We start from the raw sequence: 115,343 nt of genomic DNA on the forward strand, positions 1-115,343 counted from the left end.
CCGAGATTTCGATTGCGGGCGGGAAAGGCGGTCCTTGGCGGATTCGCCGGCTGTCGTCAAGGCAGGGGCGTTGCGGCTTGTCAAGTAACGCGCATACTGCAGCAGTCTGGTCACTGCAAGCCCGGCGGCTTGCTTGTCGCCGGCTTGCCGGAAGGCTTCTCTGCCCGGCTTGGCGTTCGTCTCCAGCAGCCAAAGCTTGCCGCTCGGCTCGAGGCCGAAGTCGAAGGCAAGCTCTCCGAAGCGGCCGAAGCTCTCCTCCAGCCGGAGCGCGACTTGCCCGCTCAAGGCATGGATTTTGCGAAGCAGATGCTCCGCTTTGGAAGGCGTGAAGTTGGCTCCCAGCGTATCGGCTGCAGTAACCGCGATGCCGCCTCCGTGCAGGTTGGAGGTCATGGAGTCGCGACGGCCCAGCCTGGCTGCGGAACCGGATACTTGCCATTCTCCGGAGGCATCCTTCTGCAGCAGAACGCGAATATCGTAAGGACGATCGTCGAACGTTCGGAGCGGGAGATAGGGCTGGAGCAGGAAAGGCGAGCTTCCCATAAAGGATTGGAGCCAGGCGCCGAGCTTCTGGAAGTCCTTGAAGCTTTCCTTGAACGGCATGTTGTTTCGTGTCCTGCCTCGCACGATCAGCGCATCCGGCTTTAGCGGCGGGACTTCGATATGAAGGAAACCTCTGCCTTGCATGCCTGCGGCTGGCTTCAGCACGACGCCGCGCGGAAGATCCGGCAGAAGACGTTCGAGCTGGGCGATCGATCGATAAGGTGCCGTTGCCGGCAAATAAGGAGCGATCGCGGAGTTATCGCGAAGACTTTCGTAAACGCGCAGCTTCGAGGGCAACGAACCGTTCAAGCGTTCATGGTGTTTCCGCTCGCTCATGGCGCCGAGTACGGCCGAGCAGCGTCTCCGGCTCTCCGCCGTTTTGGGGAAGCTGCGGTCATAGACGACATCAGGCAGCGGGACAAGCTCAAGCTTCCAGGCTCCGTTAGCATACCGGCAGCCGAAGAGCGATCCCGAGGCGGGATCGAAGCCTTCGGGAGAGAATACGTATACGTCGATGTCGAGCGTTTGCGAGGCGACGCTTAAGCTGCGGCTAAGCCGGGGCTCCGGAGGGAGCAAGGTGCCAGGCGAATCCGGCCGCGCCCCTTTGAGCGAGGCTGCCATAATGCCCAATACGATCTTGCTGTGCGGCATGGCTGCTGCCTCCTTTGTCTAGAATCCCGACAGATGCCGGGCATATTGAATCATCATTCGGACGGAAGGCCGAATCTTGCCTTCGTTCAGCGGGGTGTTGTCGTTCTTGGATGGCTTGGAATTGACCTCCAGCAGCCATACTTTGCCGCTGGTGTCCAGCGCCAGGTCGATACCCAGCTCTCCGAAGTGTGCGGGAATATGGGTGTCGATTCCTTGCGCGATATGCAGAGCCGCGAGTCGGAGCCGCTTGACGGATTCCAGCCGGCTGACGCTGGTGCTCAGGTTGCTTTTGGCCACGGCCGCGCTGACGGTGCTGAGCGAGCCGCCGCGCGCAAGATTGGAGACGAATTGCTGGTTCCCTGCCGTACGGGCGACGATGGAGGTAATGATCCACTTGCCGGCGCTGTTTTTTTGAACAAGCGCGCGGAAGTCGACGGGGCGCTTCTGAAACTCGATCAAATGCAAGCCTTGTTGAATCTGGTAGCGTGCTGTCTTCATCTTGGCGGAGATGGAGGCATACAGCTTAGGCAAGGTGGGATAGACCGCCCGCTTGGAGCCGGCGCTCATCGCATGGAGGGCTTGGTAGCTCTCGCCTTCCAGATGGGAGACGCGGATAATGCCCTTTCCCAGGCTGCCGCGGGCAGGCTTCAGGAAGACGTGGCTGTACCGCTCGCACATTTTTTTGAAGGTGGCGTAATTGCGCAGCAGATAGGATTCCGGCAAGTAGCGGTGAAGATCGGCGTCCTTCTGGAGCGCGTCGAACACCTCGGGTTTGTCGAGAAACTTTTCATTGAATACCGCGGTTCCGTACAGCCGTTTCGCCTCGCTTAGAAAATGCTGCACGTTGGCGGCGTTCTCCAGCTTCCTGGAGGTAAGCCTGTTGTTCACGATATCCGGCGCCGGCATGCGGGTCTGTCTCCAGCCCCCGGCATACGTCCAGCCCAAGACAGAGCTTGCCGAGCCGCCGGACAGCGAGCCCGGCGTGAAGAAGTAGACGTGGGCGCCTTGCGCCTTGCACGCTTCGACGAGCTCTCGGCAGAACATGGTTATCGTGCCGAACGGCTTATCCGGCGTACCGGGGAAGTCGCGGCTGATAAGCACGCCGATCAGTGGTCCGATGGAGATCGTGCCGGAGCGGTAGTTGAACCTGAGCTGCGTTCGTCCGGCAGTGGGGAGTCCCATTCGTTCGGCAAGCGCTGGACTGATACGTATTCCGTCCGTTTTCGCGGACGGGATGATTTTGAGCGATTGGCGGAACGCGCCGAATTTCAGCGGCACATGCTGCCCGACCGGTATTTTCCATAGCTTCACATAGGCATCGCCTAACATGACCGTATCCTCCGGCAGCGTGCCGGAGCTCGTCACCTGTATGGCAACTTTCGTTTTAATCATTTCGATTCTCCTTCCAAACCAGGAGCAATTGCGATTAGAGGCGTGGGCCTATGGGTGAATGCACGAACTAATTCATCATATGAACCGTGCGTCTTGTGTGTGATTGCCCCAGTCATAAGGAACGAGATGCCGGCATATACTGCTTACTGCAAGGAAACGCGGACAAGGTACGTGAATGACGGAAGCGCTGCGGTGTTGTTGGACGAGCCTATGGCTTGAAGTACTTTCATGTGAGGGGGAATGAGAAGGTGAAGAAAAAGGGCAAAGGGAAGCTGAAGCACTTCATGTATATTCTCATTGCGGCGGGTATGCTGTTCTATGCTTTCGCGGCAGTCGATTCTGCGGAATGGGGAGGGGCAGGCGGCGTATTCTGGTTCATGTGGCTGGCGTTCGCGATCGTCATTATCGCGGCTAACGCGAATATGCTGCTGCTGACGGAGGAGAAGCGGGAGGCGCTGTCCCACGTCAAGCGAGCCAAGGTGCTGCGCAGAGAGCAGGCCGCCATAAACTTCGTGAATCGCCAGGTCGAGAAGAAGGCGCGCAAAATACGCGGCCATTGACGCGGGTTACAAGCTATGGGAACGTCCCGATTTATACGTGATAGGACCTCGAATTCCACTGTAAAGTGGGGGATGAGGTCCTTTCGTTGTAATGGAAATGATGCAACTCCAAGACTTGTGAGAAATCGATTGAAAAATCCTAACAGACACCAGCGACGATATTTGGCCGATTTTAACCTCAAACAAATCTACCGGACAGGCAAGGCACTATTGGGGGGGAATGGAGCTATTTTCGCTATGGTGATGCCTATAAGGTCGTGTATGAGGCGGTCTATTAATTGTGCAAAGGTGAAATTGAGGCAAGTGTCCGGCAAGAAATGAATGGGAGCAACAATAACGGAAATGAAAGGCGTTATTTCAGCAAAAAGCGGCACATCGCAATTCTAATGGAACTGACAGCCCTTATGATGGGCAAAAGTCCGCGGTTTGCCTGGATTTCTCACGAATAACGTCGCTGAGTTCCGTTTAGATTTTAAAATCACGCCAAAAGATCCATATAAGGCCCCCCATTTCCGTTAACAGGTTGGCGATGATTGATTTGCAGCTTCATTTCCAGTTTTTGCACACAATGAATCGACGGCCTCGTTATGTCCTTTACACACAGCGAGAGACTTGAGGTTCAGGGTTTTTGAATCACCTTTAAGTGATTTTGTTCAAAAAATCCGACTTAACGCGGGGCTCGAAAAATTGCAAATTGGCTTTTGGGACAGTCCCGTCTTGTCAAGTTGGGACCGCTGAAGCTCCGCGATGAATGCCTAGATGCCGTGAATTCTAGATGAAACTGTTGGCTCGGCTGTCGGCTTAGGAAATTATGCGAATATGTACCAAATTTAATTGTCCGGCTTTCTAAAATAAATTAAATTGTACAATTACTCAAATGATATTCATGTGAAGACGGAATGGGCCTGATACAGACAAAAAATTTTATATATTTTAATAAAATTGTATGATTCAGTCTCTTTCTGACCGGGAAATGTGTATAATTGCACAATTGATTAGCGGAATCCTCGACTTGCGAAAGCGTGAACGTGCTTGCGGGGATGTGTGTTTATTTCGTTACGGACAGCTTGCATTGACTACCGACAAATTGCATTTCCTTCTTGGAATGGAAAGCGCCGCGCCGTCAAAGACGGAGCGGCGCTTTTTGAAATTATAAGAAAGTATAAGTTTTCTCCATACTTGACCTATAATTCTCGGAATAAAACACGCTGCGCCGCCAAAGGGCAGCGACAGCCGTTTCACCTTGATTGTCGTGGATCGCATGCCTTGGATGCAGCTGTTTTTTACGGATTTCACCTAAGTTCGTTCGTTTCCGGCAACGTGACATAGTCAATGACGCCGGTGCGGCGTTTGTTACTCCATCTCCCGGAACTGGACAAGCTGCTTGACGAAGCGATAGACGACTTCTTGCTCTTTGACACTCAGCCCTGTCATCTGACTGATGATTTTGTCTGAATAGCTTTCGGCTTCGCCGCCGTCGATGCGGTTTGAGTTTCCAACCTGCACGAGCTGCTCCAGCGGCGTCTGCAGCGCGGCAGCAATTTTGCCCAGTACATCGATGGTCGGATTTTTTTCGCCCCGTTCGACTTGTCCCATATAAGATGCGTTGATCTCGGCGCGCAAAGCCAGCTGCTCCTGGCTTAATCCCTTGGATTTGCGCACGAGCCGAATGTTTTCGCCAATCTGGCGCCCAATGTCGCTCATCCGTGTCACCTCAGCCTAACGATAGAGTTTTGGCAGGTTTTCGATCAACGTTCTATAGTATTCGATTTAAATACCGTCTATAGTCATTGACTTTTAAGTGGATGATTTATTATAATTATCATAAAAATACCAAAAGTGATAGACTGGTGGCGAAAATGGGTGAAGCCGGGTGAGTCAGCAATGATGGTAGAAGAGTTCGAGTTTTATCGCAAGGTGAGAGCAAATTATTGCAATGTGGCTTTCAAGGTTTTGTTCACTTACAGGTTGTCGCATCGGCATAACAAGACGGCCGTTGCCCATGGTTCATTCAGCTGCGGGGTTAACGCCCATACACAGACGTTGGAATATACTCTAAACTTGAAGACGGAGCCGATTCAGAGACCCTATAGCGAGAGCGGGACGTTCTTGTTCTCCAGCGTATACAAGGAAATTCCTTCTCAAGTGATAGAATACGAGAATTATCCCATTCATAAGCAGCGTTACCGCGTTCCCATTACCTACGATTGGCATGATTGCGTGCGGAGCGGAGCCAAGTCTGGCATTAATGCGATCTCGATCCAGGCCTTGCTGCGCAAGCGGACATTGCACGGGACCGACGATGAGCCTATCGACGCCATTCTCAAGGTGACAAAGCTGCAATTCGACTGGTAGTCGATATTTCCATTGCAATCTCCTATAATGGTAGCAGACGAGGAGTGATCGATGGATGGCTTCCACCCCAAGCAATGTGACGAGCACGAAGCACGAGCAGATTATGCAGCATATCCAAGGACTTAAGGTAGGCACCAAAATATCGGTGCGAGCCGTCGCCAAACATCTTGGTGTCAGCGAAGGCACCGTTTATAAGGCGTTCAAGGAGGCGGAGTCTTCCGGACTTGTCAGCACGAAGGAACGAATTGGTACCGTCCGCATCGATCGCAAGCGGCGCGAAGCGCTGGATCAGCTGACTTTCGGAGAAGTGGCGGAGATCGTCGAGGCCCGTTTATTCGGCGGAGGAGACGGACTGGACAAGTCGCTTCACAAGTTTGTGATCGGCGCAATGGAGCTGGAAGCGATGATGAGCTATATCGACAGCGGCAGCCTGCTGATCGTCGGCAATCGCGTCAGCGCGCATCGCTGCGCCTTGGAGCAGGGAGCCGGCGTACTGATTACCGGCGGATTCGTGCCAAGCGCGGAGATCGTTCGGTTAGCGGACGAGCAGGGGCTTCCCGTTTTGTCGTCGAGACATGACACGTTCACCGTCGCTTCCATGATTAACAGGGCGATGTTCGACCGGCTCATCAAGCGCAAAATCATGCTTCTCGAAGACATCGTGACGTTCAGCAAACCGGCCGATGTTATCAAATCCGGCAGCAATCTGTCGGATTTTCACCGTTTGTCGCGCGAGACAGGCAACTTCCGCTTCCCGGTTTTAGACGACAGAGGCAGAGTTATAGGCATGATTACGGCGATGGATGCGATGGGCTCAGCCGATGATGCGGCCGTTGACCGCGTGATGACTCGGCATCCCATTACGGCGGCGCCGAATATTACTGTGACGTCCGCCGCCCATACGATGGCGGCGGAGGGGATCGATCTATTGCCTATCGTCGATCGCAACCGCAAGCTTTTGGGCGTCGTGACGCGGCGCGAGGTGCTGGACGCGATGCGGTTCGCGGGCAAGCAGCCGGAATCCGGCGAGACCTTCGAGGATCTGATGTGGTCCGGCTTCATTCAATCGGAGTCGAATGGCACGGAGGAAGCCAGCATCAGCTATCGCGGCGCCATAACTCCGCAGATGTCAGGCACGCTCGGGATGGCCTCGGAAGGACTCGTCTCGACGCTTATGATGCAAGCCGCGAGGCAAATGATTCGGGAGACGGGCAAGAGGGACTTCCTGCTGGAAAGCATGACCTCCTACTATGTAAGGCCAGTACAGATCGACAGCGAGGTGACGATCAAGCCCAAGGCGATGGAGCTGTCGAGAAAGTTTTCCAAACTGGAGATCGAGGTGCTGGACGCGAAGGGGCTTGCGGCAAAAGCGATGCTTACCGCGCAGATGATCGATCCTTATTGAGTCAAAAAAAGAGCGGGGATTATCCCCGCTCCGTCGCCCGGTAGGCGCTTAGATTGCGCAGTCCGGCAAAGAGATTGAACAAGCCGACCACCAAAAAGATGGCGCCGATGACGACCTTAAGCGTCGATTCATCCGACATGAACAGCTGGATGAAGGAGATGAACATCATCATGACGCCCATGCTGATGTTCATTCGGGCGGCATTGATGCCGCGTTTCCTCCCGTCAGCGGAACGTCTGGACTTGTAGCTGAACACGACGGACAGCACTAACGAGATCAGTATTACAGGGAACAGCACCCATTGCAGCATTTCCAATTGTCCCATATGTTGTGACGACTCCTTTGTAGAGGTTGTTCAAAAAGTCCGCTTTTGATCACGAAGTATGCCAAGAAGCTTACTCGACATCGAATATTGAATTCAGGCGAAACTAAAGCATATGCTTTCGAAGTATGTTTCCTCCGGAAACATTGCAGGTGCTCACGTAGCTTTCACTACGCTCCGCTCCTCAGTTTCTACCTTCTTTCAATCTTCTCGGTGCTGAAAACCGAACTTTTTGAACACGCACTTGTATGCCTAATGACAACTTATCGTCGTCTATTGTACCATGTTCCGGCGAAGTTTGCCTTATCACGCTGGAGGTTTCGCCTTGACGCGGACCGTCATCCACACCTGCAGCACGTTGTCTGCCAGCAGCACTGTTTTGAGCTCGATTGCATAATCTTTGCCGCTCACGTCCTCGTATGTTTTGGATTCCAGCAGCTTCCGAACAAGATTGGCATCGGCGTCTATGTCATAGATGCTGCGCCCGAGAAGGATGGATAGATCCTCCTTGACCCGCTTCACCAACTCCGTCTCCGTCATCCGGTCCAGTCGGGCGGAACGCGTGGACTCTTCCAGTACGCGGATCTGAATGCTCTTGATCACCGTGTGCTGGTTCTTATATTGCTTGAGCTTCGCGATATCCGCTTCGTATTGCCCCAGCTTTGCCTCCAGTCCGTACACCGTGTTGTACATCGCCTCGAACTTCGCCACGAACAGGGAGTGCAGCACAACGCCCCCGACGATGCAACCTACAAGGAATACACCCAGCAATCGCAGCGCACCTGCGTATCGGTAGAAGGAAGGCACCCTCATGCGTTAAGACGCCCCTTTGCAAACCAGCTTTACCAGCTCCGTTGCCATATGCGCTCCGAGAAAGGCGAAAATAATAAACGCAATCTGTTGGGCCACCGGCGACAGTTGGCCGGCCGTAAAGTTGCTTTCGATGACTCTGACGGGATCGACCGAGCCGCCGATCGCGGCAACGATCGCCCATATTTTCAGCCGGAGCGCGGTATCCAGCATGACAGTGGCCGGCGGCAACGCCATAAAGACGGAGCCGACCCCCGCAAGCATGGAGCCTCCTAGCACGATGCCGAACGCAATAAAAAAATCGAGTCCCGCCTTGGACAAAAAATAGGACAAATGTTTCTCCTCCTCTGCATGCAACAACCTCTCCTATCATTCTATGGGCGTGTCCCGCACAATTATGATAAAATAGAAGGAATACGAATCCATGTTCGGATTGCGAGAGGAGAGATCGGGATGACGGCAACAAGAGAGGCATCATTCGTTCACTTGCATGCGCATAGCGAATTCAGCTTGTTGGACGGGGCGGCGCGCATTCGCGATCTCACCGCCAGGGCGGCGGAGCTCGGGATGAAGGCGCTCGCTCTGACTGACCATGGCGTCATGTATGGAGCGATTCCGTTTTATCGGGCTTGTCTGGCGCAGGGGATTAAGCCCATTATCGGCTGCGAGCTTTATTTGACGGCGGGCTCGCGCTTCGAGAAGGGGGCGCGCAAGGACAATCCAACCTATCATCTAATCGTTCTGGCGAAAAACGAGACCGGTTACCGGAATTTAATGAGACTTAGCTCGATCGCCCACCTGGAAGGATTTCATTATAAACCTCGGGTCGACATGGAAGCCCTCGCGGCCCACTCCGAGGGAGTGGTCTGTCTCAGCTCGTGCTTGAAGGGGGAGGTGTCCCAGCATCTGCTCCATGATCGCCGCGAAGAAGCGAAGGCGGCCGCGCTGCGCTATAGGGACATATTCGGCGATGACTTCTATCTGGAGCTGCAGGATCATGGCATGCTGGAGCAAAAGAAGGTGGCGGGCGAGATGATCGGATTGGCGCAGGAGCTCGGGATCCCGCTCGCCGCTACCAACGATGTGCATTATTTGCAGCCGGAAGATGCCGATGTGCAGGATGTGCTTATCTGCATCGGCACCGGCAAGACGGTGGAGGATAGCGATCGGCTGCGCATTGGCACAAATCAGCTATATATGAAGAGCGCCTCCGAGATGGAATCGCTGTTCCGCCATGTGCCGGAGGCGATCGCGAATACGGTGGAGATCGCGGATAAGTGCAATCTGGAGCTTACGCTTGGCCGTGCCGCGCTGCCGGTGTTCCGCCCCGTGCCGGAAGGCAGGGATTCCTCGTCGTATCTGGCGGAGCTGTGCCGGGACGGCTTGGAGAGCCGGTATGCGGCGCTTCCGGCCTGGACGGAAAATGAGGATTTCCGCAGGGAAGCCGAGGATCGTCTCGCTTACGAACTGTCCGTGATCGAAAAGATGGGGTTCAGCGATTATTTTCTCATCGTGTGGGACTTCATTCGGTTCTCGCACGAACGGGGGATCCGAACCGGACCTGGCAGAGGATCGTCGGCGGGAAGTCTTGTCGCTTACACGCTGCGGATTACGGATGTCGATCCGCTAAAGTACAAGCTGCTCTTCGAGAGATTCCTTAATCCGGAGCGGATTTCGATGCCGGATATCGATATCGACTTCAACGACGAGCGCCGGGACGAAGTGATCGCCTATGTCGCGGCCAAGTATGGCGAGGAGCATGTCGCGCAGATCATCACGTTCGGCACGATGGCGGCAAGAGCCGCCGTTCGCGACGTCGGCCGCGCGCTTAACGTGCCGTTTCAGGAGGTGGACCGAGCGGCGAAACTTATACCGGGCCAGCTGGGCATTACGCTTGCCGAAGCGATCCGGACCAGCGCCGAACTGCGAGAAGCCGCTGAGCGGCAACCGAAGACCGGATTGTTGCTGAACATGGCGATGAAGGTGGAAGGGATGCCGCGGCATGTTTCCACGCATGCCGCCGGCGTCGTCATCTCCCGCGAACCGCTGACGGATTACGTGCCGTTGCAGCAAGGCGGAGAGTCGATTCCGCTGACGCAATATTCCATGGAGCATCTGGAAGCGGTGGGACTGCTCAAAATGGACTTCCTGGGTCTGCGTACATTGTCCATTTTGGAGCGGTCGCTGGTCTGGATCAAGGAGCTGGAAGGCAAAGATATCGACTTCAGACTGATTAACGATGCCGACCCCGAGACATACGCCATGCTTGGGCGAGGCGACACGACAGGCATCTTTCAGCTGGAGTCTTCCGGCATGAGGCGAGTGCTGCGCGAGATGAAACCGACGGATTTCGAGGACATTATCTCGGTGCTGGCGCTGTATCGTCCGGGTCCGATGGAGTTCATCCCGCAATATATTGCGGGCAAACACGGCAAGGAGGCCGTAAATTACCCCCATCCTTCGCTTCAGCCGATTCTTGCCGATACTTACGGCATTATCGTGTATCAGGAGCAGATCATGCAGATTGCTTCCGCAATGGCAGGTTTCTCGCTGGGGGAAGCCGACTTGCTGCGTCGCGCGGTATCCAAGAAAAAGCGCGAGGTGCTGGACGAGGAGCGGAGCCACTTCGTCAAGGGAAGCCTGGGACAAGGTTATTCCGGGGAGGACGCTAACCGCGTCTATGATATGATCGTTCGCTTCGCGGACTATGGTTTTCCGCGCGCGCATGCGGCGGCTTACGGAGTGCTGGCGTTTCAGACGGCATGGCTGAAGGCGCATTATCCCGTGCCGTTTATGGCCTCGATGCTGGCGTCCGTCACGGGCAACATGCGCAAGACGGCGGAATACGTGGACGAGTGCAGGCGCATGGGCATTCCCGTGCTGCCGCCGGATGTAAACGAAAGCGGCGCTTCGTTCACGCCGGTGGCCGGCTCCGTCCGCTTCGGCCTGGCTTCTGTCAAAAACGTTGGCACGCAGGCGATTGAGGCGATTGCCAGAGAGCGGGAAAGCGGTCCTTACGACAGCCTGCTCGACCTATGCAAGCGGGTCGATTTGCGCGTCGTGAACAAGCGCGTGCTCGAATCGCTTATCCAGGCGGGCGCTTGCGACGCGTTCCCGGGGCATCGCGCCCAGTTGCTGGCGGCTCTCGACGAGACGGTAGAGACCGCGCAAAAGTGGCGCAAGGAGAGGGAAGAGCTGCAGATCGAGCTGTTCGGCTTCGAGGAAGTGCAGAACTGGGATGTGGAGCTGCCGGAAGTACGGCCGTTTACGACGTCGCAGCAGCTTGATTTTGAGCGGGAGCTGCTGGGATTGTATCTGTCGGGGCATCCGCTGGACCATGCCGCCGAGCAGTTGGAGGGAGTGGAACTGGACCGTCTCGTTGAGCTTTCGGACGTGCCTGACGGTTATGTCGCCTGCGTAGGCGTGATGGTGGCGGGGCTGAAGCCGTTTACGAACAAGAAGGGCAACGCGATGGGCTTTCTGGAGCTTGAGGACCGCATCATGCGCGTCGAAGCCGTCGTGTTCCCGAACGTGTGGAAGCGAAGCGGCGACAAGCTGGAGCGGGAAGGACTGTACATCGTGCAGGCTACCGTCCAGCAGCAGGACGAGGACTACAAGCTGCTCGTCGAGGAAGTCGTGCCGATCGGTCCAGAGCTGACGACAGAGTCGCTCGCGACTCAAGTGGGTCGTCTTCGCCAGCAGGCCCGCAACCGAGCTGCGCGGAGCTCCGGCTACGGAAACGGATCTGGCCGACCCGCGGTGCCCCAATCGTCAAGCAAAGATTCGTCACCTCTGCCCGCCAACGCTAAGCCGTTTAAGAAGCAGCGTATGTACATTAAGATCACGGTGGAGAAAGAACGAACGGATGTGCTGAATAAGCTTCAACGGTTGCTTGTCTCGCATCCCGGCCAGCTTGATACGGCGTTGTTTTACGAAGGCGAAGGCAAGGTTATCGCCTTAAACGACAATCACCGGGTCTCCCCGTCACAGGAGTTGAAGGCGTCGATCGAGAGGCTGCTGGGACCGGACACTGTCGTTATTAAGTAGAAGCAGCAAATGCCAGTTTCCGATACGTCCTGCGTCCATTACTTGCAATTCTCATGCACATTATGGCCTGTACGAGCATATGCATAGAGATACAAGCCAAGAGGATGCGAGGAGATGAAGCCAATGAACGGTATCGAGAAGTGGCTGGCAAAACGCGGAGTAAGTGTCGACGACATCGCAGAGATCGTTTACACGCTGCAGCGACCCTATAATCCGGATTTGACGATGGAAGAATGTCAGGTCAGCGTTCGTGTGGTGCTGGAGAAGCGCGAAGTGCAATATGTGCTGTACACAGGCATAGCTCTCGACGAGTTAGCGGAGCGAAGGCTGCTGCCGGAGCCGCTGCAGGCCATCATGGAGCGGGACGAATCCCTGTACGGCGTCGACGAAACGCTGGCGCTGGGCATTACGAACGTTTATGGAATGATCGGCCTCACCAGCTTTGGTTATCTGGACAAGGTGAAGCCGGGCATCATACGCCAATTGAATATCAAGGGCGAAAAAATCCATGTGTTTCTGGACGATTTGGTGGCTGGCCTTGCCGCTGCCGCATCAGCGCGGATCGCGCATGGAGACCCCAATGCGAACCAATATCATTTGCCCGAATCGCAGTGACTATGTTATCATTATGACATCATATGGCCTTTGGTGGGGCTAAAGAAAAGACAATGACTCGAAGCGCGATGCTGGCTAGGAGAGGTTTCCTGCCATGCGAATCGGTGCTATACGGCCTGTCATTCGTTCGCGAAACGTTAGGCTTGAGATGCCAAGTGGCGGCAACTGCCGCTCGACATTGGCGTCAAGCTTCAGGAGGTACCATGATGTGGACGGTTATTTACATTGCACCAACAGCAAAAATGGCAGAAAACATCAGAAAACGGCTTACGGAAGAAAGTTTTTTGGTCAAAATCCGGCCCGTCAATCTGTCCAAACAGCAATATGAGATTCTGGTACCGTCCGGTGAGCTGGAGGAAGTACAGGAAGTATTCAATTCCATCATCCGCCCATAACGTGCAGAATTATTAATATTGCGCCTTGAGAGGTGTCGCATACGTGCAAATTAAGGACTTATTCTCGAAAAAAAAATACGCAACCATTCCTTCGGCGACCACGGAGCGTCCCAAACGCGATATTCCGGAAGGTCTGATGAACAAGTGCGCCAAGTGCGGCACGATTCATTACAGCAAGGAATTGGAGAAAAACTTGAAGGTGTGCTCGTCATGTGGGCATCATTACCGGCTTAGCGCGTGGGAGCGGATCGGAATGACGCTCGATGACGGGCGTTTGTTTGAGTACGACGCCGAGATGGAGTCCGTCGATCCGCTTAATTTCCCGGGTTACAAGGTTAAGCTGGAGCAGCAGAAGGCAAAGTCCAATCTGCGCGACTCCGTTGTTACGGGCGAAGGCAGCATTAGCGGATTCCCCGTTGTCGTAGCGGTTATGAGTTTCGACTTCTTTACGGGCAGCATGGGCTCCGTGGCTGGGGAGAAGATTACTAGAGCGATAGAAGCTGCTCATGAGAAGCGCCTTCCGCTTATTATCTTCTCCACCTCCAGCGGAGCTCGCATGCAGGAGAGTATTTTGAGTCTCATGCAGATGGCGAAGACCAGCGCGGCGCTCTCGAAGTTTCAGGGAGACGGCGGTTTGTACATCTCCGTATTCACGGATCCTACGACAGGCGGCGTATCCGCCAGCTTCGCGAGCCTTGGCGATTACAATTTGGCCGAGCCCGGCGCGTTGATCGGCTTCGCCGGACGGATCGTTATCGAACAGACGATTCGCCAGAAGCTGCCGGAGAACTTCCAGACTGCGGAATTTAATCTGCAGCATGGCCAGCTCGACAAGGTCGTTCATCGCAAGGACATGAAACAAACATTAACGCAATTGCTGGACATGCATACCGTGAAGGAGGTGTCGTTCGATGGCGAATGAGCTGCCTTTCGAGAAGCCGATCGTCGAGTTGCGTCAAAAAATTACGGAACTCAAGAGCCTTAGCGTTGATAAGGGGATCGACTTCACCGAAGAAATTCTCCGTCTGGAGGAGCGCTGCAGGCAGCTCGAAGAAGAGCTGTACAACGAGCTGTCTCCCGCGCAGAAGATGCATCTGGCGCGCCATCACGGACGTCCGACGTCGCTGGATTTCATCGGAGCAATCTTTACCGACTTCATGGAGCTTCACGGCGACCGCCTGTTCGCAGACGATCTTGCGATCGTGGGCGGCCTTGCCAAGCTTGGCGGCTTGCCCGTGACCGTGATCGGCCATCAGCGGGGCAAAGACACAAGAGACAATATCGCACGTTTCTTCGGCAGTCCTCATCCCGAAGGTTTCCGCAAGGCGTTGCGTCTGATGCAGCAAGCGAATAAATTTGGTCGCCCGATTATTACATTCATTGATACAAAGGGCGCTTATCCTGGCAACACTGCCGAAGAACGGGGTCAGTCGGAGGCGATTGCCCGCAATTTGAGGGAGATGGCCGGATTCGGCGTCCCTATTATTTGCGTGGTTATCGGCGAGGGGGGCAGCGGCGGCGCGTTGGCGCTTGGCGTTGGCAACCGTGTACTGATGCTGGAAAACGCGATCTATTCCGCCATATCGCCTAACGGAGCGGCTTCCATCCTGTGGAAGGATGCCTCAAGAGCCGACGAGGCAGCCGCAGCGATGAGGATTACCGCCAAGGACCTGCTGGAATTCGGTATTATCGAAGGCATCATCGAGGAGCCGCAAGGCGGCGCGCACCGCGACCTTGAATGCCAGTCCGCTGCGATCAAGCGCGAGCTGATTGCTCATCTCAAGGAACTCCTCGGCTTATCGCGGGAGGAACTTATCGAGGATCGGTACCAAAAATTCCGCAAGATCGGGTACTTCCAGATGGCGCAGGTAAAGCAGGCAGAGGAGCCGGTTAATGCCGAATCATCCGATGCGCCTACGGCAGCCGCAGCCGAACTAAATCAGGAAGCGGCTCCTGCGACGAACTAACAATCCGCACAATCGTTACAACCGCCCGCGCGAAGGACAAGCCTGGACCGGGCGTGCATGTATATTGGAACAAAAACAAAGACATTCAGGCAATAAACGGAGGAACTTAACAATGCGTAAAACAAAGATCGTTTGTACAATCGGGCCTTCCAGCGAATCGTTGGAAAACACAAAAAAACTGATTCAGTCGGGCATGAACGTCGGCCGTCTCAACTTCTCCCACGGAGACTTCGAGGAGCATGGCAACCGAATCAAAAACATTCGCAAGGCGAACGCCGAGCTTGGCACTTCCGTTGCGATTCTGCTGGATACCAAAGGACCTGAGATTCGTCTCGGCAAGCTGAAGGAAGAGCCGATCGAGCTGATTCAAGGGGATGCCATCACGCTGACTACCGAGGAAATTCTGGGTGATCGCACTCGTATTCCGGTAACGTACACCAATCTTCCCAACGATATTTCAGTTGGTTCCACCGTTCTCATCGACGATGGTCTGATCGGTCTGACGGTCGAGTCTGTCGAAGGCACTGAAATTCATTGCCGCATCGTTAACAGCGGTCCTATCAAGGGCAAAAAAGGCGTTAACGTACCAGGCGTCAAAATTTCGTTACCTGGCATTACGGAAAAAGACGCAGGCGATATCGTCTTCGGTATCGAGCAAGGCGTCGACTTCATCGCGGCTTCCTTCGTGCGCAAAGCGAGCGACGTTCTGGAAATCCGGGAATTGCTGGAGAAACATGATGCAAGCCATATCCAGATCATCTCCAAAATCGAGAACCAGGAAGGCGTCGACAACCTCGACGAAATTCTTGAAGTGTCCGACGGCCTTATGGTTGCGCGCGGCGATCTCGGCGTAGAGATTCCAGCCGAGGAAGTGCCGCTTGTACAGAAGATGATGATCAAAAAATGCAATCGCGCTGGCAAGCCGGTTATCACGGCAACCCAGATGCTGGATTCCATGCAACGCAATCCACGCCCGACTCGCGCCGAAGCGAGCGACGTGGCGAACGCGATCTTCGACGGCACGGATGCGATCATGTTGTCCGGCGAGACGGCTGCGGGCAAATATCCGGTGGAATCCGTACAGACGATGTCCCGTATCGCCGAGCGCGCCGAGAGCGCTCTGGAATACCGCGAAATCTTCCTCAAGCAAGCAAACGCGCAGCAAGTATCGGTAACGGAAGCGGTGAGCCAATCCGTTGCAAACTCTGCGCTTGACCTAAACGCCAAAGCGATTGTGACGTCGACCCAAAGCGGCTTTACAGCGCGTATGGTAGCGAAATACCGTCCGAAATCGCCGATCATCGCGGTAACGACGGACGAGCGCATTATGCGCCGCCTGGCGCTTGGCTGGGGCGTTTTTCCGGTAAAAGGCGCAGAGGCGTCCACAACGGACGAAATGTTCGAGACTGCCGTTAAAGGCGCAATGAGCACGGGTTTGCTTAGTCTGGGAGACACGATCGTCATTACGGCAGGCGTACCTGTAGGTCGCGCCGGCACGACGAACTTGATCAAAATCCATCATATTGGCGAGCTGCTGGCTCATGGCCAAGGCATCGGCAGCCAAACGGTAACGGGCAAACTTGTCGTTGCTCGCACGGCTGAAGAAGCTATCTCCAAGATGAACGTTGGCGACATCCTGGTAGCTGTCTCCACAGACAAAGAATATATGCCTGCATTCGAGAAAGCCGGCGCAGTCATCACGGAGCAAGGCGGCATTACGAGTCATGCAGCAGTATGCGGACTTAATCTTAGCATCCCTGTCATCCTTGGCGTTGCGAACGCAACGGACAATCTGCATGATGGCATGGAAGTAACCGTTTATGCGGAGACGGGCGTCGTCTACTCCGGTCAATCCAAAGTGCTGTAACCTTGGAAGCAATAACATATTGAAGTAATGAAGAAGCGATGGTGAACTCACCGTCGCTTCTTTCTCCAATTCTAAGGAATTATACCGATGAAAGGAGCAAGGCTTGATGTCGGAACAAGCTTGGCATCTGCACCCGCTTCGCGTTCGTTACCAAGAGACGGATCAGATGAGCGTCGTATTCCATGGCAATTATGTAACCTGGTTCGAGATCGGACGTACTGAATGGATACGAAGTGCAGGCTACGATTATAAAACGATCGAAAGCAAAGGTCTGTTATTGCCTGTTGTTGATCTGCAATGCAAATATGTCGCGCCTGCCCGCTATGACGACCGCGTGTTAGTATGCACCCGGGTTGAGGAGAGTACTGCGCTTCGAGTGACTTTTGCGTCGCAAGTTAGGCGAGTGGAGTCGGATGAGCAGTGGCGTGTCATGACGATACCTCAGGGCGAAGCATTGCCTGGCGAGCTGCTTGCGGAAGGCGGAACCAAACATGTATGGGTTGGTTCAGACTGGCAGCCCGTGCGCATGAACAGAATCATGCCGGAGCTGTATAAGTTACTTGCACATTCAGGCAAATAATAGGCGGATGGAATCAATTTTTGGCGAAGGGGTGGAATAGGATGTATAAATGGCTGTTAGCGCTCCTCTTGCTTGTACCTATCATTGAGCTTTGGGGGATTCTTCAGATTGGCGAATGGCTTGGCGGGTGGACGACGTTCCTTGTCCTTGTAGGCATGGGGATTGCCGGAGCGTATTTCGCGAAGCTGGAGGGCCGCAAAGTGTGGCTCGATGCTCAGCGTCAGTTAGAGAGCGGCATTATGCCCGGACGTTCGTTGATTGACGGCATTTGCGTGCTGCTTGGCGGCTTGCTGCTGCTTCTGCCCGGATTTATCTCCGATCTGTTCGGTATCGTCCTGCTGCTGCCCGTTACGCGACCCATCTTCCGCCGAATCATTTTGCAGTGGTTGGAGAAACGGATGAGGAACGGTCAGTTCACGATCCGAAGATTTTAGCGGGATTGGAGAAATCCATGGAGTTAACGGATATTTTACAAAACGTTAATCTGCCAATAATAGTCGTCCGCCACAATGGATAAGATCGTCATTAGCATGAATCCTGTAGGAGGAAGAAGATGACCAAGCAGGTATCGCATTATGTCAACCGGGATTTGAGCTGGATTGAATTTAACCGCAGGGTGCTGGAGGAAGCGCAGGATTTGCGCAATCCGCTCTTGGAGAGAGCGAAGTTCCTATCCATCGTATCCAGCAATTTGGACGAATTCATGAGCGTCCGTGTGGCGGGCATTCAGGATCAGATGAGAGCCGGCTTGACGAAGATGGACTTCACGGGTTATACGCCGGCTGGACTATGGAAACGGCTAATTAAACGTACAACCGCAATGGTCTTCGAGCAATACAAAACGTACCGCGAGATCTTCCGTTCACTAGGGAAGGAAGGCATCTGCATAAGAAGTATCGATGAGCTGAACATCGCCCAGACAAAAGCGGTATCCGACTATTTCCACGAAATTGTATTCCCTGTTTTGACGCCAATGGCGGTGGATCAGAGCCGGCCATTCCCGCTTGTTCATTCCAAAGAGCTGTATTTGGCCGTGCTGCTGCAGCGCGACGGTGCGGCGCCAGAGGAAGAGCCGTTATTCGCCATCGTACAGGTTCCGTCCATCCTGACGCGATTCGTTCCCGTACCAGGCAGGATTAACAGCAAGAAGCTGGAGTTCGTGCTGCTGGAGGAACTGATCGAGCGGTTCATCAATACGCTGTTCAACGGTTATACGCCCTATTCCGTTAATCCATTCCGCATTACGCGCAATGCCGATCTGACGCTTAACGAAGAAGGAGCGGAGGATCTCCTCGAGGAGATCGAGAAGGAGCTTCGGAGACGCCGCTGGGGCATTCCGGTTCGCTTGGAAGTCGTGAAGGGGATGGATCCCTATGCCTTGGAGATGCTTCGTGACGAATTAGAGATCGAAGATAATTTGTTCGAGATAGACGGACCGCTTGATCTAAGCTTCCTTATGCGATTCGCAGGCAGCTTGCCGGGTTACGACAATCTGCGCTATGAGAAACTGGAGCCCGTATATCCAAGGGAATTCGACGACACGGACGATATGTTTGAGGTTATCCGCCAGCGCGACGTGCTGATGTACCATCCCTACGAGTCGTTCGAAGCCGTCAATGACTTCGTCGAGCAAGCGGCGTATGATCCCAACGTGCTTGCGATCAAGATGACGCTGTACCGGGTGAGCGGTCAATCCGCACTTGTTCAGGCGCTTGCGAAAGCGGCGGAATCCGGCAAACAAGTGACCGTCGTCGTGGAGTTGAAGGCGCGCTTCGACGAAGAACGCAACATCGCGTGGGCGCGGCAACTGGAGAAGGCGGGCTGCCATGTGGTCTACGGACTCGTCGGACTCAAGACGCATGCCAAAATCCTGCTCGTAGTCCGCAGAGAACAAGGCACGCTGCGTCGTTACGTCCATGTAGGCACAGGAAACTATAATGACAGCACGGCTACGCTGTATACGGATATCGGACTGTTTTCCTCCCATCCTGTTATCGGCGGCGACGCGTCGGCGCTATTTAACGAAGTGACGGGTTATTCTTCGCCATACGAGTGGAAGGCATTTGGTGTTGCGCCATCCGATCTTAAAGAGAAGTTATATCGCCTCATCGACCGGGAAAAGGCGAATGCGCTGGCCGGGAAACGTGCTCACATTATTGCGAAAATGAACTCTCTGTCCAATCAGGAGGTCATCGACAAGCTGTACGAGGCGTCTCAAGCGGGAGTCAAGATCGAGCTGATCATTCGCGGCGTATGCTGCTTGCGGCCAGGCGTCCCGGGAAGAAGCGAAAATATTAAAGTGATCAGTATTGTCGACCGATTCCTGGAACACTCCAGAGTTATGTATTTCCATAACGGGGGTTCGGAAGAAGTTTATTTGTCCAGCGCGGACTGGATGACCCGCAATCTGACGAAGCGAATCGAGCTGATGTGTCCGGTGTACCAGCCCGAGCTGCGCGCCATTATGATCAAGATGCTGAAGATGAATCTGGAGGATAACGTCAAGGCGAGGGAATTAAAGCAGAACGGTCTATATGAATCTCTCGCCGGCAACCCGGACGCAAAGCCTTTCCGCAGCCAGTTCGAGGCGAAACGGATTTCGATGTGGAAGGGTCACGGTTGAGCCGCATTCCCATCCCGATTCATCCTTTCATAATCTTTAAGCCTATTCCGTTACATGGAGTAGGCTTTTTGGCGTTGAAGGCGATCGTTCTGGGACATTTACAGCAAATCCTGGCTTTGCTCCCCTTCCGTATAGATGGAAATCAGCACGATGGCCGTATCTTCCCCGATGTTCTTGACCCAATGCGGGGTACATGCATTCCAACTGAATGAATCGCCTTCCGCGAACTCCTCGGCGTCTTCTCCTTGCTGGGCGAAAATCTTGCCCCGAATGACCAGATGCACCTCCTCGCCTTCATGCGCATGCGGCGTTTCGCCTGTAGAGGCGCCCGGGGGAAATTCGACCAGCATCATCCTCATGTTTTTGGTGCTGCTTAGATGCTCGACCTTCAAGCGGTCGGTGCCGCTCGTCGTCGTTCTGCGCTCGCGAGCGCGAACCTGGCCCATGCGATCTTCTTTTTTGAGCAGCAAATAAGCCAATGGCACTTTCAAGGCCGTGGCGATATTTTCGAGCGTAGAAATGGACGGAGACGTTTTATTGGTTTCGACCTGGCTCATGAACCCTTGCGACAGGCCGGTTTCTTCGCATATTTGGGCGATCGTCATGTTTTTGCGTTTGCGAATGGATCTGATCGCTGATCCGATATCCATGAGAAGCTACCTTCTTTCAGAATAATATTAGTAATACCAACTTTAAATACATACTAACAAAAAAGAGGTTGACTTTCTAGCCTTCCTCAAGTTAAATTACTTATACATAATATTTATTTGTATTTATAATATTTCAGAAAAAAGGAGAGCTTCCTATGAATTCGTTGTATCATTACGATATACATCTCCCGGCCAATATGGAGCAAGGCAGGAAATATCCGGTCGTATTCACGCTTCACGGCAAAGGCTCCAACGAAAAAAACATGTTCGGGCTGGTGTCCCCCTTATCCGAGCAAGCCATCATTATCGGCATACGCGGCAATCTGCCGCTGGGGGCCGGGTATCAATATTACGAGCTGGTGAGTTTGGGCAACCCGGTACGGAGCGTGTTCGACGATTCGGTTAAGGCGCTTCGGGCGTTTATCGATGACGCCACCGAACAATATTCCATCGATCCCGAGAAACGTTATGTACTCGGGTTCAGCCAAGGCGCCATACTGGCGATGACGCTGGCACTGACGATGGGAGACGAGCTCAAGGGGATCGTGGCCTTAAACGGGTACGTACCCGGCTTTGTGAAGGAAGAATATCCGTTGCGGAATCTGGAGAAGGTGTCCGTATTCGCCTCGCACGGAGAGTTCGATTCCGTCTTCCCGATCCGGATCGGCCATGAGACGAAGGCTTATCTCGAAGAGCGTGCGCCGCTGCTCACGTTTAAGGTCTATCCCGCCGACCACGGCGTCACGGAGGAGAATGCGAGGGACGTGTTGAATTGGATAAGACGGGATGCCGGTCTGGATCTCGGGGAGGAGGGCGAAGCACGATGATGCCGAGTTACTTTTTTGCGCATGGCGCCCCTTCCATCGTATTGGAAAACAATGCATATACGGAGCTTCTGCGAGGTTTCGCGCGCGGTCATGCCCGACCGAAGGGCATCGTCTTGTTCTCGGCCCATTGGGAGGAGTCGGTTCAGAGCGTCGGCGTTGCGGATACCTTCGAGACAATTTACGACTTCGGGGGTTTTCAAGAGGAGCTCTACAGCATGACGTATCCAGCCCAAGGCGACCGCGAGCTTGGCGACGAAGTCCTGCGCTTGTTCGCGGAGAAGGGCATCAAAAGCGTGTCCAACGACAAGCGGGGCCTCGACCACGGAGCCTGGGCAGTGCTGAAGATGTTATTCCCGGAGGCTGATATTCCCGTCGTCGCGCTGTCCGTCAACCGCCATCTTACGGAAGCGGAGCAGTATGGAATCGGTCAAGCGTTGTCATCGCTCAGGGAAAGGGATATTCTTATCATTGGCAGCGGAGGCACGGTGCACAATCTGAGAAGGTTGAATTGGCGGGCGGAAGGCGCGGAGCCTTGGGCCGAGCAGTTCGACAATTGGCTGCAAGAGAAGCTCGAGGCATGGGACACGGAAGCGCTGTTCCGGTACATGGAGCTTGCACCCCATGCCAAGGATGCCGTTCCGACGAGCGAGCATTTTATCCCGCTCCTGCTTGCTATGGGGGCCGGAGACGCGACTCGTCGAGCGAAGCTGCTTCACCGCAGCTATCAATACGGCAATCTGAGCCTGAGCTGTTGGCAATTTAATTAACAACTATTAGTGCGTGTTCAAAACGTGCGGTTTTTAGCACTTTTTGAACAACCACTATAAGAGTGGAAGGGAAAGGCGTCCATGTCGCAAGCTACGAAAACCGCAATGGAGAGGATCGTGGTCCTCTCCATTGCCGCTGTTTATATGGTACAGCAATTAACGGGGCTCAAGGGGCTTCAGGCGCTGCTTGGCGTTCTTGTTTTTGCAGCGATCGGGCTGCTGTTGCCGAAGTTGAAAGGCATGACTTTGTGGCTGTCGTTATCTTTTTTATTCATAGGCGCTATTCTGATGTTCGTTCGAGGCGCGGACGCCGCGGAATGGTTCCAAGCCGCGGGCATCAACGTCACGATCGTGACGTTGTTCCTGTTTGCTCCGTTGTTCGGCATACCCGTGCGGCTGCCGGAATACGTGGCGGGGTTGAAACGATTGATCGACGCTAGCGCGAGAAGCCGAACGGCCTTGTTGACGGGCACGCAGCTGTTGACTCAGGTGCTCGGCGTCTTCCTCAACGTCGGCGCCATTCCCGTCGTTTACGGGATGGTGTTCGTCAGGCCGCAGCCGGTTCTGTCCCGGCTGCTTGCCGGAGCGCTGAACCGCGGCTTCGCGGGGGCGATCTTTTGGTCGCCGTATTTCGCGGCCATGACGATTATTACGACGATGCTGGGGTTGTCATGGTCGTCGATATTGCCGTACGCGCTGGGACTCGCGGTGCTAAGTCTGTTAGTGAGCATGCTGGCGAATCGGCGGGAATTGAAGGGACTGACGGGGAGCGCTTCGATGGAGGCGGCGGCGGAGGAGTCGGGAATAAATAAGTTAGAGGAGGCTCCCCTAGGCGAGTTGGCGGATAGCAAGGCTGATGAAGTTCCGTCAGGCGGGCAGAATGGCAGGAAACTGAAGGATGAAAGGAGACTGGCGGCGTTCCCGAAGGGGCTCGTGCTTTATTTGGCGCTTACCATGGCGGTGATTTTGCTCCTGGAGCGGATGGTTCCGCTTCCCATGGTGATGCTTATTTGTTTTTCCGCCGTTGTACTGCCATTGCTATGGTGCGTGTTCAGGCGTTCGGCCGGCGTATACGCTGATGGACTGAAGCATCATCTCAGCGTTACCTTTCCCGCGCTGCAGAAGGAGATTACGCTGTTTTTGGCCGCGGGATTTTTTAGCGGCGCGATCGGGGCGACGAGATTCGGCGCTGAGCTGCCCGCATGGCTCGGACATATTCCGCTCCCTGTCTCGCTTACGTTCTCGGCGTTCACCGTGCTGCTTATCGCGGGCACTTCCCTGATCGGGCTGCATCCCATCGTGCCCGTGACGATTCTGGCTGGCGGCATCGTGCCGGAGAGCGTAGGCATTAGCGGCGTTTATTTCGCGGTGCTTTTGCTTGGCAGCTGGGGCTTGTCCAATCCGATCTCGCCGGCTACGGCGGTCAACAATCTGCTGGCCGGCCTGACGGGGCGGACGCCGTTCCAGATGGCCTCCGACAACTACAGGTTCGCAAGCTGGATGGCGCTCCTAATGCTGCTGTATTTGGCGATGGTGGGATGGCTGGTCCCGGGGTGATAGGCAGGGCGCGAACAGGTGGATTTGGGGCCAGCGTGTATGAAAAATCGTACACAATGCGCGCGAACTGGTGGGTTTTGGGCTCGTATGTATGAAAATTCATACACAATGGCACCGGAACAGTAGATTCGAGGCACATGAGTATGAAAAATCATACACAATGGCGCCGGAACAGTAGATTCGAGGCTCATGTGTATGAAAAATCATACACAATGCGCGCGAACTGGTGGGTTTGGGGCTTGCGTGTATGAAAAATCATACACAATGAGCGCAAACAAGTGGGTTTGAGGCACGCGTGTATGAAAAATCATACACAATGAGCGCGAGCGCGGGGGGAAGCACCGGCAAAGACGGAAAGAACGAAAGACGGGAAAGAAGGAAAGAAGGAACGACGGAAACACGGAAGGGGCTGTCCCGAGCGGGACGGCCCCTTCCGTGTTTGCATGACGCGCGTTGCTGTAGAAATCGAGGATGCTACCCCTCCAGAACCGGCTCCAGTAACCAATGTTTCCTGAATTCGGAGGCAACTTCTCCCACCTCGCGCCGCTCGACGGCAAGCGAGCCGAGGGGAGCAAGCGGAGCCAACAGGAGACGTGTGCCGTCTATCGTAATCAGCAGGTCGCCGATTCTCTGCGTCTCGCTGCGATCCAGGGCAGCGGCCAGCTGCAACAGCAAGCCTAGCTTGCCTACCAGATCCAGATCGGCTTCGGAGACGAGTACGCGGTATGGAGCCGTCTGCGTCCTGGCCTTGCCTTTGCCTCGGAATGAAGCGATGGCGGCTGTCATTACGATCTCGCGGTGCGTCAATCCGTTCAACTGGGAATGCACGATGAGATAGAAGGAATGGGGGGCGTAATCATAATAATCGATCGATGCCCCTATTCGATGAAGCAGCGACGCGACATGCAGAATGGTTCGCGCCTCAGGGGGCAGCTCGACCGTCGCTTCCAGCGTTTCCAGCAGATTCAGCGCGAGCCGGTTCACTTGCATGACATGCTGAGTGGGCGCTTCGGTGTGCAGAGAACTGATGTTTTTTAAGCTGAACGCAAGCGGATCGGCGAGCTTGGGCTGATCAGGAAATCGCGTCGAGTGGAACAAGCCGTCTCGAAGCCCGGCACCGCATATGCGGTAATGTTTCGCACGCGCAGCGCGGAAAACGGCTCTAAGAATCGCGACGCCGGGTATGATGACGTCGGCACGATCCTTGGACAGCCCGGGCAGCTTGCGCCGGCGATCCAGCGGCATGGCTCGCATGGCATGATACAACTCGTCGACGCCGTTCTTCTCGATGATGTAGTTGTGCGTCTGGCGGAACGGATAATCGACAGCCGCCTGATGCACCTTGCCGAGGGCGCGCACCGTGCCCCCGACTCCCACGAGCGGCAGTCCGGGAAGTTCGCCGATCCAGAGATTCTCCTTCACGGCTGCCATCACGATGCTCTCGATCGATTTCAGCGCGTCGTCCGTCAAACCGTCCTTGGAATCGAATTTTTTGTTCAAGCTGACGCATCCGAACGGAAAGGAGACGGAGTGTACCAGCTCGCGATCCATAAAAAGCGATATCTCCGTACTGCCGCCGCCTATGTCGATGAGATATCCATTGTCGGCTTGCAGGGAGTTGATCATGCCGAGGAAGCCGTATGCGGCTTCGTCCTCCCCGGACAGCAGCTCGATGAACAGGCCGGTCTCGCGGTGGATCTCATCCAGTATTTGATCCCGGTTCGCGGCGTTGCGGATGGCCGCCGTAGCGACCGTGCGTATTTGGGTAATTCCGTGGTGGGAACAGATCAGCTTAAAGTGCTGAAGCGTGTCTATAAGTTCGGCGATATCGCCAAGGGGCAAAGCCCCGCTCTCATCCATTCTCCCGCTTAATCGCGTGGAGCGCTTGCTGCCGTCGACGACGCGATGCCCGCCGTTATCCGTTCTCTCGTACACGACAAGACGCACGGAGCCCGAGCCAATGTCGATAATGCCGATACATTGTCCTATCAAAGGCGAATCCTCCGTTTCATTCCGGCATGTTATTGTGGTATGCTTTAAGTCTTCTGGACATTTTATCACACAATGGGCGGCAATTCGAAGTATAATCCATATGCGGCCGTGGAATAATTACTTGTCGAGGCTGGGGATGCCTTCCTTAGCCAAGATGTTGTCCGGCTTGCCGATTTATTTTATGAATGATGCCGATAAAGCATTTTTATGTCCCATTTTGTTGGCTTCATCCCAAAAATCATTTATGATTGATTACGATGAGCAAAAATGGAATCCCATTAATCATTTGATTAATATTTTTGAGTATAAAGGAGAGAGAACGATGACAGCAACTAAAGGTCTTGAGGGCATCGTCGCTGCGGCTTCGTCCATCAGTTCGATCATTGATGGCGTTCTGACTTACCGCGGCATAAACATCGACGATCTCGCAGAGAACGCCTCTTTCGAAGAAGTCGCTTACCTGCTATGGTACGGCAAACTCCCGAATCGTTCCGAGATTGAAACGCTTCAGAAGCAATTGGACGAGTACGCGGTTGTACCGAATGAAGTGCTTGAGGGCATGAAGCTGTATCCGAAGAATACGAATTCCATGGCGGCTCTTCGCACGGCTATCTCCAGTCTAGCTTTGTACGATCAAGCTGCTAACGACATGTCGCCCGAAGCCAATCAGCTGAAAGCGATTAAATTGCAAGCTCAATTGCCTGCGGTCGTAGCGGCATTCTCCCGCATTCGCGAAGGCAAAGAACCAGTCGCTCCCAAAAAAGGCGTATCCATCGCCCATAACTTCCTGTACATGCTGTCGGGCAACGAGCCTTCCGACGTGGCTGTAAAAGCGCTGGATCAAGCGCTTGTCCTTCATGCCGACCACGAGCTTAACGCATCGACGTTCGCCGCTCGCGTAACGGTTGCTACCCTTTCCGACATCTATTCCGGCATTACTTCCGCTATCGGAGCTCTCAAAGGCCCGCTGCACGGCGGCGCGAACGAAGCCGTTATGGTCATGCTGGAGGAGATTGGTTCGTTCGCGAATGTTGAGGGCTACATAAACAATGCGCTTGCGAACAAACAGAAAATCATGGGCTTCGGTCACCGCGTCTACAAAAACGGCGACCCGCGCGCGAAGCATCTGCAAAAGATGTCCCGCGAGCTGGGCAAGCTGAGGGGCAACATGGAGCTTTACGAGATGTCGGTTAAGATCGAGGAACTGGTAACGGGCCAAAAGGGTCTGAAGCCAAACGTCGACTTCTACTCCGCATCCGTCTACACGGCGCTCGAGATTCCGCGCGATCTGTTTACGCCGATCTTCGCCATCAGCCGTCTGTCCGGCTGGAGCGCGCACATTCTGGAGCAGTACCAGGACAATCGTTTGATCCGTCCGCGTGCCGACTATGTCGGTCCAGTAAACGCCAAGTACGTCCCGATCGAGCAACGCTAATTCGCAACAGCCAGAGAAGAGCGAGAGCAAGCGGAAGCTTGTTCTCCTGTTCAAGATTATAAGATACAACCCATTTTAGGAGGAATTCATTCATGGCACAGTTCGAGAAATACGCGCTTCCAACAGAAGGCGAGCAAATTACAATTGATAACGGCAAACTGCAAGTTCCTAACCAGCCGATCATCCCGTTTATCGAAGGCGACGGCACGGGCCGCGACATCTGGCGCGCATCCAAGCGCGTTCTTGACGCAGCTGTAGAGAAAGCTTACAACGGCGAGAAAAAGATCGCTTGGTATGAAGTATTCGCCGGCGAAAAAGCGTTCAACGAATATGGCGAGTGGCTTCCTGCCGACACGCTGACGGCTATTCGCGAGTACATCGTTGCCATCAAAGGTCCATTGACGACGCCAATCGGCGGCGGCATTCGTTCCCTTAACGTAGCGCTTCGTCAAGAGCTGGATCTGTACACTTGCCTTCGTCCCGTCCGTTACTTCGACGGCGTGCCTTCCCCGGTAAAACGTCCGGAGCTGGTTAACATGGTTATTTTCCGTGAGAATACGGAGGATATCTATGCGGGCATCGAGTACGCGGAAGGTTCCGCGGAAGTTAAGAAAGTGATCGAGTTCCTGCAGAAGGAAATGGGCGTTAACAAAATCCGTTTCCCTGAAACGTCCGGCATCGGCATCAAGCCGGTATCCGCTGAAGGTTCGAAGCGTCTGGCTCGCGCCGCGATCGAATACGCGATCAAACACGGCCGCAAGTCCGTTACGCTGGTACACAAAGGCAACATCATGAAGTTCACTGAGGGCGCGTTCAAGAATTGGGGCTACGAAGTGGCCGAGCAAGAGTTTGCCGAGCAGACCTTCACTTGGGGACAATATGACCGCATTAAGGACGCTGACGGCGTTGACGCGGCTAACAAAGCACAAGCCGATGCTGAAGCAGCCGGCAAAATCATCGTGAAGGACGCAATCGCGGACATCGCGCTGCAGCAAGTACTGACTCGTCCGACTGACTTCGACGTTATCGCGACATTGAACCTTAACGGCGACTACCTATCCGACGCCTTGGCTGCTCAAGTCGGCGGCATCGGCATCGCTCCGGGCGCGAACATCAACTACCTGACCGGCCATGCGATCTTCGAAGCTACGCACGGCACGGCTCCGAAATACGCGGACAAAGACGTCGTGAACCCTGGTTCCGTCATTCTGTCCGGCGTTATGATGCTTGAGCATCTGGGCTGGCAGGAAGCTGCCGACCTGATCTACAAAGGCATGGAAACATCCATCAACAACAAAACGGTTACTTACGACTTTGCACGTCTGATGGAAGGCGCAACGGAAGTGAAATGCTCCGCGTTCGCCGATCAAATCATCGAAAATATGTAATCAAAAGTCGCAGCATACCCTCGGTCGCCTTATGACCGGGGGCTTCGGCGTCTTTTGTGCGGAAGGGGTTTTCACATATGGCAATCAAACGCAAAAAGATTACGGTAGTCGGAGCGGGCTTTACAGGCGCAACAACGGCGCTCATGCTGGCGCAAAAGGAACTTGGAGACGTCGTACTGCTTGATATCGCGCCGCTGGAGAACCCGACCAAAGGGAAGGCGCTCGATATGCTGGAGGCAACTCCGGTTCTTGGCGTGGACGCGAATATCGTCGGCACGGCGAGCTACGAAGACGCCAAAGATTCCGATGTCGTTATTATTACGGCAGGCATCGCGCGAAAGCCCGGCATGAGCCGGGACGACCTTGTAAACACGAATGCGGGCATCGTCCGTTCCGTTTGCGAGAGCGTAAAGGAAACAAGCCCGAACGCCTACGTCATTATATTGAGCAACCCGGTTGACGCGATGACGTACGTGGCTTTCCAGAGCCTCGGTTTCCCGAAAAACAGAGTTATCGGCCAATCCGGCGTCCTCGACACGGCTCGTTATTGCGCGTTTATCGCGCAAGAGCTGAACGTATCCGTAGAAGACGTGCGCGGCTTCGTGCTGGGCGGCCATGGCGACGACATGGTACCGCTCGTGCGCTACTCCAACGTTGCAGGCATCCCGATCGAGAAGCTGATCCCGGCTGACCGCATCGAAGCCATTGTGCAACGGGCACGCGTGGGCGGCGGCGAAATCGTAGGTTTGCTGGGCAACGGAAGCGCGTATTACGCACCGGCGGCTTCGCTCGTGCAGATGACGGAAGCGGTGCTGAAGGACAAGAAACGGATTATCCCGGTTATCGCTTACCTGCAAGGCGAGTACGGCTACAATAACTTGTTTATGGGCGTGCCTGCGGTGCTTGGCGGCGACGGCATCGAGAAGGTGATCGAGCTGGAGCTGACGGACGAAGAGAAGGCGGCGCTGGACCGTTCGGCGCAATCCGTACGGAACGTTATAAATGTCGTGGAGGCAGGTTAGCAGCCGGCCGGCAATTCATATTATGTGTTGACGGCCGTATAACGCGGCCGGTACAGGAGGACCCTGACAGATGCTGCCAGGGTCCTTTTGTTTTTCGGGAGCTATTGAAGGAGGGGGAGAGGAATGGAGCAAGCATTATCGTTATTAAAGCAAGTGTATGGCTATGACAGCTTCCGCAAAGGGCAAGAGGACATTATCGCGGGAATCGTGGACGGGCATGACACGCTTGCCATTCTGCCGACGGGCGGAGGCAAATCGATCTGTTACCAGCTGCCAGCCCTGCTGCTGCCCGGCACGACGCTCGTCATCTCGCCGCTGATCTCGCTGATGAAGGATCAAGTAGACAGTTTGCGGCGACTCGGCGTGTCGGCGGCATTCTTGAACAGCTCGCTAGGCGCAGCCGAATACAGGGAGGTGCTGCGAGGAGCGATGCAAGGCGACTATAAGCTGCTCTACGTCGCGCCGGAGCGTCTGGATTCCGCTATGTTCCAGTCGTTGTCGGAGCAGCTTCAAATCCCGTTAATCGCCATTGACGAGGCGCATTGCGTCTCGCAGTGGGGGCATGACTTCCGGCCGAGCTACCGGCAGCTGGCCGGCTGGATCGGCCGCATGCAGAATCGTCCGCTTGTAGCGGCCTTTACCGCGACAGCGACGCCGGAGGTGGCCGAGGACATCGAAGCTATGCTCCGCCTGAACGAACCGCGCCGTTACGTGACGGGTTTCGCTCGCCCGAACCTGTCGCTCTCCGTTGTGACGGGCGTCGACAAGAAGCGGTTCCTCGCGAAGTTTATAAAAGATCGGGAGGGCGAATCCGGCATTATTTACGCGGCGACCCGCAAAGAGACGGAAGAGGTATGCGCCATGCTGCAGAAGAACGGGATTGCTGCGGACAAATATCATGGCGGCCTCGGCGATGCCGAGCGCGCGGAGGCGCAAGAGTCGTTCCGCTTCGATCGCAGCCGTGTAATGGTTGCGACAAACGCTTTTGGCATGGGCATCGACAAACCCAACGTTCGTTTCGTACTGCACTGGCAAATGCCCGGCGATCTGGAGTCTTATTACCAGGAAGCGGGCAGGGCTGGCCGGGATGGCGAGGAAAGCGACTGTGTCCTGTTGTTCGAGCCTGCCGACATGCAGGTCCAGAGATTTCTCATCGAGCAAGGCTCCGGCGACACGGACCGCAAGTCGATCCAGCTGTCCAAGCTGCATCAGATGATGAACTACAGCCGGACGCAGCGCTGTCTGCAGCAGTTCATCGTCGATTACTTCGGCGAATCGGACGTGCAGCCGTGCGGCAAGTGCAGCAGCTGTCTCGACAAGAGCGAAGCGGTCGACCGGACGGAGGAAGCGAAGATGGCGCTGTCCTGCGTCGGCCGGATGAAAGGCCGCTTCGGCGTGACGATGGCCGCCAAGGTGCTTAAGGGCTCCCGCGACAAACGTCTGCTGGAGTTCGGGCTGGACAGGCTTTCCACCTACGGTCTCATGAGTCGCTTGCCCGAAAAGGAAATCGCGGACTGGCTGTACTGGCTCGTGGCGGAAGGGTATATGCGGCTCAGCGAAGGGCAGTATCCCACGGTATCTTTGACGGCGAACGCCTTGCCGGTACTGGAAGGCAAGCAAGTGATCACGCAGCGCGTACGAGCTTCGGTGCGGCAATCCGGCGGCGGCATGACGACAGCGGAATCATCGCCGTTGTTCGAAGCGTTGAAGCAATGGCGGAGAGAAGCGGCAGCCCGGGAGAGCGTGCCTCCGTTCATGATTTTTTTCGACTCTACGTTAAAGGATATTGCAGGCGCACGGCCGAGGCATGCGGAGGAGCTCATGTCCATTAAGGGAATCGGCGCGGCCAAGGTGAGCAAGTACGGCGAGGACATCGCGCGAATCGTTGCGGAGTTCGGGGGCGAAATATCCCATGGGGACGCCGGATCGGTCGGGCCCGGTGGTGCGAATCGGTTGACCGGACATGCCGGAGGAGCCGAATCCGTAGGTAAGCAAGGAAATTCATTCCAAGTGACGCGAACTGCCTCCGGAGATGAACAGCCGAGCCATCTGCTCTCGCTGGAGATGTTCAACGAAGGTATAACGACGGGGGACATCGCCAAGGAGCGGGGACTGGGTCAAGTCACTGTGGAAGGACACATCATTCGCGCGGCGGGAGAAGGATACGAGGTAGACTGGGACCGTATCGTGCCTCCAGGGCAAGAGCCGCTCATTCTTGCGGCCATCGAGAAGGTTGGGGCGGAAAAGCTGCGTCCCATCAAGGACGAGCTGCCGCCGGATGTTTCCTACTTTGCCATTCATGGCGTGCTGTGCAAGCACGGAATTAACTCATAATGTGTCGATTTTCAGTCCGCTGGATGTATCCAGCGGGCTTTTTGTTTTTTGCCTGAGTAATTTTTGAATGCTGCTCGGCTCAAAATCGTGATTTTTTTCACAGCGCCAATATGCTCTTTTATGGTGAAATAGAGGTGATCAAAGCAATAGCGGGAGGAGTGATCTCATTGTTATCCGGCGTTATTCTGGCTGGCGGCGCACACCGCGGAACGAACGGAAAAAATCGCGCATTCCTCACAATCGGGGGAGAGACTCTGCTGGAGAGGCAAATTCGTGAAATGAGAACCTGCTGCGACGAAATAACGATCGTGACAGGCGAGCCGGATTTATTGCGCCGTTCGGTGGACCGGGATGTCCGTATTATCAGCGATTACTTCGGCGGCGAGGGGTTGCTTAGCGGGTTCCATGCAGGCATTGCCTTGTCTGGAAATGAGGAAGTGTGGGTGCTGGGCTGTCATATGCCGTTCCCCTCATCACAGGCAGCTATGCTTCTCTACTCGCGAATGATGCAGGGGGGAGGCCTGGCGGCAATTCCGTTTATTAGAGGGGCGGCGATTCCGTTGCACGGGATCTACGATAGATCCGTGTCCGAGATTAGCGGCAAGCTGCTGGATCGCGGGCGGACGGAGTTTTCCGAGCTGCTTGCGGCCGTTGACGTCGTCAAGGTTGAAGCTTATTCATTCGAGAGCGAAGGCGTAAACGGCAAGTTCGCAAGATCCGTTAGGACGGATGAAGAGTATCGGGCGCTTGTTGCGGAAAGCGAAGCTCGAATAGCGAAAGCGTGAATCTGAAGTGGAGGCGAATAAAATGGCAACGACGGAGAAGGATAGAGCGATCAGAACTACTGTGAACGAAGCTTGGCGGGGGTTTGCGTATGGCGAATGGGCGAAGGGAATCGACGTTAACTCCTTTATCGAGAAAAATTTGACGTCCTACGAAGGGGACGAGCGCTTCCTGGCCGGATCGACCGACCGTACGACTTCTTTGTGGGATCGAATCAGCATCCTGCTTAAGGAAGAACGCGAGCGCGGCGGCGTGCACGACATTGATGTTCATACCATATCGACGATTACCTCGCATGGTCCCGGTTATATCGACAAGGAGAAGGAGACCATCGTCGGCCTGCAAACCGACGCGCCGCTCAAACGTTCGATACAGCCGTTCTGCGGCATCCGGATGGCGATTGACGCATGCGAGGCGTACGGCTATAAGCTGGATCCCGAGATCGAAGCCATATTCCGCGACATTCGCAAGACGCATAATCAAGGCGTATTCGATGCTTACACGACTGAGATGAGGCTTGCCAGGAAGGCGGGGATCGTCACGGGGCTGCCCGACGCATACGGCCGCGGACGCATCATTGGCGATTACCGGAGAGCCGCGCTTTATGGCGTGGATGCGCTCATTGAGGCGAAAAAAGCCGATCAGCTGGCGCTTGAACCGGATGTGATGAGCGAGGATGTCATACGGCTCAGGGAAGAGCTGTCGGAGCAGATTCGGGCGCTGTCGGAGCTTAAAGAGATGGCGGCCGCTTACGGGTACGACATTTCGAAGCCGGCCCGCAATGCAGGCGAGGCCGTGCAATGGCTTTACTTCGCTTATCTTGCCGCCATCAAGGAGCAAAACGGCGCGGCGATGAGTCTGGGCCGCGTATCGAGTTTCCTCGATATTTATATCGAGCGCGATCTGCAAGAGGGCACGCTAACGGAAGCGGGCGCACAGGAGCTGGTCGATCACTTCGTCATGAAGCTGAGACTAGTGAAATTTCTTCGCACGCCGGATTATAACGAGCTGTTTAGCGGCGATCCCACTTGGGTGACGGAGTCGATCGGCGGCATGGGGCTGGATGGCCGTACGCGGGTAACCAAGAACTCGTTCCGCTTTCTGCACACCTTGTACAACCTGGGACCGGCTCCCGAACCGAACTTGACCGTCTTATGGTCCAAAAGCTTGCCCGAAGCCTTTAAAACGTACTGTGCGCGCGTCTCGGCGGAGACCAGCTCGATCCAATACGAAAACGACGATCTGATGCGTCCGCAATTCGGCGACGATTATGGCATCGCTTGTTGCGTATCGGCCATGCGTATCGGCAAGCAAATGCAATTTTTTGGCGCCCGCGCGAATCTGGCGAAGGCGCTGCTATACGCGATCAACGGGGGCAAGGACGAGAAGCTCGGCATTCAAGTGGGGCCAGTCATGGCGCCGATCACGTCGGAGGTGCTGGATTACAGCGAAGTGATGGCCAACTTTGATCTCGTAATGGATTGGCTGTCCAAGCTGTACATGAATACGCTGAACGTCATCCACTACATGCATGACAAATATGGCTACGAGCGCATCGAGATGGCGTTGCACGACCGGGATATCGTCCGGACGATGGCTTGCGGCATCGCGGGATTGTCCGTTGTGGCGGATTCGCTCAGCGCAATCAAACACGCAAAAGTGCGGCCAATTAGAGACGAGCGCGGCATTGCCGTCGACTTCGAGATTATCGGCGACTATCCGCAATACGGCAATAACGACGATCGCGTAGACGACATAGCGGTTTCGCTTGTAGAAGGTTTCATGAATCGACTGCGCGGTCACAGGGCGTATCGCGGCGCGATTCCGACGCTGAGCGTGCTGACAATTACGTCGAACGTCGTCTACGGCAAAAAGACGGGAACGACGCCCGACGGCCGCAAAGCCGGAGAGCCGTTCGCGCCAGGGGCGAATCCAATGCACGGCAGGGACCGCAAGGGCGCACTCGCTTCGCTGGCTTCCGTCGCCAAGCTGCCTTACGAGCACAGCCTGGACGGCATATCGAATACGTTCTCGATTATTCCCAAGGCGCTCGGGAAAGAAGAAGAAGCTCGCCATCGCAACCTGTCCGCGCTGCTCGACGGTTATGCCGCTAGCGGCGGCCATCACTTAAATATCAACGTTTTCAATCGCGAGCAGCTTCTGGACGCGATGGAGCATCCGGAGTCGTATCCTCAACTCACGATCCGGGTCTCGGGTTACGCGGTCAACTTCATTAAGCTGACAAGGGAACAACAGCTTGACGTCATCGGGCGCACATTCCACGGAGAAATTTAGATTTTGCATGCGATAGGAGCGTGGCACTCATGTCAGGACGAATTCATTCGATAGACACTTTTGGAACGGTGGACGGACCGGGTATTCGCTTTGTCCTGTTCATGCAGGGCTGCGCCTTGCGCTGCGGCTTCTGTCACAATCCCGATACTTGGGACACGGCTGGAGGAAGGCAGGTGGAGGTAGAGGATATTCTTAGCGAGATTGAACCGTACTTGCCATACTACCAGGGTTCGGGAGGAGGCATTACGGTAACGGGAGGCGAGCCTACCCTGCAGGCGCCGTTTGTCGCCAAGCTGTTCAAAGCATGCAAGGAGAGGTACGGACTTCATACGGCGCTGGACAGCTCCGGCTTCTGCGACCCTTCTCATGCAGGCGAGCTGATGAGTTATACGGATCTTGTGCTGCTGGATCTGAAGCAGCTTCATCCGGATAAGCATGTCCGGTTAACCTCGCAGCCCCATGATCGCATTCTGAAATTCGCAAGCTGGCTGTCGGAAATCCGCAAGCCGGTCTGGATCCGCCACGTCCTAATTCCCGGATATACAGACGATAAAGAGGACTTGAGCCTGCTGGGACAATTCATGGGCGAACTAAGCAATGTCGAACGGCTCGAACTGTTGCCGTACCACGAGATGGGCGTGTACAAATGGGAGCGGCTTGGCAAAGACTATCCGCTGGCAGGCGTGCGGCCGCCCGATGAAGAAGAGGTCAAGCGGGCGCGCCGCATCATAGAGGAGTCCGCCCGCTCAGCCGGGAAGGCTCGCGTCTGACAGGGATCCTCCGCTATCCGTCGAACATTCAGGGAGATTCCTCCCGATTAATCAGTGCGTTCCCCGATGCGGCTGCTGCGGTCCATAGCGTATGATAAATATAGAAGAAACGTACGGGAGGGATTGGCGTCATGACAGTGACTGCGGGAAGACAGAGCGGATTCGGGGCGATACTGACGGACGAGAGCTTCGAGAGACTGCGGGGCATCATGTACATCAAGAGCGTAGAGAAGGGCAGTTGCCTATTCTGGGAGGGAGACGCAGCCGACAAGCTGTTCTACATTTTCGAAGGTCGAATCAAATCGACGAAGATGTCTGACGCAGGCCGTTCCTTGACCCTCTATCTGCATCAAAACGGCGATCTCATCGGTCAGATGGAGCCTTTTAAGGATTCCACGCACAGCACCTCTGCGGAAGTGACGGAGGATGCCAAGGTCGGCGTCATCCAGCGCAAGGATTTGGAAACTTTGCTCTGGCAGCATGGCGACCTGGCCCTGGAATTCATGAAGTGGATGGGGCTGATGCATCGGTTGACCCAAACGAAATTCCGCGATCTCATGTTGTTCGGCAAGACCGGAGCCCTCTGTTCGCTGCTGATCCGTCTATGCAACTCTTACGGAGAAGAGCAGGAAGACGGTATCCGGATCGATCTGAAGCTCAGCAATACCGAGATGGCGGACATGATCGGCGCAACCCGCGAGAGCGTCAACCGGATGCTTGCCGATCTGAAAAAGGAAAAAGTGATTACGTACAAGGACGGCCACTATACCGTTAATCGGATTGAATACTTAAAGGAAGTATGCTGCTGCGAGAATTGTCCGAAAGAAGTATGCCGTATGTAACGTAGTTAGGAGTGCGTGTTCAAAAGTCCGGTATTAAGACTTTGACCAATCTCTAGAAGTCCCCGCCCGCAGACAGCCGGCGGGGACTTCTCGTTAACGATGAGCCGGGCGCATGGACAGGCGGAGACAAGCGAGGCTTGAGAGGAGGAGCAATTGTGGAGTCATGGGAAGCTCTAAATGGTTACGATAGGCTGGCAACGGCGCTGGAAGATGCTGCGCGGGAAATAGGAGGCGATTTTGCGGCATTGGCGAAGCTTGTCTTACCCGATCGAAGAGGCAGATGGATCAGCACTTATGGAGCAAGCAGCTCCCGCCTTGCGCGAATGGAGCTGAGATCGGGCTTGGGTGTAGGCGGCATGGCTATTCGGCTCGGAGTACCCTATCAGGCAAGCGCCGAAAAAAATGCCCATATGCTTGGCGAATGTCCCGTCATGCTGGCGGAGCGGCTGTCAGCCGCGATCGCGATTCCCTTGCCTGCGCCCGGGAACGGTTACGGAAGCAGCGTTCTGGTGGTTGGCAGAAGGGAGGCTCATTCGTTCGAAGAGCTTGAAATCCGGCAAATTTCCACCAAAACGCCTTTATGGATTGAACTATCTTCACTCTGGCGTTATGATGGGGGGAAATGGAATGTAATGAAGAATGGAGGAGTGGGATGATTAGGATTGTCATCGTGGATGACCATGCCATGGTTCGTTCCGGCCTGCGGATGCTGCTTAGCAGCAAGGGAGAAATCGAGGTCGTGGCAGAAGGCGCCGACGGAGACGAAGGCATTCGGGCGGCGATGGAGCATCATCCGGACGTCGTCCTTATGGATCTGAGCATGCCTCAAGGGAAAGACGGAATTACAGCTGCGTCGGAGCTCAAAAAGCTGCTGCCCGATGTGGCTGTTCTTATGTTGTCGATGCACGACGATACGGAATATCTATTCCGCGCGATTGAGGCGGGGGCATCGGGGTACGTGCTAAAGAGCGCTCCCCACGAAGAGCTGCTGAACGCGATTCGCACCGTAGCGTCGGGAGCAGCCTACTTGTACCCATCGGCAACCAGGCAGCTGATGAATCGTTATGCGGCAAGCGCGAAAAAAGATGACCTCGACGCCTTCGACACCTTGTCGGAGAGAGAGAAGGAAGTGCTGTCTCTTGCGGCAAAGGGATATGGCAACAAGGAGATCGCCGAACTTCTCTTCATTAGCGTGAAGACGGTAGAGTCGCATAAGAGCAACGTCATGGAGAAGCTGGGACTGAAGACGCGGCCGGAGCTGATCCAATACGCTATGAAGAAGGGACTGTTGCAATTTGACTAAAGGTGAAAGTGCCGGGGAGTGCCTTCAAGGCAACAGAATGATTGCGGGGCGGGTCGACGCTCTGTTGTCCCAGCTTGCAGACCATGTAAGCGACGAGAGGTTCCGCGAGGATCTGCGCCAGTCGCTCAAACAACTTGCGGACGTAAAGTTTGCGCTCGACGAATCGTCCATTGTTGCCGTTACGGATGCGAGAGGCAAAATTTTATACGTCAACGATAAATTTTGCGAAATATCCAAGTATCCGCGCGAAGAGCTGATGGGAAAAGATCATCGGATTATTAATTCGGGATATCATCCCAAGTCGTTTATGCGGGAGCTATGGGCGACGATCGGCTCGGGCAACGTATGGTCGGGCGATATTAAGAACCGCGCCAAAGACGGATCGAATTATTGGGTCAATACGACGATTGTGCCTTTCGTCAGCGAGAGCGGAAAGCCATATCAGTATTTGGCCATCAGAAGCGAGGTTACCCGTCTCAAGAAGGTGGAGGAAGAGCTGAAGGAGAGCCTGGAGAAGATGTTGACGATCCAGGAGGACGAACGCAAGAAGTTTTCCAGGGAGCTCCACGACGGCATCGGACAAAGCTTGTTCTCGTTGCTCATCCAGTTGGATCGCGTCATTGCGAATCCGGATCGGGAAGTCGACGATTTGCGGTGCCTACGGGAAAATGTAGCCGGCATCATCGAGGAGGTCCGCGGTCTTGCATGGGAGCTGCGCCCATCGGTATTGGATGATATGGGCATTGAACCAGCGATCCGCTCATATATCGGCAATTATGAGTCGCATTACGGCATTGAAATCGATTTTAATTGCAAGCTTGCGACCCGCCTCGGTCTCCGTGTCGAGACGGTGATGTACAGAGTTATCCAGGAGGCGCTGACGAATATCGCCAAGTATGCAGACGTGTCCGAAGCCTCGGTATCGATTCTTGAAGACAGCGAAGAGGTTGTAGTCCGGATCGTCGATCATGGCGCCGGCTTCGATACCGCCGGAGTCTCTGTAGGCGTAGGACGCTTTAGTATGGCGGAGCGGGCCCGGATATCCGGAGGCAGTCTTAACGTGGAGTCGGAGCTTGGCGGGGGAACGACCGTTACGCTCAGAATTCCGCATTCGCGGAAATATTAATACATTGTGATTTAAATCACATACCCATTCGAAATCATAGCTTATAATAAGAATCAAGAAGGAGGTTGAAGGCCATGAACAAGACGGCTTTCGTCATCGGATACCAAGGAATCCGATTCGCCAGAGTCAAGCGGCGATCCTGCCGCAGAAAATCGCAAGAAGTCGTATTCGTCTAAAAGACGGATTCCTCTACTCAACAATGTGAAATAAATCACATACTATACTATGGGAGTGAACGATCATGATGAAATGGCTAAGGGAAAATGTGTACGCTGCTGGTATCGTAACGATTGTAAGGTTGATTGTCGGCTGGGCTTGGCTGGATGCGGGCTTCCATAAACTGAAAGGCGGCTTTGACGCAACAGGATACTTGAAAAACGCCGTTACCAACCCTGTCATGGATAAAGCGACAAACGAACTGGTGTATCCGACTTTCACCAAATTCATCGAGCACTTTGCTTTGCCTAACGTAAAGCTCATTAACATCTTAATCCCCGTCGGCGAGTTCCTGGTCGGTGTAGGGTTGATCGTCGGCGGACTGACGGCGGCGGCCGCGTTCTTCGGACTCGCGATGAACTTCATGTTCCTCTTTGCGGGAACGGTAAGCACGAACCCTTGGCTGGTGCTGCTGGGCGTAATCGTACTCCTTGCAGGAACCAACGCCGGCAGGTTCGGACTTGATCACTACCTGCTGCCGATCCTTCGTAAAGGCTGGCTTCGTGTAAAGGGTAGAGGCGGGGCAGCGGGAACGGGAACAGGTGCGGGAGCCGGCGGCAAACTGAACGGCAATACGCTCTAATACGATCACAATACAAGGAAGCGGAGGCGTAGAATATGACTGCACAGACAAAGAACAGGGATGTCGACAACGAGCTAACCCAATTCATGCTGCATCATTGCTACACTTGTCCCGATGCGAACGAGTGCGACACGGAGGCCAGATGCCGGGCTTGCATGGAAGAGAAGCGGGAGAAAGAGGAAGATGGCAGGCAGCTGACACGGGATCAATTAAAAGAATACGCGCTGTAAAGCGCGGAGCGCCTCAAGAGGCCGGGGAAAACCACGGCACGGGAGGCGCTCTTTTTTTACCACAATAGAATTTATAAGTTTTCGAGCATTCGAAAACCGAAATTCTATTTGGCGATAAATCCTACCTCTGAACGCGGTCGCTCATCTCTGAAAGGCCTCGATAGAGGATTTCTCACGTACATTTGAAAATATCGCGGATTCTGATAAACTATTAGCTATAGGTAAATTGAAACAGGAGGAATAGGACATGTATGAAGCTATGGTATTGTTACACGTGTTAGGAGCAGTCGGAATGGGGTTTTATGTCGTGCTGCCGATTATGCTGGGGGGAGCCTCCAAGAGCGACGGAAGCGGACAAGCCGGACTGGCCAAAGGACTATTGTCGGCCAATCGCATCGCGCAATATTTCCTTATCGTTCAACTGCTGACGGGCGGATATCTGATGTCCCAAGGCGATTACGCCGTCGCCTGGATGATTATCACAACGCTTTTGTTTCTTGGCATTGCCGCTCTCGGCGGAATCGCATCCAAGCCGCTTAAGGGAATCGTATCGGCTATCCAGTCGGGGCAAAGTACGACAGCTTACGTCAATAAGGCAAAGATCATGAGCTTGATTATTCTCGTGCTTTATGTCGCAATCGTTTATTTTATGGTATTCCGATTCTAAAATAATAATTTGAGTTGTCAGTACATTGAGGGGGAAGTTGCCGTGCGTGAGGGTTCACCACAGATTGTAACGTTCGGAGAGACAATGGCTCTCTTTATGCCGGAGGAGCACAAAGCGATTGAGAGGGCTTCCAAGCTGGAGCAAGGATTCGGAGGCGCGGAAAGCAACGTGGCCATCGGACTCGCGAGGCTGGGCGCTTCCGTAGGCTGGTTCGGCGCGCTTGGCAACGATCCGTTTGGCAAGCTGATCTTGAAAACGCTTCGCGGCGAAGGCGTCGATGTATCCCGCGCCAATCTAAGCGGCGAAGCGCCAACAGGGATGATGTTCCGCGAGCATGTGGCGGGCCGTCTCGCCGTCCATTATTTCCGCAAACATTCGGCTGCCAGCCGCATGCGACCCGAGGATCTCGACGAGGACTACATCCGCGGAGCGAAGCTGCTTCACATCACCGGCATTACGACGGCGCTCAGCGATAGCTGCCGCAGTACGGTCCGCCGCGCCATAGACGTCGCCAAGGAAGCGGGCGTGCAGATCAGCTTCGATCCTAACCTTAGGCTGAAGTTATGGTCCATCGAGGAAGCTCGCGAGACCTTGCTGCCGCTTATACAGGAAGCGGATTATTTCCTGCCGGGCTGGGACGAGCTGAAGCTGTTGTATCAGACCGACGATTACAAGGAGGTCAAGGCCAAGCTTGCAGAGCTTAAGGCAATCAGCGTAGTTAAAGGAATGGGAGACTCGACGATTGTGCTTAATAAAGGCGAAGAGACATCCGTTCCCTTCTACCCTGCGGAGCAGGTTGTGGATACCGTCGGCGCAGGCGACGGCTTCTGCGCGGGTTTCCTTGCGGGTCTGATGAAAGGCATGTCGCCCGTAGAGGCCGTTCGTCTCGCCAGCATTAACGGATCGCTCGTCGTACAGTCGCGCGGCGATTGGGAAGCGTTGCCGGAATGGGAAGTCGTGGAGCAGCGGATGTCGGCGAAGGCGTGGGTGGAGCGCTAATGACGACGGAGCTTACCGGAGGTTCCAAGGGCCAGCGACGGAGGGAAGCGATTCTGCAGCTGCTCAAGCAGCAAGGACGCATTACGATTACGGAGATGGTGGAGCGGTTCGGCTGCTCGGAGGCGACCGCGCGCAGAGATTTGGAGCAGATGGAAGGCGTATATCCCGTTATTCGCACGATCGGCGGAGCAATGTACGATGGCATGGGGACGATGCGAGAGCTGCCTTTCGCGGAGAAGGAAGGACTTTCTATTCTCGAGAAAGAGAAGATCGCGGCGCTTGCCGCGACACTGATTCAAGAAGGGGACGTCATCGGCCTTTCCGGCGGGACGACCAATTTCCTGTTGGCGAAGCTGCTCAAGCTGCGCAAGGGCATTACCGTCGTGACGAACGCGGTCAATATCGCGATGGAGCTGGCAGGCAGTCAGATCCAGGTTGTCGTAACGGGCGGCATTATGCGCCATAACAGCTTCGAGTTATGCGGGCCTTTGGGCGAAGGGATGGTCACGAATCTCCATATCGGCAAGATGTTCATCGGCATAGACGGCATCTCGGCAGGGGGCGGCATCTCTTCTTACTCCGAGCAGGAGGCGCAGATCGCGAAGGCGCTTATCAAGCGCTCGCAGGAAACGTACGCCGTATTCGACCACACGAAGAGCAACCGCAACTCGTTGTTCTCGGTAGCGGGCGTCGCAGAGCTGAAGGCTGTTATTACCGATCAGTCTCTTTCGGGAGACCTCGCCGCAGAGCTTGAGAGGCACGGCGTTACGGTTTATGTAACGGACTAGTTGCGCTTACAAGGCATTTCAAGTATTTGTAAGTCTTTTCAATTATTTGAAGGTCATGAAGAGAATAAAGGGAAAATCTCCCCCTAATCACGCTACTATGCCAGATTTCGCGGCTTTAAGGGGAAATCCGCCCTCTAATCTCCATCCAATTGACGTCTTCCCTCTAGTTCACTTGATTTAGAGGGAGAATTTCCCTCTAACACTTCAAAAAAACAAAAGGGTAGTAAACTAATGGGAGCTTTTCCACTTATTCAATAATAGGAAAGTGTATGATTTCGTTATTCTTTCTGTGCTTAATTAAACAGCGGCAGTCAAGGACTTTTCTATCGTCCAAGACATGCCGCTGTTTTATTTAAAAGGTAAATTCAATACGTTCCTTTCTTGCGCCCCCGCTATTCCATTATGAGATTGTCGAAGTAGAAGGTGCCGGTCTGCTGTTTATAAGCATGCAGCACGACGCGTACCTGGGAGCTGGCCGCGGTAAAGGTGAGCGACTTGTTCTGCGCCGAGCTGCGGTAGTCGCCGACCTCATGAACCGCTGAGCCGTTATAAACCCGCAAATAGCCGTATGTCGCGTTATCCGAGCTCCACATGTCGGCGCTGATCGTGTAGGATTGGTTCGGCGTCACCGCTACGTATTGCTCGGATTCGGCGGAAAAGGCGGTTGACGGGCTCAGGTTCAGCTTACCTCCCGAGATCAACGCCGATGCGGGAGATGCCGAAATATCCGTCCAGCCGGTCGTGCCCGAGAAGCCGCCATTGACGATCAGGTTAGGGCCAGACGTCGGAGTGGGCGTGAGCGTCGGAGTCGGACTTGGCGTTGTTGTCGGAGTTGGACTCAGCGTCGGCGTCGGAGATGGACTTGGCGTAATCGTAGGCGTTGGACTCGGCGTCGCTGTCGGCGAAGGCGTGCCGCCTGTAGATTGTGGCTTTGGGTATTGGTCGAAAGAAGCCCAATCGTTCGTGCCAGGGAAGTACGTTTCCGGAACGGCGACGTCGCCCGCTTGGTTGAACGGCGTAATGCGAACCCAGTCGATGACCATCTCCGTCGTGTCGAAGTTGGCTTTGCCCGCCCAGTTGCGAGGGAACCACGCCGCGATCCAGAATCTTGCCGTGTTGGTCGGGACATGCGTAAAGGTCGTGTTCACCAGTTGATCGTCGACGTAGAATTCGACGCGCGGCGTCTGGCCGGAGTCGCCAGTATGCCAATCGAAGCGGTACGTATGGAACTGGCCGTCATCCTGAGGCGAACCCAGATCGGTGTAGTTGGTCGTATATTCGTCTTCGTTCTCGCCGACCCAAGTATTTAGAAGCGCCTTGCTGAACGAGAAGTTTTCGTGAGCGGCGTTCGGCCGACCCGGGAATTCGATGTCGATCTCGTGATTGATCGCATAGTAGCCGTCATTGTCGACGCAGCCGACAGGCTTGCACTGAAAGCCGGGATCGGCCGGATACAGCTCCTGGTAGTGGAAGGTCCAGAGGGCCGAAGAGACGCCAAACTTGGGCGCGACCTTCATTCGCACCTCGTACGAGCCCGAGCCGTAGTAGGCGTTGGTCGCCACGGCGGCTCCGACACGCTTGCCGTCTGTTCTCTGGCTGCCGTCCTTGTTGATGCCCATGACGGGTCCGGTATATTTGTTGCCATGGGCTTCGAGGATCAGATTGCCGTCACGCAGCTTCACGTTCTGCGGCACGACGCCGCCGTTAAAGCTCATCTGCCCGCCGAGCTGACCGCCCCAGTTTTTATTGGCGATCTTCCATTTGCCGGGATCCAGCGCATCGCCCGTAAAGTCGTCAAACAAAACGTCGGTCTGGGCGGCAGGATCACGGTCGGACCAGCCGTCGTTCGGGAACGACTCCGGGAACCAATCGTCGCCGGGTTGCTCGAATGGCGTAATGCGGACCCAATCGACATCCAGCGTCTCGGTGTCGAAGTTCGGCGTGCCCGCCCAGTAGTTCGGAAACCAAGCGCCGATCCAGAGGCGGCTCGCGTTGGTCGGTACATGGTCGTAGTTGGTCTGGAGCAATACGTCGTCGATGTAGAACTCGACGCGCTTCTGCTCGCCGTCGCCGCCCGTATGCCAGTCGAACCGGTACGTATGGAACTGGCCGTCGTTGACCGCTTGCCCGAGCTCTACATATTCGGTCGTATATTCGTCTTCGTTTTCTCCGATCCACGTATTGAACAGTCCGCGATCGTAGGAGATATTGGTGTGAGCGGGACCGGGTCTGCCAGGGAATTCCATGTCGATCTCATGGTTGACGGCGTAATAGTCTTGGCCGCCGACGGGTTTTTCCTTGTAGGCGGGATCTCCCGGATAGAACTCTTGATAGCTGAACGTCCAGATCGCGGAGGCGACGCCAAGCGAAGGCGCGACCTTCATGCGAACCTCGTAGCTGCCCGAGGCAAAATAATCTTTGGTAGCGATCGCTCCGCCAACGCGCTTGCCGTCGGCGCGCTGCGAGTAGTCCTTATTTATGCCTTTGACAGAACCGGAATATTGATCTCCATAAGCCTCGATGATCAGCTTTCCGTCGTCAACCGACACGTTCTGCGGCAGAACGCCGCCGTTGGCGCCGCTGCCACCCCATTGTCTGTAAGCCTTCAGCCATTTGTTGGTGTCGAGCCCATCGCCTTCAAAATCGTCGAAGAACACTTCCGTCCGATACGCGTTCGTAGAGTTCGGTTTCTCCAGCGCTATCATCCCCATTAATAGTGCGATGACCAGGAAGGCGATTGCAGGTACAGAATAAAATCTAAATTTTAAACTCACCATTCATTCCTCCTCTTCATTGTGAAATTCCTCTGACTGAACGCGCTCGCATTCTTCTACTCGCCTACAATTCGGAAGTCGATATTGTTAGGCGGCGGAAAGGACAGCTTCACCTCCTCGATGTGCTGCTCGCCGAATGGCTCTCCGAGCTCTTTCGCAAGCTTCCTCGCGTGATAGCCGTACCAGAGATCGATGATCAGCAGCTCTCCTTCGCGGATGACCGCGAATTCCTGCAGGAACAGGCGGTTGATAAAAGCTTCTTCTCCCAGCTCCAGCGCAGCCGCCCCGACGATGATCTGAATGCGGTCCGCGGATTGTTGCTTGCCCGGCAGAGATTTATAAAAGCTCCAAGCATCTTGGTAGCGTTCGGCCTCGATCAGCAGCCGGATATATTCTTCGGAGAGCGCCTGATCCGGGAAGATTGGAGTCAAAAACAGCGCCTCGTCCCAATAGGCTAGTGCTTCCGCCAGCTTCCCGTCGCGTCGCATCGATTCCGCCAGATTGCGGTACGCCCATATGGACGGCTGCAGGGAGAGCGACGTATGCCACGCCTCGATGGCTTCTTCCTTGCGGCCATGCTCGTATAACATGACGCCGAGATGGAGATGCTCGTTCCAGTTGCCATGGCGAACTGTCGACACAATGTCGGACAGCAGCGTCAGCCATTCGTCCTGTACCATCCAGGAGCGCGGCTGCTCTTCCGGCGTTCGCTCCGGCATGCGGCCATTCGAGAGCAAGCAGAGCCAATCCGCATATTCGGCATCCGCGTCTTCCGGATCGAGCGGGGGGAACGCGAAGCCTTGCGGCAGCGATCCTCGGCCTTGCCGCTCGCGGCGAGCCTCTTCGAGCGATCCCCAGCCGGAGCCCGCGAATAGCGTTTCGCCAGGCGGCTTCAAGCTTTCCTTCGCCAGCGTATCGTGCAGCCTCAGCAGCTCCTCTTGCGGAATCTGCAGCTCCACTTGATCCCGGACATATCCGTTCGCCGGATGCCAGTCTGGTCCGATCGCCCGATCGACGGTCACGTTCGACATGCCGAATACTTGGGTAAACGACCACTCCGTGTCCGGCGGCATGTCCATCCCATGCATTTGCGTCGGAGCGAAGCCGCCTTGAATCTCGATATAATTGCCTTCGCCGGGTCGAGACAGGAAGTCGCACCAGCGCCTGCCGCCGGCATGATGGCCCCAGCAGAACATCTTGCGGTAACGCAGCATAGAAGAGGAACGCTCGTAGAACATCCTGCCGTCTTCATAGACGACGGCTTCCCACGGCGCCTTGGCTGTCTCCGGCGTCTGGAAAAAATATTCGTTCGAGAACGGGAAGTTCATCGGATACGACACGTCGGCGCCGGGAACGGTCGGCAGCAGGGGAAGGGTGCCGAGCCCGAACCCTTTGACGCCATGGTCGATATAGATCACCGCGTCCGTTTCCGAAAATACGCGCGCCTGCGTTGTCTCCGGAACCGCGATATTCGTCCACCAATACATGGGCACCGAAACGTCGTTATCGTTGACGATCCGGACATGGAGCTGCAATTGCTCCGAGCCGGGAGGCAGATGGAAGTCCATTTGCCAGAACACGTTTTTGCAGCGCTCGTAATCGAACAGGCGAAGGAACTCATGGCCGTTTGCGTCGGCCAACTTGGCGGCGTGCATAGGGGAGCAGGTGCCGAACGTATGACCGACCTGCCCGATGTTCCATTCGATGCCCCCCGAGAACCAAGCGTTTAGAATCGCGAGATTGCCGGGCCGGAAGACGGGATTGGCATACAAGATATCGCGATTGGTCTCTTTGTCGACGAGGGAATACAGCCTGCCGCCATAACGGGGGAGAAAGGTGGCGCGCAGCTTCTCGTTCTCGAGCACGATCGTTTCGATATTCATCGGCTGGAGCTTGCGGGAGTAGCGGTCTTGCATTCGGTAAGGCAAGTAGCGTTCCCCCGTCTCGTATCCGAGCTTTTCGCGCTGCCGTTCGGTCAATGTGCCGTTGTCGTTCGTTTCCCGGTTCCGATTGCGGCTCATGAACATGGGCAGCGGATTGTTGCCTTCTATAGGGGCTCCGTCCAACTGAAGCGTGGATGGATACACAGCCATGAATCTCAGCCTCCTGGCGTTAGGTATGATGGCCCTCCAAAACGTTTTTGCGGTATTCGGAGGGGCTTACGCCGACCATTTTCTTAAACAGCCGGTTAAAATAAAAAGGGTCTTCGATCCCGACCGACAATGCGACTTCCTTGATGCGCGCGTCTCGTTGCTTCAGGAGCTCCACGGCGCGGTCTATCTTGAGCTCGTTAATATATTGAAAAATGCTCTTGCCGGTGTCCTGCTTAAAGATCCGGCAGAGATAACTTTCGTTGAGGCTGACGCTTGTGGCCAGCATATCCAGCGTCATCTTGTCGTCCAGGCGCTCGTGCAGGATGGCGATGACCTGCAGCACTTCCTTGCGGCAGCTATGCCGCTTGGCGTCCCGCAGCATGGACGAGAGATGGCGCAGCGCCTCCTGTGCCGCTTCCGTGAGCTGTCCCAGCGATTCGGCCTGCATAATGCGCTGCCTGAACGCTGTCATGGAGCCGCCGCCGGACGACTCGCCGCTGCGGTCGTTCAGCTTTCGCCACTTGGCGACGATGTGCTCCAGATCCGTAAATAGAATCAGGAAGACATTGCATACGAGCTCCGGCGCGCAGCGCGCATCCGACATTTCGCCCAGCATGCCGGACATTAGCGCATCGAGCCGTTCTCCGTTTTCTTCTTCGAAGGCGGACTTGAAGCCGGCGGACCAATCGGGAAACCGCGTGCCCGTCAGTCTCTCGTCAAATGTGACGGAAGAAGCCGTCAGCACGAATCCCGCCTCCCGATAGAAGCTGATGACGGACGCGCCGCGGCATATCCGGAATTGCTCGCGCAACTGGCCCAGTCCGTCAAACCGACCGCTGATCGCGACGTTGACGTCCAGGTTCAAATACGTGCGTATTAGCCTAACGATATGGGAAGCAAGCTGCAAGCTGTCCGCGCCGTCCTCGGTCCAAGTCGTATCATACAGCAGGGCGGCATAGTGCCCGTCGCCAAAGTCGACCAGTTCCATGTCGGTCACGTTCGACGCGATCTCTTTGATAATATTGATGACGGAAAAGTGCAGCAGCTTTCTGTTTTTCAGCTTGCCGGTCGCCAGCGTTTCCTTGTATCTGCAGATGGAGACGTAAAACAGATGTCCCTCCAACCGGTCGAGCGGAATGAAGCATCGCTCCGCCTCGCGGATGGAGTCCTTTAATCCGCCGTCGTCCTCCAGAAGAAGTTCCTTCCAGGCGGCATTGCGCTTCTCGAGTTGCGTTTCGGTCAACTCGCGCTGAAGGCGCAGGCGATGCTCCCGGTCCTTGCGGTCCCGGGACAGCAGCTCGCCCGCCTTGCCGATTGCCTGGAGTAGATCGTCGGGCCTCAAAGTCAGCTTAAGCAGGTAGTCTACGGCGCCGATCTTCATCGCCTCCCGGACAAGCTCGTAATCGCCATGGTTGCTGAGCACGACGCTTCGTCCGGAGAAGCCGCGTTCCGCCAAGGCGTGCAGCAGCTCGATGCCGTTCATGTTCGGCATCTTGAGATCGGTAATGACGATATCGATCGGGGAGGCGTCGATTAATTGAAGCGCTTGCTTGCCGTCGGCGGCGGTGTCGACCAACTCCAAGCCGTTTTCTTCCCAGGAGATCATGGTGCGCATGGCAACCCGGATCGTCCGTTCATCGTCGACGATAATAACGCGCAGCATCGCCATCCCTCCTTCGTTCTATGTTGCGGATATAGAACCAATTCGAGCGAAGAGTGCCTTTATCCTTTAACCGCGCCTACCGTTATGCCGGATACGATTTTACCCGAGATAAAGATGTACAGGACGAATGTCGGAACGAATACGACCATCGAAGCGGCAAAGATGCCTGCGTAGTTGCCGGAATTGGTAAAACCCTGAACGATGGATTGCAGCGCCAGCGCCAACGTGTGCGTCTTTGGGTTGTTGGCGAAGATCAGCGCGAAAATATAGTCGTTCCAGATGGCGATGAAGTTGAAGATCGATACCGTGATCAGGCCCGGTTGGGCGACGGGGAGCATCACCTTGACGAACGACTTGACCGGACCGCAGCCGTCGATGGCGGCTGACTCCTCCAGCTCCTTCGGGATGGAGGAGAAGAAGCCCGACAACAGGAAAACGCTGAACGGCACGTTGGTGCAAATATAGATCAGCACAAGCGTCAGGAGGGAGCCCGTCAGCTTTAGCTGAACGAACATGGTGAACAACGGAATCGTGATGAGCAGCGCCGGGATGGACAGTGCGGACAGAAACATCGTCTCCACCAGTCTTCGGCCCCGGAAGCGGACTCTGCCCAAGATGTAGGCGGCAGGCGCGGCGACGACGAGGACGCCGATGCAGGCGCTCACCGTGTAGATAACGCTGTTGAGGAAATATCGACCCATGTCCATGTCCTTGAACAAAACGAGATAATTGGATACATGCAGGCCGCTCTCGAACAGTTCATTCGTGAAGATGCCTCTTGTCGTGCTAAACGACGCCAGGATGGCGAAGCCGAACAGGACGATCGTGAACATCAGCCAGAGATAGAGCGGGACGTAACGGATTTTATTGGCCATGGCGAAGTCCTCCGGTTAATATTCGAGACGCTCTTGGCGCCGGAACAAGAAGTTGATGATGGCCGAGATAACAAGAATAGACACCGTAATGATAACGCCGACGGTTGCGCCCGCTCCTACGTTAAAGGCAGACTCCTGATAGACGCTCGACTTGGCGCCGAATACCTTGATATACATGTAGTAGCCCGGCGTCATCGTCTCGGGACTTTCCTGCCCGAACGTGGCGGACCAGACGAAGAAGTTGATCGCCGTAATCGTCCAGAGCACCAGAGTCATGCGGAAAACATCCTGCAGGAGCGGCAGCGTGATGCGGAAGAACTTGGTTAATGGACCTGCTCCCTCCAGCAACGCCGCCTCGTAGAAGTCGTGCGGGATACGCTCCATGCCCGCGTTCAGCAGCAGCATAAAGTAGCCGATGGAGCCGAAGCAATAAGCGATCAGCATGGACATAAACAGGTGGTCGTCGCTCGTCCATTGCAGATCGGCGAGGCCGTCCAGTCCGAGGAAGCGGAAGACGGTCGTCAGGAACCCGTAGCTGGAATTGAAAATGTAATGCAGCCAAACGACGCTAAGCACGACCGGTGTGACGGTGTTGGGCAAATAGACGAGCGACCGCCAAAAGCTTTTGCCCTTGACGCCGGACGAGAGAATGGCAGCGAAGAGAAAAGCGAAAACCATGACGATGATGCCGCCGATCAGCCATATTTTGAACACGTTCCAGGCCGAATCGATGAAATAGGAGTTGTGGAGCAATTGCCAGTAGTTGTCGAAGCCGATAAACGACCAGTCCGACATACGGCTCGCGATGTTCGGAATTTCGAAGAAGCTCATGAGCAGCGCGCGAACGGTCGGATATAGGAAGATACAGAGGTACAGCACGACCGCCGGCAGCAGAAATAAGGCAATGGTCGATCTGGTGATGCGCATGTCGTTTCCCTCCTGGGTGTAAAATGGGACCGAAGACGACCTATATGCAGCAACTCTCGCGAATTGCTGCACATAGTCGGCACTGCCCCGGATTAGCCCGCGCTATGGAATTTCTTCGCCTCGGCGCTCATCTTGGCGACGTATTCTTCGGCGGTCATCTTGCCCGAGACAAGCTCCATAAAGACGGGGATGATCGTGCTCATGGCAAGGTCGGCGTTATTATTGATGCCGGCTCCCCATGGCTGATTCATCTCCGCGCGATCCATGGCCGCGCTGGCTTCCGCGAGCGCGGCCGGCCACTCGGTGTCGACCGTGGCGGGAATGGCCTGCGCTTGCTGGACCATGCCTTCTTGAGCGGATTTGCCGATCAAATATTTGACCAGCTCCATCGCCGCCTCTTTGTTTCCGCTTTTTTTGTTCAACATTAACGCCTGGGCGCCGAAGGTCAGCTCCTTATGGCCGCCCTTGCCGTTGCCGTTAGGGATTGTAGGGAATTGGAACGCCCCCCACTTGAAGTCCGGGCCGGCGGTCGCGGACACTTCGTTCGGCAGCCAGGTGCCGTTGAGATAGGCGGCGGATTGCCCAAGCACCAGATCTTGCTGACCGGCCGGGTACTTGCTGCCGGCGATCTTCTTGGAGAAGTAACCTTTCTCGCGCATCGTTACAATGTCGTTCGCAAACTGGAGAACGATGGGATCCTTCCACATGTCGCCGGTTTTGTCGTTTACGAGTTGATCGACCCATTCGTGGCCCATCGCGCTGCTGAGGTAACCGCCGATAAACAGGTCGCGGTATGCATCGTCAAAGGTGATGGGATCGACGCCGGATTGTTTGATTTTTTCATTCGCGCTCATAAATTCATCCCAGGTCGTCGGAGGCGTAGTTACTCCGGCTTTCTCGAACACTTCTTTGTTGTAGAAGAACAGCACCGCGAAAGGCTGCTGCGGCAGGGCGTAGAAACCTTCCTCGAGACCCGCCGCGACCGACAACGACTTGGTCCAGCTCATAAGGCTCGGCAGCAAGGATTGCTCCACCGTTTTGCCGTCCATGCCGATCGATGGCTGGCCCAAATATTCGTCCAGCTTAAGCAAGTGGTCCTTGAGGCTGCTTATGGCGTTGGCGGGATCCCCTTCGAAAATATCGATCGATTCGCCGCCGTCCAGCGCCGGCTTAATCAGCTTATTGATTTCGCGCCCCGTAAATTTGACGTTGACCTTTACGTCTGGATTTGCCGTCTCAAATGCCTTGACTGCCGTTTGGATGACTTTGGCCTGCGGCTCCGTGTCGCTCCACATGGACCAGAACACGACATCTCCGGACAGCTTGGACCCTCCATTGTCCGTATTCTCAGTTGGGGCCGGGCTAGGGTCCGCACCCGCGGGGGAAGGGCTGGCGTTGTTGTTCGTTCCTGCATTGTTGCCGGAGCATGCGGCGAGCGTAAGGGCCGCGGCCAGCGTTAGCGATGCGATTGCTGTTTTTTTCATGGGTGACTCCTCCTTTTGTCGTAAGTATATCGCCCGCCGCCGCAGTCGGTACATGCACGATCTTGAACAGTACCTTGACGATCTTGAACAGATTGCATAAAAAAGACGCCAACAAGTTGGCGCCGGATCGGCGATGCGAAGTTACTTCACTTTGTCCAACAAATCCCTGAGCCTGGCGAACGTCTTCTCGACGTGGTCGATCCACTGGTCGACCGACATGTCTCCTTTCATCACCGTGTTGATCGGGTTAAACACCTCGTCGTTGATGCTAAAAGGCGTCGGAGGCGTCACCCTCCATTCGAATAGAAACGGCTGGACGCCGCGCTCGAACACCGTCGCGGAGTCGTACACGGAGGCGGGCAGAGAGTCCTTGGCGAGCTCGGCTCCGCTCCGCACGGCGATGACGCCAGTCGATTTCTCGGCGTTTAGCCGAATGATGTCGTCCCGATACTGATATTTGATAAACTCCATGGCGAGCTCCTTGTTTTTGGCTTTCTCCGGGATAAACATCGCTTCGAAGCTGATCCGGGCAAACTGCGGGTCGTCCGGCTCGAAGGTCGGCGTGAGCAGGAAGCCGAATTCGAATCCCTCCGCGCGGGAAATATCCTTCATTTCGCCCTCCAACCAGCTGCCGTTCGGGATAAACAGCGCTTTGTTTTTCAGAAATTCGGACTGCGCCTGAGTATGGTTAAGGGCGACCGTGCCGGGCATCAGCGCGCCAGTGTCGGCCATCTTCTCGAAGAGCTCGAGGACGCGCTTGACCTCCGGCGTGCCGAAGGAGCCTTTCTCGTAGTTCATAATGGCTTCGATCCCCGCAACCCCGCTCTCCGACGCGATGGAGGACCAGAGCATGGAGCCGATGTACCCCGGGTAGACGCCCGGATAAGTGAACAAGGAGATGCCTTCGCCGCTCGCCGCCTCGCCCAGCGCCCAGAATTCATCCCAAGTGCGGGGAGGCGACCACCCCTTTTCCTTGAAGAGAGCTTTGTTGTACCATAATCCCTCGGTCGTCACATAGTTGGGGGCCATATAAACTTTTCCATCGCCATAAGGCCTGGCGTAATCCAGAATGCCGTCCATCATGATCCCTTTAAGCGGCTCGTCTTGTCCAAGCGCGGGGCTGTCGAACAGTCCCGTCAAATCCGTGAACGACCGGCTGCCGATCATGCTCCGCACCATGTTGGTGCTCTCCGTAAACGGCGCGTACAGGAAGTCGGGGGGATTGCCGGCGATGTTCATCGGCTTGATGACGTCCATGATTTTGGGGTTGGCGATAATATTGACCCGTACGCCGGGATAGTCGGCTTCGAACCGCTTTACGACCTCCTCCCAATAGGATTTGCCGTAAGCGCCTTCAAATACCGCTATGGTCAACGCCTTGTTCGAGAAGCCGGTCGAGGCATTTTTGACGGTTTCGGGAGCAGCCTCATGAGAGACTCCCAGCTTGCAGGCTGTCAATGTTACTAAGAAAAAAACACAGAACAGGCCGATCGATATTTTCCGTATCACGACGCATGACCTCCAGTATGGGATGATTGACGGTTCTGCCATTTACTTGTACTATAAGGCCATTCCCGCGAATCGCGCAACGGGAGATTGAGGAACCGAGAGTCTGGATGAGAGTCTGGCCGGGAGGATGAGCGGCATGCGATGGGTAAGCGGATGGTACAGACTGCTTAGGAATACGAAAATCAAATCGAGGCTTATCTTTGCGCTACTTTTGCTGACGACGGTACCAATCTTGTTGTCCGGCATCTACTCCTATCTCAAAACCAGCGAAGCGATCGAATCGAAGATCAGCACCTATTCGGCGGAAATCATGAAGCAACTGCTCAAAAACGTACAGCTCGAAAACCGGAAATATATCGGGCTCAGCGATTCCATTATGCTTAATGCGCGCGTCCAGCAATACGCGACGTCGTACGAGTCGCTCGACGAATTCGCCAAACGCGACATGAACGTCTACATCAATACATTGCTCAGCGATCAATTGGAGCTGCTCCAAAATATTAAAAACGTGCGGATCGTCTCCACAAAGGAGACCGTCATTTACGATATGGGCTACAGCTCCATCGGAGAAGCCGAATTCGCAAGGCTTGCCACGCTAATCGACCAAGCGGACGGAAGCGATCAGTGGTCCTACGTTTCGACGGAGCAGGGCGAGCCCTGCCTTGTCATTGCCCGCAAGATCAATTCGCTCGAAGATTGGAACAAGCCGCTTGGCTATATTTACGTCAGCATCAGCGAACCTTTGTACTCGCAGCAGCTGTACGCGGACGTCGATATGGGAACCGGCACGGATCTGTTTATACTGGACGGCAACGGCAACGTCGTCTCCAGCCGCAACTCCGAAATTCTTTTGCACGCTCCCTATTCCGACGCCGAATTGATCCCGCTTATCCGCGAGCATGAGGCGAGAAGCGAAGGCGTGTTCCAAGCCGAGGTTAGCGGCGGAACTCATCTCGTCGCCTATGGATTCGACATCTATTCCGGCTGGTATCTGGTGAGCACGATCCCTGACGCTTATTTGAATTTGGAGACCCGCAGCATCCAGCGGAACATTCTCTTGCTCAGCGGCGTGCTTGTCGTCGTGTCCTTAACCTTTGCGCTTTTGATATCCAATTCCATCTATCGGCCGCTGACTGCGCTCGTAGAACAGACTTCGCGGATCATTAGAGGCAATTTAAATACGTCTATCTCCGACCCCGGCAAGGACGAAATCGGTTATTTGTCGGATAAATTCAACGTTATGGTGGATACCGTCAATGGGCTTCTGGAGCAGACGAAGCTGGAGCAGCAGCAGAAGCGAGAGGTCGAACTGCAGATGCTTCAGGCGCAGATCAACCCGCACTTTCTGTTCAACACGCTGAATTCGTTGAAATGGACGGCTCAGCTCAGCCAGGCGGAGAGCGTCAGCGTCGGGTTAAGCGCGCTTGCGGAGCTGCTTAGAAACACGATCGTCGATAAGAAGGAGTACGTCACGATCCAGGAAGAACTCCGCAATATTGACAATTACGTCGAAATTCAAAAAATCCGCTACGGCTCGACCTTTGACGTCGCAGTGGAGGTCGAATCGGGCGCGGAGACCTGCCTGGCGCCGAAGTTTATTCTTCAGCCCATTGTAGAGAATGCGATCATCCACGCCCAAGACGGCATCGATTACGACTTGCTCATTACGATCAGGTGCCAGTCGGAGGGCGAATTGCTTCGCATCACGGTCGCGGATAACGGCAAAGGCATGGCGCAGCATACCGTCGAGCATTTGCTTCAGGGGAGTGCGTCGTCGCCCGAAGGCAGGTTGTCCAACATCGGCATCTCCAACGTAAACGAGCGCATTCGTTACAGTTTCGGTAACGAATACGGCTTGCGGATCGAAAGCGCGGCGGGGGAAGGAACAACGGTAACTTTAACGATGCCCAAGATGGAGGCCGCGACCAAATTTTAATTTACTGACAGCATGACCCATCTTCGTTTGCTGTCCCACTCCAGATTGAAACCAAACGATTCGACTATAAATCGAATAGGAACCATCGTGTACCCATCCTCAATGTAAGGTTTAGCATCCATTTTCTGTTTCTTGCCATTTACGAGCATTTCATTGGAATCGATGGTTAGAATGATTTCCGAACCCTTATAGCTCATAGCGACCTGTCTGGTCTTTCCATCCCATATAAAATCAGCGCCGATCCACTCCAATAACGCGCGCAGCGGCACCATAACTCTTCCATTATTTTGAATCGGGCGAACCGGGAACTTTTGAACCTCCTGATTGATGAACACCTTTGGCGAGGTATAGGGGTTATCCGGATACACCGAATTTCCTACGGCTTTAAATTTTTCAATAAATCGTTTCGATCGTTCGTTTAAGAGTAACGTATTCGCGCCGTAAATCACTTTTAATGTGCTCATCGTTTCCAGAGGTGAAAGATCTGTTATATCCGTATTGGATATCTCGACACTTAAAAACTTAAGTTGCTGTACTGGTGTCAGGTCCTTCACTTTATTGTTGGTAACGTTAAGCGTAAGCAATGCATCGAGATGTCCGAACGGGGATAAATCCGTGAATAGGTTCCCGTTTGCATTTAAATATTCGAGTTCAGTCATGTCCTGCAATCCGCTAAAATCCGCAATGAAATTATCGCTCAAGTCCAGACTCACCAGCTTCGTCAAAGCGTTTAACGGCTTCGGATCAGCTACAAAATTTACCGACAGGTCCAACGTTTTAAGAGCCGTCATGGATTGCAACGATGTTACATCGGTTATTTTATTCATTGATAAGTCCAGGTGAGCAACATGGTTAAGCTCCCGTAACGGGCTAAGATCCGATATTTTATTGTCATACAAGGAAATGTTCTGTAGTTGGCGAAGTCCCGAGAGCGGACTCAGATCGCTGACATCCCCGTTCATAATACGAAGCTCTCTTAAATTGACGGCGTACTCCAGTCCTTTCAAGCTCGTAACCCTGTACCCTGCCACCGAGCGCAGGCTTGCCATATCTTCTTGGGTGAGTTCGCCTTCGGGCTTTTGCAAAGCCATTCTTACGATCCTTTCGAGGCTTGCGCTTTCAAGTTGCACCCCTGACTTCTCAGCATGAATTTCGGTCTCAGCGGCAAACAGAAAGCCTAAACAAACGATCATAAGTACCTTCGCAAGCCGCACAAACTGACTTTTACCAGAGCAAACCATCCGTTAACCACCTTCTTGAATCAATTTATATAAACAGACTAGAGGTATTGGGAAAATGTTGCAAGCTTACATTGGAGCGGCGCATATAGGGTAACACTTCCGCTTCACCCATAATATGATGAGTCTAGAAATACAAAGAGGTGAGCCAATGGCAGTCGTAAAAGCCAGGAAACAGGATATTGATATGTTGGCAAGGTTGCTCCGCGCCGAAGCCGAGACCGAAGGCGAGATGGGCATGCTCCTTGTTGGAAATGTTGGTATTAACCGAATTAGAGCGAATTGCTCCGATTTTAAAGAAATCCGGACAATTCCGCAAATGATCAACCAGCCTCATGCATTCGAAGCCTTGCAACACGGTATGTACTATCAAGGCGCAAGAGATAGGGAACGACGTCTGGCGCAACGGTCCGTTAATGGGGAACGGAATTGGCCCGGTAAATTCTCCCTTTGGTATTTCCGTCCAGGAACGTTCGAAAATCCGGGACCATGTCCGCCGACTTGGTATAATCAGCCGTTTGCAGGACGATGGAAGAAACACTGCTTTTATGAGCCGACCGCGGAAGAATGCGAAAATGTATATAATACGTTTTAATCAAAAGAGCCGAAGGAATCTAACGATTCCCTTCGGCTCTTTTGTGTGGATAAAATCCAAGCTTCTTATTGCTGTCCGGCCGAAAAAATCGTGCGGCCAGCCGCCCAAGTACGCGTGACGTTGAGCGAAGAGTCGAGCAGCACCAGATCGGCTTGCTTGCCTGCGGCAATGGAACCGGTGCGGTCGTAGATGCCAAGCTCGCGCGCAGCGTTGCCGCTGGACATGGCGCTGACATCATTCAGGCTGAGTCCGAAGCCGCCGTTTAGCATAAAGCGGAACGCAGCTATCATCGTCAGCGAGCTTCCCGCGAGCGCGCCGCCTTCGATAAGGCGGGCCGTTCCGCCCTGCACGGCAACGGCCAGGCCGCCAAGCTCGTATTCGCCGTCCGGCATGCCCGCCGCTTCGATCGCGTCCGTGATAAGGATGACGCGATTCTTCGGCTTGGCCGCCAGCATGAGCTTGATGGCCGCGGGATGAACGTGCTCGCCGTCGGCAATAAGCTCAGCGTGGATACGATCATCCGTCAACACGGCTCCAAGCGTTCCCGGCTGGCGATGATGCAGACCCCGCATTGCATTGTAGGTATGCACCGCGTGCGAGAGACCGGCGTTTGCTGCGCCGATTACATCGTCATACAGCGCATCCGTATGTCCCGCCGATGCAATAATCCCTTGGCTCGCCATCCAGGCGATGGCCTCGCGCGATCCGTTTTTTTCCGGGGCAAGCGTCACCAACTTGACGAGACCGGGAAAACGTTCCGACCATTCCTGCAGCCAAGGCAACTGCGGATCCCGAATGAAGGCGGGGTTCTGTGCGCCAGGCCACTTCTCGCTTATAAACGGTCCTTCGAGATGGACGCCGATCAGAGGGGTATGGGCCATGCCATGCAATCGGTATTCCGCTACCGCCTCCAGAACGGCGTCGATTGCTTCCTTGCTGGCGGTCATCGTCGTCGCCAGCATGCCTGTCGTGCCATGTCTTGCATGGAAGGCGGTAATTTTGTCGAAGCTCTCGCGGCTGGCATACATAAAGTCGCCGCCAAATCCGCCGTGAACGTGAAGATCGATGAATCCCGGAAGAAGCAAACCTCCGCCGCCGTCGATTACGTTCCAGCCCTCACGTCCTGCAGGGCCATCAATCTCTCTGCCGATGGCAGCGATCTCTCCGTTCTCTACGGCTAGATAACCTTCCGTTACTTCGTCTTCCAGCACGATTGTCACATGATTAATGATGAAACGTTCGTCTGCGGTCGTCATCTATTCCAGCATCCTTCCTGCTTCCCGATCCAGCAGCACGATAACGCGCGGATGCGTCTGCAACAAGGAAGCGGGCACTTGCGTCGTAACGGGGCCAGTTAATGCCTCCTTGACGATGCTTGCCTTCTCCGCGCCGCGGACAACCAGCAGAATCGTATTCGCCTTCAATATGGAACCAACGCCCATTGTAAACGCAGCGGCAGGCACTTCGTCCATGGAAGCGAAGAAGCGCGCATTGGCTTCGCGCGTCTCGTTCTTTAGCTTCACGACATGCGTGCCGGCGGACAAAGCCGAGTCAGGCTCGTTAAATCCAATATGCCCGTTATGGCCGAGACCAAGCAGCTGAATATCGGCATGGCGTTCTTCGAGCATCGCTTCGTACCGTGCGCACTCCGCTTGCGGATCGCTCGCCATGCCGTTCGGCAGATGGGTACGCTCCGGCGAAATATCAATATGGGAGAAGAGATGTTGATTCATATAATAAGCGTAGCTTTGATCGTTGTCCGGAGTGAGGCCGACGTACTCGTCCAGATTATACGTCGTTACTCCGCCGAAGCTTACGTTTTGTTGTTTGGCTTGTTCTACTATTTTGGCATAAATGCCGACAGGTGTCGATCCCGTCGCCAATCCCAGTACGGCATCAGGCTTAAACTTAATCAAATCGATAAACAGGTCGGCAGCGAACCGGTCCAGTTGCTCCGACGTGTCGAAAATATGAATCTTCATATGAAATATCCCTCCAGGTCTGGATGTTGTTCTGTTCAATCTACTAATTTAAGTGTATATGATTCTAAAGAATAACACAACGAAAATGATTGCATGAAACAAATAAATGATTGAAAAAATCAAAATAACAGAACTAAGGGACTTCATTGTCGATGAGCAGTGATCACCTTCAGGAGCATATGAGGACAAATTATGTTATGCTAAAACGAAAGCGCGGACGGTGCTGTCCAGGCGCATAAATCGTGAAATCGCGATTAACAGGGGGAAAGCATCGTGACGGATCAACAACGGGGCGGTCAAGACGCGACTTCGGCACGCAAGGGAGAACATATCCGAATTTGCCTGCAGGAAGACGTGAACGGAATGGGCGTGCGGACGGGCTTCGAGAATTATCGCTTCCGTCATAACGCGCTGCCGGAACTGAGCTTGGATGATATCCGATTGGAAACGGAGCTGTTCGGCGTGCCGCTTCGCGCGCCGCTGCTTGTCAGCTCCATGACCGGAGGCAGTGACGCAACGGGGGCCATCAATCGGCGATTGGCCGTGGCAGCCGAGGCGCGCGGCTGGGCGATAGGTCTCGGCTCCATGCGCGCCGCCATTGAGAAGGAAGAGCTTGCGGCGACATTCCGCATTCGCTCCGAAGCGCCTACGGTGCCGATCATCGCGAACTTGGGAGCGGTTCAGCTCAATTACGGCTTCGGTGCGGAAGCATGCCGCAGGGCGGTGGATATGGCGGAAGCCAATGCGCTAGTGCTGCATCTTAACAGCATGCAGGAGGTGTTCCAGCCGGAGGGAAACACGGATTTCCGAGGATTGCTGGTTAAGATCGAAGAGGTTTGCCGGACGTTGCCGGTGCCTGTAGGAGTAAAGGAAGTTGGCTGGGGCATCGACGGGACGACGGCCCTTAGACTTAAGGACGCCGGCATAACGTTTATCGACGCGGCAGGAGCAGGAGGCACTTCCTGGAGTCAGGTCGAAAAATATCGGAGCAAGGATGACATGAAACGTCAAGCCGCGGAAGCTTTTGCCGACTGGGGCATCCCGACGGCAGATTCCGTCGCAGAGGTTAGAACCGTGCTTCCGGATGTCACGCTAATCGCGAGCGGCGGACTGTTTAACGGCGTAGACGCGGCAAAGGCGATCGCGCTTGGAGCGGACCTCGCGGGCTTTGGCCGGGCCTTGCTGCCTCAAGCGGCTAGCAAAGCGGGAGAGCACTCCGTGGAAGGGCTGATCTCCCAATTTGAGCGGATCGAATTCGAGCTAAGAGCCTCCATGTTCGGAATTGGGGCAGCCAGCCTGGATGAACTGAGGCAGACGGACCGTCTCGTCCGCTCCGGCAATCCTTAACAATGCCGCAGGCTTATTGACGGAAGTGGGAACAATGCTTATAATGCGTGTTCAAAAAGTTCGGTTTTCAGCACCGAGAAGATTGAATGAAAGTAGAAACTGAGGAGCGGAGCGTAGTGGTAGCTACGTGAGCACCGGAAGTTTCACATGAATTCAATATTCGATGTCGAGTAGGCTTCATGACATACTTCGTGATCAAAAGCGGACTTTTTGAACAACCTCTAATATATGCCGATTTAATCGGCTAGAACGACAATGGCAGGGAGAACAAATATGACAGACATCGATACCATAACCGAATTGCCGGATGGCTGGAAACGTGTGAGGGTTCCGCTCCCCTTCTCGCTGAAGTGGGTCAACAGCTACATTGTGCCGGAAGGAACAAGTTATACGATCATCGATCCGGGATTGCGAACGGAACAAACGGAGCGCGTTTGGGAAGAGGCGCTGCAGGCATGTGGAATAGGATGGGGGCAGATCGCGCGGATTGTCCTGACGCATCAGCATCCGGATCATTACGGATTAGCGGGAACGATGCAGGAGAAAAGCGGCGCGCCAGTCCTAATGACGGAACGTTCTCATCGATATGCAAGGCGTTTGTGGGGAGGAAGCAGCGAGTATGCGGAAGCGCTAAGCGCCCTGTTCCTCTCGCACGGCATGCCGGGAGAACTCATGCAGAGCATCGCGCGCAATTTGGAAAGTTTCGTCGAGAAAGTATCTCCCCAGCCCGGGGTCGCCTATATCGAAGCAGGCGGCCAACTGACATTGGGGAATAGGGAATGGCTGCTGATTGACGCTCCCGGGCATGCGTATGGAGCCCTGTGCTTGTACGATCAAACGAAACGTTGGATGATATGCGGCGATCAAGTGCTGCCGCAAATAACGCCCAACGTAAGTGTCGTCCCGGGCGAGGAAGCCGATCCGCTCGCGGATTTCCTGGAAAGTTTGGCGCATCTCGAGCAGTACGACGTTGATCTGGCGTTGCCGGGCCACCGCGATCCATTCGCCGGTTTTCGAAAACGAATTGTGGAATTGCAGAGCTTCCACCAGCGCAGACTGTCCGAGATGAGAAATCGTCTGGCACGGCAGCCATTGACGGCCTTTGAGCTGTGCGAAGACTTGTTCGGGGCGCGATTGCGGGATAACCCGCACAATCTGCGTTTTGCCATGGCCGAGACGCTAGCGCATTTATTCCACCTGGAGAACAGAGGTCTCGTCGGATCCCGCTCAAAGAGCGGTGTTTTCTTATATGATAGCGAATCCCCGGAGGCGGGCTAACGTGTTCGCAAGTTTCTACCGCAAGCGCATTCGGAACAGTTTATTCGGCAAATGGATTTTGTTATTCGCTTTGATCGCGGTCGTCTCCATCGTGACGCTGGCATACGGAGCTTATTCTTATATGTCCCAATCCGTCGTGGAGGAAGTGCTGGATAACCAGAAGAAGACGATGGATGCCGTTGGCGAAGAGATGACCAGAACGTATGAGGCCGCTCAAGCTGCCGTGGAGAATTTGTACCGGGACCAGGTGCTTGCCGATCATGCGTCGTTCCTGCTGCAGCATTCCTTTGACGAATATATCCGGCATAAGCTCGACAGCTTCTACGAACAGAGCGGAAAGGGCGTCAACGTGCTGACGTATTTCGATAATTGGATCGACGATCATCCCAGCGCCGAGCATCTGCTGCTGTACAGCACGGATCGGCAATTTCTCTATGCGTTCAAGCAGCAAGGGCAATCCAGGCTGATCGGAGCCCATGCCGCCCGTTCCTACATCCCCGACGCGATGTCGCTGGACGCGCAGCCCGTCGGTCCCCCCAATGCCTGGCTTCTCAAGGAGCTGGGATTAAGCGCCCGCGCAAGCGGTCTGATCTCCTTCAGAGTTCCAATCAGTGATAAAAATACTTACAAAAACATCGGGCAACTGCTTGTTTTCTATCGGAACGACGCCATCGAACGCACCGTGCGACGAATAGGGGGAGAACAGAAGGGCTCCATCCTCGTGTTATCCGCAGAAGGGGTCGTCTTGTATGACTCCTCCGGCAAATACGTCGGAGCAAGGCATCCTGACGCGGACATTCTGCAATCGCTGGATGCGGAAGAGAAGCTGAAGCAGCGAGCTTACGTCAATAAACTGACGAACAGCCAAGCCGGTTACACTATCGTTGGCATTGCTCCAAAAGCGGAGGTGTCGGAAGCGTACGGCGGATTCCGGCTCGTGATCCTGCTGGCGGCAGCCTTGAGCATAGTCTTCGTCGTATTGCTGCCCGGCGCGCTGGTTGTCAATTATGCGAAACGGACGGGCAACATCATCCGCTTTATGCGCAAGGTGGAGCAAGGGGAGCTGACTCCGCGCATTCCGGATGAGAAGGATGATGAGCTAGGACAAATTGCCCGGAGCTTCAACGAGATGCTGGACGAGCTGTCTCGTTACATTGATCGAGTTTACAAGGCCGAGATCCGCCAGAAACGAACGGAATTCGCGGCGCTTCAAGCCAGGGTGAATCCGCATTTTCTATACAATACGCTGGAGGTCATCCGGATGAGAGCATTGTCCCAAGGGGCCGATGACGTAGCGGAGATGATTTACAGCTTATCCGCGCTGTTCCGCGGCGTTGTCCGGGACAAGACCGTGTACACCGTCAAGGACGAGATCGAGATGTGCCGTTTGTATTTGGAACTGTTCCGGATACGATATAAGGACAAATTCGCCTATGAAATCAAGGTGAAGCCGGGAACGGGAAGCGCAGAGACAGTGAAGCTTCTGCTGCAACCCGTCATCGAGAACTACATCGTGCATGGCATGCGGCACGACAGCTTCGATAATCTGATCGAGATCGAAGCTTATACGGACAAAGAGAACGTTGTCATTGAAGTTCGCGATAACGGCACGGGGATACCGGAAGATAAACTGCAAGCCATCGAATCGTATCAGAAACAGAGAGAAGAAGAGAGCGAAGGCGGTTCGTTCGGTCTTCGGAGCGTGCGAGAGCGCATTCTGTTGATGTACGGAGAGGAAGGCGGGCTGACGGTTGCTAACCGGTCCGAGGGAGGCGCGCGCGTAACGCTCGCATTCCCTTTCAGGAAAGGAGAGCAAGGGCTGCATGTATAAAGTGTTCCTGACAGATGACGAACCTTTTATTTTGGAGGGTCTTCGCGACGCTCTGGATTGGTCCAGCTTCGAGCTGGAGATCGTTGGTACGGCGGAGAACGGACAGAGTGCGCTGGAAAAGCTTCGCGAGATGCGCGCGGATATTCTCATCACCGATATTTCCATGCCGGTAATGAACGGTCTGGAACTGATTCGCGAAGCCAGATCCATCAATCGCGATTTGCACGTCATTATTTTGAGCGGGTTCAATGATTTCGATTATTTAAAGCAAGGGATGAGACTCGGGATCGAAAATTATTTGCTGAAGCCCATCAATCTTCACGAGCTAAAGGCAACGCTGGAAGGGATCATCGAGAAGCTGGACAGTCGAATCAAAGGTTCGCAGGACTGGCTGCAGGAAGATATCGGAGTGCTGCGCGACAATATCGTGAACCGTTGGCTGCGCGGCGAGATCGGTCCGGGCGAGTTGCATGAACGCGCCGAGATGCTTGGCCTGGACCTCGACAAGGAATGGATTCAGGTTGCTTTGGGAGAGGGAAGCTTCCATAAGGAGGACTTGCGTCTGGAACTCCATCGTCTCGCGGAGCGGGACGGCTTAGGCATTCCCTTTACCGACAGAGATGGAACGGCGGGCCTCGTCATGTTTCCTGAGCATCCGGAACAAGGCGAGAAGATCGTTCGGGAGCTGCTGGATCTGCTTCACTCGGCGCTGCCCGGCGAGGATATACGAATCTCCATCGGCGATGTCGTATCGGGAGAAGAGCAAGCCGGGCATAGCTATGAGCAAGCGAAGAAGGCGATGGAATTCGCGTTTATCCATCCTAAGCTGGAGCTGTTGGAGTATGTTTCGCTGGCAAACCATTTGCTGTCGGCGGATAAGTCGTTGTCGCTGGATTGGAGCGATTACGCCAAGCTGCTTGCCGCAAAGGAGACGGACCGGATGCATGCGAAGATCGACGAAGATTTCGCCAGGCTGGCCGAAGCCCCCGGCATGACGCCGGCGCGGCTCCAGAATGCGGCTTTGGAGCTGATCCTGCATTTGAAGCTGGAGCTTGGCGCCATCAAAAAAACGACGGAAACGGAGCTTATACGCGAAGATACGGCGAGGAGAGTGATGGGAGCGGAGTCGCTGGGAGCCATGACGGCGATCGTCAAGGAGATCGGGGAGATTGCGGTAGATTCGCTTGTCAGCGACACCAAAAGTCCCGTCATCGGACAGATTCTGGCCAAAATTCATGAGAATTGCGCGGAAGAGCTGTCGCTGAAGTCGCTAAGCGCCAAATACAACATACATCCCGTCTACCTCGGACGGCTGTTCCAGAAGGAGACGGGCGACAGCTTCTCGGAATACTTGAACCGCTTCCGGATCGAACGGGCCAAGGAGCTGCTGGGCAATCCCGCCCTCAAAGTAAACGAAATCGCCCGAATGGTTGGGTATTGGGAGATGGGCTACTTCTACAAGCAATTTAAAAAGCATGTCGGCGTTTCGCCGACGGAATACAAATCATTGCTCCAGGCTTAATGGCTTGGAGTTTTTTTTTGTAGTCGGCAAAGCATTCCTCGCTTTTTAAAGACATGTTTTTGCAATAGCCAAGTTTATTTTGGAGATGATAGGTTTAATAAGTCGCCTATTTGTAACTGTTTTCATGCGGTACTGTTGTAGTAGGCCATCCGGCCGGACAAGATAGACATATTCAAGGGAGGAAATGACGAAAATGGGGAACTTGAAAAAGAGAATGCTTCCGATGACCGCGGTTGTGCTTGCGACTACGCTCGTGCTTGGAGCATGCGGCAAATCCGAGGGAAATGAAAGCGCTAGCGGATCCGAAAAGCCGGTGGAGCTGATCTGGTACACGATCGGAACGCCGCAGAAGGACGTTAACCGCGTCATGGAGGAAGTTAGCAAATATACGGCGGAGAAAATCGGCGTAACCGTAAAGATGAACATGATCGACTGGGGCGACTACACTCAGAAGCTGCAAGTCATGACGGCATCGGGCGAGCCGATGGACATTATGTTCACGTCCTCGTGGGCGTTCGATTACGTGCAGAATGCGCGTAAAGGCGCATTCCTGGAAATCGGCAGCCTGCTCGACGAATACGGCAAAGGCATCAAGGACACGCTGGACCCAGCCTTCCTCGAAGGCTCCAAGGTCGACGGCAAAAACTATGGCATCCCGGCCAACAAAGAACTTCCCGCGCAAGAGGTATGGCGCTTTAACAAAAACCTGCTCGACAAATACAATCTGAGCATGGACGGCGTGTATACGCTTGAGAGCCTGGAGCCGCTTCTGCAAACGATCAAGGACAACGAGCCGGGCACGGCGGCGCTCGCGGTGGACAAAAACTACAAGCCTTACGTGCCGTACGACTTCATCATCGAGAACATGCCGTTCGCGGTGAAGCTCGACACGACCGACTACAAAGTCATCAACATTTTGGAAACTCCGGAGATGAAGCAAGCTCTGACAACTATGCACAAGTACTACAATGCCGGTTTTATTCCGACGGAAGCCGCTACGCTGGATTCCCTGACTGATATGCAAACGACGGGCAAATGGTTCTCGGACAAAGCGACGACGCAGCCTTTCGCCGACAATCTCTGGTCGCAAAGCTACGGCTACCCGGTCGTATCCACGCCTCAGAGCGAATCGCTGATCTACAACTGGTCGGTTATGGGCTCCATGCAGGCGATCTCCGCCAACTCCGAATACCCGGAGAAAGCGATGGAGTTCCTGAACCTGCTGAACACCGATCCCGTTCTTCGCAACATGGTGGATTCCGGCATCGAAGGCGTTCACTTCAAAAAAACGGGCGACAACGTGATGGAGAACCTGGACGAGTCCAAAAACTACGACATGCCAACGTTCTCTCTTGGCAACGTCATGCTGACTTACCTGAACCCTACGGACCCTGAAAACAAATGGGAAGAGTTCAAAACCTTCAACGAACAAGGCAAGGAAGCTCCGTTGCTCGGCTTCAACTTCGATCCTTCCAAAGTAACAACCGAGCTGGCGGCAGTATCCAACGTCAAGGAAGAATATTGGTCCGCTCTTATGACGGGCACCGTAAATCCGGACGTACAACTGACGAAAGCGATCGAAAAATTTAAAGCTGCAGGTTTGGATACCGTCCTGGCCGAAATTCAGCGTCAAGTCGACGAGTGGAAAGCGACTCGATAATTCGCATAACGAAAAAAGCAAGGACGGATGGCAGCATTCGTCCTTCTTTCCGCGTCGGGCGGAGCACATTATGAATGACAAGGAGTGAGTGGACATGGGAGCTATCGGACGCTTCTTCAAGGATTTGAACCGCAACAAGGCCATGCTGCTGATGGTGCTGCCGGCATCGCTCTGGTTTCTGTTTTTCTCGTATTTGCCCATGGCGGGACTCGTCATCGCCTTTAAGCAATACCGAGTCAGCCGCGACGGCTTCTGGGCGAGCATCGTAAACAGCGACTGGGTAGGTTTTACCAATTTTAAATTTTTGTTCAGCACGAACGACGCTTACATCATTACGAGAAATACGGTGCTGTACAACGTCTTCTTTATCGTGGTCGGATTGATCCTGTCGGTCGGTCTCGCGATCGTCTTGTCGGAAATCGCGAACAAACGGCTGGCGAAAGTGTATCAAACGGGCATGTTTCTGCCTTATTTCCTGTCGTGGATCATCGTCGGTTACTTTGTGTTCAGCTTCCTGAGCCTTGACCGCGGCGTGTTGAATCAAGTGCTGGCTAACTTCGGGGTCGACCCCATCAACTGGTATTCCGATCCGACCTGGTGGCCGGTCATACTTGTCGTGGTGTTCCTGTGGAAGGCGGTCGGCTACAACAGCGTCGTTTACCTGGCGGCAATTATGGGCATAGACCGGTCGCTCTACGAAGCGGCGATGATCGACGGCGCGAACAAGTGGCAGCAGATACGCAACGTCACCATACCGATGTTAAAGCCGCTGATCATTATTTTGACTTTGCTTGCCATAGGCAAAATCTTCTATGCAGACTTTGGCTTGTTCTACCAGGTGCCTCGCGATTCCGGACCGCTGTATTCCGTGACCAACGTTATCGACACTTACGTCTATCGCGGCCTCAAGGCAACCGGGGAGATCGGCATGAGCACGGCGGCGGGACTTTACCAATCGCTGATCGGCTTTATACTCGTCGTTACATCCAACGCCATCGTACGCCGATTCGACAAGGACAACGCCTTATTCTAAGGGAGAGGAGCAATCGCCGTGATTAGAACCAACAAGAAACCCCGCGACTTCACAAGACTGTCGACAGGGTGGAATATCATCTTCAACTTCATCGCGGGAATCGTTGCTTTCTTGTGCGTATTCCCGTTCCTGTTCGTTACCATCATCTCCTTTACGGATGAAAGCACGCTGGCCATGAACGGCTACAGCGTATTCCCGGAAAAACTCAGCCTGGAAGCCTACAAATACGTCTTTCAGACCGGCGACCAGTTACTGCGTTCCTATGGCGTCACGATTCTTGTAACCGTCCTGGGCACGCTGATCAGTTTGGTCATTACGACTTTGTTCGCGTATGCGATCTCGCGCAAGTCGTTTAAATATCGCAATTTCTTCGCGTTCTACGCTTTCTTCACGATGCTGTTCAACGGCGGTCTCGTGCCGACTTACATCGTGGCGACGCAGCTGCTGGGCCTCAAGAACTCCATCTGGGCGCTTGTGATGCCGCTGCTCGTCAACGCCTTCTACATCATGATCATGCGAACGTTCTTCGCGACGATGGTGCCCGGAGCCATTATCGAATCCGGCAAAATCGACGGCGCCGGCGAGTTCGGCATTTTCGCCCGGCTCGTACTTCCGCTGTCGCTTCCCGGCATCGCTACGATCGCGCTGTTTAATACGCTGGGCTACTGGAACGACTGGTTCAACGCGCTTCTGTATATCGACGATCCCAATTTAGTGCCGCTGCAGTCGATGCTGATGCGGATCGAGAACAGCATGCAATTTATTTTGCAGAACTCGCAGAACGCCTCCATCAACATGGGCATTTTGCAGGACATGCCGCAGGATACGTCGCGGATGGCGATGGTCGTGCTGGCCACGGGTCCTATCGTTTTTGCGTATCCGTTCTTCCAACGTTACTTCATCCAAGGCCTGACCATCGGCGCTGTAAAGGAGTAAGACGGAGCGGCCGATAATTCTATTACCGAATTATAACGACAATTGGAGGATTACGTAGACATGGAACAATTCCGACTTCCGAAAATAAACATGCCGCATCTTCCGCTTCCCGCGGCGGTGCTAGAGGTGCTGGACGAAGCGCGCGAGAAGCTGGCGCATCGCCCGAAGCTGCTGAAGCAATTTCTTAATTGTTTCCCGAATACGCTGGAAACGACGACGAAGCTGCTGGACGACGGCACGACATTCGTCATTACCGGCGATATCCCGGCGTGCTGGCTGCGCGACTCCGTCGAGCAGGTTATCCATTACGTGCCGCTCGCGGCCAACGATCCGGAGCTTCAACGCATTATCGGCGGCCTCATCAAACGCCACGCGCAATACATCGCCGTCGATCCTTACGCCAACGCGTTTAACGAAACGGCGAACGACTGGCATTGGAACGCGACGGACGTCACGGACATGGGGCCATGGGTGTGGGAGCGCAAGTTCGAGCTGGATTCCGCCTGCTTTACGGTCCGTCTTGCGTTCGAATATTGGAAGGCGACGGGGTTGACCGACATCTTCGACAGCGGGTTCAAAGCGATGCTCCGCTCGATTTTGGCCATGTGGAAGACGGAGCAGCGCCATGCGGAGCTTTCGCCGTACCGCTTCACCCGCAACAACGGCATTCCGACGGATTCGCTTCGAAACGACGGCTTGGGCATGCCGGTCAATTACACGGGCATGATCTGGTCCGGCTTCCGTTCCAGCGACGATGCCTGCGACTTCCATTACAACGTGCCGGCCAACATGTTCGCGGTCGTGGCGCTGCGCCAGATGCAGGAATTCGCGGAATGGGTATTCCGCGACATGGACCTGCTCGCGGAGCTCAAGAGGATGGAAGAGGACGTCGCGCACGGCATTACGTTATACGGCATCTACCGCCATCCGGAATTCGGGCCGATCTACGCTTACGAGACGGACGGATTCGGCAACTATTGCCTCATGGACGACGCGGGCACGCCGGGTTTGATGTCGATCCCGTATTTGGGCTACGTGTCGGCCGATGATCCCATCTACCAGAACACGCGCAGATTCGCGCTGAGCAAGGAGAATCCGTTCTACTTCGAAGGCAAGGCGGCGAAAGGAATCGGAAGCCCGCATACGCCGGACGGCTACATCTGGCATATGGCGTTGTCCATGCAAGGTCTAACGGCCGGGACGGCCGAAGAAAAGCTGGCGATGATCGACCTGTTGGAATCGACGGACGCGAACACGGGCTTTATGCACGAAGGATTCCACTCCGACGATCCTTCCGTCTTTACTCGGAGCTGGTTCGCCTGGTCCAACAGCCTGTTCTCCCAGCTCGTCTACAAGGCTATGAAAGAGGGATTGCTATGACCGGCGTCGTCATCTTATGCGATCCGTCCTTCCCGTCCGCGGGAGGGGCGCCGTCGGCGGAAGCCCGTGCCCTACTTTCCGGGGCAGGCAAGATCGTCTCCGCGGACGAATTAGCCGAAGCGTTGCGAGCAGCGCAGCCCGGCGCGTTCGTCAATCTGCATGCGCCTTTCTTCCCGAAAGATGCTTGGGGCGCCATCGCGTCGTTCCTGAAGCGGGGAGGCGGCTTGATCTCCGCCGGGGGAGCTCCCTTCAAGTTCCCTGTCCGCCGCAATGACGGCGGGGAGTGGACCGTCGAAGCGGAGCAGACCGCGTACCATCAGGAGCTCGGCATTCACGAGGCTCTGCGCGTGGATTCCGCTTCCGTCGAATCCCTGGTTCCTTCGGAGGATATTCCTCTGCTGGCGGGCAGCGAAGGTTTATTCGACGCCAAGGCGGATACTTGGAACCTGGTGCCCCATGTAACGAAGAGCAGCGACCTGCCGCATCAGATGGGCTCCTCGGGACCGATGGACGCCCGGATTTATCCGCTGCTTGCAGGCGCGAACGCCGATGGCCGCCGCCGTACCGCGCCGGTCGTCCTGTGGGAGCGTCTGCTAGGCGATTATGCCGGCGGCCGCTGGCTGTTCGTCGGCCAACCGCTTGGCGAAGCCTTCTGGAACGGCGGCGGAACGGAGGCGTTGGCGAGCTGGATCGCTTTCGTCGCGTCCGGTGTGACGGAATGGTGGCTCAAGCCGGATTACGCCAGCTACGAGCCCGGCGAACGACCGCTTCTGACGCTGCAGGCGCAGCGCCTCGGCAAGGGGCCGGCGTCGTCGGACGGTACGTGGAACGTGGCGATCGCCGTCTGGCGCATCGGCAAGGACGGCAACGGCGAGACGCTCTGGGAAGGAACGGCGTCGCTCGACGTGAGCGAACACTTCAAGCCGATCCGCCTGTCCTTGCCTATCGAGATCGTCGCGGGTTATTACCTCGTGAGCGCGGTCGCGATATCGGCCGGCGGCGAACGCCGTTCGCTTCGCCAGGGCTTCTGGGGTTTTGATAAGGAACTGCTGGCGGAAGGCTCGCCGGTGACGGCAGGACGCGACTATTTCCAGCAGGACGGAAGACCTCTCCCTGTCGTGGGCATGACTTACATGACAAGCGACGTAGCCCGCAAATTTCTGACGCTGCCGAACGCCGCCGTCTGGGATCGGGACATGGCGCAGATGCGCGCCTCGGGCATCAACTGGATCCGCACGGGCATCTGGACGGCCTATCGCAATATTATGGAGGTCGACGGACACGCGTCTGAAGCGGCGCTTCGCGCCATCGACGCGTTCCTGATGACGGCCAAGCGCCACGGTCTCCAGGTAACGTTCACGTTTTTCTCCTTCACCCCGGAGACTTGGGAAGGGCTGAACCCTTACCTGGATCCCCGCAGCTTGGAGGCCCAGAAGCGGTTCGTCCGCTCCATCGTCGGCCGTCATAAGGATACGGTCGGCGTGGACTGGGATCTCATCAACGAACCTTCCATGTTCGACCCGCCGCGCATCTTCTCGGACGGCCCTCGTTCCGCACGCGACCCGTTCGAGCGGGAAGCCTACTCCGCCTGGCTGCGGGAGCGGCATGGAACCATCGAAACGCTGCAAGAGCGCTGGAACATGACGCCGGGCCAGCTGCCGTCGTTCGAAGCCGCGGCTCCTCCGGAGCCGGAGGAGATCAACTTCGACGTGCAGGACATGCACAAGGCCAAGAAAGGCGGCAAGTGGCTGGATTACGTCCTGTTCTCAATGGATATGCACAATGTATGGGCGAGCCGGCTGTACGACGCGATCAAGGAAGTTTGTCCGGACCATATGGTGACGGTCGGCCAGGACGAGGCGCTCGGCGCGCAGCGGCCATCGCCGTTTTTCTACGAGGACGCCGCGGATTACACGACCGTGCATTCGTGGTGGCTGAACGACCATCTGCTATGGGACGGGGTGTTCGCCAAGACGGCGAACAAGCCGAATCTGGTCCAGGAGACGGGCATCATGTACGTGGAGACGCCGGACGGCCGGGCGAAGCGTTCGGAGGAGGAGCTGCGGTCGATTTTGGAGCGCAAATACGCTTACGCGTTCGCTGCTGGCGGAGCCGGCGCGATCCAGTGGATCTGGAATACGAACTTCTACATGGACAACGCGAACGAGTCGCATATCGGCGCCTTGCGAGCGGACGGCACGGAGAAGCCGGAAGCGGACGTATCCTACGATTTCGGAGCGTTCATGGAGGGAATCCGCGATCTGTTCGGCGAGAGGGAAGCCGAGGAGATCGCCGTCGTGTTCCCGTATTCCAACGACTTCTCCAACCGGAAGCTGGCGTTCGACGCCACGACCAAGGCGTCCCGCGTGCTGGGCTACCGGTTAAACGCTCCGTTCCGGGGAGTGGGCGAATACAGGCTCGACGACTTGCGGATACGCCCGGCCAAGCTCATCATCGTGCCGAGTCCGCATAACTTCGACGAAGAAGCTTTCGAGAACCTCGTCGCGATCGCGGCGGATACGGGGGCGACGCTGCTCTGGACGGGGCCGATCGGCCTCGATCCGTATTGGCGACAGGCGAAACGGCTGCCGGAATTGCTCGGCGAGCTGCGCCACGAGAATATTCGCCGCGAAGAACGGCTTTGGCTGAACGAGGCGGCGGGCAGCGGCTTAGGCGGAAAATCTCCGGTCGAGCTGTCCTTCGGAGCCCGTCGAATCGCCGAAACGTTGAAAGAAACAACCTTGCGCGAGGACGGCTCGGCCGATGGAGATCGACTCGTTGAAGCGGCGATTGGAGCAGGAACCTTGCTCTGGAGTCCCATCCCGGTGGAGCTGAACGAGCGCTCCGAGTCGGTGGAGCGGCTGTATCGGCACGCCATGAAGAAAGCCGGCGTATCGGAGGACCTGATCTGGCTGGAAGGCGGGGAGCTGCCCGGCGTATACGGACGCAAGCTGCGGTTCGGAGGCGGAACGCTGTTTACGTTCGTCTCGGAATGCGGCTTCGACGCGAAGATTACCGTGAAGGATCCCGCTAGCGGAACCGTATATTCCTTCGAGCTTCCCCGCGAACGGTCCGTCTTGTTCGCGGCGGACGGAAACGGGGAGTTGCTGGCGACGTATCGGCCGAACGAAGTGAAGATCATGACTGAACGATAGATGGAACGATGAATGGAGAAGGAGGGCGGAACAACATGACCAACCGAACGACGGCGCACATCATCTCGCATACCCATTGGGATCGGGAATGGTATCTGCCCTACGAGAAACATCATGCCCGGTTAATCGCGTTGATGGATACCCTGTTAGATACGATGGCTGCCGATCCGGAATACAAGAGCTTTTTCCTGGACGGTCAGACGATTATCATGGAAGACTACCTGCAAGTAAGGCCGGAGCGGAGAAGGGAACTGGAAGCTCTGATCGCCGCGGGCCGCATCGGCATCGGACCTTGGTACATTTTGCAGGACGCGTTCCTGACCAGCTCCGAAGCCAACGTGCGCAACATGCAGATCGGACATCGGGACGCCAAGCCTTACGGCACGATCGCCAAGGTGGGGTACTTCCCCGATACGTTCGGCATCGTGGGGCAAGCGCCTCAGCTCATGAAGCAGTCCGGCATCGACAACGCCATGTTCGGACGCGGCGTCAAGCCGACGGGCTTTAACAATCAAGTGGCGGATTCCGAATACGAATCGTCGTTCTCGGAGCTGATCTGGGAAGGTCCGGACGGCTCTCGCGTGCTGGGCATTCTGTTCGCGAATTGGTACAGCAACGGCAACGAGGTGCCCGTGGACGAGGAGGAAGCTCGCGAATACTGGACGCGCAAGCTGGACGACGCGAGGCGCTACGCCTCCACGGGCGAGCTGCTCTACATGAACGGCTGCGACCATCAGCCCATCCAGACGGATCTGCCTTCCGCGATCCGGAAGGCGAAGGAGCTGTATCCGGATATCGACTTCGTGCATTCGAGCTTCGAGGAATACCTGGCCGCCGTCCGTTCGTCGCTTTCGGGCGACCTGTCGGTCGTTCGCGGCGAGCTGCGCAGCCAGCGCACGGACGGCTGGTCGACGCTTGTAAACACGGCTTCCGCTCGCGTCTATCTGAAGCAGATGAATCAGCGCGGGCAAGCGATCCTGGAACGGACGGCGGAACCGCTCGCGGCCATGGCGCATCTGCTTGGCACGCCGTATCCGCATCATCTGTTCGTGTACGCCTGGAAGACGCTCATGCAGAACCATCCGCATGACAGCATCTGCGGCTGCAGCGTCGACGAGGTGCACCGCGAGATGGTGACCCGCTTCGATAAGAGCCTCCACATGGCGGAATCCATCGTCCAAGATAGCTTGGACGCCATCGTGAGCGGGATCGACACGAGCCGCTTCGCGGAATTCGGCGACGATGCTCTGCCGTTCGCGGTCTTCAACACGAGCGGCTGGGAACGTTCCGGCGTCGCGACCGTGGAGCTTGACGTCACCCGCTTGTACTTCCGCGACGGCGTGCCGCTTCCGGAGATGAACCGGCGCATGGAGGCGATCAGCCTGGAGGGCCGCACGCTCGTTAACGAGCTCGGCCAACCGGTGGCTTGCGAGCTGGAGGATCTGGGTCTGCAGTTCGGCTACGATCTGCCGGACGACAAGTTCCGCCAGCCGTACATGGCCCGCAGGGTGAAGCTGACGTTCCGGGCTTCTGGCGTTCCCGCGCTTGGCTGGCGTTCCTACGCCTGGGTACGGGAGACTGTGTCAGGGGCCGGCGAGTCCAAGCCGGAGTTCTCCATCCTGCAAGGGGAGCAAACCCTCGATAACGGCTTGCTGCGCGTCGAGCTTGCCGAAGACGGCAGCATGATGCTCTTTGACGCCGCAAGCGGCAGAACGTACCGCGACCTGCTCGTGTTCGAGGATGCAGGCGACATCGGCAACGAATATATGTTCAGGCAGCCGGCAGGCGAGTCTGCAATTCTGACGAAAGGCAAGCCAGCCGTCATCTCCGTCGCGGAGAACAACGCATTCCGCGCGTCCTTGTCGATCGTGCACGAGCTGGACATTCCGGCTTGCGGCGACGACTTGTTCGAGAAGGAGAAGAGGGAAGCCGTGTATTTCCCCGATCGTCTTGGGGGAAGAACGAAGGAGCGCACGGTCAAGCTGGTCATCCGCGCTCTCGTAACGCTGGAGCGGGACAGCCGGGAAGTCGGCATCCAGGTGAGCTTCAACAACGAAGCCAAGGATCATCGCGTTCGCGCGTTGTTCCCGACGGATATCCAGGCTTCCCATCACTACGCGGATTCCGTGTTCGAAGCCGCGAAGCGGGACAACGAACCGGCCGCCGAGTGGCGGAACCCGAGCAACTGCCAGCATCAGCAGGCATTCGTGGACGTGAGCGGGGAATCGGCGGGACTTGTCGTGTCCAACCTGGGTTTAAGCGAATACGAGCTGCTGCGCGACGGCCGCAACACGATCGCGGTCACGCTGCTGCGCGCCGTCGGCGAGCTTGGCGATTGGGGCGTCTTCCCGACGCCGGAAGCCCAATGTCTCGGCGAGCATTCCTTCGCCATGTCGCTGCTGCCTCATGACGGCGAGAGCGGCCGGTTTCAGGCTTACGCGAAAGCGTACCAGGCTCAGACGGAGTGGCAAAGCGCGCAGACCGGCGTTCACGGCGGCAAGCTGGAGCCGGCGGCGTCCCCGCTTAATTGGACGAGCGAAGCGCTCGCGTTTTCGTCGATGAAAATCGCCGAGGAATCCGGCGATCTCATGCTTCGCTGGTTTAACATGGGCGGGGAGCCCGAAGCATTGCGGTTGCGGCTGCCCGAGGGAGCCACGCAAACCTATGTTAGCGATATTCTGGAACGGCATTCGGATGAGTATGCGGTTCCCGGCGAACAAGGCGACAACGTCGTGCTTAACGTAAGGCCTTTCGAAATCTTAACGGTCGGCTGTCGCGTATGACAACGTTCTGAGAGCGGTAGAGGTCATTATTGAATCCTTGCAAGAATAAGAGAAGCGAGTCCAGCCATGCAGGCGGGCTCGCTTTGTTTGTTTTAAAGGAAATTATGCAACTCCCAGACTTGTGAACAAAAGATTAAAAAATCTAACGGACACCAGAAGGCTGTCGATTCATTGGAGGCCGTCTATTCATTGTGGAAAGGTGAAATTGCGGGCAAGTGTCCGGTAAGAAATGAACGGGAGTAACTGTAACGGATATGAGAGGCGCTATTACAGTAAAAAGCCGCACTTCGCAAATCTAATGGAACTGACAGCCCTTATGAGGGGCAAAAGTCCAGGGTTTGCCTGGATTTCTCACGAATAACGTCGCAGAGTTCCGTTGGATTTTAAAATCATGCCAAACGATCCATATAAGGGCCCTCACTTCCGTTAACACGTTGGCGAGGATGGATTGCAGCTTCATTTCCAGTTTTGCACACCATGAATCGACGGCCTCCTGAGGTCCGTTAGCGATAGGCGCGATGATGATGCGAATACGATCGTGTATGTCCTATAGACACTAAGTAACTGGACGATTTGTGTTTTTGAGCGCATTATTCATGCATTTGGAATTCCCCCGGCGGCGTGCCGTAGTGTTGCTTGAACACGTACGAGAAATGTTTGACGCTGAGGTAGCCTACCTTTTCGGCGACGTCGTACACCTTCTCCGGCGGTTTGGCCCGGAGCAGCTGCGCGGCGCGTTCCATGCGGACGCGAGTCAAATATTTGATATACGATTCCCCCGTGTTCTGATGGAAGAGGCTGCTGAGGTAGCCCGGCGACATGCCCATCTTGTCCGCGATTAGCGCAAGACTGATCGGCTCGGCATAATGCGCCTGAATATACTTCTTCACTTTGGTGACGGTCTCGTGCTGCTCATGTTCGCCGCGGCCGTCGGCCTGCGCGAGAAGCCGGTGCTCCTCTGCGATCTGTCTGCCTTTCATAGCGGCTCCGGCCGAGCGGTAGGAGGCGCCAAGCTGGAGCGCGTCCAGCTCCGCCGAGCCGGCCGCGCCCCACAGGCCAAGGCCGGTCATGCTTAAGACGGCCTGCGCGAGCCGGGCGTACAGATCGGCGCAGCGCCGGGCGACATCGTCGCCGTTGTCGCCCGGCACAAGCAGGGCGGTTCGTTGTTGGTGATCCGCGAAGAGGACGATGCCGGGATCGTCTTCGGTCAGCTCCGCCGCAGTCTGGTGGACGATGTAGCGGAACAAGGCCTGGTCGCTCGGCGTAATGCCGCGCTCCACCAGCTGGCCTTCGTCCAGATCGACCAGCAGGATGGCGCCTTCCGCTTCCAGCAGATTGATCTTGAGCCGGTACAGGAGGGGGTGGAGCACTTTGAGCTCCATGTGATTGTCGGTCACGACGGCATGCAGGAAGTTGCGGGCGACTTGCTCCCGGGATTGTTCGGACAAGGCGTGGGAGGCGGCCAGCTCCGCTCGTTCCGAATCCAGCTCGGCCGCCATCCGGTCAAGCACGGCGATCAGCTCTTCATTCACAAGCGGCTTCAGCATATATTCGTTCACGCCGTAACGCATCGCTTCTTTGGCAAGCGCGAACTCGTCGTAGCCGGACAAAATAACCATTCGCGGCTTCACAGGTCTGCCCGACAGCTCCTTGGCCAGCTCGATGCCGTTCATGACCGGCATTTTGATATCGGTGACGATAAGGTCGAACGTTTCCCCCCGTTCCATCAAATCCAGCGCCTCCTGCCCGTCTCCGGCTTCGCCGGCGCAGACCCACGCTTGATGCAACGCGCCTATCTTGTTTTTTATATAGTCCCTCGTCATCGGCTCGTCGTCGACGATCAGCAATTTGTACATGTCGGCTCAGCTCTCTTTCGTATCGGGGTAAGGAATCGCCAGCGTTACGGTTGTGCCCAGTCCCGGAGCGCTCTTGACAAACAATCCGTAATCGCCGCCGTATTTGACTTTTATCCGTTTGTTTACATTCACGAGCCCGATGCCGGTACGGGGGCGATCGTCGTCAGCCGCAACTACCGGATCCTCCATACGTTCAATCTTCCGTCTTAGCAGCGCGATCGTCTCCGCGTCCATGCCGGGTCCGTCGTCGCGCACCTCGAGCAGCAGTCTGCCCGGCTCCATCGCCGACGACACCGCGATCGTCGTCGGTTCCTTCCGCCGCTCGCAAGCGTGGACGACCGCGTTCTCGACGATCGGCTGCAGCAGGAGCGCAGGGACGGGATGGCCGAACAGGGCGGGATCGATATCGATCGCGTAGGATAGCCGCCCTTCGTACCGGCTGCTCTGAATGCCGAGATAAGCATGCAGCAGCTCGACCTCCTTGCGCAGCGGCATCTCCTTGTCCCACTGCGCCATCCCTCGCAAAATGCTGCTCAGCGCGTTAATATGCTCGATCGCCTTCTCCTGCTTGCCGGATTGCATGGACAGGCTGATCAGGTTCAGCGTATTGAAAATAAAATGCGGCCGGATCTGGTTGAACAGCGCGTTAATTTGCGCTTCCTGCTGCAGCAGCTTCGATTCGTACACTTCCTTCACCAGCTCGGTATTCTCCCGCAGCATAATGCCGATCCGACCGACGAGCCGGTTGAACGCCGCCGCGAGATACCCCATCTCGTCCCGCCGGTCGCTCTGGAAGGCGACGTCGGTTCGTCCCAGCTCCACCTCCTTCATCAGCTTGACGATCGACAGCAGCGGCTTCAGGAAATGCCGGGTCAAGACGATCAGCGCAACCATGGCGATCAGCGCGGCGCCGACGGAGAACAGCAGCGCCCGGTTGCGGGTTGCGATCGCTTCGCGGTTCATCTCCGAGACGGAGCTGACGGCGACGATCGTCCAGCCGATGCGAGGCACGGCAGCTTTGTTCAGCAGATAGCCGCCCGAGATGGAGGCCGGCGAAGCCAGCGCGGACAATGCCGTATCCTGGTGTTCGTCGGCGGACGAATAAACAAATTCGTTGCCGGCATCCAGAATATAAAGTCCGCCTCCGGCCCCCATCCCCGCCTTCTCCAAAATATCGATAATGCCGCTATAATCGGCGTCCGCTTTAATAACGCCCAGTATAACCTGCGTATTGCTGATGCTGCGAAGCTGCTTGACGACGGAGAAGGTGCGCACCTTGCCGCCGCTCTCGCCCGCGGCGCTGCCGCTGTCCGGCACAAAGATGTATTCCTGGCTGGAGAGCGCTTGTTTGTACCAATCGTATTCCTTCATCTTCTCGTCCGGCACGAGCTTGGTCGGCAGGCGGGCGCTGGAGTAGATTTCGTCCGTCACGATGGAGACGCGCACGATATCCCCGCGGGGGAAAATCATGATTTCGTCCAGATAATTTTCGATCAGCCGCCGCTTCTCAAGCTGCTCCAGCTCGGTGCCGCCGGGCGGCGCCTCAAGAGCTTCCATAATGCCTTCGTTCCGGTAAGGATACAGCGTCAGCCGGTACAAGTCGTCGAGATACGTATCGATATTAAGCGTCACCTGGTCCAAAATTTGCTGAACCTTCTCGGAGGATTGCCGTTGAAAGTCGCGCGTATAACGTGTATAAGACAGATAGGATTCAAAAAAAACGGAGCTGAGGAGCAGCAGGCCGGTCATGGCGAGCAGCTTCGTCTTAATGCTCCATTCGCGATAACTTCGGATCGGGACAATCGATTTCATGGCGCTCCTCCTCTTTTTCTCCATTGTATAGACGATCGCGGCGCCTTGGAAGACGATCTGAAAAAACCGTACCGCAATCTTATTTTTCAGGTATTCCAACAAGCAACTCACACCGTTTAAGCTTAACTTGCAGCACAAAAATCGATCCTCGGGGGAGGAAACACTGTGATTTTACGTAAAAAAACGAGTTGGTTCATTAGCGTCATCCTGATCTTGACCCTAACCGCGGCTTGCAGTTCCGGCAACGGCGGCAACCAGGGAAGCGCCTCTACGGCGCAACCTTCGCCAAGCGCCTCGGCGACAGAGAAGCCGCAGGAGAAGGTTACGCTGAAATTTTTTACGGGCAAGGTGGAGACGGTGGATCTCATCAATGAACTGATCGCGAAGTTCGAAGCCGACAATCCGAACATCAAGGTCGAGCAGGAATATCAGAAGGATGCGAGCAATGTCATTAAAGTCAAGTTCGCCTCCGGCGACATTCCGGACATTACGACCGTCTACGCGCAGGATTATGTCGATCAGGGCAAATATCTCGATCTCTCGAACGAGCCGTTCTGGTCCCGCGTCCTGCCGGCGATCAAGGAGCTGAACACCGACATCAAGTCGGGCAAACAGTATCGCGTCGCGACGAATGTGACGATGGCCGGCATCTTCTACAACAAGAAGGTGTTCGAGGAGTTGGGTCTGAAGGAAGCCCATACGTGGGCGGAGTTCAAAAACAATCTGCAGTCGATCAAGGACAAGAAACCCGACATGACGCCGATGTTCCTGGCCGGCAAAGATTCGTGGACGCTCGGCCATCTGATCGAATTTATGGCGCATGGCGTCATCAAGCAGAAGTTCGGCGTGGCGGACGCCCGCGCGGCATTTATCAACAACGAAGCGGATAAATTGCAATTCGACGCGCAGGGCGGCGGCATCGAAACGTTCGCCGGCAGGCTGATGGAGCTGAAGGAAGCGGGTCTTATTAACGGCGACGCCCTCACGGCGACCTACGACAACCAGAAGGAAGCGTTCGTCACCGGCAAGTCCGCGCTGTTTAGCCAAGGCATGTGGGTGCTCGGCGATCTGCTGGCGCTGAACCCGGACATTGCGGGCGATATCGGCTTCTCGCCGTTCCCGGCTATCGTCGACGGCACGCAGCCGGTGACGCTGTCGGCGGAGGATTCCGTCTACGCGATAGCGGCGGAGTCGAAACATCCGGAAGAAGCGAAGAAGTTTCTGGAGTTTCTGTTCCAGCCGGACAATCTGAAAGCTTACAGCGAATTTCTGAAATCGCCTCCGGCGTTCACGGACGTCAGCGCGGATTGGGGACCGCTCAAGGACCAGGCGGCAGCCGCGCTGGAGGCCGGCGTCAACATCGCGTTTACCGACACGCCGTCGGGTTTCTCGGGCGACGATGCGGGGCGCATGGTGCAGGAGCTGCTGGCTAGCAAATACAAAACATCCGTCGAATTCGCTTCCGCTTACAAAGAAGCGTGGGACAAAGCGTGGAACGCAACGAATAAATAAAGTCCGAACGGCGGGAGAGAGAAACCATGCGCATCATGTTCCGAAAAATAAACGGAAACCTGCATCACTTTATGGCGGTTCCGGCGATCCTGCTGTTCGGTTTGTTTTTCCTCTATCCGCTTATGCAGGGGATCGGGATCAGCCTGACGGATTCCAACGGCATGACTGAACCGAACTTCGTCGGATTGCAAAACTTCTTCGATTTCTTCCGGGACGACAGGGCGCGTAACGACGTCATGATTACGGTCTGGTTCGCGCTCGGCAGCGCGCCGCTGCTCAATCTGTTCGGCTTGCTGTACGCGCTGTTCCTGGACAGAAAGCTGGCAGGCAGGGGGATCGTCCGCGCGGCGGTCTACCTGCCCGCCGTTATCAGCCCGCTCATTATGGGCTACATCTGGTATTTCATCCTGCAGCCGGAACGGGGGTATCTCGCTCACGTGCTGCAAGGAATCGGACTTGGCTCCCTTGACGTGAATTGGCTGGGCGAAAGCTCCTCGGCGCTGATCGTGCTCATCGTCGTCAACGTCTGGCAATACGTCGGGATGACTATGATCGTCTACCTGGCCGGCTTGCAAGGGATTCCGGCCGATATGTACGAAGCCGCGCGGATGGACGGGGCGGGGAGATGGGCGGCGCTTCGTTATGTGACGCTGCCGCTGCTGTACCCGTCGATCAAGATCAACGTCGTAACGAACATCATCGGCTCGCTGTCGGTGTTCGAGATTATCGTGGCGCTGACGGACGGGGGTCCGGGCTACGCGACGGAGTCGCTCAGCATTTACATTTTGCGCATGCTGTACGGCAGCTTTACGGGTTATTCCACGGCAGTCGCGTTAATCCTGTTCGTCATTATTTTGATCCCCGTCGCGTTGTTCCTTCGGTTTACGAGAAAGTCCGAATACGAGCTTTGAGAGGGTACTCGCCATGACAATGAATCGAAAGTTATCGGCCGCGGCCAAATATACGATTGCGGGGATCATGGTGCTGATCGCCCTGATTCCCTTCTACGTCTTGCTTTATCTGTCCATGAACACGCCGTCGGCGACCGTCTTTGGCGGCCTGCTTCTTGTGCCGGACTTTCACCTCGGCAATTTCGCCGACGCGTGGGCTGGGTCGAAGCTGGGACGGTCCATGATCAATTCCTTGATCATTACGTTCGGGGCGGTGGCGCTGATCGTTTTCGTCGCCAGCTCCGCCGGTTATTCCATTGCCAGGTTCCGCAGCAGGGGGAATTTGGCGATTTTCAACACGCTGCTCGCTTGCCTGATGATCCCTGCGATCATTATTACGGTGCCGCTGTATACGCTCATGCGATCCATCGGCGGCATCAACACCCACTGGGCGATGATTTTGCTGACGGCGGCGAACGCGCTGCCCTTGTCGGTATTTCTGTATACAAGTTTTATTCGCACGCTTCCTAAGGAAGTCGAGGAGTCGGCCGTCATGGACGGCTGCACGTACTTTACCGCGTTCTGGCGGGTTACGTTCCATTTTCTCCGTCCCGTCACTTCGGCGGTTATTATATTGACCGGGCTTGGCATCTGGAACAACTACGGACAGGCGGTCTTTTTCCTGCAAAGCCAGGAGATGCGCACCGTGCCGCTTGCGGTGTCGATGTTCTTCCAGACGTACGGGGCGAAGTGGAACCTGATGGCGGCCGCTGCCTTGATCGGTCTGGCTCCGGCAGTACTGGCGTTTCTGGCGTTTCAGCGGTATTTCATTAAGGGCATTACGGCGGGCGCGCTGAAAGGATGAGGTTATAGTTGGAGGCAAAAGAAAACGGGATCGCGATAACGGATATTTATCCCTTGAAGGCGCAATATCGCAGCGGGGAGACGGTCACGCTTGCTGTCGAGCTTGCGAACCGCTCCGGCGCAGCGGCGAAGGGGAGCTTGCGCTGCGAAATCCGCGAGCTGGACGACGTCGTGCAAGTGGCCGAGCGGCAAGTGGACGTCTCGGCGAACGGAACGGCGACGATACAGTTCGACGTCGGGCCGTTCGTTACCGATTTTGCCGGTTATGGGGCCGACGCCGAGTTGATGGAGGCAGCTGCCGGACCAGCGGGCGCGGATGCAGTCCAGGCGGGCGAGATATACGCCAGTCAGTCCGTTTCCCGCATGTCCACGGCGTTCGACGTCGTCTCGGATTGGCGGCGGGCGGCACGCTACGGCTTCCTGAGCGACTTCGGTCCGGAGGAGGCCGGCGATGACGGGGATATTCGGTGGTTGTCGAAGCTGCATGTCAATCTGGTGCAATTTTACGACTGGATGTATCGGCATGACGACCTTGTGAGCGGGGAGGCGGCATATACCGATCTGATGGGCAGAGTCGTAAGCCGGCGCGTGGTCGAGGAGAAAATAACGTTATGCCATGAACATGGCATGAAAGCAATCGCCTACGGAGCGGTGTATGCGGCCAGCAAGCCGTTCGCCGAGCGGCATCCCGACTGGCGGTTATACACGGGAGCGGGCGAGCCGTTCGATTTTATCGGCATCTTCAACATTATGAATATTGCGCGGGATTGCCCGTGGCATGGCCATATCGTCGGCGAATACCGCAAGGCGGTGGAGGCGCTGGACTTCGACGGCATCCATATGGATACGTACGGGTTCCCGAAGACGGGGTGGTCGAGGCTGGACGGACGGCCGCGGCTGGAGCGGCTTGCGGAGCAGTTCCCGGCTTTGATCGAGTCGACGCGGGAGGTGCTGGCGCCGCTTAAGGACGACATCTGCCTGATCTTCAACAACGTAGGCAATTGGCCGGTGGATACCGTCGCAAGCGCGAGCCAGGATGCCATCTACGTGGAAGTGTGGAAGCCGTATGAGCGTTACCATCATCTTAGGGATATCATTGCTTGGGCGAAACACTTGAGCGGCGGCAAAAATATCATTCTCGCGGCCTACTTGAAGCCGTTCCGGGAAGTCGGGCCGCTTGGCGAGGACGGAGCCGAACTCGGGTTCCGGCTGCTGAACGCGGTCGTAACCGCACATGGGGCAAGCCACTTGCTGCATGGGGAGAACGGCGGCGTGCTGACGCAAGGTTATTACGTCGACCATTCGAAGCTTCGCGGCGGTTTCCTGCGGACGGTGCGGGAGTATGCCGATTTCGGCGTGCGGTACAGCCATTTGTTGAACGCTCCCGGGCTGCGTGACGTGTCCATGACGCATGCGGATGGCGACAATCTGGAATACGCTTTCGAAGGGTTCCATTACAGCACGTATGGGGAAGCGGGCAAAACGTGGACCATTATCCGGGAAAATGAGCAATTGAAGCAGATTCATTTCGTCAATCTTGCGTCCGCAACGGACGATCTCTGGAACGAAGCCAAGGAGCAGCCGACGCCAGTCGCGGGGCGAATCGTCCGGATCGAAGTGGCGGATGCGCCGGCGTCGGTCCTCCTTGCAAGCCCGGATTCGAACGGGGGACGGCCGGTCGCGATCGACTACAGGCTGGAGAAGACGGACAGGGGCAACGTCGCCGTTATAGCGCTGCCGCCCCTCCAATTGTGGGATATGCTTGTGATTAGGAATCTCTGAATTCATGCGGCGTGACGCCGTACCGTTCCTTAAACACCTTGATGAAATAACTGGTTTTCTGATAGCCGACCATGGCTGCGATCTCGTAGATTTTTTCCTGCGAGGAGCGCAGCATATGGGCGGCTTTTTCCATTTTCAACCGGGACAAGTAGTCGCTGAGGATTAGATCGGTATGACCGACTTAAATTCGGAAAAGTATGCCTAACGGGAAGAATAGATCGGTATGACCGACTTATATTCGGAAAAGTGTGCGTAACAGGAAGAGTAGATCGGTGTCACCGACTTAAATTCGGAAAAGTGTGCCTAACGGGAAGAATAGATCGGTATGACCGACTTAAACGCGGACCTAAAATAAAAATGATGATTTAATGAAGATTCAACCCTTATATATTGCGTCATAATTAAATATATGATACATATTAAATAATGAAAATGAGTGCTAATACATGAATGCAACCAAAAAAAGAGATGAACCTACGAGGAGAGAGCGAGTATGGAGAGAGAGCTTGCGCTAGAAATTGTGAGAGTTACGGAGCTGGCGGCATTGGCTTCGGCGCCATGGATGGGCCGTGGAGACAAAAACGGCGCAGACGGAGCCGCAACCTCCGCAATGAGAGCGATGTTCGATTCGGTGTCGATAAGGGGAACGGTCGTCATTGGCGAAGGCGAGATGGATGAGGCGCCAATGTTATACATTGGCGAAGAGGTGGGCAGCTTAAACGGTCCCGAGGTCGACGTCGCAGTGGATCCGTTGGAAGGGACGGAGATCGTCGCCAAGGGGCTGAACAACGCATTGTCCGTCATTGCAGTCGCTGGCAAAGGTCAATTGCTGCATGCGCCGGATATGTATATGGAGAAGCTGGCTTACGGACCTGCTTTGGTCGGCAAGCTCAGCATAACGGATTCCATGGAGGAGACTTTGTCCAAAGCGGCGGAAGCACTGAACAAAAAGGTGTCCGATTTGACGGTGATGATTCTCGACCGTACCCGTCATGAGGCGATCATCAAAGTGCTAAGGAAGGTTGGCGTTCGCATCAAGTTTTTATCCGATGGGGACGTAGCAGGGGCTATGGCGCCGGCTTTTCCGGAGGCGGGAATTGATTTGTACGTGGGGTCGGGCGGAGCGCCGGAAGGGGTGCTCGCGGCTGCCGCGCTGAAATGTCTAGGAGGCGAATTGCAGGGGAGATTGATGCCCGCCGACGCGGCGGAATACGACCGCTGCATCGCGATGGGCATTGCTGATCCTTATAAGGTACTGACGATGGAAGATATGGTCGGAACGGAGGATGTTATTTTCGCGGCTACGGGGGTCACCCCGGGCGAATTTCTTGGCGGCGTCCGCTATTTCCCGGATGAACGGGCGGAGACCCATTCCATCGTCATGCGCGCCAAAACCAAAACGGTTCGTTTCGTGCGCTCCATTCACTATCTGCCCAATAAGACGTTCCTCCAGGCAGCGCGCTGAATGTAGTTAATCGCAGCGAGCGGGCATCGTCGCTAGTGAATCGGAATAATTTTCTCCTACTAGGAGTAGGAGCTCATATGTCTTACAGAAAAGAGGGCAGTCCTCAAAGTCTCCGTTGGATGACTTTGGGGATTGCCCTCTATTTGCACAAGACTATAAGCCAAACATCTCGACTTGCCGCGCTCCGCGCCCCGCTATATCACGGCTTACAGCCGCTATCCGCGCGCTACTAGTCCAGCGGAGGCGTTGTCACGCCCTCGCGTTCCGCCTGCTTGCGGTGAGCGATGCGGCTGGCCGCGGACGCCGCGATGGCGCCGACGATATCGTCCAGGAATGTGTGGATCTCGCCTTCCGTCTTGCTGTTAAGCCTAACGAGGATGCCCGGTTTCACTTTGTCGATAAAACCGAAGTTCGTAAACCCGATGCTGCCATACACGTTGACGATCGATAAGGCCAATATTTCGTCGCAGCCGTACAAGCCCTCGTCATGTTGAATCATCTCCTGCAACGGGGGCAGCAGCTTGCCCTCCTCCGCCAGCATATCAAGCTGAATGCCGGTCAGAACGGCGTTCTGCACCTCGCGCTTCGACAACACGGCATCTACATGAACCATACATTCGTCCAGCGTCAGCTCAGGGAAATAATCCTTCTGCAGGAAATGCACGAGCTCGGCAATTTCCATTTTGGTGACTCCGCGTTTCTCCAGCCATTCTTCTGTTGCTTCAGCCACCTTTTTACTATTTAAGCTATATTTTGCGGGATTGCTCATCTTCTTTGTTCCCCCTCATGATTTTGTGGACAAAACTGGTCTAAAACAGGGAAGGGCTCGTATACATAGTACTACAAATAAGGAGTTGTACAAAGCCGACAGGCAATATTCATTGGGGAGGAATTGTAATCATGGTTCAAAAAAGATGGATTCGCCATACCGCATTAACCGCCGTACTCGTATTGCCGGTCATTACGGCAGGCTGCGGACTGTTCTCTCAGCAAACGAGCAAGTCAATCGATCCGCCGCCGTCACACGTGGAAACAACGGAAAACAACGACCCTACCGGACAGGCTCCGGTGGACGGGCAAGCGGGGGGCTCCAGCCTGACCGTGTATCTGCAAGATCGAAACGGTTACTTGGCGCCAATCTCGATTCCGATCGCTTACGGAGCCGAAGAGATGCCGGGACAGAAGGCGCTGGAGCTGATGGTGGATGGCGGCACATACGCGTCTACGCTGCCGGAGGACTTCCGCGCGCTGATACCGCAAGGCACACAGATTTTGAGCTACAACTACGATAAGGAGCGTCAGATCGCCCAAGTCGACTTCTCCGAGCCGTTTATTAGCTACAACGCGTTGGACGAGCGCGACATTATCGAATCCATCACTTGGACGCTGACCGCCATGAGCGGTATTAAAGGCGTAGAGCTGTCCGTGCAAGGCGAACCGTTAACGGAAATGCCTGTAGCGGGATTCCCGATTAATGGCGAGCTTACCCGTGCAATCGGCATCAACATCGAGCTGGCGGATGGCGTCGCCATTACGAACTCTTCGCCGGTGACGCTGTACTTCTCGGCCGATACGATGAACGACGAACAGTATTACGTGCCGATCACTCGCTTGATCTCCCGAGCAGATTCGCCGGCCTTGGCGGCTATGGATGAGCTCATCGCAGGGCCGCTGAACAAAAAGGCGTTGAACAGCGTTATTTTGCCGGATGTGGAAGTAGCGAGCATCGAAGAGAAGGACGGCATTGTCTTTGTAGACCTGGAAGACGCCGTTTATGAATCGGGTCATCAATTGCCGGCGGAAATGCTGCAAGCGGTCGTGCTCTCCCTGACGGAGACGACGGGAGAAGCCGAAGTCCAGATCCGCATCAATGGCGAGTCCAATCTGGTGGACACCAACAACAACGATTACAGCAAGCCGGTCGGCCGGCCGCATCATGTGAACGCATTGAAATCATAATATTTCCGCCCCGTTTGGAAAACGAATTTCTGCAAGAAAAGGGACCTCATCCTCCATTTTAAAGTGGAGTTGAGGTCCTTTCGCTTGTAACGCGGATATTCTCATGTTATTCGAACGCTTCGGGACAGTTGCTTCTTAATTATAAGTTTAGTTTATGTCACCTCTAAATAGCTAAAAATGCGGCCGTAAATGTAGCGATTCCGGGATTGTTTGAAACCTCTTTCATCCCTAACATGAAGGGGCAGGCGATATGCAAACGTTTTCTTGAGCATGTGCTGGAGGCGCCTGATAATTTTTGGTGGAAGAGAGGGAAGAGCATGATGAAAAAAGGTTTGGCCATTTTGCTGGCTGCGGCGTTGCTGTTAGCCATGCTGCCGTACGGGCAGAGGGGGCTGCCGATTGCAGCGGCAGCGCCTGACGAAGCGGAGGGAGAGAAGCTGCATTATTACATTATCCCCAGAAATTTCACTTCCTTTGGTTCATGGACGTTGACAGGCGAACATGTGACAGGACGCGCGACGGCTTCCGAGCCGGGAGGCGGCATAGACGAGGGAGAGCCGGCAGTGGCCAAGGTGAGCATTGAATCGGCCGGCGAATACAGAGTGTGGGTGCGGGATCGCGATTATGCCACCAATCAACCCGGTACAAGAACATTTCAGGCAAGCGTGAATGGCGAACGAATCAGCCATACCTTCGGAGCCCATGGACAGGAAGGTTTTCGCTGGAGCGATGGGGGCACGTTTACGCTCCATGCCGGTGTGAATGAATTGGCTCTTCACGATACTTCGGGTTTTTACGCCCGCAATGAGGGATTTTTCCTGACGAAAGAGCTATCGCTGATTCCACCGGAAGATTTGGACGAACTGAGAGCGCTGGCCGAACCCGAAAATCCGTTTTCGTTCCTGCCGGACGCGAATTTCCCTGCGTGGGCTGTAGCGGATGACTTGGTGGATGCAGAAACGGCATCCATCGAAAACGAGAAGTTCAGAATCGTGTTTTATCGCGGCGAAGGGGAACAGGGATCGCTGGTGCAGAACGAAATTTACATTAACGATTCTGGCCAGTGGCTGCGGGTCAAGGCCAGAACGGAAGAACTGGGTTTCTTGATGATGGCGGCGGCCGGCAGCGAACTTGTCGGGCAGTCCGGCGAGTTCCTGCAATTCAAGCAGGAGCTGAATGTGGACGGCAGTACGGTCAATATGGTGGTGGACGACTTCTTCCGAACAGGCGTGCCGGTATGGTTCGTCCCAAGCAGCTTCGAGCAGGTGGATGAGAAGCGGATCGATCTGGGGTTCGGGAATTCGGAAGCCGAATTGACTGTTCGATTCGAGTTTGACGATGTGACGCTCGATCCCAAGGTTACGCTGGATGCCGAGTTTGAGGAGGCGGGCGCGTATTCCTTCATGCTGTACAATGGCAACGAGACGCCGTACGAGGACTACGACACCGTCACGGCGCCGATGCTTTATGTCAAAAAATCGGTTCCGGCAGCGCCGACCGTCATCCCGGAAGCCTATATGTTCACGCCGATGGCTACGCTTCATTATGCGGCCGGGAATGAGCGGTTCCAAGGGGCGGAAATGACAGCCGGCATCGTAATGGACCCGTCTTCCGTGCCGCAGGACTTTGCCTATCCCGACACCTCTTCGTTCGGGCTGGTGCTGCGCGGTCCCGAAGGCGACGTCAGGCCGCAGCTTACGGCTCCGATGTTCGGCACGGAGCATAGCCGCTTCGATGCGGGCGAACGATATACGGTTTCGTATCGCATTCTCTATGAACAGGGCTCCTGGTACAATACGTTCCGACATGTCAGCGAAGATTTGTTCAAGGTCAGAGATTTGCGGACGAATTATTTCCATTCCTTGAATGAAGCCATATATAACGCTACCGACCTGATGATGGACGATGATTTCGGAGGCTGGGATGCCGTCAATATGGCTCATTACAATATGGAAGAACAGGATATGACAACCTTGTCCAACGCCATGTCGGCTTTGCAGCGCTACCTGCTGACGGAGGACGAAAGCCTGTTGGAGCAACGGGCCGTGCCTACGCTTGCTTTCATGCTGAGCCGTCAGAAGCAGCATTTCAAGATCACGGACAGCAAGGGCGGAGCCAGCTACTCCAGCGTGCTGCCGACGCCGCTCGGCGGTCCCGTGCAGCTGTTCAGCGCCCATGTATACGGCGGCTTGTACGAAATGACGCAGGGAAGAATGCCGTTCCTGCTGGATTACGCGCTGGACGCCGCTTCGACGCAGTCCAGCCTGACGGGAATAGCCGATCAGGCCAGCCTGTACGAATATACCGGCGATCAGACGCATCTGGATAACCTTGTGGAGTTGGCCGATCGTTACTTGACCAGCCATCCGAATGCAGGAGCGAACAGAGAAGCCCGGTTTATGGGCAGCTTTATCTACAGCGATTATATCCTTCCGTTAACGGCGTTCATGGCAGCCTACGAGGCGACCGGGGAGCAGCGTTATCTGGATGCGGCCGAGGAGACCGGAAGGCTGCTGCTGACCTCGCTGTGGACATCCGGGTACCATGACGACTATGCAGAGACGGACTACACGGTCACGCAGGAGAAGACGGGACCGCGCCTGCTGAATGCGGAGAAATATACGTTCTGGTGGCATGGGGACAAGCAGTGGCGGCTCGGCAATGAGGACGGAGGGGCCAAGCCGGCACAGGAATTGAACTTGCCGCTGCCGACGGAGACGGCTCCCGGCTGGCTTGGAGGCCGGGTCGGCATGGGAACCGAGCATACGGTGACGCCCGGTCACGGCAACATCATTACGATGAACAACTGGGCCGGGATGCTGTCGAAGCTGTCCGTCTATACCGACGATCCGTATTTCTATACGATGGCCCGCAATGCCATGATCGGCCGGTTCGGCAACTACCCCGGCTATTATCAGGATCGCATCATTTTCCATCAGATGAAAGAAGACTACCCGTACACCGGGCCCGACTACACATCGATCTACTGGCATCATATCCCTGTATTCATCAGCATGCTCGAGGATTTCCTGATCAACAGCGTTTGGGTCAAATCAGAGCAAAATATTTCGTTCCCGTCGCTCTATCAATCGGGGTACGCCTATTTCGCGTCCAATCAGTTCGGCCATGCGCCGGGCGAGTTCTATGGCGAGGACGGGATGTGGCTGTGGCTGGACCGGGACATTATCGAGCCGGACTCCAAGGAGATCAACTACATCGCCGCGCGCAAGGATGGCGTTCTCGGACTGGCGCTGATGAACGAGGGCAGCGATCCGCTGCAAACGACGATCCGTCTCGGGACGAAGACGAATCCCAATTATACAGGCATCGCCACCGTTTACGACGCTGACGGCAACACGTCGAACGTGCAGATTGAAAGCGGAGAGTTTACCGTCGACATTCCGGGCAAAGGCATCAAGTCCGTTATGATCCGGAATTTGGCCGAGGTGCGCACGCCTGCTTTCGCCAATCCGGATTTCGAATATTCGGATTATACGGAAGGCAACACGGTGGAGCACGGGCGGGGCAAAGGCCATGTCATCCAGGTCGCTCCGGATCATTATTACGCCTATGTATACGTATCGGATTTGAACAGCGCGACCGAGAAGGTCACGATTAACTACATGATTGGAGACGAGACGTTTACGCAAGAGAAGAGCGGTTATCCTTACGAGTTTCTGATCAAGGTGGACGATCCCGACGAAACCTTCCGTTACGAATTGGTTGCCGACAGGGTTGGCGGTTCGACGGAGCTGCTCAGCGGCGGGGAGCTGAAGCCGTACGATTTCACCCATCCGGGGCTGAGCGTGGAACCGAAGCAATTGGGGCCTGTGCTGGAGCTGGACTCCAAGGCGCTGCGCAGCGGCATGAGCCCGACATCCGGCACGCTTCGATTTGTAGTGCCCGCAGAGGATTTCTTCCCGATACTGCCCGCCGTCGATACGCTGAAAGACATGAAAATATCGGGAACATTGACGCATAAGACGGACGGCTCGGTCAAACGGCTGATCAGCGAGGTGGTCGCCAGCGAAGTGAATACGGGCGCGGATACCGGCACACTGACGCTGGTCGTGAAGCCGACCATATCGGTGCCGCTGGCCGTTTACTCCGATCATGACGTAAGACTGTCGGTGACCGTCCCCGCCGATCAAGCACTGGCCTTTAATCCGCTCCCGGTTGCGGTCACGCAGGTCGGCATGGCCGCAAGCCGGAACGAAATCAGGCTTGTCGTCTCCCAGTCCGACTTCCCGCAGCCGCTTAAGGAGAATCAACTGAGCGGCCTTCGGATAAGCGGAACGCTGACAAGCAAGACGGATCAGTCGGTGCTGCAGCTGGCCTCCGTCATCAGGGGCAATGAAATCCGCACCAATGGGACGATTGTTCTTGTCGTCGAGCCTACGCCGGAGGTGCCGCTAAGGGAATACAGGGATTACGACTTCGATATTGCCGTCGATTATCCGGCGTTCTGGGAGCCGCTGCCGATCGACGAGCCGATCGACTTGACGCTGGCGCAAGCAGGCACGAGCCCCTCCCAGAAGATGCTTCGTCTTGTCGTGCCGACATCCGATCTGCCGTTCACCCCGGTTAATGGCGATCTGAAGGGATTGCGCGTAGCGGGAGAAATCCGCAATCTAAGCACCGGAGACATCCTGAGCTTGAACAGCTTCATTATGAACACGGAGGTTGCCGCCAATAACAGGACGGTGTTGGTCATTCCTCCTACTTCGACAGTTTCGCTTCGGGAGTATAAAGTTAGCGACTACGAAACGACGCTGACGGTGTACCCGCAGATCGCGGGCGCATGGAACATGAAGGCGGAGCGCAGCGGGGAATGGCAATACGAGGTCAATTCCGAGGGCAATGCAGTCACGCTTGTCGGTTATAACGGACTCGGCAGCCCCGTCATTCCGGAGAGAATTGCCGGTTTGCCCGTAACCGCCATTGGCATGTCGGCCTTCCGGAACAAAGACATCCGGAGCGTATCCATTCCGGACAGCGTAGTCGAGATCGGCCATTCCGCATTTCGCGGCAATGATCTGACAGTCGTCACGGTACCGGACGGAGTAGAGCGGATCGGCGATTCTGCCTTCCGTCACAACAAACTGCAGACATTAGTTGCGGCTGGCGCCGCTACGGTGTTTGACGGAACCCCGCTTGCTTTGAACACGGCAGGGCTGACGATATACGGCTTCGCGGATTCGACGGCCGAGCAGCATGCGGCGCAGCAGCAATATTCATTTGTTGCCATAGAGCCGATCGAACTTGATATGCAGCCGGACGGCATGGAGGGCTGGACCAGATCGGTTCAAGTCGAAGCGGCGGCTTCGAATGGCGATATCGCCATCGAAGGGATATGGTCGCAGGAAGCGGAGACGCCGGGCGACGATGCGGATTGGACAGCTCCGACTCCGGGAGCGGGCTTCGAGCTGGCGGGGGCGGACGGAATTTGGTATTTGCACGTCCGTGCCGAGGATGCGGCGGGTCTTCGTTACCACAAGGTTTCGCAGCCGTTCCGGCTGGACAATACGCCTCCGGACATTGAGCTGCAGATGAACGGAATCGAGTCCTCGAGTCCATCGGTCACGGTAGGGATATCGATTCTGGACGACGGGGCGGGAGTCGATCCGGCAAGCTTGCTGTACGCTTGGACGGCAAGCGCCACGGAGCCTGGCAACGATGCGGAATGGAAACCGTTCGAACCTGACGATGAAGTCGTTCTGGATCGGGGATGGGGGGACTGGTACTTGCATGTTCGCGCCGCCGATCACGCGGGCAATGAAGCCGCGCTGCACTCGAATACATTCCGTCTGCTCAATCCGAACGCTGCGGGTCCGACTCCGTGGGTTCCGCCGGCTAATGACGAGCACCCTTTGGAAGAGCAGGAGGAGAGTGGGGAACAGGGGGAGCCGGAGAAGGAGGGAACAAGTGAAGAAGAAGTGCGTCCGACTCCCGTATTTCATGATATTTCAGGCCACTGGTCCGAACAGGTGATGAATGAACTGGCAGCCAAAGGAATCATTTTGGGTTATCCGGACGGCAGCTTGCAGCCGGATCGGACAATGACGCGCGCCGAATTTATCGCTTTGCTGGTGCGGGCCTTCCATGCGCAAGCGGGATCGGCAGAAAAGCCGGATTTCGAAGATATGGCGGAACATTGGGCGCTAGCGGAGGTGGCCGCCGCCCAACGTTTGGGATGGATAAGCGGCACGGGCAACGGGCGCTTCTCGCCCGACGAATGGATAACCCGCGAACAGATGACGGTTATTCTGATGCGTATCGTTCAACCGCCGATATTGAACGGAGACGGAGAAACCTTCGGGGATATGGACAAGATTGCGCCATGGGCGCGCGAGTCGGTGTCCGCGGCTGCGGGCATCGGCATCATTGCCGGATACCCCGACGGCAACTTCCGTCCGGCTCAAGCCGCCACAAGGGCGGAGGCGGCCGCCGTACTGGCGAGAATACTGCTGCTGGACGGAATCGGCGAAGGTGAATGAATGAAACATGGGGCTGTTCGCATGACGGGAATGCCCCGATTTATACGCGAAAGGACCTCAAATTCACTGCAAAGTCGAATTTGAGGTCCTTTTCTTGAAAAAAACCGGCTTAAAATGGGATTCAAAAAATCACGATTTGGCTTTTGGGGAAAGCCCGTTAGTTGAATCCACACCCCTAAATGTAAAGGTGGTTGGATTGTCGTATAAAACGTGGCACAATTATAATGAATAAGATAATGACAGCGCTTTCAGTCGAGACGGCCATTTCTGCATGAGGAGGAGACATATGTATAGGCTGATTATCGTCGACGATGAAGAGGACATTCGGGAAGGACTGGCCGATCTGATTGATTGGCCCGGACTGGGCTTTGCGGTTGCGGCGATGTTCCAGGACGGGAAAGACGCCATTCGTTATATACAGGAGCATGGGACGGATGTTGTGCTTACGGATATTAAGATGACTTATGTCAGCGGCATCGATCTTGCACAATTCGTGCATAAACAAAATCTGCCCGTCAAGGTGGTCATATTAAGCGGATATCAGGAATTTGCGCTGGCCAGGGAAGCGATTCGTTACAACGTGTCGCATTATTTGCTTAAACCTACCGACATCGAGGAAGTATCGGACGTCTTCCGTAAAATTCACGAGGAGCTGGATCGGGACAAAATGAATCGAGAGCGGGAGCAGCGTAATCATCAGCATGTGAAAACGCTTCGGCCTCTGCTGATGGAGCAGTTTTTTGCCCATTTGCTGCATGGAGGCAGTCCGAATCGCGGGACCGATTACTACAAGGAGCAGTTGATGGTGCTTGGTCTGTCGCCCCATGCGGCGGACAACCGATGCTGTCTGCTTGAAGCCGAATGGTCGGATCCATCATCGAGCGCCGGCAAACGAGATCAGGATCATCGCCAAGCCATTAACGTGATAGTGACAAAAGAGCGTGAACAGATTCATTATGCTTGCATTCATAAGGACGACCGGCGCTTCTCCATTATCGGCAATGCTCTGACGGACGTATCCGAGGAGCTCCTGCAGAAGAAGGCGGAACATTATTTTCTACATATTCAAGGCTCCTTGTCGGTTTTGCCCGGGTTATCTGTCAAGCTGCACAATCTGAGGCTGTATCCGAATCTGGCCGAGCTGATCCATAGCGTTCGCGGGCCAACGGAGGAAGAGCAAATACACGAAAACGCGTCCGATAACGTTGCGGAGGAGGCGCATGGCGAGGAGCGGATGATTATTCGGCAGGCCAAACGTTACATGGAAGAGCGCTTCGACGCAGACCCTTCCATGGTGGACGTGGCCGACCACGTAGGGCTGAATCCCGTCTATTTCAGCCGCTTGTTCAAGCAGGAGACGGGACAGACCTACTCGGACTATTGCATCGATATGAGAATAAAAAAAGCGATTCAGTATTTGAAGGATCCCCGCTACAAAATTTACGAGATCGGTTATCTGGTCGGCTATAAGAATACAAAGTATTTCCTCAAGCTGTTCAAGCGGCAGACCGGACTAACGCCGTCGGAATACAGGGATCAGCTATGAAAAAAACGGAAATGAATTATTGGCGCTATATCCGCCACTATAAATTCAACAGTATATTGCTGAGAAACTTTTTGCTGATTATGACCCTCATCATCGTTCCGCTGGTTGGCATCAGCGTGTTCGTCTATGCGCACAATGATGCCAATATGCGGGCGGAAATCGAAAATTCCGCCCATAGCGAGCTGGCGCGGATCCGGGAATCGATGGATTTGATTCTGTCCGATGCGGAGCAATTGTCCGTCAGGCTCAAGGTAGACCCCGATGTCGTCATTCTGATGACGAGGAAGCTGTCCGCGCCGCTCAGCTACAGCGACGCGCAGCGAATATTGCGGATTCAGCAAACCTTGCAGACGATCAAGCTGACCAATTCGTATCTGGACTCCATCTTTATTTATTCGGAGCTGAACGACTTTCTGCTGACCGCGGGGTTCAGCACGACCCAAACCGACGATTATTACGCCCATTGGGGAACGCTCGGATTCATGCGAGACCGCCCCCATTATTGGGCGGCGGATTCGGCGCCGAACAGCGGGAAGCCGCTGCTCAGCTTTATTAATCGACTGAACGAAAGAGCGCCGGGAACCGGCGACGACGGCAGGATCGCGATCAACATGAATTTGAACAGTCTGGGCGATTTGCTGGGGGGCAACGAACAGCAAAACGTGTACATGCTGGATGACCGCGGCCAAATGATGTACAGCGGCGACGCGACGCAACTGAATCGGACGCTGGAGGAGAGCAATCCGGAGCTGGCGAGTCAGCTGGGAAGCATCCCGGCATCGCGCATTGTCAAGGTAAACGGCCTTAACCAGGTGCTGAGCAAGTTGCCGTCCGGCGTCATACGCGACTGGAGCTACGTGTCCGCCGTGTCGCTGGAGCGTTACCACCCCGAACGTTCAAGGGTCATTCATCTGATGGCGATTCTGTTACTGGTGAGTATCGGTACGGCGATTATTCTTGCCTTTATTATCGCTTTGCGCAGCTATCGTCCGATTCGTGAAATTTTATCGTTGATCGAGAATAAGGGGAATCCGTTCCATATCCTTGGCAAGTCCGATCAGCCAGACTGGAATGAAACGAGGTACATTCTGACCAACCTATCGGAGTCCTTTGATCAGAGCCATAGCATAGAGGCGCAACTGCAGGAGAAATACGAGCTGCTGCGCAAAGCTCAGGCGATCGCGCTGCAAGCCCAAATCAACCCGCATTTTTTGTACAATACGCTGGATTCTATCAATTGGAAAGTGATGAGATTGACCAGCGGCAAAAACGAGGCTTCGCAAATGATTCGTTCGCTGTCGCTGCTGCTGCGGCTCGCGCTGGAGACGAAAGAGGATTTTGTGCCGATCGGCAAGGAACTGGAGCATGTGAAGTTATATGTGGAATTGCAGAAGCTGAGATACAAAGAACAAATATCGTTCGAATGCGTGGTGGAGGAACGGGTGCTGGAATGCCGCATCGTCAAGCTGATGCTGCAGCCGCTGGTCGAAAATGCGATCTACCACGGCATCAAGCAAAGCGGACATAAAGGAATGATTAACGTCCGCATCTATTCAAGCAGAGACGTCATTATCATCCGTGTGCGTGACAACGGCGTGGGCATCCCGCCGCTTGTGCTGCAAGCGTTGAACGACAGTTTGCGCAGGGATCACTTGCAGGAGAACGAGCATATCGGACTGCGCAACGTGAATCAGAGAATCAGACTCGCTTTTGGAGAAAAATACGGTCTTACCGTGCGAAGCAAGCTGAATGCGGGGACGATCGTGGAGATGAGGCTGCCTATACTTCATACGGATTAGACGGCGGGGCGCAGGATGCCCCCCGTTTTTTTTTGTTGGAAATGAAAGTATTTTATTGGCGGCTAAATAAGCAACCTTAAATGTAAAGTGCGCGGGATTGTTTGGAAGCGGATTCAACACTATTCTGATAACACAGGCCGGCGCCAATCAACGACACAATAAGAAAGGAGGCGACAAGATGCAGCATATGGAGGCTGCCGCGTCAGCAGGCGCGCATCAGCGAAGTCAACCAAGTCGCCGAGAAGATTTGAAGAAACATATGGTCAGATACAAATGGCTGTATCTGTTCCTGGTTCCGGGCTGTCTTTATTTGCTGATATTCAAATATATTCCGATGTTTGGCATCATGATCGCGTTCAAGGATTTCAGTCTTGTCCGGGGCATCTGGGCAAGCTCGTGGATAGGGTTCGAAAACTTTGAATATCTGATCCGATCCGCCGATTTCTACAAGGTATTGCGCAACTCATTGATTTTAAGCTTCTATCATCTTGCGTTCGGATTTCCCGTGCCGATTATTCTGGCGCTGATGCTGAACGAAGTGCGGAATATGATATTCAAGAGGGTCAGCCAGACGCTGTTGTACCTGCCTCATTTTATATCATGGGTCGTGCTGTCGGGGATGGTCATCAACTTTCTGTCTCCCTCGACGGGTCCGATTAATTTCATCATCAAGGAAATGGGGTTTGACCCGATTCCGTTCCTGCTCAAGCCGGAATATTTTCGAACGATTCTGGTATCGGCGGAGATCTGGAAGGGAGCTGGCTGGGGCACCATCATTTATTTGGCGGCGATGACCGGAATCGATCCTTCGCTCTACGAATCCGCCAAGCTGGACGGGGCGTCGCGCCTTCAGCAAATCCGGTACATTACGCTTCCGGGCATTGCCTCGACGATTACCGTGCTGCTGGTGCTGCAAATGGGACATGTGCTCGACAACGGGTTCGAGCAAGTATTCCTGCTGTACAATCCGGCAACCTATGAGGTGGCCGACGTGATTGAAACGTATACGTACCGAATCGGTCTGATTGACGGCCGAATGTCCTTTGCGGCTGCCGTAGGTTTGTTCAAAGCGGCAGTGGGTCTGGTCATGGTGCTGGCTGCTAACCGGGTGGCCCGTTTGTTCGGAAATCAATTATGGTAGGTGATGGATCGTGATCCGGAGAAAACCGGAGATGCTGGACGTAATCAATTATACGCTTATAACGCTGATATGCGTCGTGATGTTGTATCCGTTCATGAACGTCGTGTCCGTTTCCTTAAGCTCCTACAGTTCTTATGTGCAAAACCCTCTGATGGTGTGGCCGGAGGATGTGACGCTCGGAGCTTACAAGGAAATCATGAAAAGCGGAATGCTCTGGAGAAGTTATGCGAATACGATCATCGTCACGGTCAGCGGCGTTGGCATAGGCATCCTGTTGTACATTCTGACCGCTTATCCATTGTCCAAGAAGGCGCTGAAGGGACGCAGAACCCTGATGCTGCTCATCGTGTTCACTATGCTGTTCAACGGCGGGCTGATCCCGAATTTCTATTTGATGCGTTCGCTAGATTTGCTGGACACGCTGGCATCGCTGGTGCTGCCGGCGCTGTTAACCGGCTTCAACCTGATTTTGATGAAAAATTTTTTTGAGTCGCTTCCCGAGGAGATCGAGGAGGCGGCCCGCATCGACGGGGCTTCCGACCCTTACATTTTGTTCCGTATCGTGGTCCCATTGTCCAAGCCGATTATCGCCACGTTATGCCTGTTCGCGGCGGTCGGCTACTGGAACAATTTTTTTAACGCCATAGTCTACATTCGCAACCCGGACAATTGGCCGCTTATGCTGTACTTGCGGGAGGTGATAGAAGGAGCGAGCACGATGGCCCGCTCTGCCAACGCAGCTGAAATGGGAGCGGAAATGATGACTAGCGAAACAATCAAATACGCTACGCTGGTTCTCGTCATGATACCGATATTATGCGTATATCCATTTCTGCAAAAATATTTTGTCAAAGGCATTATGCTAGGCTCTGTCAAGGGATAAACCGGGCAATTACTAAAAAATGTTGGAGGGGTTCAAGATGCAATCGAAACACAAAATCCTGTTTGGCTCAATGATGGCCGGCATACTGCTTCTTGCCGCATGCTCGGGCAACGGCGGCAATCCGGCGAGTCCGTCGGCCCAGCCGAGTGCGTCCGCACAAAACGGCAATACGCAAGGCGGCAAAACGGAGGACGAAGCGCCGGTCGAAATTAAAATAATGGCCAATTATACGAAGCCGGAATTAACGGATAGCGATAAGCAGTTTATTGAGGAAATCGAAAAGCTGAACAATGTCAAGCTTAATTTTGAAATTCCGCCGGCAACGGGGTACAGCGAGCAACTGCAGCTGATGCTTGCTTCCGGCACTTATCCGGACGTCGTCATGTTTACCGACACGGCCAACCAAAGCTTCCAGAACGCGGTGAAGGACGGCCTCCTTATCCCGGTGAACGAATATATTGAAAACGCCGAATATTTGCAGCAATATACGTATCAGGCTTCATGGGATCAATTGAAAATGAATCAGGACGACAATATTTACGGTATACCGCGTACGTCAGTGGTGCGCAACGACGCCTATTTTGTCCGTCAAGACTGGTTGGACAAAATCGGCTTTGAGGTGCCGGCGGATTTTGCGGTTACGCTTGACGAATTCGCCTATATCCTCGAGCAGTTTACGAAAGGCGATCCCGACGACAATCAGAAGAACGACACTTACGGCTACGGCGGCGCCTACAACGGCAATAAAGTGTTGGATCCGATCGTACCGGGCGCTTTTAATCTGACGGGCTGGCAAGCGGCAGAAGGCGGCGAATACGCCTACATGAATCCACTGTACGACCGCAACGGCGACAATTTCAAAAAAGCGCTGGAGTTCAGCGCCCGCATGTACACAAGCGGCTATTTCGACCCCGATTCGGCAACCAATGATTACAGCAAGCAGCGTGAGCGCTTCGTCAAAGGGCTTACCGGCGTATTCCCGGGTTTCTCCGGCCATTACGACCGATTGATCAACGATCTGAAGCAAACGAATGCGGACGCAGAACTGACGTATCTGTTTGTCAAAAACGAAAACGGCGAAGTGAAAGGCGGCTCGCTGGCGGCCTCGTCGACAGGGCTGTGGGGCTTCTGGGGCATTACGTCCACGGCAAAAAATCCGCAAAAAATTGTCGATGTGCTGAACTCATGGATTTCCGACGATATGTGGGATAAAACGGCTAAGGGTTACGAGGGAGTGGATTATGTCGTCGTCGGCGACAAGAAGGCGCCCACCGATCCGCCTGCGGTTGTGGCGGAAGTCCGCCAATCCACGATGCGGCGGGCCAACGATACGTCGTTTTTCCTGACGGTCAGTCTGACGGATGAGCAACGCGCCAAGATTGTGCCATGGCTGGAGAAATCCATTGAGACGGTCGTGCCCGCGAAGGACAATGCCTTTATCCCGGAAGCGGCGAAAAAGCCGGATTTTATGGATTACACGAAAACATGGCAGCAAACGATCATGCAGATCATCATGGGCGAGAAGCCGGTGAGCGAGTTTGACAGCTTGCTGGAGGGCTGGTACAAAAACGGCGGCGGCGACTATGTGCAGCAAATGAACGATTACATCGCGAAGATGGAAAGCTCCAAATAAACGATAGCCGGAGGAGAGCGGGAAAGTCGAGCTCTCCTCCGGCCATTGCGAGGAGGGTGGCCGATGAATGCGGTTCAAGAAGTGATTACAGCCGATGTGCTGATTGCCGGCGGAGGGACGGCAGGCTGCAGCGCAGCGATTGCGGCCGCCAGGGAAGGCGCGCGCACGGTGCTGCTCGATATGGATGACGGCGTAGGCGGCGTAGCCGTTCGCGCCAATGTAAGCGACTATCATTTCGGCTCCCGCGGCGGGTTGCAAAATGAAGTTGATCGACGAGTAAAGGCCAGACAAAACATTCTGGGGGGAAGAGAGGCCATTTCGCACCCGGAAGCCAAACGTTCCGTATATGGGGAACTGCTCAGCGACTGCGGAGTTCGGACCATGCTGGGGCATCTGATCTATGACGTATTGGTCGAGGACGGAGCCGTTGTCGGGGTGCTTGCGGCGGGGCCGGAGGGCCCAACGGAGATTCGCGCAAAAGTGACGGTGGATTGCACGGCGGAAGGCGACGTGTCGGCGATGGCGGGCGCTTCCTATTCGGTTGGCAGGCAATTCGACGGGGTGTCCCATTCGTATTCCTTATGTCCCCGCATCATGCTGCATAATCCGAAAACGGGCAAGCTTCGCCTGCATTTGAAAAACTTCGATGCCGGATGGGTCCATTCGCCCAGCGCCGAGGATGTCAGCCGCGCCTACCAAGAAAGCCGACGGCATCTTCTGAATTTGCTGGAGAGCGGGAAGACGGATGTACATATGTTGTCCGTGGCCCCAAAGCTCGGGATCAGGGAAGGGCGGCATATTGTCGGCGATTATGTGCTGGCGCTGGACGATTTCCTGCACGATCGCCATTTTGAAGATGTGATCGCAAGAGCTTTTTCCTATTATGACACCCATGCGCGGGATCTCGGGAATGAATCGGATTTTGCGCAAATCTGGCTGGTCATGCTGGATATGACCGAAAAAAAAGGCCTCTGGTGCGATATTCCGTACCGCAGCCTGCTGCCTGGCGGGGTCGAAGGTTTGCTGGTTTCCAGCCGCGCGCTATCGGTCGATCGGGACGTGTCGATGGCGATCCGGATGCAGCGGGATATTCAGAAGATCGGCGAGGCGGCGGGCGTGGCCGCCGCGATGGCCATGCGTCTGCAAGTGAAGCCGCGGGAAGTGTCCGTGCCCGATCTGCAGCGCAGACTGGTGGAGCTTGGCGTATTAAACGAACCCGATTTGATTCGGACGGATACGGCCAATTTGCAATTTCGCAAGGGCGAGCTGGCCGAGCGATCGCTTTCCCCGGAGCTTGTGAGCCAGTTGCCGCCTGCGGAGGCGCTGGCGCTGGCACGGCTGCTGGCGGAGCGGCTCGGCGCGGAGGAACAAGCGCTCGCGGTCTGGTGGCTGAGGCTGCTCGGAGAGCGAGCGGCCGAGGCGCTGCTGGAAGCCTTCGGCAGGGAGCTCGCTTCTTGCGCCGCCGCTGAGTCGGCGGCAGCGGCAGGCATCGAGCATGCAGCGCGGGCCTGCGGGGCGCCGCCGGAAGTGGAGCTTGCGTCGGGAGCCTGCGGGGCGCCGACGTCCGGATGCCGCATGGCGGCTATGGCTCTTGCGCTGCTGGGAAGACGGGAAGCAGAGCCTGTTCTGCTTCATATGTTCCGGAGCAGGTTGAACGGCAGGGCCAATCCCGGCTCCTACCCCGAATGGATTGCCGCCCTTGCCGCGCTCCGGCTCATGGGCAGCAAGGCGCTGGCCGCATCCGAAATAGTGGCTGCGCTGCATGAGAAGGATTACAATACCGGCATCTGCAGCATGCTGCTTCAATATTTGGAGACGGTATGCTGGGAAGTGAAGGCAGAGGATCGGGATAAGCTGGCGGAAGGATTGCTGCAATGGTCAAGCCGGCCGGGCATCGGCGACAATTACGTGCCGCCCGAGGCTGACGCGCAATTGTCCGTCCGCTGGAACTTGCAAATGCGAACGGGCATAATTGTGGCTCGCTTGGGTCTGGGCCGGCAAGGGCGCGGGCTTTGCGAAACATGGCTGAATGACGAGCGGGTGTCCGTCAGGCGGGCTGCCGCCAAGGCGTTGGAGCGCATAGAGTCGAATACGCGCACGGAAACGTTCGAGCAGAGGGGAGACAATGCGGGATGAGGCGGATACGATATGATGCGGTAGTTGCAGGCGGGGGATTGGCGGCCATGATGCATGCATGCGCTCTGGCGGAATCGGGGCGCAAGGTGCTGATCGCGAACAGCGGCACGTCGATTGCGCACGAGATCGGGCTGTCGCGAATGCCATTGGCAGGAATGCGCGAGCTTGCGGACCGCTATCCGCTCTTTCAGTCGTGGCTGAATGAGCTGTCCGCATGCGGCGCCTTGAAGGGAGATCGTATGGATCCGGTGCGCACGCAGCTTCTTGCGGATCGTTTCGTCCGGGATAGAGGCGTGGACGTACTGCTCGAGACGTTCCCCGTCGAGCTGCTGCGTGACGACGATGGGAGCGAAGCGCATGTTCCGGGCGCAAGCGGAGAAACGCGGGTAACGGGCATGCGCTTCGCCACGCGCGAGGGGATGCGCGTCGTCGCATGCGACGCTGTGGCCGATTGCACGGAATCGGCGGTACTTGCTTCGCAATTGCTGGCAATGGAGCGGGTCAACCCGTCCGAGCTGCCCGCCTTGTGGACGCTGACCTTCCTTAAGCGGGGCATACCGGTGGAAGGCGGAGGCGAACAGGCGCAAAACGGCGAGACGGTTGTTGCGGAAGCGGCGCGTTCGAAAGGGGATCTCCGCCATCCGGAGAGCTTTTCCTTCGACCTGGGCTCTGCACATTTCGAATGTCTGGTCCAGCCGGCCTTTCGCGAAGAAGAATACTACGTCATGACGGCCGTATATTCGCCAGACGGCCGTGCGGGGACGGAGATCGGGTTTACGGCGATGCTGGAGCAGGTGTATACGCGCATCAAGAGTCAAGCTGACACGCTGCTCGGCCCGCTGCTGCATGTCAGCGAGAAGTGCTGGACCGCGCCGAGGTTTGTATGCTCATCGTTGCCTGCGGGAAGGGTGGAACAAAGGAATGCTGCCTGGTTGGAGACGCCGGACGGATCGTTCGCCGTTATCGGGTGTTGGACGATGGAGAGCCGTCGGATTATTAAGGCGGCCGGGGCGCACGGGATGGGAGGGGCGGCGCTGCGGCTGCAGGTGGATGCGGCCATGGAAGCGGCCCGGGCCGTGCGGCTGCCGGGATGAAGTCCGGAAAGTACGGATTACAGGGAGTTTAACAACAGCATCTCTCCTCCTGGAATGGGTTGACCCTCCTAATTTGAGGCGCATTCCGATTAATCTTCGCGCATCGGGTGCAATTAAAGTTCTGTTTTGATAAAATAGACAGGACTTAAGGGACAGACCATAATCAGGAGGCATACATAGGATGAGAAACGATGGCAGGCAACCGAATGAGCTTCGTTCGGTCACCATAACGGCAAACGTAAATAAACATGCGGAAGGTTCCGTCATGATCGAGTTCGGCGATACGAAGGTGATCTGCACCGCAAGCGTGGAGGAACGCGTCCCTCCTTTTATGAAGGGACAAGGCAAAGGATGGGTAACGGCGGAGTACGCGATGCTGCCGCGAGCGACCCATTCGCGCAATCAGCGCGAAGCGGCGAAGGGCAAGCTGACGGGTCGGACAATGGAAATTCAGCGTTTGATTGGCAGGGCTTTGCGGTCGGTCGTCGATCTGCAAGCGCTTGGCGAACGCACGATTACGCTGGATTGCGATGTGATTCAAGCGGATGGCGGAACAAGGACGACTTCGATTACCGGCGCATTCGTCGCGCTCGCGATCGCCGTGAACAAGCTGTCGGCGAACGTCAATTTCTCCAAGTTCCCGATCCGCGACTTCCTGGCATCGGTTAGCGTAGGGGTCATTGGGGAGCGTGCGCTGCTCGACCTGAACTACGAAGAGGATTCCAAGGCGAAGGTCGACATGAACGTTGTCATGACGGGCCAAGGAAGATTCGTCGAGGTGCAAGGAACGGGCGAGGAAGCGACGTTCTCCCGCGATGAGCTGAACGAGCTGCTCGGGCTGGCCGAAGGCGGCATTAACGAGCTGTTCGCGAAGCAGCGCGAAGCGCTGGGCCCGATCGCGGACCGGATCGGGAGGTAACCGAGAATGGGAGACGACAATACGGCTGCCGGGAACCGCAGCGAATTGGGCGATGCCAACGTTGTTGTAGTCGCGACCGGGAATAGCGGCAAAGTAAAGGAATTCGCCCATGCACTGGGTAAGCTGGGCAAGCGCGTCCTTAGTCTGCACGACTTCCCGGATATTCCGGACATTGTGGAGGACGGCGACACTTTCGCGGCGAATGCCCGAATTAAAGCGAAGACGACTGGCGACGCATTAGGCGTACCGGCGCTTGCGGACGACTCGGGTCTGCGCGTTGAAGCGCTCGGCGGAGAGCCGGGCGTCTATTCGGCCCGATATGCAGGGGAAGGAGCGGCCGACGAAGACAATAACGCCAAGCTGATTCGGGAGCTTACGAGCATCGGCGCCAGCTGTTCGGAGCAGCAACTGGAGGATGGTTCTCGGCAACTCAGCAAAGCGCAGTTCGTCTGTGCCCTTGCGCTGTACGACCCTGTCACAGGAGAATTCGTGGAAGCGGAGGGCACGGTCGACGGCTTCATCACGGACAAACCGCACGGAGCCGGAGGTTTCGGCTACGATCCTCTCTTCTGGCTACCGCAGCTTGGCAGGGGCATGGCGGAGCTGAGCAAGGAGGAGAAGGGAGCCATCAGCCATAGGGGCGATGCGCTTCGAAAGCTGATTCCTCTACTTATGAAGCAGCAATAATTTCGAGCGATGTCTCCTAATGAAGCGGCTGCTCCGAAAGTGTTCGCATGATATGAGAACATCTCGATTTGCAAACGAAAGGACCTCTAATTCCACTTTAAGGTGGAGTTTGAGGTCCTTTTTCTTGAAGAAAATCTCAGCCCACGCTTACCTTGTAATGCTTCAGCCACAGGTTGACCTGGTACAAATACGCGAATATCTGCGGGCCTGACATCAGTTGGCCGAACCAAGGAATGTTGGACTTCGCGGAATCGGATTCCGCCAACGACCTGACTTTCTTTATATCGATCAAAGGAAGAATCGGGGAGTTCGGATCGTTTAGCACGTCGAGCAATAATTTTTTGACCGCGGTCAAATAGTTGGGGTTATGCGTTTTCGGGTAAGGGCTTTTTTTGCGATAGAGCACATCGTCCGGCAGAACGCCTTGCAGCGCCTTGCGAAGAATGCCCTTCTCGCGGTCTCCCGCCGTCTTAATCTCCCAAGGGATGTTCCACACGTATTCGATCAAGCGGTGATCGCAAAACGGGACGCGCACCTCGAGACCCGCCGCCATACTCATCCGGTCCTTGCGGTCCAGCAGCGTCGGCATAAATCTCGTTATGTTGAGGTAGGACATGCGCCGCATCCGGCTTAGCAGCTCATCCTCGCCGGCCAGCTTCGGAACTTCGGCCACGGCTTCGGCATAACGGTCGTTGATATACTCCTGAGGCTTGATCCAGGCGGCCACCTCCGGAGACAGGAGGTCCGCGCGCATAGCCGTAGCGAGCGACCAAGGGAACGTATCGGCCTTCAGCGCTTCCTCGCGGTGGAACCAAGGGTAACCGCCGAATATTTCGTCCGCAGCTTCGCCTGACAAAGCCACGGTTGCGCCTTTTTTGATCTCGCGGCAGAAGAGCAACAACGACGCGTCAACATCGGCCATGCCTGGCAAATCGCGGGCAAGGGTGGCGTCCAGAAGCGCATCGACGAGTTCGGGCGTGTCGAATTGGATCGGATGATGGACCGTACCGAGATGGGAGGTCATCCGTTCAATCCAGGGCGCGTCGCTGTTCGGCTGAAAGGCATGTGCCTGAAAATGTTTGTCATTATCCCGATAATCAACGGAATAGGTATGCACATTGCCTTGCCCATTAGCATCATAATATTGGACCGCAAACGTCGTTAGAGCGCTGGAATCGAGGCCTCCAGACAGCAGCGTGCAGACCGGCACGTCGGACACAAGCTGACGTTCTACTGTATCGCGCAACAACTCTCCGACATGCCTTGCCGTCTCCTCGACGGAATGCTCGTGAGGCGTGCTGCGAAGCTGCCAATAAGTGATCGTTTTGACCCCGGAGCGGCTAACGACCATGCATTGACCGGGTTTCAGTTCAGTGAGATTTTTATACACGCCATGGCCCGGCGTGCGTGCAGGACCCATGACAAAGATCTCCGCGAGACCTTCGGCGCCGACTTCGGCTTTCACGGCGGAGTGCTCCAGAATGCATTTCGGCTCGGATCCGAACAGGAAAAGCCCGTCGACTTTGCATATAAACAAGGGCTTTACGCCAAGCCGATCGCGCGCGAGGAACAGCTCCTGCGCTGTCACATCCCAGATTGCGAATGCGAAAATGCCGTTAAACCGCTCGACGCAGGAGCGGCCCCATTCCATGAAAGAGACGAGCAGCACTTCGGTGTCGCACGTCGTCGTGAACGTTCTTCCTCTGCTTTGCAGCTCCTTGCGGAGCTCGGGCGCGTTGTACAACTCGCCATTATAGACAACGATGTATTGATCGTCGCCCGTGTACCTGATCATCGGCTGGGCGCCATTCTCGGGATCGATGACGGACAAGCGGCGATGTCCTAGCGCGCAATGCGCGGAAATCCAGGTGCCTGCGGCGTCCGGCCCGCGCGGCGCAAGCGTTTCGGTCATGCGCTCCAGATCGGCGCTTTCCCGGGTCAAGTCACTGTTCCAATCGATCCAGCCGGTAATTCCACACATCTATCTCATTCCTCTCTATGCTGGACTCCAGTTGCGATAATAAACAGTTATATGCGGAAAAAAGGGATAAAATGTCTGTCCACAAGGGGAAGCTAAGGAAGGCATAACCCGAAGTTTGTCGCAAGCTGTACATGCGATGGAGGTGAATTCAGATAATGGAAGGTCAAGGCGAGCAATTGCGCGGAAGCGACGAAGAACGGCAGCATCTCTATGTATCCGTCCAGGCGGGGCAAATATTGACCGATCCCGAGGCGGCCGCTTACGAGTTGGATATCGTTGCGAACGAAGAGGAAGTGTCGCGTCTTCGCGAGCTGTTCGAAGAGCTGTCGAGCATGGCGGAGGCGGAGCTTGGCTATTACGCAAGGCCTGTCGCTAAAAGCGACCATGACGAAACGATTAACGGCGCCAGCGATGAAATCATTACGAGGATCTACCGGTTGTTATACGAATGCGGCACGGAATCCACTCGGAGACATATTTCCTCTATGGGGCTGCTATAGCCAGCTTCATTATCCCGATCACTTATGGCGGCCAGGCCTCACTGCCGCCTTTTTGCATTCTAAATTCAAACAACAACCGCCCGGATCACCGGGCGGTTGTTGTTCTGGTCGGGCACCGGAGCCTGGCCGTCAAGCGGGCGGCGGCGTTTCCTCCCTGTTCTTGCGTGTTCGGATGTACAGCTCGTACGATTTGACCCCTACGATCTTGACGATCATGTAGATCGGAATGACTAGCAGGAAACCGACGATGCCGGCTATGTCCCCGCCTACCAGGACGAGAATGATCGTGGTCAGCGGATGGATATCCAGCTTCTTGCCGAACACGTAGGGCGCAATCAGATTATCCTGTACCTGCTGGGCTGCGAGAATGATGACCAGAGACCAGATGGCCGTGGCCGGCGACTCGATCAGGCCGATGATCACGATCGGAATACTGGATAGAATCGCGCCGATGACGGGGAAGAAATTCAAGATGACCGCGACCACCGTCAGCAGAAGCGCGTAGGGCAGACCGATAATAAGAAAGCCGATGTACATAAGAACGCCGAGCGCCAGGTTGACGATGACCCGACCGACGATAAAATTGCTTAACGCCTGATCGATGTCCCCCAGCATGGATCGGCCGTCCTCCTTATAGCGGGAGGGAAAGAACCAGACTAGCCGATTTTTGAACTTGCCGCCTTCCTTCAGCATGTAGAAAAGCATGATCGGGAAGGTGATCAGCACGATCGCAAAGTCGGAGAAGAAGGTGAACAGACCGGATACTGAGCTGCTGATCACGTTAAAGCCCTTGTTCAGAAATTCGGTTACTTGTCCCGAAATGTCCGTGTTGGCAGGCAGCAACGGCGCAATATATTCATTGTCGCTCAGCTTTTCGAGCTGTTCGTTGATACCCGCGAATATGGCCGGAGCGTTATGCACGAGATTCATCACCTGGCTTTTCAGAGAAGGCCAGACTCCGATAAAGAACACCGCGAGCAGCAAGGAAATAACAAGGTACAGCAGCAGAATGGCGAGCGTCCGGTTCAGCTTCTTGCCTTCCAAATAATCGATGAGCGGCCTCATCAAATAATAGAAAAACCCGGAGAGCAGAAGCGGCGTCAGAATAATGCTGAAAAGCGAGAGCAGAGGGGTGAAGATGAATGAGACGAGCGAACTCAAATAAATAATACCCAGTACGAGCAGCACTGCGATACATACCCGTATAAAGACGTTTAGCTTGATCATCGTTTCTCTCCTGTTCCTATCCATTCCAATTGTATCGATGCGATGCAACGAATCAGTAATACGCGGGGAGAAGCCGCCGGTAGCAACAAAAGAGTCAGGCCGCAGGGTTCCAGCCTCATGTTATCATAAATATGATTGCGAGTGTTGTAATGCTGATCCAAAAAACCATCAATCCAATATATGGGATCCCTATCTTTACATAGGGTTAGGGGGTATGTTAAAGTGTATACAAAGGGGTTGATTGAACTGGATAATACAATAATTGAGGCTACCTCATGCGACCATACATCCTCTGCAGAGCGGAAAAGTCATCATTCCGATAAAACGAAACGCAGCTTGATGCATCGTTTAAATCGGATCGAAGGGCAAGTGCGAGGGGTGAAGGGGCTGATCGAGCGAGACACTTACTGTGATGATGTTTTGATTCAAATTGCTTCGATCCAGTCCGCCCTTAATGGATTGGGGAAGCAGCTTTTGGAACACCATTTAAAAAGTTGCGTCGTTGGACGGATCGAAGAAGGCGATCATGAAGTGCTTGATGAGCTTTTGATCACGGTAAATAAGTTGATAAAATAATTAAAATAGGGGGGATGCTTTAGAATAAGCAACCCCCCTTTAATTGTTTCCTATGCAATCATCTTCCGGCATGCTTCCGCACAACGGAAACAGGCTTCAGCACAGCGTTTGCAATGCTCGTGATGTTCGTGCTTGGCGCACTCATTGCCGCAAGCCTCGCAGATCTCGGCACACAAGCGGCAGATTTCCTTAACAAAGGGGCTATTTCTGGACATGGCCGCAGCGGCCAGCGCGCAAATGTCAGCACATTCGCGATCCAGTCGGATGCACTCGGCCATCATCTTAACGTTATCTTCCTTGAGACAAGCATCGTAACAGTGATTGCATTCCTGCATACATTTCAGACATTCTTCGATACATTGTTTGTAATGTTCATGCATGGGTATCACTCCTTTATTTTGGATTCGAATATAGTGTACCCCTCTGTACTATATGTGAAACACTTGTGACAACTATAACTACAATCAAAAAATAGATTGGCAGGGAACGTTATGAAAACCATCTTAATTGTCGACGATGAAAACAATATTCGCGAGGTTATTCGATCTTATGTACAAAAGGAAGGTTACCGGACGATTGATGTGGAGACAGGGGGTGAAGCCCTTCAGTGTGTGCGCAGTCAGCCGGTGGATTTTGTGATACTGGATTTAATGCTGCCCGATATGGAGGGGGAGCAAGTATGTCAGGCCATCCGGCAAATCGATTCCGTTCCCATTCTCATGCTTACAGCCAAAGTTTCCCAAAACAATCGTATTCGAGGGCTTTCGGTAGGAGCGGACGATTATGTGTTAAAACCATTCGACCCTAGAGAGGTCGTGGCGAGGGTTCGAACGATATTACGGCGATCGGATGATGATGTGCTTCTAGCCGACCGTTTGACGTTTAATCATGGCGAGTTGATGATTGATTCGATGAAGCAGCGAGTCGTTCGCTCCGGCGAGCTGGTGAATCTTACGCCGAACGAATATAAAATATTGCTTTTGCTCGCCAAATATCCGCAACGATGTTTTCAAAGGGACGAGCTGATTGAGCGAGTTTTGGGTCACGATTTTGAAGGTGATGTGCGTACCATCGATCAGCATGTAAAAAATCTCCGCCACAAGATCGAAAGCGATCCGAAGAAGCCGGTTTATCTGGTGACCGTGTACGGTTTCGGATACCGTTTCGCAGGTGAAACGGTATGAACCGTCGACTCTATTCGAGGCTCGCGTTCATTATTATTGGCACTGCGGTCGGCATTGTTGTCGTTTCAAGCGCGGTACTTCTTTTTACAACACATTACCATTTTCAGATGTATCAATCGCAAGCTTCTGTTATAGGTCATGACTTAATAGAATTGAATTACCATTTGGAGCTGGCTTTGTTGCAAACGATTCTTTGGACATGCTTCGTGTCGATTGTGCTCGCGATAGTGCTTGGCTTTTATGTGGCCAAACGGATCTCGTCCCCTCTGGTACATATGAAGCATGTGGCGGAAAAGATGACGGTTGGCGAGTGGCACGCGCGGGTCTCCCTTTCCGGCACAGACGAACTGGCCGAATTGGGAAGGTCCATCAACACTCTTGCGGCGCAGTTACAGCATCAGGAACAACTTCGGGTGACGATGACGGAGAATATTGCCCATGAGCTGCGAACACCATTGACAACTCTGAAAAGCCATATGCGGGCGCTGGAAGACGGCATTTGGGAGCCGACCCCATCTCGTATTCATACCTGTTACGAAGAAATTGAACGCTTAACGGAGCTAGTCGCCGAACTGGAAGATTTAAACCAACTCGAATCGCCCGGCTTTCAATTGGTACGAAAGGAAGTACGGCTTGCGGAGGTCATTGCACATGCCGTCAATCTAGTCGATGCGTCATATCGGGAGAAACATGTCCGCTTGGATTATTCGGTCGATCCGGATGTTCGGGCGCTTATAGATCATGACCGGATGATTCAGGTTTTGGTGAATTTGCTGAGCAATGCGCTCAAATTTACAGCAGAACATGGTGAAGTAAATATTTCGGCAGCTGAAGAACTAACGGAGATCCGGATCGTTGTAGAGGATTCGGGCGAGGGGATTCCTCCCGAAGATCTGCCCAACGTTTTTGAACGCTTTTACCGTGCGGATAAATCGCGAAGTCGCAGAATTGGAGGGAGCGGACTCGGATTAACCATTGTAAAGCAGCTTATAGCCGCTCACGACGGACGCATTAAAGTAGATAGCGAAAAGGGTACAACATTTACGATTCGACTTCCCAAGCTCTTAAGTGAATCTACACAAGTTCTTCAAAAGTATAAGGTAGATTAGTTGTGTAAGTCGAATCAAATTACTGAAAGGAGTAAGGAAAAATGAAAAAAGCGCTGATATTATTAGGACTTGCCGCTACGCTCGTGCTCAGCGCATGCGGGAACGGCAATAACGACAAGTCCAATGACCCGAATAACGGGATACAGAAAGAGGGGGATAACGGTCATGCCGGCATGGATCATTCCGGTTCAAGCGGGGCTCCGGAAGGAATGCAAAAAGCCTCCAATCCGAAGTTTCCCGAGGGAAGCGAGGCCGTCATTACCGATGCGCATATGGACGGTATGAAAGACGCGGCAGCTAAGATTGCGGGCGCATTTGACACGACGGTATATATCGTGTCTTACACACCTGCAAGCGGCGGTGAACGGGTAACGGATCATAAGTGGGTCGTGCATGAAGAAATCAAGGATGCAGGCAAAGAACCGTTTAAGCCCGGCGATGAAGTGGTTTTGGAGGCTGACCATATGACGGGGATGGAAGGTGCTGCAGCAACCATCGATTCTGCGGAGCAGACGACCGTCTATATGATCGATTTCACCTCAACGACAACCGGCGAAGAAGTGAAAAACCATAAATGGGTGACGGAAGACGAGCTGGCTTTGCCATAGAAAAACAACAACTCATGAGGCATGGCCTTTGTATTTCAAGTAATAAAAAATCCCCGCTGGCCCGGTAGAATTAAGGGCTCGCGGGGATTTCATTATTTTAAAAAATAATCATATGCAACGTAATGGCGTCCCAGGAGGGATTCGAACCCCCGACAACTCGCTTAGAAGGCGAGTGCTCTATCCGACTGAGCTACTGGGACACTGTTTGATAATATATCATGCCGACCTATGGTTTTGCAAGTAAAAAAATGGAGAAATTAAAAAAAGATTGCCGAACATAATGTTGCCTTTTGAAGATATAGGACTTTGTTTGGCGCGGACGACCATGCGTGGTATAATCGATCGCAGGATTATTGAGAACCTATTTTTACGAGCATGCCTTAAGGCGGTGTTATCATTACGACTCCTCAAGAGCCACATACGGATGGCAAGGACAATGTTTATTTATTCCCCAGCATGCTGGATCAGTACCAGATCTCGCTCACGAGGATGCTGGAGGCCGAACAATACAGGGAAGCGAAGGAGCTTCTCCGTTTTCTGCTGCAATGCCAGGGGCAGGAGAAACGCCATTATGAGGAATGGACGAATCTGCTGAGTTGGCTGGAGATGGCGTTCCCGGCGGGGAGCGAGGCTGCAGAAGAGAACGCGCAGGAAAGCGGTCAGGACGAAGAGGCGCTGCGTGCCGAGCTGCTGAAGCCGCCCGTTCAAGATGAAGCGTATATCAGCCAGGTGCTCTATATTATGCGCAACCATCCTATGATGGACCAGCAGCAGCTGGCGCTGGAGCGCGCCGTCTACATCGATGATCCCGGCGTTGACGCTGCCATCCTGGAATGGCTGAAGGATGAGAGCCTTCATCCCATCCTTCAATTCAAGGCGCTGCAATGTCTTAAGCGGAGAGGGGCGACAGGGGAAATACGGCTTAGACGGCTGGATGAGGATGTCGTGCTGGAGATCGAAGCGACCCCTCTGTCAC

The 115,343-nt window shown here is 55.1% G+C and carries 90 protein-coding genes and 1 tRNA gene (2 of these 91 running past the window's edge); 65 read left to right on the forward strand and 26 right to left on the reverse strand.

Annotated elements, in window-relative coordinates:
- Both H7F31_RS14270 and H7F31_RS14275 read right to left on the reverse strand, forming a co-directional pair.
- Window positions 1-1,194, reverse strand: the 5' portion of a protein-coding gene (locus H7F31_RS14270) for a YheC/YheD family endospore coat-associated protein (protein ID WP_187104720.1). Its footprint begins 6 nt before the window's first position; 1,194 of the gene's 1,200 nt are visible here — the first part of the coding sequence; it begins with the start codon at window positions 1,192-1,194; its stop codon lies off the left edge, out of view.
- A gap of 18 nt (window positions 1,195-1,212) precedes the next feature.
- Window positions 1,213-2,586, reverse strand: a complete 1,374-nt coding sequence (locus H7F31_RS14275) for a YheC/YheD family endospore coat-associated protein (protein WP_187104721.1) — start codon at window positions 2,584-2,586, stop codon at window positions 1,213-1,215.
- A gap of 248 nt (window positions 2,587-2,834) precedes the next feature.
- Between H7F31_RS14275 and H7F31_RS14280 the strand changes: the two genes are divergently transcribed.
- On the forward strand, window positions 2,835-3,146 hold the full coding sequence (locus H7F31_RS14280) for a hypothetical protein (protein ID WP_146200444.1): 312 nt from the start codon (window positions 2,835-2,837) through the stop codon (window positions 3,144-3,146).
- A gap of 1,353 nt (window positions 3,147-4,499) precedes the next feature.
- On the opposite strand, the gene H7F31_RS14285 is transcribed toward H7F31_RS14280, so the two are convergent.
- Window positions 4,500-4,850: a helix-turn-helix domain-containing protein gene (locus tag H7F31_RS14285; RefSeq protein ID WP_087566630.1), complete on the reverse strand. Its 351-nt coding sequence runs from the start codon at window positions 4,848-4,850 to the stop codon at window positions 4,500-4,502.
- Between the two features lie 180 nt (window positions 4,851-5,030).
- Between H7F31_RS14285 and H7F31_RS14290 the strand changes: the two genes are divergently transcribed.
- Complete coding sequence (locus H7F31_RS14290; RefSeq protein WP_187104722.1) at window positions 5,031-5,501, forward strand: hypothetical protein; 471 nt, start codon at window positions 5,031-5,033, stop codon at window positions 5,499-5,501.
- 55 nt (window positions 5,502-5,556) lie between these two features.
- Entirely contained in the window at window positions 5,557-6,906 is a 1,350-nt protein-coding gene (locus H7F31_RS14295) for a DRTGG domain-containing protein (RefSeq protein ID WP_187104723.1), read from the forward strand.
- A gap of 19 nt (window positions 6,907-6,925) precedes the next feature.
- Here H7F31_RS14295 and H7F31_RS14300 read toward each other — a convergent pair whose 3' ends face one another.
- The 3 genes from H7F31_RS14300 to H7F31_RS14310 form a co-directional block, all read right to left on the reverse strand.
- A complete protein-coding gene (locus H7F31_RS14300) occupies window positions 6,926-7,231 on the reverse strand; it encodes a YtpI family protein (protein ID WP_187104724.1) in 306 nt (101 codons plus the stop codon).
- Window positions 7,232-7,534: 303 nt separating this feature from the next.
- Window positions 7,535-8,041 carry a sporulation membrane protein YtrI gene (locus tag H7F31_RS14305; protein WP_187104725.1) on the reverse strand — a complete coding sequence of 169 codons (507 nt, stop codon included), beginning with the start codon at window positions 8,039-8,041 and terminating at the stop codon, window positions 7,535-7,537.
- A 3-nt stretch (window positions 8,042-8,044) separates the two neighbouring features.
- Window positions 8,045-8,371 carry a YtrH family sporulation protein gene (locus H7F31_RS14310; RefSeq protein ID WP_087566625.1) on the reverse strand — a complete coding sequence of 109 codons (327 nt, stop codon included), beginning with the start codon at window positions 8,369-8,371 and terminating at the stop codon, window positions 8,045-8,047.
- A gap of 120 nt (window positions 8,372-8,491) precedes the next feature.
- Here H7F31_RS14310 and H7F31_RS14315 point away from each other — a divergent pair, with 120 nt between their 5' ends.
- The 9 genes from H7F31_RS14315 to ppk1 all read left to right on the forward strand — a co-directional run bounded on the left by H7F31_RS14315 (window position 8,492) and on the right by ppk1 (window position 20,132).
- Window positions 8,492-12,085 carry a DNA polymerase III subunit alpha gene (locus H7F31_RS14315; protein WP_187104726.1) on the forward strand — a complete coding sequence of 1,198 codons (3,594 nt, stop codon included), beginning with the start codon at window positions 8,492-8,494 and terminating at the stop codon, window positions 12,083-12,085.
- A 114-nt stretch (window positions 12,086-12,199) separates the two neighbouring features.
- Window positions 12,200-12,700 (forward strand): phosphatidylglycerophosphatase A family protein, encoded by a 501-nt coding sequence (locus tag H7F31_RS14320; protein WP_246608555.1) that lies wholly within the window; start codon window positions 12,200-12,202, stop codon window positions 12,698-12,700.
- A 206-nt stretch (window positions 12,701-12,906) separates the two neighbouring features.
- Complete coding sequence (locus tag H7F31_RS14325; protein ID WP_087566622.1) at window positions 12,907-13,095, forward strand: glutamate decarboxylase; 189 nt, start codon at window positions 12,907-12,909, stop codon at window positions 13,093-13,095.
- A gap of 43 nt (window positions 13,096-13,138) precedes the next feature.
- Window positions 13,139-14,017, forward strand: a complete 879-nt coding sequence (gene accD / locus H7F31_RS14330; protein WP_087566621.1) for an acetyl-CoA carboxylase, carboxyltransferase subunit beta — start codon at window positions 13,139-13,141, stop codon at window positions 14,015-14,017.
- Entirely contained in the window at window positions 14,007-15,062 is a 1,056-nt protein-coding gene (locus tag H7F31_RS14335) for an acetyl-CoA carboxylase carboxyltransferase subunit alpha (protein WP_187104727.1), read from the forward strand. The genes accD and H7F31_RS14335 overlap by 11 nt, the downstream gene beginning before the upstream one ends.
- Window positions 15,063-15,174: 112 nt before the next feature.
- Entirely contained in the window at window positions 15,175-16,929 is a 1,755-nt protein-coding gene (gene pyk / locus H7F31_RS14340; RefSeq protein WP_087566619.1) for a pyruvate kinase, read from the forward strand.
- A 106-nt stretch (window positions 16,930-17,035) separates the two neighbouring features.
- Window positions 17,036-17,509 (forward strand): acyl-CoA thioesterase, encoded by a 474-nt coding sequence (locus H7F31_RS14345; protein WP_187104728.1) that lies wholly within the window; start codon window positions 17,036-17,038, stop codon window positions 17,507-17,509.
- A gap of 41 nt (window positions 17,510-17,550) precedes the next feature.
- Entirely contained in the window at window positions 17,551-17,943 is a 393-nt protein-coding gene (locus tag H7F31_RS14350) for an FxsA family protein (RefSeq protein WP_108993682.1), read from the forward strand.
- A gap of 119 nt (window positions 17,944-18,062) precedes the next feature.
- Window positions 18,063-20,132: a polyphosphate kinase 1 gene (ppk1, locus tag H7F31_RS14355; protein ID WP_187104729.1), complete on the forward strand. Its 2,070-nt coding sequence runs from the start codon at window positions 18,063-18,065 to the stop codon at window positions 20,130-20,132.
- A 98-nt stretch (window positions 20,133-20,230) separates the two neighbouring features.
- Here the strand turns inward: ppk1 and H7F31_RS14360 are convergent, their stop codons facing one another.
- On the reverse strand, window positions 20,231-20,782 hold the full coding sequence (locus H7F31_RS14360; protein ID WP_187104730.1) for a helix-turn-helix domain-containing protein: 552 nt from the start codon (window positions 20,780-20,782) through the stop codon (window positions 20,231-20,233).
- Between the two features lie 155 nt (window positions 20,783-20,937).
- Between H7F31_RS14360 and H7F31_RS14365 the strand changes: the two genes are divergently transcribed.
- The 3 genes from H7F31_RS14365 to H7F31_RS14375 all read left to right on the forward strand — a co-directional run bounded on the left by H7F31_RS14365 (window position 20,938) and on the right by H7F31_RS14375 (window position 23,933).
- On the forward strand, window positions 20,938-21,609 hold the full coding sequence (locus H7F31_RS14365) for an alpha/beta hydrolase (RefSeq protein ID WP_187104731.1): 672 nt from the start codon (window positions 20,938-20,940) through the stop codon (window positions 21,607-21,609).
- Window positions 21,606-22,376: a DODA-type extradiol aromatic ring-opening family dioxygenase gene (locus tag H7F31_RS14370; protein ID WP_187104732.1), complete on the forward strand. Its 771-nt coding sequence runs from the start codon at window positions 21,606-21,608 to the stop codon at window positions 22,374-22,376. Before H7F31_RS14365 ends, H7F31_RS14370 begins: the two co-directional genes overlap by 4 nt.
- A gap of 81 nt (window positions 22,377-22,457) precedes the next feature.
- Window positions 22,458-23,933 (forward strand): hypothetical protein, encoded by a 1,476-nt coding sequence (locus H7F31_RS14375; RefSeq protein WP_187104733.1) that lies wholly within the window; start codon window positions 22,458-22,460, stop codon window positions 23,931-23,933.
- Between the two features lie 474 nt (window positions 23,934-24,407).
- On the opposite strand, the gene H7F31_RS14380 is transcribed toward H7F31_RS14375, so the two are convergent.
- Entirely contained in the window at window positions 24,408-25,925 is a 1,518-nt protein-coding gene (locus tag H7F31_RS14380) for a Ppx/GppA phosphatase family protein (RefSeq protein WP_187104734.1), read from the reverse strand.
- A 322-nt stretch (window positions 25,926-26,247) separates the two neighbouring features.
- Here H7F31_RS14380 and citZ point away from each other — a divergent pair, with 322 nt between their 5' ends.
- The 16 genes from citZ (at window position 26,248) to H7F31_RS14460 (ending at window position 42,706) form a co-directional block, all read left to right on the forward strand.
- The gene (gene citZ / locus H7F31_RS14385) at window positions 26,248-27,360 is read left to right on the forward strand and encodes a citrate synthase (protein WP_087566912.1); all 1,113 of its coding nucleotides are present in this window, start codon (window positions 26,248-26,250) and stop codon (window positions 27,358-27,360) included.
- 92 nt (window positions 27,361-27,452) lie between these two features.
- Window positions 27,453-28,748 (forward strand): NADP-dependent isocitrate dehydrogenase, encoded by a 1,296-nt coding sequence (gene icd / locus H7F31_RS14390; RefSeq protein WP_108993678.1) that lies wholly within the window; start codon window positions 27,453-27,455, stop codon window positions 28,746-28,748.
- 77 nt (window positions 28,749-28,825) lie between these two features.
- Complete coding sequence (gene mdh / locus H7F31_RS14395; RefSeq protein ID WP_187104735.1) at window positions 28,826-29,770, forward strand: malate dehydrogenase; 945 nt, start codon at window positions 28,826-28,828, stop codon at window positions 29,768-29,770.
- A gap of 123 nt (window positions 29,771-29,893) precedes the next feature.
- Window positions 29,894-32,104 carry a DNA helicase RecQ gene (gene recQ / locus H7F31_RS14400; protein ID WP_187104736.1) on the forward strand — a complete coding sequence of 737 codons (2,211 nt, stop codon included), beginning with the start codon at window positions 29,894-29,896 and terminating at the stop codon, window positions 32,102-32,104.
- A 134-nt stretch (window positions 32,105-32,238) separates the two neighbouring features.
- Window positions 32,239-32,889, forward strand: coding sequence for a molybdenum cofactor guanylyltransferase (locus H7F31_RS14405; protein WP_261800420.1), 651 nt, complete (start codon window positions 32,239-32,241; stop codon window positions 32,887-32,889).
- Window positions 32,890-32,911: 22 nt separating this feature from the next.
- The gene (gene pflB, locus H7F31_RS14410; RefSeq protein ID WP_187104737.1) at window positions 32,912-35,182 is read left to right on the forward strand and encodes a formate C-acetyltransferase; all 2,271 of its coding nucleotides are present in this window, start codon (window positions 32,912-32,914) and stop codon (window positions 35,180-35,182) included.
- Between the two features lie 29 nt (window positions 35,183-35,211).
- On the forward strand, window positions 35,212-35,952 hold the full coding sequence (pflA, locus tag H7F31_RS14415; RefSeq protein ID WP_187104738.1) for a pyruvate formate-lyase-activating protein: 741 nt from the start codon (window positions 35,212-35,214) through the stop codon (window positions 35,950-35,952).
- Window positions 35,953-36,083: 131 nt separating this feature from the next.
- On the forward strand, window positions 36,084-36,794 hold the full coding sequence (locus H7F31_RS14420) for a Crp/Fnr family transcriptional regulator (protein WP_187104739.1): 711 nt from the start codon (window positions 36,084-36,086) through the stop codon (window positions 36,792-36,794).
- A 155-nt stretch (window positions 36,795-36,949) separates the two neighbouring features.
- Entirely contained in the window at window positions 36,950-37,450 is a 501-nt protein-coding gene (locus H7F31_RS14425) for a GAF domain-containing protein (protein ID WP_187104740.1), read from the forward strand.
- Window positions 37,447-38,097, forward strand: a complete 651-nt coding sequence (locus H7F31_RS14430; protein ID WP_187104741.1) for a response regulator transcription factor — start codon at window positions 37,447-37,449, stop codon at window positions 38,095-38,097. Before H7F31_RS14425 ends, H7F31_RS14430 begins: the two co-directional genes overlap by 4 nt.
- Before the next feature lie 37 nt (window positions 38,098-38,134).
- Window positions 38,135-39,223: a PAS domain-containing sensor histidine kinase gene (locus tag H7F31_RS14435; RefSeq protein ID WP_187105356.1), complete on the forward strand. Its 1,089-nt coding sequence runs from the start codon at window positions 38,135-38,137 to the stop codon at window positions 39,221-39,223.
- A gap of 241 nt (window positions 39,224-39,464) precedes the next feature.
- Window positions 39,465-40,022: a DoxX family membrane protein gene (locus H7F31_RS14440; protein WP_187104742.1), complete on the forward strand. Its 558-nt coding sequence runs from the start codon at window positions 39,465-39,467 to the stop codon at window positions 40,020-40,022.
- Window positions 40,023-40,057: 35 nt separating this feature from the next.
- Window positions 40,058-40,252: a hypothetical protein gene (locus H7F31_RS14445; protein ID WP_187104743.1), complete on the forward strand. Its 195-nt coding sequence runs from the start codon at window positions 40,058-40,060 to the stop codon at window positions 40,250-40,252.
- Window positions 40,253-40,499: 247 nt separating this feature from the next.
- Window positions 40,500-40,919: a hypothetical protein gene (locus H7F31_RS14450; protein WP_187104744.1), complete on the forward strand. Its 420-nt coding sequence runs from the start codon at window positions 40,500-40,502 to the stop codon at window positions 40,917-40,919.
- A 42-nt stretch (window positions 40,920-40,961) separates the two neighbouring features.
- Window positions 40,962-41,918, forward strand: coding sequence for a sugar kinase (locus H7F31_RS14455; protein ID WP_187104745.1), 957 nt, complete (start codon window positions 40,962-40,964; stop codon window positions 41,916-41,918).
- Complete coding sequence (locus H7F31_RS14460; protein ID WP_187105357.1) at window positions 41,918-42,706, forward strand: DeoR/GlpR family DNA-binding transcription regulator; 789 nt, start codon at window positions 41,918-41,920, stop codon at window positions 42,704-42,706. Before H7F31_RS14455 ends, H7F31_RS14460 begins: the two co-directional genes overlap by 1 nt.
- A gap of 392 nt (window positions 42,707-43,098) precedes the next feature.
- Here the strand turns inward: H7F31_RS14460 and H7F31_RS14465 are convergent, their stop codons facing one another.
- The 7 genes from H7F31_RS14465 to H7F31_RS14495 form a co-directional block, all read right to left on the reverse strand.
- Window positions 43,099-45,480 carry a family 16 glycosylhydrolase gene (locus H7F31_RS14465; RefSeq protein WP_187104746.1) on the reverse strand — a complete coding sequence of 794 codons (2,382 nt, stop codon included), beginning with the start codon at window positions 45,478-45,480 and terminating at the stop codon, window positions 43,099-43,101.
- A 56-nt stretch (window positions 45,481-45,536) separates the two neighbouring features.
- Complete coding sequence (locus tag H7F31_RS14470) at window positions 45,537-47,573, reverse strand: DUF5107 domain-containing protein (protein ID WP_187104747.1); 2,037 nt, start codon at window positions 47,571-47,573, stop codon at window positions 45,537-45,539.
- 19 nt (window positions 47,574-47,592) lie between these two features.
- Complete coding sequence (locus H7F31_RS14475; protein ID WP_187104748.1) at window positions 47,593-49,236, reverse strand: response regulator transcription factor; 1,644 nt, start codon at window positions 49,234-49,236, stop codon at window positions 47,593-47,595.
- Window positions 49,237-49,295: 59 nt separating this feature from the next.
- Window positions 49,296-50,111, reverse strand: a complete 816-nt coding sequence (locus tag H7F31_RS14480) for a carbohydrate ABC transporter permease (protein WP_187104749.1) — start codon at window positions 50,109-50,111, stop codon at window positions 49,296-49,298.
- A gap of 15 nt (window positions 50,112-50,126) precedes the next feature.
- Entirely contained in the window at window positions 50,127-51,038 is a 912-nt protein-coding gene (locus tag H7F31_RS14485) for a carbohydrate ABC transporter permease (RefSeq protein WP_087566591.1), read from the reverse strand.
- A 92-nt stretch (window positions 51,039-51,130) separates the two neighbouring features.
- On the reverse strand, window positions 51,131-52,522 hold the full coding sequence (locus H7F31_RS14490) for an ABC transporter substrate-binding protein (RefSeq protein ID WP_187104750.1): 1,392 nt from the start codon (window positions 52,520-52,522) through the stop codon (window positions 51,131-51,133).
- A gap of 141 nt (window positions 52,523-52,663) precedes the next feature.
- On the reverse strand, window positions 52,664-54,031 hold the full coding sequence (locus H7F31_RS14495) for a carbohydrate ABC transporter substrate-binding protein (RefSeq protein ID WP_187104751.1): 1,368 nt from the start codon (window positions 54,029-54,031) through the stop codon (window positions 52,664-52,666).
- Between the two features lie 136 nt (window positions 54,032-54,167).
- On the opposite strand from H7F31_RS14495, the gene H7F31_RS14500 reads away from it, so the two are divergent.
- Entirely contained in the window at window positions 54,168-55,967 is a 1,800-nt protein-coding gene (locus H7F31_RS14500; protein WP_187104752.1) for a cache domain-containing sensor histidine kinase, read from the forward strand.
- Here the strand turns inward: H7F31_RS14500 and H7F31_RS14505 are convergent.
- Complete coding sequence (locus H7F31_RS14505; protein ID WP_187104753.1) at window positions 55,964-57,058, reverse strand: stalk domain-containing protein; 1,095 nt, start codon at window positions 57,056-57,058, stop codon at window positions 55,964-55,966. The genes H7F31_RS14500 and H7F31_RS14505 overlap by 4 nt on opposite strands.
- A gap of 298 nt (window positions 57,059-57,356) precedes the next feature.
- On the opposite strand from H7F31_RS14505, the gene H7F31_RS14510 reads away from it, so the two are divergent.
- The gene (locus H7F31_RS14510; RefSeq protein WP_187104754.1) at window positions 57,357-57,800 is read left to right on the forward strand and encodes a cell wall hydrolase; all 444 of its coding nucleotides are present in this window, start codon (window positions 57,357-57,359) and stop codon (window positions 57,798-57,800) included.
- Between the two features lie 65 nt (window positions 57,801-57,865).
- On the opposite strand, the gene nagA is transcribed toward H7F31_RS14510, so the two are convergent.
- Window positions 57,866-59,056 (reverse strand): N-acetylglucosamine-6-phosphate deacetylase, encoded by a 1,191-nt coding sequence (gene nagA / locus H7F31_RS14515; protein ID WP_187104755.1) that lies wholly within the window; start codon window positions 59,054-59,056, stop codon window positions 57,866-57,868.
- Entirely contained in the window at window positions 59,057-59,782 is a 726-nt protein-coding gene (gene nagB, locus H7F31_RS14520) for a glucosamine-6-phosphate deaminase (RefSeq protein WP_187104756.1), read from the reverse strand.
- A 270-nt stretch (window positions 59,783-60,052) separates the two neighbouring features.
- Here nagB and fni point away from each other — a divergent pair, with 270 nt between their 5' ends.
- The 10 genes from fni (at window position 60,053) to H7F31_RS14570 (ending at window position 76,707) form a co-directional block, all read left to right on the forward strand.
- Window positions 60,053-61,129, forward strand: a complete 1,077-nt coding sequence (fni, locus tag H7F31_RS14525; RefSeq protein ID WP_397374693.1) for a type 2 isopentenyl-diphosphate Delta-isomerase — start codon at window positions 60,053-60,055, stop codon at window positions 61,127-61,129.
- Window positions 61,130-61,402: 273 nt separating this feature from the next.
- A complete protein-coding gene (locus H7F31_RS14530; RefSeq protein WP_261800421.1) occupies window positions 61,403-62,407 on the forward strand; it encodes an MBL fold metallo-hydrolase in 1,005 nt (334 codons plus the stop codon).
- Window position 62,408: 1 nt separating this feature from the next.
- Complete coding sequence (locus H7F31_RS14535; protein ID WP_187104758.1) at window positions 62,409-64,238, forward strand: sensor histidine kinase; 1,830 nt, start codon at window positions 62,409-62,411, stop codon at window positions 64,236-64,238.
- Window positions 64,231-65,760, forward strand: a complete 1,530-nt coding sequence (locus tag H7F31_RS14540) for a response regulator transcription factor (RefSeq protein WP_187104759.1) — start codon at window positions 64,231-64,233, stop codon at window positions 65,758-65,760. The genes H7F31_RS14535 and H7F31_RS14540 overlap by 8 nt, the downstream gene beginning before the upstream one ends.
- Window positions 65,761-65,953: 193 nt before the next feature.
- Window positions 65,954-67,420, forward strand: a complete 1,467-nt coding sequence (locus H7F31_RS14545) for an ABC transporter substrate-binding protein (RefSeq protein ID WP_397374483.1) — start codon at window positions 65,954-65,956, stop codon at window positions 67,418-67,420.
- A 94-nt stretch (window positions 67,421-67,514) separates the two neighbouring features.
- Window positions 67,515-68,453 carry an ABC transporter permease gene (locus H7F31_RS14550; RefSeq protein ID WP_087566580.1) on the forward strand — a complete coding sequence of 313 codons (939 nt, stop codon included), beginning with the start codon at window positions 67,515-67,517 and terminating at the stop codon, window positions 68,451-68,453.
- A gap of 18 nt (window positions 68,454-68,471) precedes the next feature.
- The gene (locus tag H7F31_RS14555; protein WP_261800422.1) at window positions 68,472-69,389 is read left to right on the forward strand and encodes a carbohydrate ABC transporter permease; all 918 of its coding nucleotides are present in this window, start codon (window positions 68,472-68,474) and stop codon (window positions 69,387-69,389) included.
- Between the two features lie 60 nt (window positions 69,390-69,449).
- Window positions 69,450-70,769: a glycoside hydrolase family 125 protein gene (locus H7F31_RS14560; RefSeq protein ID WP_187104761.1), complete on the forward strand. Its 1,320-nt coding sequence runs from the start codon at window positions 69,450-69,452 to the stop codon at window positions 70,767-70,769.
- Window positions 70,766-73,924, forward strand: coding sequence for a beta-galactosidase (locus tag H7F31_RS14565; protein ID WP_187104762.1), 3,159 nt, complete (start codon window positions 70,766-70,768; stop codon window positions 73,922-73,924). Before H7F31_RS14560 ends, H7F31_RS14565 begins: the two co-directional genes overlap by 4 nt.
- Window positions 73,925-73,959: 35 nt before the next feature.
- Entirely contained in the window at window positions 73,960-76,707 is a 2,748-nt protein-coding gene (locus H7F31_RS14570; protein ID WP_187104763.1) for an alpha-mannosidase, read from the forward strand.
- A gap of 590 nt (window positions 76,708-77,297) precedes the next feature.
- Here the strand turns inward: H7F31_RS14570 and H7F31_RS14575 are convergent.
- Both H7F31_RS14575 and H7F31_RS14580 read right to left on the reverse strand, forming a co-directional pair.
- Complete coding sequence (locus H7F31_RS14575; RefSeq protein WP_187104764.1) at window positions 77,298-78,563, reverse strand: response regulator; 1,266 nt, start codon at window positions 78,561-78,563, stop codon at window positions 77,298-77,300.
- A 6-nt stretch (window positions 78,564-78,569) separates the two neighbouring features.
- Window positions 78,570-80,375 carry a cache domain-containing sensor histidine kinase gene (locus H7F31_RS14580; RefSeq protein WP_187104765.1) on the reverse strand — a complete coding sequence of 602 codons (1,806 nt, stop codon included), beginning with the start codon at window positions 80,373-80,375 and terminating at the stop codon, window positions 78,570-78,572.
- Between the two features lie 165 nt (window positions 80,376-80,540).
- On the opposite strand from H7F31_RS14580, the gene H7F31_RS14585 reads away from it, so the two are divergent.
- From H7F31_RS14585 to H7F31_RS14600, 4 genes are read left to right on the forward strand one after another with little or no spacing between them, the layout of a single operon-like run.
- The gene (locus H7F31_RS14585) at window positions 80,541-81,887 is read left to right on the forward strand and encodes an ABC transporter substrate-binding protein (RefSeq protein ID WP_187104766.1); all 1,347 of its coding nucleotides are present in this window, start codon (window positions 80,541-80,543) and stop codon (window positions 81,885-81,887) included.
- Between the two features lie 26 nt (window positions 81,888-81,913).
- Complete coding sequence (locus H7F31_RS14590; RefSeq protein ID WP_187104767.1) at window positions 81,914-82,798, forward strand: carbohydrate ABC transporter permease; 885 nt, start codon at window positions 81,914-81,916, stop codon at window positions 82,796-82,798.
- A gap of 13 nt (window positions 82,799-82,811) precedes the next feature.
- The gene (locus H7F31_RS14595; protein WP_222622752.1) at window positions 82,812-83,642 is read left to right on the forward strand and encodes a carbohydrate ABC transporter permease; all 831 of its coding nucleotides are present in this window, start codon (window positions 82,812-82,814) and stop codon (window positions 83,640-83,642) included.
- A gap of 8 nt (window positions 83,643-83,650) precedes the next feature.
- Window positions 83,651-85,423, forward strand: coding sequence for a glycoside hydrolase family 66 protein (locus H7F31_RS14600; RefSeq protein ID WP_187104768.1), 1,773 nt, complete (start codon window positions 83,651-83,653; stop codon window positions 85,421-85,423).
- Here the strand turns inward: H7F31_RS14600 and H7F31_RS14605 are convergent.
- Window positions 85,410-85,556, reverse strand: coding sequence for a helix-turn-helix domain-containing protein (locus tag H7F31_RS14605; protein ID WP_261800514.1), 147 nt, complete (start codon window positions 85,554-85,556; stop codon window positions 85,410-85,412). The two genes, H7F31_RS14600 and H7F31_RS14605, sit on opposite strands and share 14 nt — an antisense overlap.
- A gap of 360 nt (window positions 85,557-85,916) precedes the next feature.
- Here H7F31_RS14605 and glpX point away from each other — a divergent pair, with 360 nt between their 5' ends.
- Window positions 85,917-86,888, forward strand: a complete 972-nt coding sequence (gene glpX, locus H7F31_RS14610; protein WP_187104770.1) for a class II fructose-bisphosphatase — start codon at window positions 85,917-85,919, stop codon at window positions 86,886-86,888.
- Window positions 86,889-87,117: 229 nt separating this feature from the next.
- On the opposite strand, the gene H7F31_RS14615 is transcribed toward glpX, so the two are convergent.
- Window positions 87,118-87,657, reverse strand: coding sequence for a phosphatidylglycerophosphatase A family protein (locus H7F31_RS14615; protein WP_187104771.1), 540 nt, complete (start codon window positions 87,655-87,657; stop codon window positions 87,118-87,120).
- A 131-nt stretch (window positions 87,658-87,788) separates the two neighbouring features.
- Here H7F31_RS14615 and H7F31_RS14620 point away from each other — a divergent pair, with 131 nt between their 5' ends.
- From H7F31_RS14620 to rdgB, 11 genes are all read left to right on the forward strand, one after another.
- Window positions 87,789-88,847 (forward strand): GerMN domain-containing protein, encoded by a 1,059-nt coding sequence (locus H7F31_RS14620; protein ID WP_187104772.1) that lies wholly within the window; start codon window positions 87,789-87,791, stop codon window positions 88,845-88,847.
- A 317-nt stretch (window positions 88,848-89,164) separates the two neighbouring features.
- Window positions 89,165-95,344, forward strand: coding sequence for an S-layer homology domain-containing protein (locus H7F31_RS14625; RefSeq protein ID WP_187104773.1), 6,180 nt, complete (start codon window positions 89,165-89,167; stop codon window positions 95,342-95,344).
- A gap of 286 nt (window positions 95,345-95,630) precedes the next feature.
- Window positions 95,631-96,890, forward strand: a complete 1,260-nt coding sequence (locus H7F31_RS14630; RefSeq protein ID WP_187104774.1) for a response regulator — start codon at window positions 95,631-95,633, stop codon at window positions 96,888-96,890.
- Entirely contained in the window at window positions 96,887-98,689 is a 1,803-nt protein-coding gene (locus H7F31_RS14635) for a sensor histidine kinase (protein ID WP_187104775.1), read from the forward strand. The genes H7F31_RS14630 and H7F31_RS14635 overlap by 4 nt, the downstream gene beginning before the upstream one ends.
- A gap of 178 nt (window positions 98,690-98,867) precedes the next feature.
- Window positions 98,868-99,830 carry an ABC transporter permease gene (locus H7F31_RS14640; protein ID WP_315970563.1) on the forward strand — a complete coding sequence of 321 codons (963 nt, stop codon included), beginning with the start codon at window positions 98,868-98,870 and terminating at the stop codon, window positions 99,828-99,830.
- A gap of 10 nt (window positions 99,831-99,840) precedes the next feature.
- A complete protein-coding gene (locus tag H7F31_RS14645; RefSeq protein ID WP_187104776.1) occupies window positions 99,841-100,713 on the forward strand; it encodes a carbohydrate ABC transporter permease in 873 nt (290 codons plus the stop codon).
- Between the two features lie 37 nt (window positions 100,714-100,750).
- Window positions 100,751-102,346, forward strand: coding sequence for an extracellular solute-binding protein (locus H7F31_RS14650; RefSeq protein ID WP_187104777.1), 1,596 nt, complete (start codon window positions 100,751-100,753; stop codon window positions 102,344-102,346).
- 63 nt (window positions 102,347-102,409) lie between these two features.
- Complete coding sequence (locus H7F31_RS14655) at window positions 102,410-104,482, forward strand: FAD-dependent oxidoreductase (RefSeq protein ID WP_187104778.1); 2,073 nt, start codon at window positions 102,410-102,412, stop codon at window positions 104,480-104,482.
- Window positions 104,479-105,576, forward strand: coding sequence for an FAD-dependent oxidoreductase (locus tag H7F31_RS14660; RefSeq protein WP_187104779.1), 1,098 nt, complete (start codon window positions 104,479-104,481; stop codon window positions 105,574-105,576). Before H7F31_RS14655 ends, H7F31_RS14660 begins: the two co-directional genes overlap by 4 nt.
- A 181-nt stretch (window positions 105,577-105,757) precedes the next feature.
- Window positions 105,758-106,495, forward strand: a complete 738-nt coding sequence (rph, locus tag H7F31_RS14665; RefSeq protein WP_187104781.1) for a ribonuclease PH — start codon at window positions 105,758-105,760, stop codon at window positions 106,493-106,495.
- Between the two features lie 6 nt (window positions 106,496-106,501).
- The gene (gene rdgB / locus H7F31_RS14670) at window positions 106,502-107,182 is read left to right on the forward strand and encodes an RdgB/HAM1 family non-canonical purine NTP pyrophosphatase (protein WP_187104783.1); all 681 of its coding nucleotides are present in this window, start codon (window positions 106,502-106,504) and stop codon (window positions 107,180-107,182) included.
- A 136-nt stretch (window positions 107,183-107,318) separates the two neighbouring features.
- On the opposite strand, the gene asnB is transcribed toward rdgB, so the two are convergent.
- On the reverse strand, window positions 107,319-109,163 hold the full coding sequence (gene asnB, locus H7F31_RS14675) for an asparagine synthase (glutamine-hydrolyzing) (RefSeq protein WP_187104784.1): 1,845 nt from the start codon (window positions 109,161-109,163) through the stop codon (window positions 107,319-107,321).
- A 155-nt stretch (window positions 109,164-109,318) separates the two neighbouring features.
- Between asnB and H7F31_RS14680 the strand changes: the two genes are divergently transcribed.
- Window positions 109,319-109,663, forward strand: a complete 345-nt coding sequence (locus tag H7F31_RS14680) for a hypothetical protein (protein WP_187104786.1) — start codon at window positions 109,319-109,321, stop codon at window positions 109,661-109,663.
- A 129-nt stretch (window positions 109,664-109,792) separates the two neighbouring features.
- On the opposite strand, the gene H7F31_RS14685 is transcribed toward H7F31_RS14680, so the two are convergent.
- Window positions 109,793-110,890, reverse strand: a complete 1,098-nt coding sequence (locus tag H7F31_RS14685; protein ID WP_187104789.1) for an AI-2E family transporter — start codon at window positions 110,888-110,890, stop codon at window positions 109,793-109,795.
- A 246-nt stretch (window positions 110,891-111,136) separates the two neighbouring features.
- Here H7F31_RS14685 and H7F31_RS34185 point away from each other — a divergent pair, with 246 nt between their 5' ends.
- Entirely contained in the window at window positions 111,137-111,466 is a 330-nt protein-coding gene (locus H7F31_RS34185; protein WP_315970576.1) for a metal-sensitive transcriptional regulator, read from the forward strand.
- Window positions 111,467-111,516: 50 nt separating this feature from the next.
- Here the strand turns inward: H7F31_RS34185 and H7F31_RS14695 are convergent, their stop codons facing one another.
- The gene (locus H7F31_RS14695) at window positions 111,517-111,846 is read right to left on the reverse strand and encodes a four-helix bundle copper-binding protein (RefSeq protein ID WP_187104793.1); all 330 of its coding nucleotides are present in this window, start codon (window positions 111,844-111,846) and stop codon (window positions 111,517-111,519) included.
- A 111-nt stretch (window positions 111,847-111,957) separates the two neighbouring features.
- Between H7F31_RS14695 and H7F31_RS14700 the strand changes: the two genes are divergently transcribed.
- The 3 genes from H7F31_RS14700 to H7F31_RS14710 all read left to right on the forward strand — a co-directional run bounded on the left by H7F31_RS14700 (window position 111,958) and on the right by H7F31_RS14710 (window position 114,367).
- Window positions 111,958-112,650 (forward strand): response regulator transcription factor, encoded by a 693-nt coding sequence (locus H7F31_RS14700; RefSeq protein ID WP_187104794.1) that lies wholly within the window; start codon window positions 111,958-111,960, stop codon window positions 112,648-112,650.
- A 107-nt stretch (window positions 112,651-112,757) separates the two neighbouring features.
- Window positions 112,758-113,759 carry a HAMP domain-containing sensor histidine kinase gene (locus H7F31_RS14705; RefSeq protein WP_315970564.1) on the forward strand — a complete coding sequence of 334 codons (1,002 nt, stop codon included), beginning with the start codon at window positions 112,758-112,760 and terminating at the stop codon, window positions 113,757-113,759.
- Between the two features lie 41 nt (window positions 113,760-113,800).
- Window positions 113,801-114,367, forward strand: a complete 567-nt coding sequence (locus H7F31_RS14710) for a YdhK family protein (RefSeq protein WP_187104798.1) — start codon at window positions 113,801-113,803, stop codon at window positions 114,365-114,367.
- A 123-nt stretch (window positions 114,368-114,490) separates the two neighbouring features.
- Here H7F31_RS14710 and H7F31_RS14715 read toward each other — a convergent pair.
- Window positions 114,491-114,567 (reverse strand) — tRNA-Arg (locus H7F31_RS14715).
- Between the two features lie 289 nt (window positions 114,568-114,856).
- Between H7F31_RS14715 and H7F31_RS14720 the strand changes: the two genes are divergently transcribed.
- Window positions 114,857-115,343: the 5' portion of a hypothetical protein gene (locus H7F31_RS14720; protein ID WP_261800423.1), read on the forward strand. 359 nt of this gene lie beyond the right edge of the window; 487 of the gene's 846 nt are visible here — the first part of the coding sequence; it begins with the start codon at window positions 114,857-114,859; the stop codon falls past the right edge of the window.

The sequence above is a fragment of the Paenibacillus sp. PAMC21692 genome, from assembly GCF_014303795.1.
Taxonomy (GTDB): domain Bacteria; phylum Bacillota; class Bacilli; order Paenibacillales; family Paenibacillaceae; genus Pristimantibacillus; species Pristimantibacillus agaridevorans.

Coding starts and splice junctions, on each gene's coding strand:
- H7F31_RS14275 (WP_187104721.1), bottom strand. CDS start 2,586: ATGATTAAAACGAAAGTTGCCATACAGGTGACGAGCTCCGGCACGCTG.
- H7F31_RS14285 (WP_087566630.1), bottom strand. CDS start 4,850: ATGAGCGACATTGGGCGCCAGATTGGCGAAAACATTCGGCTCGTGCGC.
- H7F31_RS14290 (WP_187104722.1), top strand. CDS start 5,031: ATGATGGTAGAAGAGTTCGAGTTTTATCGCAAGGTGAGAGCAAATTAT.
- H7F31_RS14295 (WP_187104723.1), top strand. CDS start 5,557: ATGGCTTCCACCCCAAGCAATGTGACGAGCACGAAGCACGAGCAGATT.
- H7F31_RS14300 (WP_187104724.1), bottom strand. CDS start 7,231: ATGGGACAATTGGAAATGCTGCAATGGGTGCTGTTCCCTGTAATACTG.
- H7F31_RS14305 (WP_187104725.1), bottom strand. CDS start 8,041: ATGAGGGTGCCTTCCTTCTACCGATACGCAGGTGCGCTGCGATTGCTG.
- H7F31_RS14315 (WP_187104726.1), top strand. CDS start 8,492: ATGACGGCAACAAGAGAGGCATCATTCGTTCACTTGCATGCGCATAGC.
- H7F31_RS14320 (WP_246608555.1), top strand. CDS start 12,200: ATGAAGCCAATGAACGGTATCGAGAAGTGGCTGGCAAAACGCGGAGTA.
- H7F31_RS14325 (WP_087566622.1), top strand. CDS start 12,907: ATGTGGACGGTTATTTACATTGCACCAACAGCAAAAATGGCAGAAAAC.
- H7F31_RS14335 (WP_187104727.1), top strand. CDS start 14,007: ATGGCGAATGAGCTGCCTTTCGAGAAGCCGATCGTCGAGTTGCGTCAA.
- pyk (WP_087566619.1), top strand. CDS start 15,175: ATGCGTAAAACAAAGATCGTTTGTACAATCGGGCCTTCCAGCGAATCG.
- H7F31_RS14345 (WP_187104728.1), top strand. CDS start 17,036: ATGTCGGAACAAGCTTGGCATCTGCACCCGCTTCGCGTTCGTTACCAA.
- H7F31_RS14350 (WP_108993682.1), top strand. CDS start 17,551: ATGTATAAATGGCTGTTAGCGCTCCTCTTGCTTGTACCTATCATTGAG.
- ppk1 (WP_187104729.1), top strand. CDS start 18,063: ATGACCAAGCAGGTATCGCATTATGTCAACCGGGATTTGAGCTGGATT.
- H7F31_RS14360 (WP_187104730.1), bottom strand. CDS start 20,782: ATGGATATCGGATCAGCGATCAGATCCATTCGCAAACGCAAAAACATG.
- H7F31_RS14365 (WP_187104731.1), top strand. CDS start 20,938: ATGAATTCGTTGTATCATTACGATATACATCTCCCGGCCAATATGGAG.
- H7F31_RS14370 (WP_187104732.1), top strand. CDS start 21,606: ATGATGCCGAGTTACTTTTTTGCGCATGGCGCCCCTTCCATCGTATTG.
- H7F31_RS14375 (WP_187104733.1), top strand. CDS start 22,458: ATGTCGCAAGCTACGAAAACCGCAATGGAGAGGATCGTGGTCCTCTCC.
- citZ (WP_087566912.1), top strand. CDS start 26,248: ATGACAGCAACTAAAGGTCTTGAGGGCATCGTCGCTGCGGCTTCGTCC.
- icd (WP_108993678.1), top strand. CDS start 27,453: ATGGCACAGTTCGAGAAATACGCGCTTCCAACAGAAGGCGAGCAAATT.
- mdh (WP_187104735.1), top strand. CDS start 28,826: ATGGCAATCAAACGCAAAAAGATTACGGTAGTCGGAGCGGGCTTTACA.
- recQ (WP_187104736.1), top strand. CDS start 29,894: ATGGAGCAAGCATTATCGTTATTAAAGCAAGTGTATGGCTATGACAGC.
- pflB (WP_187104737.1), top strand. CDS start 32,912: ATGGCAACGACGGAGAAGGATAGAGCGATCAGAACTACTGTGAACGAA.
- pflA (WP_187104738.1), top strand. CDS start 35,212: ATGTCAGGACGAATTCATTCGATAGACACTTTTGGAACGGTGGACGGA.
- H7F31_RS14420 (WP_187104739.1), top strand. CDS start 36,084: ATGACAGTGACTGCGGGAAGACAGAGCGGATTCGGGGCGATACTGACG.
- H7F31_RS14430 (WP_187104741.1), top strand. CDS start 37,447: ATGATTAGGATTGTCATCGTGGATGACCATGCCATGGTTCGTTCCGGC.
- H7F31_RS14435 (WP_187105356.1), top strand. CDS start 38,135: ATGATTGCGGGGCGGGTCGACGCTCTGTTGTCCCAGCTTGCAGACCAT.
- H7F31_RS14440 (WP_187104742.1), top strand. CDS start 39,465: ATGATGAAATGGCTAAGGGAAAATGTGTACGCTGCTGGTATCGTAACG.
- H7F31_RS14445 (WP_187104743.1), top strand. CDS start 40,058: ATGACTGCACAGACAAAGAACAGGGATGTCGACAACGAGCTAACCCAA.
- H7F31_RS14450 (WP_187104744.1), top strand. CDS start 40,500: ATGTATGAAGCTATGGTATTGTTACACGTGTTAGGAGCAGTCGGAATG.
- H7F31_RS14460 (WP_187105357.1), top strand. CDS start 41,918: ATGACGACGGAGCTTACCGGAGGTTCCAAGGGCCAGCGACGGAGGGAA.
- H7F31_RS14470 (WP_187104747.1), bottom strand. CDS start 47,573: ATGGCTGTGTATCCATCCACGCTTCAGTTGGACGGAGCCCCTATAGAA.
- H7F31_RS14475 (WP_187104748.1), bottom strand. CDS start 49,236: ATGCTGCGCGTTATTATCGTCGACGATGAACGGACGATCCGGGTTGCC.
- H7F31_RS14480 (WP_187104749.1), bottom strand. CDS start 50,111: ATGGCCAATAAAATCCGTTACGTCCCGCTCTATCTCTGGCTGATGTTC.
- H7F31_RS14485 (WP_087566591.1), bottom strand. CDS start 51,038: ATGCGCATCACCAGATCGACCATTGCCTTATTTCTGCTGCCGGCGGTC.
- H7F31_RS14490 (WP_187104750.1), bottom strand. CDS start 52,522: ATGAAAAAAACAGCAATCGCATCGCTAACGCTGGCCGCGGCCCTTACG.
- H7F31_RS14500 (WP_187104752.1), top strand. CDS start 54,168: ATGCGATGGGTAAGCGGATGGTACAGACTGCTTAGGAATACGAAAATC.
- H7F31_RS14505 (WP_187104753.1), bottom strand. CDS start 57,058: ATGGCTTTGCAAAAGCCCGAAGGCGAACTCACCCAAGAAGATATGGCA.
- H7F31_RS14510 (WP_187104754.1), top strand. CDS start 57,357: ATGGCAGTCGTAAAAGCCAGGAAACAGGATATTGATATGTTGGCAAGG.
- nagA (WP_187104755.1), bottom strand. CDS start 59,056: ATGACGACCGCAGACGAACGTTTCATCATTAATCATGTGACAATCGTG.
- nagB (WP_187104756.1), bottom strand. CDS start 59,782: ATGAAGATTCATATTTTCGACACGTCGGAGCAACTGGACCGGTTCGCT.
- H7F31_RS14530 (WP_261800421.1), top strand. CDS start 61,403: ATGACAGACATCGATACCATAACCGAATTGCCGGATGGCTGGAAACGT.
- H7F31_RS14540 (WP_187104759.1), top strand. CDS start 64,231: ATGTATAAAGTGTTCCTGACAGATGACGAACCTTTTATTTTGGAGGGT.
- H7F31_RS14545 (WP_397374483.1), top strand. CDS start 65,954: ATGGGGAACTTGAAAAAGAGAATGCTTCCGATGACCGCGGTTGTGCTT.
- H7F31_RS14550 (WP_087566580.1), top strand. CDS start 67,515: ATGGGAGCTATCGGACGCTTCTTCAAGGATTTGAACCGCAACAAGGCC.
- H7F31_RS14560 (WP_187104761.1), top strand. CDS start 69,450: ATGGAACAATTCCGACTTCCGAAAATAAACATGCCGCATCTTCCGCTT.
- H7F31_RS14565 (WP_187104762.1), top strand. CDS start 70,766: ATGACCGGCGTCGTCATCTTATGCGATCCGTCCTTCCCGTCCGCGGGA.
- H7F31_RS14570 (WP_187104763.1), top strand. CDS start 73,960: ATGACCAACCGAACGACGGCGCACATCATCTCGCATACCCATTGGGAT.
- H7F31_RS14575 (WP_187104764.1), bottom strand. CDS start 78,563: ATGTACAAATTGCTGATCGTCGACGACGAGCCGATGACGAGGGACTAT.
- H7F31_RS14580 (WP_187104765.1), bottom strand. CDS start 80,375: ATGAAATCGATTGTCCCGATCCGAAGTTATCGCGAATGGAGCATTAAG.
- H7F31_RS14590 (WP_187104767.1), top strand. CDS start 81,914: ATGCGCATCATGTTCCGAAAAATAAACGGAAACCTGCATCACTTTATG.
- H7F31_RS14595 (WP_222622752.1), top strand. CDS start 82,812: ATGACAATGAATCGAAAGTTATCGGCCGCGGCCAAATATACGATTGCG.
- H7F31_RS14605 (WP_261800514.1), bottom strand. CDS start 85,556: ATGGAAAAAGCCGCCCATATGCTGCGCTCCTCGCAGGAAAAAATCTAC.
- glpX (WP_187104770.1), top strand. CDS start 85,917: ATGGAGAGAGAGCTTGCGCTAGAAATTGTGAGAGTTACGGAGCTGGCG.
- H7F31_RS14615 (WP_187104771.1), bottom strand. CDS start 87,657: ATGAGCAATCCCGCAAAATATAGCTTAAATAGTAAAAAGGTGGCTGAA.
- H7F31_RS14620 (WP_187104772.1), top strand. CDS start 87,789: ATGGTTCAAAAAAGATGGATTCGCCATACCGCATTAACCGCCGTACTC.
- H7F31_RS14625 (WP_187104773.1), top strand. CDS start 89,165: ATGATGAAAAAAGGTTTGGCCATTTTGCTGGCTGCGGCGTTGCTGTTA.
- H7F31_RS14630 (WP_187104774.1), top strand. CDS start 95,631: ATGTATAGGCTGATTATCGTCGACGATGAAGAGGACATTCGGGAAGGA.
- H7F31_RS14635 (WP_187104775.1), top strand. CDS start 96,887: ATGAAAAAAACGGAAATGAATTATTGGCGCTATATCCGCCACTATAAA.
- H7F31_RS14640 (WP_315970563.1), top strand. CDS start 98,868: ATGCAGCATATGGAGGCTGCCGCGTCAGCAGGCGCGCATCAGCGAAGT.
- H7F31_RS14650 (WP_187104777.1), top strand. CDS start 100,751: ATGCAATCGAAACACAAAATCCTGTTTGGCTCAATGATGGCCGGCATA.
- H7F31_RS14655 (WP_187104778.1), top strand. CDS start 102,410: ATGAATGCGGTTCAAGAAGTGATTACAGCCGATGTGCTGATTGCCGGC.
- H7F31_RS14660 (WP_187104779.1), top strand. CDS start 104,479: ATGAGGCGGATACGATATGATGCGGTAGTTGCAGGCGGGGGATTGGCG.
- rph (WP_187104781.1), top strand. CDS start 105,758: ATGAGAAACGATGGCAGGCAACCGAATGAGCTTCGTTCGGTCACCATA.
- rdgB (WP_187104783.1), top strand. CDS start 106,502: ATGGGAGACGACAATACGGCTGCCGGGAACCGCAGCGAATTGGGCGAT.
- asnB (WP_187104784.1), bottom strand. CDS start 109,163: ATGTGTGGAATTACCGGCTGGATCGATTGGAACAGTGACTTGACCCGG.
- H7F31_RS14680 (WP_187104786.1), top strand. CDS start 109,319: ATGGAAGGTCAAGGCGAGCAATTGCGCGGAAGCGACGAAGAACGGCAG.
- H7F31_RS14685 (WP_187104789.1), bottom strand. CDS start 110,890: ATGATCAAGCTAAACGTCTTTATACGGGTATGTATCGCAGTGCTGCTC.
- H7F31_RS14695 (WP_187104793.1), bottom strand. CDS start 111,846: ATGCATGAACATTACAAACAATGTATCGAAGAATGTCTGAAATGTATG.
- H7F31_RS14700 (WP_187104794.1), top strand. CDS start 111,958: ATGAAAACCATCTTAATTGTCGACGATGAAAACAATATTCGCGAGGTT.
- H7F31_RS14705 (WP_315970564.1), top strand. CDS start 112,758: ATGTATCAATCGCAAGCTTCTGTTATAGGTCATGACTTAATAGAATTG.
- H7F31_RS14710 (WP_187104798.1), top strand. CDS start 113,801: ATGAAAAAAGCGCTGATATTATTAGGACTTGCCGCTACGCTCGTGCTC.